Annotated in this window: 118 protein-coding genes, 1 tRNA gene and 1 pseudogene (1 of these 120 running past the window's edge); 69 read left to right on the top strand and 51 right to left on the bottom strand. The window is 38.6% G+C overall.

The window, feature by feature from the left end; all coding sequences use genetic code 11:
- The 4 genes in view from F565_RS0115430 to F565_RS23330 are tightly spaced (at most 34 nt apart) and all read left to right on the top strand, a layout consistent with a single transcriptional unit that may run on beyond the window.
- A protein-coding gene (locus F565_RS0115430) for an SDR family NAD(P)-dependent oxidoreductase (RefSeq protein ID WP_026300091.1) crosses the window boundary here: on the top strand, positions 1-427 show its 3' portion. Its footprint begins 350 nt before the window's first position; the window shows 427 of its 777 coding nt (coding positions 351-777); the start codon falls outside the window, past its left edge; it ends in the stop codon at positions 425-427.
- Entirely contained in the window at positions 424-1,311 is an 888-nt protein-coding gene (locus F565_RS0115425; protein WP_020214139.1) for a glycoside hydrolase family 130 protein, read from the top strand. Before F565_RS0115430 ends, F565_RS0115425 begins: the two co-directional genes overlap by 4 nt.
- Before the next feature lie 34 nt (positions 1,312-1,345).
- On the top strand, positions 1,346-2,089 hold the full coding sequence (locus F565_RS23335; RefSeq protein WP_051087097.1) for a DUF2254 family protein: 744 nt from the start codon (positions 1,346-1,348) through the stop codon (positions 2,087-2,089).
- Complete coding sequence (locus F565_RS23330; protein ID WP_051087096.1) at positions 2,086-2,580, top strand: DUF2254 family protein; 495 nt, start codon at positions 2,086-2,088, stop codon at positions 2,578-2,580. Before F565_RS23335 ends, F565_RS23330 begins: the two co-directional genes overlap by 4 nt.
- A 52-nt stretch (positions 2,581-2,632) precedes the next feature.
- Here the strand turns inward: F565_RS23330 and F565_RS0115415 are convergent, their stop codons facing one another.
- The 3 genes from F565_RS0115415 to F565_RS0115405 form a co-directional block, all read right to left on the bottom strand.
- Positions 2,633-3,871 (bottom strand): cation:proton antiporter, encoded by a 1,239-nt coding sequence (locus F565_RS0115415; protein ID WP_020214138.1) that lies wholly within the window; start codon positions 3,869-3,871, stop codon positions 2,633-2,635.
- A gap of 686 nt (positions 3,872-4,557) precedes the next feature.
- Positions 4,558-5,433 (bottom strand): AraC family transcriptional regulator, encoded by an 876-nt coding sequence (locus tag F565_RS0115410; RefSeq protein WP_020214137.1) that lies wholly within the window; start codon positions 5,431-5,433, stop codon positions 4,558-4,560.
- A gap of 184 nt (positions 5,434-5,617) precedes the next feature.
- Positions 5,618-6,808 carry a 4-hydroxybenzoate 3-monooxygenase gene (locus F565_RS0115405; protein WP_020214136.1) on the bottom strand — a complete coding sequence of 397 codons (1,191 nt, stop codon included), beginning with the start codon at positions 6,806-6,808 and terminating at the stop codon, positions 5,618-5,620.
- 688 nt (positions 6,809-7,496) lie between these two features.
- On the opposite strand from F565_RS0115405, the gene F565_RS0115400 reads away from it, so the two are divergent.
- The 13 genes from F565_RS0115400 to F565_RS0115340 all read left to right on the top strand — a co-directional run bounded on the left by F565_RS0115400 (position 7,497) and on the right by F565_RS0115340 (position 21,896).
- Positions 7,497-7,868, top strand: coding sequence for a DoxX family protein (locus F565_RS0115400; RefSeq protein ID WP_020214135.1), 372 nt, complete (start codon positions 7,497-7,499; stop codon positions 7,866-7,868).
- 1 nt (position 7,869) lies between these two features.
- Positions 7,870-8,760 (top strand): helix-turn-helix domain-containing protein, encoded by an 891-nt coding sequence (locus F565_RS0115395; RefSeq protein WP_020214134.1) that lies wholly within the window; start codon positions 7,870-7,872, stop codon positions 8,758-8,760.
- A 71-nt stretch (positions 8,761-8,831) separates the two neighbouring features.
- Positions 8,832-9,527, top strand: a complete 696-nt coding sequence (locus tag F565_RS22455; RefSeq protein WP_020214133.1) for a hypothetical protein — start codon at positions 8,832-8,834, stop codon at positions 9,525-9,527.
- Positions 9,528-9,551: 24 nt separating this feature from the next.
- Complete coding sequence (locus F565_RS21780) at positions 9,552-9,803, top strand: DUF2798 domain-containing protein (RefSeq protein ID WP_020214132.1); 252 nt, start codon at positions 9,552-9,554, stop codon at positions 9,801-9,803.
- Between the two features lie 584 nt (positions 9,804-10,387).
- On the top strand, positions 10,388-11,269 hold the full coding sequence (locus tag F565_RS22450; RefSeq protein ID WP_020214131.1) for a helix-turn-helix domain-containing protein: 882 nt from the start codon (positions 10,388-10,390) through the stop codon (positions 11,267-11,269).
- Positions 11,270-11,417: 148 nt separating this feature from the next.
- On the top strand, positions 11,418-12,089 hold the full coding sequence (locus F565_RS0115375) for a DsbA family protein (RefSeq protein ID WP_020214130.1): 672 nt from the start codon (positions 11,418-11,420) through the stop codon (positions 12,087-12,089).
- Positions 12,090-12,212: 123 nt separating this feature from the next.
- Positions 12,213-12,857: an NUDIX hydrolase gene (locus F565_RS0115370; RefSeq protein ID WP_020214129.1), complete on the top strand. Its 645-nt coding sequence runs from the start codon at positions 12,213-12,215 to the stop codon at positions 12,855-12,857.
- A 220-nt stretch (positions 12,858-13,077) separates the two neighbouring features.
- Positions 13,078-14,166, top strand: a complete 1,089-nt coding sequence (locus F565_RS0115365; RefSeq protein WP_081621350.1) for an NADH:flavin oxidoreductase — start codon at positions 13,078-13,080, stop codon at positions 14,164-14,166.
- A 213-nt stretch (positions 14,167-14,379) separates the two neighbouring features.
- The gene (locus F565_RS0115360; RefSeq protein WP_026300089.1) at positions 14,380-14,985 is read left to right on the top strand and encodes a TetR/AcrR family transcriptional regulator; all 606 of its coding nucleotides are present in this window, start codon (positions 14,380-14,382) and stop codon (positions 14,983-14,985) included.
- A gap of 74 nt (positions 14,986-15,059) precedes the next feature.
- A complete protein-coding gene (locus tag F565_RS0115355; RefSeq protein ID WP_020214126.1) occupies positions 15,060-16,259 on the top strand; it encodes an efflux RND transporter periplasmic adaptor subunit in 1,200 nt (399 codons plus the stop codon).
- A 7-nt stretch (positions 16,260-16,266) separates the two neighbouring features.
- Complete coding sequence (locus tag F565_RS0115350) at positions 16,267-19,443, top strand: efflux RND transporter permease subunit (protein ID WP_020214125.1); 3,177 nt, start codon at positions 16,267-16,269, stop codon at positions 19,441-19,443.
- Positions 19,444-19,451: 8 nt separating this feature from the next.
- Positions 19,452-20,858 carry a TolC family protein gene (locus F565_RS0115345; protein ID WP_020214124.1) on the top strand — a complete coding sequence of 469 codons (1,407 nt, stop codon included), beginning with the start codon at positions 19,452-19,454 and terminating at the stop codon, positions 20,856-20,858.
- 474 nt (positions 20,859-21,332) lie between these two features.
- Positions 21,333-21,896 carry an NAD(P)H-dependent oxidoreductase gene (locus F565_RS0115340; RefSeq protein WP_035642402.1) on the top strand — a complete coding sequence of 188 codons (564 nt, stop codon included), beginning with the start codon at positions 21,333-21,335 and terminating at the stop codon, positions 21,894-21,896.
- Positions 21,897-22,050: 154 nt separating this feature from the next.
- Here the strand turns inward: F565_RS0115340 and F565_RS0115335 are convergent, their stop codons facing one another.
- The 3 genes from F565_RS0115335 to F565_RS0115325 all read right to left on the bottom strand — a co-directional run bounded on the left by F565_RS0115335 (position 22,051) and on the right by F565_RS0115325 (position 23,986).
- A complete protein-coding gene (locus tag F565_RS0115335; protein ID WP_020214122.1) occupies positions 22,051-22,932 on the bottom strand; it encodes a helix-turn-helix domain-containing protein in 882 nt (293 codons plus the stop codon).
- 9 nt (positions 22,933-22,941) lie between these two features.
- Positions 22,942-23,406, bottom strand: coding sequence for a nucleoside deaminase (locus F565_RS0115330; RefSeq protein WP_020214121.1), 465 nt, complete (start codon positions 23,404-23,406; stop codon positions 22,942-22,944).
- A 214-nt stretch (positions 23,407-23,620) separates the two neighbouring features.
- Positions 23,621-23,986 carry a DsrE family protein gene (locus F565_RS0115325; RefSeq protein WP_020214120.1) on the bottom strand — a complete coding sequence of 122 codons (366 nt, stop codon included), beginning with the start codon at positions 23,984-23,986 and terminating at the stop codon, positions 23,621-23,623.
- Positions 23,987-24,277: 291 nt separating this feature from the next.
- Here F565_RS0115325 and F565_RS0115320 point away from each other — a divergent pair, with 291 nt between their 5' ends.
- A complete protein-coding gene (locus F565_RS0115320) occupies positions 24,278-25,366 on the top strand; it encodes an NADH:flavin oxidoreductase (RefSeq protein WP_081621349.1) in 1,089 nt (362 codons plus the stop codon).
- A 588-nt stretch (positions 25,367-25,954) separates the two neighbouring features.
- On the opposite strand, the gene F565_RS23435 is transcribed toward F565_RS0115320, so the two are convergent.
- The 4 genes from F565_RS23435 to F565_RS23235 form a co-directional block, all read right to left on the bottom strand.
- Positions 25,955-26,209 (bottom strand): DUF1016 N-terminal domain-containing protein, encoded by a 255-nt coding sequence (locus tag F565_RS23435; protein WP_425306960.1) that lies wholly within the window; start codon positions 26,207-26,209, stop codon positions 25,955-25,957.
- Positions 26,210-26,354: 145 nt separating this feature from the next.
- Positions 26,355-26,486 (bottom strand): hypothetical protein, encoded by a 132-nt coding sequence (locus tag F565_RS23325; protein WP_081621347.1) that lies wholly within the window; start codon positions 26,484-26,486, stop codon positions 26,355-26,357.
- A gap of 307 nt (positions 26,487-26,793) precedes the next feature.
- Positions 26,794-27,507: a site-specific integrase gene (locus F565_RS23240; RefSeq protein ID WP_231559619.1), complete on the bottom strand. Its 714-nt coding sequence runs from the start codon at positions 27,505-27,507 to the stop codon at positions 26,794-26,796.
- Positions 27,498-27,866, bottom strand: coding sequence for an Arm DNA-binding domain-containing protein (locus F565_RS23235; protein WP_231559620.1), 369 nt, complete (start codon positions 27,864-27,866; stop codon positions 27,498-27,500). The genes F565_RS23240 and F565_RS23235 overlap by 10 nt, the downstream gene beginning before the upstream one ends.
- A 1,162-nt stretch (positions 27,867-29,028) precedes the next feature.
- Here F565_RS23235 and F565_RS0115310 point away from each other — a divergent pair.
- Positions 29,029-29,682 carry a hydrolase gene (locus F565_RS0115310; protein WP_020214117.1) on the top strand — a complete coding sequence of 218 codons (654 nt, stop codon included), beginning with the start codon at positions 29,029-29,031 and terminating at the stop codon, positions 29,680-29,682.
- A gap of 203 nt (positions 29,683-29,885) precedes the next feature.
- The gene (locus tag F565_RS22445) at positions 29,886-32,123 is read left to right on the top strand and encodes a tetratricopeptide repeat-containing sensor histidine kinase (protein WP_020214116.1); all 2,238 of its coding nucleotides are present in this window, start codon (positions 29,886-29,888) and stop codon (positions 32,121-32,123) included.
- 83 nt (positions 32,124-32,206) lie between these two features.
- Here the strand turns inward: F565_RS22445 and F565_RS0115300 are convergent, their stop codons facing one another.
- The 4 genes from F565_RS0115300 to F565_RS0115285 form a co-directional block, all read right to left on the bottom strand.
- Entirely contained in the window at positions 32,207-32,602 is a 396-nt protein-coding gene (locus F565_RS0115300; protein WP_020214115.1) for a putative quinol monooxygenase, read from the bottom strand.
- Between the two features lie 72 nt (positions 32,603-32,674).
- The gene (locus F565_RS0115295) at positions 32,675-34,084 is read right to left on the bottom strand and encodes a YncE family protein (protein WP_020214114.1); all 1,410 of its coding nucleotides are present in this window, start codon (positions 34,082-34,084) and stop codon (positions 32,675-32,677) included.
- 1 nt (position 34,085) lies between these two features.
- Positions 34,086-34,700 carry a DUF305 domain-containing protein gene (locus F565_RS21760; RefSeq protein ID WP_020214113.1) on the bottom strand — a complete coding sequence of 205 codons (615 nt, stop codon included), beginning with the start codon at positions 34,698-34,700 and terminating at the stop codon, positions 34,086-34,088.
- Between the two features lie 8 nt (positions 34,701-34,708).
- On the bottom strand, positions 34,709-35,752 hold the full coding sequence (locus tag F565_RS0115285; protein WP_231559621.1) for an alpha/beta fold hydrolase: 1,044 nt from the start codon (positions 35,750-35,752) through the stop codon (positions 34,709-34,711).
- A 215-nt stretch (positions 35,753-35,967) separates the two neighbouring features.
- On the opposite strand from F565_RS0115285, the gene F565_RS0115280 reads away from it, so the two are divergent.
- The 3 genes from F565_RS0115280 to F565_RS0115270 all read left to right on the top strand — a co-directional run bounded on the left by F565_RS0115280 (position 35,968) and on the right by F565_RS0115270 (position 37,905).
- Positions 35,968-36,945, top strand: a complete 978-nt coding sequence (locus F565_RS0115280; protein WP_020214111.1) for a SphA family protein — start codon at positions 35,968-35,970, stop codon at positions 36,943-36,945.
- A 45-nt stretch (positions 36,946-36,990) separates the two neighbouring features.
- On the top strand, positions 36,991-37,350 hold the full coding sequence (locus F565_RS0115275; RefSeq protein WP_020214110.1) for a nuclear transport factor 2 family protein: 360 nt from the start codon (positions 36,991-36,993) through the stop codon (positions 37,348-37,350).
- A 63-nt stretch (positions 37,351-37,413) separates the two neighbouring features.
- Complete coding sequence (locus tag F565_RS0115270) at positions 37,414-37,905, top strand: nuclear transport factor 2 family protein (protein ID WP_020214109.1); 492 nt, start codon at positions 37,414-37,416, stop codon at positions 37,903-37,905.
- 94 nt (positions 37,906-37,999) lie between these two features.
- On the opposite strand, the gene F565_RS0115265 is transcribed toward F565_RS0115270, so the two are convergent.
- A complete protein-coding gene (locus F565_RS0115265; protein ID WP_020214108.1) occupies positions 38,000-38,632 on the bottom strand; it encodes a Crp/Fnr family transcriptional regulator in 633 nt (210 codons plus the stop codon).
- A 365-nt stretch (positions 38,633-38,997) separates the two neighbouring features.
- Here F565_RS0115265 and F565_RS0115255 point away from each other — a divergent pair, with 365 nt between their 5' ends.
- Both F565_RS0115255 and F565_RS0115250 read left to right on the top strand, forming a co-directional pair.
- A complete protein-coding gene (locus F565_RS0115255; protein WP_020214106.1) occupies positions 38,998-39,840 on the top strand; it encodes a sensor histidine kinase in 843 nt (280 codons plus the stop codon).
- 2 nt (positions 39,841-39,842) lie between these two features.
- Positions 39,843-41,786, top strand: a complete 1,944-nt coding sequence (locus F565_RS0115250) for a sigma 54-interacting transcriptional regulator (protein ID WP_026300085.1) — start codon at positions 39,843-39,845, stop codon at positions 41,784-41,786.
- A 109-nt stretch (positions 41,787-41,895) separates the two neighbouring features.
- On the opposite strand, the gene F565_RS0115245 is transcribed toward F565_RS0115250, so the two are convergent.
- Positions 41,896-42,288: a nuclear transport factor 2 family protein gene (locus F565_RS0115245; protein WP_020214104.1), complete on the bottom strand. Its 393-nt coding sequence runs from the start codon at positions 42,286-42,288 to the stop codon at positions 41,896-41,898.
- Positions 42,289-42,662: 374 nt separating this feature from the next.
- Here F565_RS0115245 and F565_RS0115240 point away from each other — a divergent pair, with 374 nt between their 5' ends.
- From F565_RS0115240 to F565_RS0115220, 5 genes are all read left to right on the top strand, one after another.
- Positions 42,663-43,241 (top strand): Crp/Fnr family transcriptional regulator, encoded by a 579-nt coding sequence (locus tag F565_RS0115240; protein WP_020214103.1) that lies wholly within the window; start codon positions 42,663-42,665, stop codon positions 43,239-43,241.
- A 115-nt stretch (positions 43,242-43,356) separates the two neighbouring features.
- Positions 43,357-43,737 (top strand): VOC family protein, encoded by a 381-nt coding sequence (locus F565_RS0115235; protein WP_020214102.1) that lies wholly within the window; start codon positions 43,357-43,359, stop codon positions 43,735-43,737.
- 45 nt (positions 43,738-43,782) lie between these two features.
- Positions 43,783-44,490 carry a pirin family protein gene (locus tag F565_RS0115230; protein ID WP_020214101.1) on the top strand — a complete coding sequence of 236 codons (708 nt, stop codon included), beginning with the start codon at positions 43,783-43,785 and terminating at the stop codon, positions 44,488-44,490.
- Between the two features lie 186 nt (positions 44,491-44,676).
- Complete coding sequence (locus F565_RS0115225; RefSeq protein ID WP_020214100.1) at positions 44,677-45,534, top strand: SDR family oxidoreductase; 858 nt, start codon at positions 44,677-44,679, stop codon at positions 45,532-45,534.
- Between the two features lie 38 nt (positions 45,535-45,572).
- The gene (locus F565_RS0115220) at positions 45,573-46,586 is read left to right on the top strand and encodes a VOC family protein (protein ID WP_020214099.1); all 1,014 of its coding nucleotides are present in this window, start codon (positions 45,573-45,575) and stop codon (positions 46,584-46,586) included.
- A gap of 164 nt (positions 46,587-46,750) precedes the next feature.
- On the opposite strand, the gene F565_RS0115215 is transcribed toward F565_RS0115220, so the two are convergent.
- The 5 genes from F565_RS0115215 to F565_RS0115195 form a co-directional block, all read right to left on the bottom strand.
- Positions 46,751-47,833 carry a PDDEXK nuclease domain-containing protein gene (locus F565_RS0115215; protein WP_020214098.1) on the bottom strand — a complete coding sequence of 361 codons (1,083 nt, stop codon included), beginning with the start codon at positions 47,831-47,833 and terminating at the stop codon, positions 46,751-46,753.
- Positions 47,834-47,836: 3 nt separating this feature from the next.
- Positions 47,837-49,171, bottom strand: a complete 1,335-nt coding sequence (locus tag F565_RS0115210) for a site-specific integrase (RefSeq protein ID WP_020214097.1) — start codon at positions 49,169-49,171, stop codon at positions 47,837-47,839.
- Positions 49,172-49,439: 268 nt separating this feature from the next.
- Positions 49,440-49,517: transfer RNA gene (locus tag F565_RS0115205), tRNA-Val, on the bottom strand.
- An 88-nt stretch (positions 49,518-49,605) separates the two neighbouring features.
- Entirely contained in the window at positions 49,606-49,983 is a 378-nt protein-coding gene (locus tag F565_RS0115200) for a DUF4258 domain-containing protein (RefSeq protein WP_020214096.1), read from the bottom strand.
- An 81-nt stretch (positions 49,984-50,064) separates the two neighbouring features.
- Positions 50,065-50,889, bottom strand: coding sequence for a sulfite exporter TauE/SafE family protein (locus tag F565_RS0115195; RefSeq protein WP_020214095.1), 825 nt, complete (start codon positions 50,887-50,889; stop codon positions 50,065-50,067).
- A 259-nt stretch (positions 50,890-51,148) separates the two neighbouring features.
- On the opposite strand from F565_RS0115195, the gene F565_RS0115190 reads away from it, so the two are divergent.
- The 7 genes from F565_RS0115190 (at position 51,149) to F565_RS21755 (ending at position 57,177) form a co-directional block, all read left to right on the top strand.
- Positions 51,149-51,889 (top strand): SDR family oxidoreductase, encoded by a 741-nt coding sequence (locus F565_RS0115190; RefSeq protein WP_020214094.1) that lies wholly within the window; start codon positions 51,149-51,151, stop codon positions 51,887-51,889.
- A gap of 479 nt (positions 51,890-52,368) precedes the next feature.
- Positions 52,369-52,839, top strand: a complete 471-nt coding sequence (locus F565_RS0115185) for a DUF6130 family protein (protein ID WP_020214093.1) — start codon at positions 52,369-52,371, stop codon at positions 52,837-52,839.
- 24 nt (positions 52,840-52,863) lie between these two features.
- The gene (locus tag F565_RS0115180) at positions 52,864-53,856 is read left to right on the top strand and encodes an alpha/beta fold hydrolase (protein WP_035642889.1); all 993 of its coding nucleotides are present in this window, start codon (positions 52,864-52,866) and stop codon (positions 53,854-53,856) included.
- A gap of 22 nt (positions 53,857-53,878) precedes the next feature.
- Complete coding sequence (locus tag F565_RS0115175; protein WP_020214091.1) at positions 53,879-54,337, top strand: organic hydroperoxide resistance protein; 459 nt, start codon at positions 53,879-53,881, stop codon at positions 54,335-54,337.
- Between the two features lie 164 nt (positions 54,338-54,501).
- A complete protein-coding gene (locus tag F565_RS0115170; RefSeq protein WP_020214090.1) occupies positions 54,502-55,518 on the top strand; it encodes a sensor histidine kinase in 1,017 nt (338 codons plus the stop codon).
- On the top strand, positions 55,499-56,260 hold the full coding sequence (locus tag F565_RS0115165) for a LytR/AlgR family response regulator transcription factor (RefSeq protein WP_020214089.1): 762 nt from the start codon (positions 55,499-55,501) through the stop codon (positions 56,258-56,260). The genes F565_RS0115170 and F565_RS0115165 overlap by 20 nt, the downstream gene beginning before the upstream one ends.
- Positions 56,261-56,382: 122 nt before the next feature.
- Positions 56,383-57,177: a DUF1223 domain-containing protein gene (locus tag F565_RS21755; RefSeq protein ID WP_020214088.1), complete on the top strand. Its 795-nt coding sequence runs from the start codon at positions 56,383-56,385 to the stop codon at positions 57,175-57,177.
- An 80-nt stretch (positions 57,178-57,257) separates the two neighbouring features.
- Here the strand turns inward: F565_RS21755 and F565_RS0115155 are convergent, their stop codons facing one another.
- Positions 57,258-57,599 carry a winged helix-turn-helix transcriptional regulator gene (locus F565_RS0115155; RefSeq protein WP_020214087.1) on the bottom strand — a complete coding sequence of 114 codons (342 nt, stop codon included), beginning with the start codon at positions 57,597-57,599 and terminating at the stop codon, positions 57,258-57,260.
- A gap of 221 nt (positions 57,600-57,820) precedes the next feature.
- Between F565_RS0115155 and F565_RS0115150 the strand changes: the two genes are divergently transcribed.
- The 3 genes from F565_RS0115150 to F565_RS0115140 all read left to right on the top strand — a co-directional run bounded on the left by F565_RS0115150 (position 57,821) and on the right by F565_RS0115140 (position 60,747).
- Entirely contained in the window at positions 57,821-58,522 is a 702-nt protein-coding gene (locus tag F565_RS0115150) for a type 1 glutamine amidotransferase (RefSeq protein ID WP_020214086.1), read from the top strand.
- A 126-nt stretch (positions 58,523-58,648) separates the two neighbouring features.
- On the top strand, positions 58,649-60,235 hold the full coding sequence (locus F565_RS0115145) for an ABC-F family ATP-binding cassette domain-containing protein (protein WP_020214085.1): 1,587 nt from the start codon (positions 58,649-58,651) through the stop codon (positions 60,233-60,235).
- A gap of 125 nt (positions 60,236-60,360) precedes the next feature.
- Positions 60,361-60,747, top strand: a complete 387-nt coding sequence (locus F565_RS0115140) for a DoxX family protein (protein WP_035642886.1) — start codon at positions 60,361-60,363, stop codon at positions 60,745-60,747.
- Between the two features lie 211 nt (positions 60,748-60,958).
- On the opposite strand, the gene pepT is transcribed toward F565_RS0115140, so the two are convergent.
- From pepT to F565_RS0115110, 6 genes are all read right to left on the bottom strand, one after another.
- A complete protein-coding gene (gene pepT, locus F565_RS0115135; protein ID WP_020214083.1) occupies positions 60,959-62,200 on the bottom strand; it encodes a peptidase T in 1,242 nt (413 codons plus the stop codon).
- 56 nt (positions 62,201-62,256) lie between these two features.
- The gene (locus tag F565_RS22440) at positions 62,257-63,825 is read right to left on the bottom strand and encodes a sensor histidine kinase (RefSeq protein WP_020214082.1); all 1,569 of its coding nucleotides are present in this window, start codon (positions 63,823-63,825) and stop codon (positions 62,257-62,259) included.
- 141 nt (positions 63,826-63,966) lie between these two features.
- Positions 63,967-64,389 (bottom strand): SRPBCC domain-containing protein, encoded by a 423-nt coding sequence (locus tag F565_RS0115125; protein WP_020214081.1) that lies wholly within the window; start codon positions 64,387-64,389, stop codon positions 63,967-63,969.
- Between the two features lie 10 nt (positions 64,390-64,399).
- On the bottom strand, positions 64,400-64,741 hold the full coding sequence (locus F565_RS0115120) for a hypothetical protein (protein ID WP_020214080.1): 342 nt from the start codon (positions 64,739-64,741) through the stop codon (positions 64,400-64,402).
- Positions 64,742-66,055 carry an SPFH domain-containing protein gene (locus tag F565_RS21745; protein WP_020214079.1) on the bottom strand — a complete coding sequence of 438 codons (1,314 nt, stop codon included), beginning with the start codon at positions 66,053-66,055 and terminating at the stop codon, positions 64,742-64,744.
- Positions 66,056-66,059: 4 nt separating this feature from the next.
- On the bottom strand, positions 66,060-67,184 hold the full coding sequence (locus F565_RS0115110; protein ID WP_020214078.1) for a zinc ribbon domain-containing protein: 1,125 nt from the start codon (positions 67,182-67,184) through the stop codon (positions 66,060-66,062).
- Between the two features lie 354 nt (positions 67,185-67,538).
- On the opposite strand from F565_RS0115110, the gene F565_RS0115105 reads away from it, so the two are divergent.
- Both F565_RS0115105 and F565_RS0115100 read left to right on the top strand, forming a co-directional pair.
- Entirely contained in the window at positions 67,539-68,567 is a 1,029-nt protein-coding gene (locus F565_RS0115105) for a quinone-dependent dihydroorotate dehydrogenase (RefSeq protein WP_020214077.1), read from the top strand.
- 27 nt (positions 68,568-68,594) lie between these two features.
- Positions 68,595-69,455 (top strand): hydroxymethylglutaryl-CoA lyase, encoded by an 861-nt coding sequence (locus tag F565_RS0115100; protein ID WP_020214076.1) that lies wholly within the window; start codon positions 68,595-68,597, stop codon positions 69,453-69,455.
- Positions 69,456-69,463: 8 nt separating this feature from the next.
- Here the strand turns inward: F565_RS0115100 and F565_RS0115095 are convergent, their stop codons facing one another.
- Positions 69,464-70,339, bottom strand: coding sequence for a hypothetical protein (locus tag F565_RS0115095; protein WP_020214075.1), 876 nt, complete (start codon positions 70,337-70,339; stop codon positions 69,464-69,466).
- Positions 70,340-70,455: 116 nt separating this feature from the next.
- Here F565_RS0115095 and guaB point away from each other — a divergent pair, with 116 nt between their 5' ends.
- The gene (guaB, locus tag F565_RS0115090; RefSeq protein WP_020214074.1) at positions 70,456-71,928 is read left to right on the top strand and encodes an IMP dehydrogenase; all 1,473 of its coding nucleotides are present in this window, start codon (positions 70,456-70,458) and stop codon (positions 71,926-71,928) included.
- A gap of 306 nt (positions 71,929-72,234) precedes the next feature.
- On the opposite strand, the gene F565_RS0115085 is transcribed toward guaB, so the two are convergent.
- A complete protein-coding gene (locus tag F565_RS0115085) occupies positions 72,235-73,428 on the bottom strand; it encodes a pyridoxal phosphate-dependent aminotransferase (RefSeq protein ID WP_020214073.1) in 1,194 nt (397 codons plus the stop codon).
- A 388-nt stretch (positions 73,429-73,816) separates the two neighbouring features.
- A complete protein-coding gene (locus F565_RS0115080; RefSeq protein ID WP_020214072.1) occupies positions 73,817-74,248 on the bottom strand; it encodes a DUF1573 domain-containing protein in 432 nt (143 codons plus the stop codon).
- 159 nt (positions 74,249-74,407) lie between these two features.
- Here F565_RS0115080 and F565_RS0115075 point away from each other — a divergent pair, with 159 nt between their 5' ends.
- Positions 74,408-77,038, top strand: coding sequence for a valine--tRNA ligase (locus F565_RS0115075; RefSeq protein WP_020214071.1), 2,631 nt, complete (start codon positions 74,408-74,410; stop codon positions 77,036-77,038).
- Positions 77,039-77,365: 327 nt separating this feature from the next.
- Here the strand turns inward: F565_RS0115075 and F565_RS0115070 are convergent, their stop codons facing one another.
- Entirely contained in the window at positions 77,366-78,304 is a 939-nt protein-coding gene (locus F565_RS0115070; protein ID WP_020214070.1) for a ring-cleaving dioxygenase, read from the bottom strand.
- A 77-nt stretch (positions 78,305-78,381) separates the two neighbouring features.
- Positions 78,382-78,699 carry a hypothetical protein gene (locus tag F565_RS0115065; protein WP_020214069.1) on the bottom strand — a complete coding sequence of 106 codons (318 nt, stop codon included), beginning with the start codon at positions 78,697-78,699 and terminating at the stop codon, positions 78,382-78,384.
- A gap of 135 nt (positions 78,700-78,834) precedes the next feature.
- Between F565_RS0115065 and F565_RS0115060 the strand changes: the two genes are divergently transcribed.
- The 3 genes from F565_RS0115060 to F565_RS22900 all read left to right on the top strand — a co-directional run bounded on the left by F565_RS0115060 (position 78,835) and on the right by F565_RS22900 (position 81,405).
- Positions 78,835-79,404, top strand: coding sequence for a Crp/Fnr family transcriptional regulator (locus F565_RS0115060; RefSeq protein ID WP_020214068.1), 570 nt, complete (start codon positions 78,835-78,837; stop codon positions 79,402-79,404).
- Positions 79,405-80,147: 743 nt separating this feature from the next.
- A complete protein-coding gene (locus F565_RS0115055; protein WP_020214067.1) occupies positions 80,148-80,888 on the top strand; it encodes a 3-oxoacyl-ACP reductase family protein in 741 nt (246 codons plus the stop codon).
- Between the two features lie 271 nt (positions 80,889-81,159).
- Positions 81,160-81,405 carry a hypothetical protein gene (locus tag F565_RS22900; RefSeq protein ID WP_154652624.1) on the top strand — a complete coding sequence of 82 codons (246 nt, stop codon included), beginning with the start codon at positions 81,160-81,162 and terminating at the stop codon, positions 81,403-81,405.
- A gap of 128 nt (positions 81,406-81,533) precedes the next feature.
- Here the strand turns inward: F565_RS22900 and F565_RS0115045 are convergent, their stop codons facing one another.
- Positions 81,534-82,382 carry an NAD(P)-dependent oxidoreductase gene (locus tag F565_RS0115045; RefSeq protein ID WP_020214065.1) on the bottom strand — a complete coding sequence of 283 codons (849 nt, stop codon included), beginning with the start codon at positions 82,380-82,382 and terminating at the stop codon, positions 81,534-81,536.
- 176 nt (positions 82,383-82,558) lie between these two features.
- Between F565_RS0115045 and F565_RS0115040 the strand changes: the two genes are divergently transcribed.
- Together F565_RS0115040 and F565_RS0115035 are read left to right on the top strand one after the other, a co-directional pair.
- Complete coding sequence (locus F565_RS0115040) at positions 82,559-82,765, top strand: hypothetical protein (protein WP_020214064.1); 207 nt, start codon at positions 82,559-82,561, stop codon at positions 82,763-82,765.
- A 163-nt stretch (positions 82,766-82,928) separates the two neighbouring features.
- The gene (locus tag F565_RS0115035) at positions 82,929-83,180 is read left to right on the top strand and encodes a hypothetical protein (RefSeq protein WP_020214063.1); all 252 of its coding nucleotides are present in this window, start codon (positions 82,929-82,931) and stop codon (positions 83,178-83,180) included.
- Between the two features lie 65 nt (positions 83,181-83,245).
- Here the strand turns inward: F565_RS0115035 and F565_RS0115030 are convergent, their stop codons facing one another.
- The 5 genes from F565_RS0115030 to F565_RS0115010 all read right to left on the bottom strand — a co-directional run bounded on the left by F565_RS0115030 (position 83,246) and on the right by F565_RS0115010 (position 88,648).
- Positions 83,246-83,908 (bottom strand): thiamine diphosphokinase, encoded by a 663-nt coding sequence (locus F565_RS0115030; RefSeq protein ID WP_020214062.1) that lies wholly within the window; start codon positions 83,906-83,908, stop codon positions 83,246-83,248.
- 62 nt (positions 83,909-83,970) lie between these two features.
- A complete protein-coding gene (locus tag F565_RS0115025; protein ID WP_020214061.1) occupies positions 83,971-84,789 on the bottom strand; it encodes a DUF4249 domain-containing protein in 819 nt (272 codons plus the stop codon).
- 39 nt (positions 84,790-84,828) lie between these two features.
- Complete coding sequence (locus F565_RS0115020; RefSeq protein ID WP_020214060.1) at positions 84,829-87,207, bottom strand: TonB-dependent receptor; 2,379 nt, start codon at positions 87,205-87,207, stop codon at positions 84,829-84,831.
- A 132-nt stretch (positions 87,208-87,339) separates the two neighbouring features.
- Positions 87,340-87,723 (bottom strand): hypothetical protein, encoded by a 384-nt coding sequence (locus F565_RS0115015; protein WP_020214059.1) that lies wholly within the window; start codon positions 87,721-87,723, stop codon positions 87,340-87,342.
- The gene (locus F565_RS0115010) at positions 87,713-88,648 is read right to left on the bottom strand and encodes a WG repeat-containing protein (RefSeq protein ID WP_020214058.1); all 936 of its coding nucleotides are present in this window, start codon (positions 88,646-88,648) and stop codon (positions 87,713-87,715) included. The genes F565_RS0115015 and F565_RS0115010 overlap by 11 nt, the downstream gene beginning before the upstream one ends.
- A 138-nt stretch (positions 88,649-88,786) precedes the next feature.
- Here F565_RS0115010 and F565_RS23230 point away from each other — a divergent pair, with 138 nt between their 5' ends.
- Together F565_RS23230 and F565_RS23225 are read left to right on the top strand one after the other, a co-directional pair.
- Positions 88,787-89,047, top strand: a complete 261-nt coding sequence (locus F565_RS23230; protein ID WP_231559645.1) for an endonuclease V — start codon at positions 88,787-88,789, stop codon at positions 89,045-89,047.
- Between the two features lie 47 nt (positions 89,048-89,094).
- Positions 89,095-89,289 (top strand): hypothetical protein, encoded by a 195-nt coding sequence (locus F565_RS23225; protein ID WP_231559644.1) that lies wholly within the window; start codon positions 89,095-89,097, stop codon positions 89,287-89,289.
- 8 nt (positions 89,290-89,297) lie between these two features.
- On the opposite strand, the gene F565_RS22895 is transcribed toward F565_RS23225, so the two are convergent.
- A complete protein-coding gene (locus tag F565_RS22895; protein WP_154652623.1) occupies positions 89,298-89,813 on the bottom strand; it encodes a hypothetical protein in 516 nt (171 codons plus the stop codon).
- 501 nt (positions 89,814-90,314) lie between these two features.
- Positions 90,315-92,540 carry an NADP-dependent isocitrate dehydrogenase gene (locus tag F565_RS0114995; protein ID WP_026300082.1) on the bottom strand — a complete coding sequence of 742 codons (2,226 nt, stop codon included), beginning with the start codon at positions 92,538-92,540 and terminating at the stop codon, positions 90,315-90,317.
- A gap of 351 nt (positions 92,541-92,891) precedes the next feature.
- Here F565_RS0114995 and F565_RS0114990 point away from each other — a divergent pair, with 351 nt between their 5' ends.
- From F565_RS0114990 to F565_RS0114965, 7 genes and pseudogenes are all read left to right on the top strand, one after another.
- Positions 92,892-93,230, top strand: coding sequence for a hypothetical protein (locus F565_RS0114990; protein WP_020214055.1), 339 nt, complete (start codon positions 92,892-92,894; stop codon positions 93,228-93,230).
- A gap of 138 nt (positions 93,231-93,368) precedes the next feature.
- Positions 93,369-93,776: pseudogene (locus tag F565_RS0114985) on the top strand (TerB family tellurite resistance protein); the annotation flags it as partial.
- 38 nt (positions 93,777-93,814) lie between these two features.
- A complete protein-coding gene (locus F565_RS0114980) occupies positions 93,815-94,663 on the top strand; it encodes a helix-turn-helix domain-containing protein (protein WP_020214053.1) in 849 nt (282 codons plus the stop codon).
- A gap of 10 nt (positions 94,664-94,673) precedes the next feature.
- Positions 94,674-95,552, top strand: coding sequence for a helix-turn-helix domain-containing protein (locus F565_RS0114975; protein ID WP_026300081.1), 879 nt, complete (start codon positions 94,674-94,676; stop codon positions 95,550-95,552).
- A gap of 77 nt (positions 95,553-95,629) precedes the next feature.
- A complete protein-coding gene (locus F565_RS21735; RefSeq protein WP_197062253.1) occupies positions 95,630-96,442 on the top strand; it encodes an FAD-dependent monooxygenase in 813 nt (270 codons plus the stop codon).
- A gap of 1 nt (position 96,443) precedes the next feature.
- On the top strand, positions 96,444-96,728 hold the full coding sequence (locus F565_RS23115; RefSeq protein WP_035642883.1) for an FAD-dependent oxidoreductase: 285 nt from the start codon (positions 96,444-96,446) through the stop codon (positions 96,726-96,728).
- A gap of 81 nt (positions 96,729-96,809) precedes the next feature.
- On the top strand, positions 96,810-97,928 hold the full coding sequence (locus tag F565_RS0114965; RefSeq protein ID WP_020214051.1) for an FAD-dependent oxidoreductase: 1,119 nt from the start codon (positions 96,810-96,812) through the stop codon (positions 97,926-97,928).
- 22 nt (positions 97,929-97,950) lie between these two features.
- On the opposite strand, the gene F565_RS0114960 is transcribed toward F565_RS0114965, so the two are convergent.
- Positions 97,951-98,613, bottom strand: coding sequence for a spermidine synthase (locus F565_RS0114960; protein WP_020214050.1), 663 nt, complete (start codon positions 98,611-98,613; stop codon positions 97,951-97,953).
- A 149-nt stretch (positions 98,614-98,762) separates the two neighbouring features.
- On the opposite strand from F565_RS0114960, the gene F565_RS0114955 reads away from it, so the two are divergent.
- On the top strand, positions 98,763-98,993 hold the full coding sequence (locus F565_RS0114955; protein ID WP_020214049.1) for a hypothetical protein: 231 nt from the start codon (positions 98,763-98,765) through the stop codon (positions 98,991-98,993).
- A gap of 81 nt (positions 98,994-99,074) precedes the next feature.
- Here the strand turns inward: F565_RS0114955 and ypfJ are convergent, their stop codons facing one another.
- The 4 genes from ypfJ to panB all read right to left on the bottom strand — a co-directional run bounded on the left by ypfJ (position 99,075) and on the right by panB (position 103,227).
- The gene (gene ypfJ / locus F565_RS0114950) at positions 99,075-99,929 is read right to left on the bottom strand and encodes a KPN_02809 family neutral zinc metallopeptidase (protein ID WP_020214048.1); all 855 of its coding nucleotides are present in this window, start codon (positions 99,927-99,929) and stop codon (positions 99,075-99,077) included.
- 137 nt (positions 99,930-100,066) lie between these two features.
- A complete protein-coding gene (locus F565_RS0114945; RefSeq protein ID WP_020214047.1) occupies positions 100,067-101,413 on the bottom strand; it encodes a hypothetical protein in 1,347 nt (448 codons plus the stop codon).
- Positions 101,414-101,588: 175 nt separating this feature from the next.
- A complete protein-coding gene (locus F565_RS0114940; protein ID WP_020214046.1) occupies positions 101,589-102,278 on the bottom strand; it encodes an RluA family pseudouridine synthase in 690 nt (229 codons plus the stop codon).
- A gap of 130 nt (positions 102,279-102,408) precedes the next feature.
- The gene (gene panB / locus F565_RS0114935) at positions 102,409-103,227 is read right to left on the bottom strand and encodes a 3-methyl-2-oxobutanoate hydroxymethyltransferase (protein ID WP_020214045.1); all 819 of its coding nucleotides are present in this window, start codon (positions 103,225-103,227) and stop codon (positions 102,409-102,411) included.
- Positions 103,228-103,354: 127 nt separating this feature from the next.
- Between panB and F565_RS0114930 the strand changes: the two genes are divergently transcribed.
- A complete protein-coding gene (locus F565_RS0114930; protein WP_026300079.1) occupies positions 103,355-103,795 on the top strand; it encodes a nuclear transport factor 2 family protein in 441 nt (146 codons plus the stop codon).
- A gap of 88 nt (positions 103,796-103,883) precedes the next feature.
- On the opposite strand, the gene F565_RS21725 is transcribed toward F565_RS0114930, so the two are convergent.
- The 4 genes from F565_RS21725 to pyrE form a co-directional block, all read right to left on the bottom strand.
- Positions 103,884-104,597: a DUF4241 domain-containing protein gene (locus F565_RS21725; RefSeq protein WP_020214043.1), complete on the bottom strand. Its 714-nt coding sequence runs from the start codon at positions 104,595-104,597 to the stop codon at positions 103,884-103,886.
- A gap of 141 nt (positions 104,598-104,738) precedes the next feature.
- Complete coding sequence (locus F565_RS0114920) at positions 104,739-105,131, bottom strand: orotate phosphoribosyltransferase (protein WP_020214042.1); 393 nt, start codon at positions 105,129-105,131, stop codon at positions 104,739-104,741.
- A 27-nt stretch (positions 105,132-105,158) separates the two neighbouring features.
- A complete protein-coding gene (locus F565_RS0114915) occupies positions 105,159-105,635 on the bottom strand; it encodes a hypothetical protein (protein ID WP_020214041.1) in 477 nt (158 codons plus the stop codon).
- Positions 105,636-105,761: 126 nt separating this feature from the next.
- Positions 105,762-106,409 carry an orotate phosphoribosyltransferase gene (pyrE, locus tag F565_RS0114910; RefSeq protein ID WP_020214040.1) on the bottom strand — a complete coding sequence of 216 codons (648 nt, stop codon included), beginning with the start codon at positions 106,407-106,409 and terminating at the stop codon, positions 105,762-105,764.
- A gap of 7 nt (positions 106,410-106,416) precedes the next feature.
- Here pyrE and F565_RS0114905 point away from each other — a divergent pair, with 7 nt between their 5' ends.
- Positions 106,417-107,025, top strand: a complete 609-nt coding sequence (locus F565_RS0114905; RefSeq protein ID WP_020214039.1) for an NUDIX hydrolase — start codon at positions 106,417-106,419, stop codon at positions 107,023-107,025.
- A gap of 217 nt (positions 107,026-107,242) precedes the next feature.
- On the opposite strand, the gene F565_RS0114900 is transcribed toward F565_RS0114905, so the two are convergent.
- Complete coding sequence (locus tag F565_RS0114900) at positions 107,243-107,719, bottom strand: helix-turn-helix domain-containing protein (RefSeq protein ID WP_026300078.1); 477 nt, start codon at positions 107,717-107,719, stop codon at positions 107,243-107,245.
- Between the two features lie 268 nt (positions 107,720-107,987).
- Between F565_RS0114900 and F565_RS0114895 the strand changes: the two genes are divergently transcribed.
- The 8 genes from F565_RS0114895 to F565_RS23110 all read left to right on the top strand — a co-directional run.
- Positions 107,988-109,160: a M14 family metallopeptidase gene (locus F565_RS0114895; protein ID WP_020214037.1), complete on the top strand. Its 1,173-nt coding sequence runs from the start codon at positions 107,988-107,990 to the stop codon at positions 109,158-109,160.
- Positions 109,161-109,222: 62 nt separating this feature from the next.
- Positions 109,223-109,702 carry an Lrp/AsnC family transcriptional regulator gene (locus tag F565_RS0114890; protein WP_026300077.1) on the top strand — a complete coding sequence of 160 codons (480 nt, stop codon included), beginning with the start codon at positions 109,223-109,225 and terminating at the stop codon, positions 109,700-109,702.
- Between the two features lie 78 nt (positions 109,703-109,780).
- Positions 109,781-112,357 (top strand): phosphoenolpyruvate carboxylase, encoded by a 2,577-nt coding sequence (locus F565_RS0114885; protein WP_020214035.1) that lies wholly within the window; start codon positions 109,781-109,783, stop codon positions 112,355-112,357.
- A gap of 3 nt (positions 112,358-112,360) precedes the next feature.
- Positions 112,361-112,879, top strand: coding sequence for a DinB family protein (locus tag F565_RS0114880; protein WP_020214034.1), 519 nt, complete (start codon positions 112,361-112,363; stop codon positions 112,877-112,879).
- A 17-nt stretch (positions 112,880-112,896) separates the two neighbouring features.
- On the top strand, positions 112,897-113,355 hold the full coding sequence (locus tag F565_RS0114875) for a DUF1801 domain-containing protein (RefSeq protein ID WP_020214033.1): 459 nt from the start codon (positions 112,897-112,899) through the stop codon (positions 113,353-113,355).
- A 92-nt stretch (positions 113,356-113,447) separates the two neighbouring features.
- Entirely contained in the window at positions 113,448-114,581 is a 1,134-nt protein-coding gene (bshA, locus tag F565_RS0114870; RefSeq protein ID WP_020214032.1) for an N-acetyl-alpha-D-glucosaminyl L-malate synthase BshA, read from the top strand.
- Positions 114,578-115,030 (top strand): protease complex subunit PrcB family protein, encoded by a 453-nt coding sequence (locus F565_RS0114865; RefSeq protein WP_020214031.1) that lies wholly within the window; start codon positions 114,578-114,580, stop codon positions 115,028-115,030. The genes bshA and F565_RS0114865 overlap by 4 nt, the downstream gene beginning before the upstream one ends.
- A gap of 123 nt (positions 115,031-115,153) precedes the next feature.
- On the top strand, positions 115,154-115,343 hold a 190-nt coding region (locus tag F565_RS23110; RefSeq protein WP_020213684.1), incomplete at its 3' end, for a transposase.

Here is a 115,343-nt window from a genome sequence, read left to right as displayed (position 1 = left end):
CTACGGCACGTTTTACAGTTGTAAGGAGTTCATTAAGATGCGTAAAGAAAATGGCAATGGAGGTAAAATAGTAAACATTACCTCGATACATGAAGAGGTGGCCCGCGCCGGCGGCAGTGATTATTGTGCAAGCAAGGGTGCCGTACGCAACTTAACCCGTTGCCTGGCACTTGAACTAGGTCCCTTTCAGATCAATGTAAATAATGTGGCGCCGGGGATGATCCTGACCCCGATGAACCAGGAAGCATTGGATAATCCTGATTATTTAAAAAAGGCCGAAAGCAATATTCCTTACCAACGCGCCGCAAAACCTTGGGAAGTGGCTAAGCTGGTGGCATACCTGGTATCGGATGATGCCTCGTACGCCGCAGGGCAAACCTTTACCCTTGATGGCGGTTTAAGCCTTAATTTAGGACAGGGCGCATGAGTAAATACATTGTAAAACAAATAGAAGAAATGCACCTGGAGTGTACAGAACCCCTCTCCGGGATGTATAAGTTAAGCCCTTTCGTATGGAAGGAAAAAAACACTTACAAAATGCTCATCCGCGCCGTAAATCCTTCGCCCGACGCACTGCAACAGGCGGCACGTGCTTACTACGGTACCTCTAAAGATGGGATACATTTCAAGATGAGCGATGGGCCGGTACTGGCCCCAAGTACAAATAGTTATGATAAGGATGGGTGTGAAGACCCAACCGTAATACAACTAAAAGACAAATACCTGGTATACTATACCGGCTGGAATGTAACGAAACGCGAGGGACAATTAATGCTTGCCAGCGGTAAAGATGCAGAGAAATTAGAAGTCCAGAAAATAGCACTTAAAAGCAGGGAGCCTTATCTTAACCCTAAGGAAGCTACAGTGAAGCAATTGATGAATGGGAAGTGGACGTTGTTTTTTGAATATGCTCATGAGAACAGGTCAAAACTCGGCCGGGCATTCAGTAACAAACCGGAAGGTCCCTGGAGGATAGAGGGGGAATTTCTTAAAGCCAGGGAAGATTCCTGGGATTCGTACCATTTAAGCGTGGGGCCGGCAATAGAAAATCAGCACCAAAAGACCGTAATGTTTTACAATGGCGCAAATGCACAGGCGCATTGGCGCATTGGTTGGGTGGAAATGGATGAGCACGGCACAATTACAGGCCGAAGTGAGGAGCCAATCATTACCCCGCCCGCCAGTAAACCGGGAGAAGTCGATATTGCTTTTGCAGCTTCCGCGATATTAGCAGGAGATGAAATATGGCTGTATTATTCTACCGAAGATGACAAGCCATTCCGGGCGATCCTTACTATACAGGAAGATTGATCGTAATTACCGCTTTAAATTACAGCAAAATCAGATGACGAATGTGACCAAACAATTGCGCATTGTTTATACAAGGATAATTACCAGTATTGCTTTTTTGCCTGCCATAATTGCTATAGGCTTTTTGTTCCTTTCATGGGCCATGCTGGAACTGGATTTTTCCGAATCTGGCAAACATATAAAATCAAATGCGGGATGGCTAAGGCTTAAGGACGCCAGTACCGCAAGGTCTATTATTTCCACCGTAGCGGGTGCCGTACTGTCGCTCACAGTATTTAGCTTCTCTATGGTGATGATCGTGCTGAACCAGGCGGCTTCCCAAATGAGCAACCGGGTACTCACCAGCATGATACAAAACCGGTTCCAGCAGGTGATATTGGGGTTTTATATCAGAACCATAGTATACGCGCTCTTTTTATTGAGCACAATTCGCGATATAAGCAGTGGTATATATGTACCCTCTCTAAGCGTTTACCTGCTTATAATTTTTACGGTAATCGACATTTTCCTTTTTATTTATTTTCTGGATTACGTAACAAAAACCGTGAAATATGAAACCGTTATAAAGCGTATACAAGATAAAACGCACCATAGTATAACAAGTACTTTTAAAGAAGAAAATGCCCTTTTAGTCGATACCAATAACCTACCTTTCTGTGTCCTAAAAATTCCCCATTCTAATTATTTCCAGGGATTTAATGAAAAAATATTGTTGCAAATAGCAGTAAAGAATGATATGTATTTTCATTTCATGTATAAAAGAGCACACACATTGTGAGCGGGAATATTTTTCTTAGGGTATATTGCAAGGAAACAATTGATGATGCTAAAGTAAAAGAAATAATGGGTGCGGTCGATTTTTACAACGGCCAGCCCATTACAAGAAATGCAGACTATGGTTTTATGCAACTCGCCGAGGTGGCCTTAAAAGCGTTAAGCCCCGGCATCAACGACCCTGCCACCGCGGTTATCAGCCTTAATGCATTGACCGATATATTAGCAAAACGCCTGTACAGTACACTGCCACAAACAATTTATGACGATAAGGGCAAAGTCCGTGTTTACTGCCCTGCAACAACATTTGAAGATATTTTTAAAAAATGCATACTGCCCATCTGGCATTATAGCAAGGAAGATCCTTATATTCAGAGTGAAATGCCGCTGGTTCTAAACCAATTAAAAGAAGCCGACCAGCGCAAAAAATATACAAAACTATTTGATGAACTGATGGTAAAAGTTAAAACGTCTAACGGACAAAGTGATGTATAATGTACTTTGGTAAATGTTTCATTTTTCTTTACCAGTGCATGACTTGTTATTGTTAAGGGCGGCTAAAGTACTTTGCTACCTTACCTACTGTTAGCCCCTGTATCAGGATACTAAAGACAACACAACAATAGGTTGCAATCACTAAAATATCTTTTCCCCTGCTTTCCGGCAGCGATAATACCAATGCAATGGAAAGCCCACCGCGCAGGCCGCCCCAGATGATGATTGCCGATTCCTTATAATTAAAATTTACCATTTTAGGCAGCAGCACTTTTGGGATAAGGATAACGATAAGGCGGGATAGCAGCACAATAAGAACGGATAGCAGGCCTATTACAAAATAAGACATCTCAAAATCAATCACCACCAGTACAAATGCAATACTTATAAACAGCACGGCATTGAGCAGTACATCGGCCAGTTCCCAAAATTTGTGTACATATTCCTGCGTCTTATCGCTCATTGATTTGTCCTTTTTATAGTTGCCCACTAAAAGTCCCATGACCACCATAGCAAGCGCACCCGATAAATGCATTATATTGCTAACTGCATATCCGGCCATTACAAAAGCCAGGGTAAGCAATACCTCGGTTTCATAATTGTCTATAGATTTTAAAAGGGCATGGAGGCTAAAGCCTAAGGCAAGCCCAAAGGCCAATCCTCCCAGGGCTTCCTGTAAAAATAAAACGCCAAAGTGTGAAAAGTCTATTTCAGGGTTACCCAACTTCAAGGTTTCCAATAAAGCTATAAAGATAACCACGCCCACACCATCATTAAAAAGGGATTCACCCACAATGGTAGATTCCACTTTTTTTGACACGTTAGCCTTGGTAAGTATCCCCAAAACCGCAATCGGGTCTGTCGGGGAAATCAAGGCACCAAAAATCAGGCAGTGCAGCAAACCGACACCCAAGCCTAAAAGGCCGGACACCCAATAAAAGGCACCGCCGATTATAATGGTAGAAAGGGCAACCCCAAGGACGGCGAACAGTGTAATTGGTTTCAGCTGGCTCTTAATATTATCCCAGTTGGTGTGTAATGAACCTGCAAATAAAAGAAGTCCCAGCATGATATCTAGTATTACTTCACTGAGCTCAATCCTGCCCAGGAAATCGCGGATCTGAACATAATGGATCACATCCCACCAACGGCTGCTTATAACGATAAGAGAAAGCACTGTTGCCAGGAAAAAGAGCCCTATTACAAACGGTAGTTTTATAAAACGGTGGTTTACATAGGCAAAGGCAGCGGATAAACTAATAAGGCAAACAAGTATAAGGTAGGCATTCATTTATTGGTAAATTGGAGCAGCAATGTAGTGTTTTTTATCAAGATTTGGGAACTAGTCTGCCAGACAACTTATATGTAAAGACTTGGGTGTACTTTCTGTTATCTACTTATTTTTATCCAAGTTTTCTATGAATATTTTCATTAAGCACCATTATACTTATGAGGGATGTATCGAACACCCTAATCTTCTAAATAAATAGTAAATATGTATTTAGAAGAATAAAAAAATTATATTAACCAAAAAAAATTATTGATTTCTCAATAATTTTTAAATTGTGGGCTGTCAGGGATCACAGTTGAACACCTTGTGCCTGTTTTGACTTTGATTAATGAATTTTAAAACATAAATTATTGATTATTAGATATTTGTTTATTTTTCTTATTTTATCACTATATATGTTTTCCAATATCATATTGATTACCTTTTTGTATGAGATATTTTAATACTATTAAAATATCTCATACAAAGGGTGCATTGAATGTGTGAGGGTTCTATCGAACATAAGTTGGTTTTGTATTATGTAAATATAATCTTAGCCGAAGATAGATAGTATCTGTTTTAACCTTAAAAGTGCGGATCAGAAATCATATAGGTTAGCAATAGCTACTTTTATAATTTGTTTATTTTTAATAGGACAACTAAGCCATTCTGTAGTATTGTAATACTTAATTTACTTATTAATGCTTTTATAAATGAACAGATGTCTCACCCTGCTTTCTAAATGCTCCCGGAGAAATCCCTATAGCTTTGCTGAACAACCGGTTAAAATATTTGTCATCTTCAAAACCTAAATCATCTGCTATTTCTTTTACTGAAAGATGAGAATAAAACAATAAACGCTGCGCCTCCCGCATAAGTTCCTGCTGAACAAAATAGGTAACCGAAAATCCTGTGACAGATTTCACTGTATCATTAAGGTGGCTAACCGTCATGTTCATTTTAGCGGCATATTCTGAAGGCTTTTTAATGGATTTGAAGTTATTACGAAGTATTTGTTTAAAGCTTTTTGTAATTTCTATACTACGGGCAGGGTGCCTGATCAGGTTAAATTGCTCTAACGAATGGTATACTGATGCTAATTGATAAATTAGCCCTGTTACCATAGCCTGTATAATAGTTTTTCGAAACATTTGTGCCCCATCATTATACACTACGAATAAATGATTAATGTAAGAGCAAAAACCGGCAGATTGTTCCGGAGATAAAGGCACAAGTATTATTTGCGACAGGCATTGGTCTAAAATATTTTTAAGTTGCTCGTCAAGGATTGCGGGGTCAAAAGCTAAAAACCAGCCCCGCTCCATTTTGGCAGAAATAATTCGATGGATCTGTCCCGGATAAGAAAGAAAAAGAGTTTGATCGGTTATTTCAACTTTTTCAAAATCAACTTCGAGTTCCATCCTGCCTTTGTCTGAAAGCACACAATAATAAAAATCGTGCCGGTGAGGCTGAGAAATTTCATAGTCCGGCACGGAAGATTTTTCATAGCCAAATGGTTTTATGTAAACTCCCGAAAACCAATCATCCATACGATGAACCTGTATTTTTTCTTTTTTAGTCATCAACTATTTTAAAGTACATAATTAGTAACTGACTTATACCTGCAACTAAAATCTTGCGATTACGGTTAAGTGTAACTCTACTTAATAATTAAGATAACATATAGCAACTTATCCGGGTACCTGTCTTTCTATGGCTCCCAGAAAGTTACTAATTATTTGTTATATAAATCCTTGCTTTATTGTGTTAATTTGTGCCGCGTTGATATTGGCTGTGCATGCTTGCCGCTGTAGGCGAATTAAACAAATTATCAAGTCGGGCACGGGCGGTCATTTGCTTAAATGTACCGTGTTGGGTCGGGTCCCCGGCATCATGCATGGTATCTGTCATCCACACGCTAAAATCCTGGTAGTTCCAAAGATGCGGCAAAACCGTATCTGAATAATTTTCAAGCGCCGATGTATCATTATCGCGTATAGCGCAAAGAAGTGCCTGCGAAAGGACATCAATATCATAAAGTGCCAGATTCATACCCTTGGCACTGGCAGGGGGCACAAGGTGTGCAGCATCGCCCGATAAGAAAAGATTTCGATACTGCATGGGTGCATGGATCACAGATCGTAAAGGGACAAATAGCTTATCGTGTACCTTTACATTCTCAATAGCCAAATCGCCCAGGCGCAACCTTATTTCATCCCAAAGCCGTTCATCAGGCCAGTCCTGCGGGCGGTCACCAAGAGAGCACTGGAGGTAAAAGCGGCTTCTTTGCGGGCCACGGGGCAGCTGCGCAACAAAACCATGATCGCTAACCGCCATGATGGCATGCCCTGTAAGTGGAGTTTCAACAAGTGCAGCCAGCCATGCATACCCAAATTCGTGACTGTATTTAGTTAGCACGCCGTGTGGGATTGACGCGCGGCTAACGCCAAGGTCGCCATCACAACCAATAATATAATTACAATGAAGCACATGTGAACCATCTACGTCAGTGTAGTTCACCTGTGGACAAATGCCGTCTTCGTTGAGAATAGTTACATCAGTCGCACCAAAGCGGATATCTCCTTTCATGACATCAATAAACTCCCTCATCAAATTAGTTACCAGCATTTGTTGTGTACAAAAGCGACCTGGGCTGCCATCTTCTCCCGTAACTTCAAAAACGCGGCTACATCCGTTTAAGCGGTAATCGATAGTTTGTGCAACCGGGCCAAATAATAGCTTATCTGCAAGGCCCCATTGCTCGAACATACGTACGGCGCGCGCATCAACAACGCCAGCACGCTGCCGCATTTCAATATAAGCGCGATCTCGCCTTTCTACCAAAATGCAGGGCATACCCGACTTTTGTAAAAAAGTTGCTAATGTAAGTCCGGAAACACCTGCCCCTATAATGACAACTGTGGTATTTTCAACCATTTTATTTTCACCTTCTCTCATAATATTAATTTTAAATACATGGCAAAGGTCTTTAAATTACATGTCCTAAATGAGTACATCTCACGGTTATACTTGGACGATTCACGGATTCTTAGTGTTTAAATGAAATCAGTAATTTATGTTGGGTGGAAATTAATTTACATTTACTAAGATTTATTACAGGTTGTCAGGGATGTATCGAACATGTAAAATAGTAAAATGTCTTTAAACTTAGTTTAAAAATGAATAAAAATTATTTTTAAACTAAAAAATCATTGATTTCTCAATTATTTTTTAGTGGTGGGCTGTCAGGGATCACAGTCGAACACCTAGTCCCTATTTTAACCCTCTTAAATTCACTTTGAAATATACAATTAATTGATTTTAGTTTATATAACACAATGATCTATTTACCCAATTTGTACATTGCGAAAGTTTAATAGAGGTATATATTTTAAGTAGATCCTATTTTACCAGATTATCATAAAATGTATTAGATGCGTCAGGGTATGTCGAAAGATAGATTTATTACCACACCTTGTGTTTAATTTTTAAAATACACACGTACTCACTTTCTTTAATACATATTAGCAAGCACATTCTACAGGATTTCAAAAATGATTGAACTGTCCGTATTATTGAATTATCGGTCCTTTTTTGTAGTCTTTGGGTCAGGTACATTTGTAAAATTGTAACCAACAAATGTAAAATGAAAAGAGATAGAATAATTTACTGGGTCATAACAAGCTTTGTTGCTTTAATGGGACTGGCGGCAGGTATCGTATACTTTACTGTTCCTGTAATCGCACAAGAATTTAAGCATTTAGGATTTCCTGATTACTTTAGGGTTGAACTCGCAATTGCAAAGCTAACAGGTGCTTTAGCCCTTATTATACCATTAGTACCAAAACGAATTAAAGAGTGGGCTTATGCAGGTTTTACAATCGTTTTTAGCTCCGCCATTATCGCACATAGTGTAGTAGAGGGGATAACGGCAGCAATTAGCCCTTTAATATCATTAATCTTGTTAGTTATATCGTATGTTTACTTTACAAAAGTAAATAAGCGTAAAACGGTATAGCGTGAGCCTGAAGAATTTAAAAAACATACCAACTTTAAGGAACGATGGATTTAAGACCATCATGTCTTACTATGACCTTAAGGAATACGACAAGAAAAACATCAATGATTTTTATATTCATGGGCTTTCAGATGATACTTATGAATTAAAAATGCCGTTGCCACCACACAGGCAGTCTAATCATTCGATTATCATTGTAACTGAGGGTTCTGTAATATCGAGTTCCGGGATAGAAAATTATACAATTACAGAAAACATGATGATAGGTGTACCGGCTGGCCAGATAACCAGCCTTTCTTTCATGTCCGAAGATATCGAAGGATATTATTTTCACTTCTCTGATGATTATTTGTCTCATATCAAGTTTGATCTTTCTGACTGGCTTATCCGGCCTGTCATCCAATTTGAAAATTCAGAATCATTTCATGTAATAATGTTGCTCAAACGCATGCAGAAACTTAATGAAAGCGATAAAAATGCAAACATTATAAAATTATACCTGACAACTTTCCTTGCCGAAATGCAACGGGCTATAGATAGCAATTTCAAGATTAGGTTTCCGGCGCATGAGCGCATTACTTTGGAATTTAAAAAGTTGATAAACTATAGCATAACAAAACATCACGCTCTAACTTGGTATGCAAACAAACTTGGCGTTACACCAAATCATTTAAACAAATCTGTAAAGGCAACTTTAAATAAGTCCGCATCATCTCTAATAGATGACATGTTAGTCTTAGAAGCCAAGATTTTAATGCAAAAAAACAATATCGCAATAAGTGACATTGCTTTTGAAATAGGATTTGAAGATGTTTCCTATTTTGGCCGGTTCTTTAAAAAACATACTGGCCTTACTCCGACAGATTATCGAAAAATGATTGATTTGTACTAATAACTGCTTGGCTTGTTCTTTCTGTTAAGATCTGAAGAAAATACCTTTACTTCAAATTATAACAGAAAGAAATGAAACTCAAATTATCACTGATCATCCTATTATATTTCATAGAAGGAGTTGTAAGCGCACAAACACAGGATAGCTTAATAGTTGAAAATAGCCATACTGAAAGTGTACCAATTCCAATTGAAGCATTTGCAGGTAATAAAGCATTTACATTTCAGCTACTTGTAACTAAGCAGTTCTCTCCAGAATCAAGGTTCGGATTCTTTAATGTGACAACTTTTGGTGGCGACTATGAAGAGAAAAATCAATCTTCGGAATTCTACTCACAGTCAATGGTTACCGTACAGGTCTGGCAAAGTTTTTCTATTGCTGCGGGGCTGTCTACTTTTGGATCTTCTAATGGCACTGCTTTAACAGTTCGGCCTACAGCAGGGCTGCAATACCTATTTGCAAACAATGATTTTGTAATAGTCATCGTGCCACGAATTGACCTTACCCAGACTTATAATTTTGAGACCTTCGCCGTTTTAGAATATCACCCAAGGCTTTCTAAAAAGTGGGGTATCTATACCAGGTTGCAGGGTTTATATAACTACAACACAAAATGGGGATTTCATGAAATCAGTAGTATTTATTTAAGAGCCGGAGTCTCATATCATAATATTCAATTCGGATTAGGGTCGAATCACGATTTCTATGGACCTGATTTGAATACGGTAAATAACTACGGTTTATTTATCAGGACTGAATTATTTTAAACATAACCATAAAAATTATTAAAAATGAAATTATCTAAACTACAGGGGATTATCGTCTTTACTTTACTGGTATCCCTTTGCATGTCAGCAATTATGAGTTTCGGCTTATTAGTATATAATCGGGGATGGGTTCCTGATTTTTTTCACACTTGGCTTCATGATTATTTTCTTGTCGATCTATGGCTTTCGGTACCAACGGGTTTTACAGTAGTTCCGCTAATGAAAAAATTGGTAGACCTTGTAACGGTAGTAGATGTGGCTCAAACGCCACAATAAAAGTAAATCAGGCCAGGCACCTTAAATGTAGGCGCGACATGAAGTTTAAGGCTTGTATTTATGATAGCCTGGATAAACTAATTATGTTGACCCCTCTCCACCAATTTTAATAACGCTACTAAATTATTTGTAGATCAATAGAAATGGTGGTCAATTTTCATTCGGCGAAAGGGGTCAATTGTCTTTGATTTATGCAATATGGCTTCACTGCAGGAAAATTGACGAGAAACGGCTGCTAAAAAATAGCGGTCGTTTTTTTTGCAAAAATTAGTATTGAAGTTTTTAAGAAAAATGATGTTTTAAAATATGTAAGATTTTTAAAAAGCTCATTTTGAAGAAGCAGAATTTTTGTACAATTTAGTATTGATCTTTAAGGAAAAGGGTAATGAAGGAAAAACAATAGAGCCATTCATAATATTAAATCTTTTGAAACGGTATTGTAATAATTATCCATCATAAAGTAAAAATTGTTCATTCCTATTAATATTTAGTAGTTTACATTTACATGTTTTTACAGGCTGCATTAGTGAATTTATGCTATAATCATAAAATAATAATACTGTCTGAATTTTAAATGATTTACTATGAGTGATCTGAATTGCAATGTTATTTTAAAAGAGACCCCTGATGTTTTATCATGGAATAATGATATTTATATGTTCCATTACAAACAGCGTCAAGAAGTAAAAAGAGCAAATATGTGCGTACAGATGAACCTGATCAGCATAGTTTTGCATGGGACAAAAGAGATCCTGGACCACGGCAGTAAAATGATTGTTCCTGCGGGTTCTGGTTTTTTTATGAAGAAGGGATCTTATTTGGTAACCGATAAAGTTGATGATCCAAATCAAGGCTACGAATCTATCATTATCTTTTTTTCTGATGAATGGCTGCACTCCCAAGTTGACAGCATATTGGCTAATAGTAATGAAGTAATTACTGAAAAATGCCCCCAGAGCATACGTGACATGGCGCTGCTTCCAGAGGATGAGCTTATGACCGCATTAATATTACAGCTTAAAACCTGTCTGACACTCACAGCGGATCCGAAACGTTTAGAGGTGTTGTTGCCATTGAAAATCACGGAGTTATTTCATATTTTAATTTCGGCTCCGGAGGGACGCAATTTTGAAATGCAGCTTCGCAGCCTGGACACGCATTTAAATCCAGACCTGGTGCTATTGATGCAAAGTCATTATAAAGAAAATATTTCCCTTGAGCAGTATGCATTCTTAGCCAACTGCAGCTTGTCGACCTTCAAGCGCAAATTCACCCAGACTTTTAAAATGAACCCCGGCAAGTGGATTATTCAACGCAGGCTCGAAGAAGCTTATAGCTTGCTAAGATCAGAAATGAATATTACAGAAATCGCTTATGAAGTAGGTTTTGAAACTCCCGCCCACTTTATATCTTCCTTTAAGGAGAAATATAGAAGTACCCCTAAGCAGCTGCAACAAAAGCTTTAACCCTTAGTATCTAAACTTTACAGGATATTTTTTGAACTTTTCATGAAAGAGCCTCGCATATAATGAGGTTAATTTTGTATTGCTAAATAACAAGAATTTGAGTAAGTCTTCTTAAAATTCTTCAATACAAATATTAAAATTGCGAATTATGAAAATGTTCTATTTCACAGATGCGATGTGTTCATGGTGCTACGGCTTTAGTCCTGTAGTGAAAAAATTAAAAGAAGACCATCCGGAAATTGACCTGCAAATTATATCGGGAGGGTTTTCCCCAGGAAGCAAGCAAGTGGTTACAGAGGAATATAAAGATTTTCTTGAATATCATTGGACAAATGTAAACTCACGAAGCGGCCAGTATTTCGATCATTCAATGAAATTTGTTTCGAATACGTTCCGCTACGACACGGAGTCGTCAAGCCGTGCACTCACTGTCGTTCAGAAAATATTTCCGCATAAGGACTTTGAGTTTTTGAATATTCTGCAGAAATCATTTTACGTTGAGGGAAAAGATATCACAAATGGTGAGATACTTGCCGCACTTGCTGAAGAAATTGGAATTGAAAGAACTGTTTTTTTGGAAAATTTTAATTCTGATGATATGAAAAGGAAAACACTCGAAGGATTTGAATTCAGCAGACAATTAGGCGTTAAGGGATTTCCAACTCTTCTTACACTGGAAAATGGAACTGTAAAAGTAATCAGTCATGGATTCCAGCCTTATGAGAATCTAAAACCTGCAGTGGAGGATTGGTTAAAAAACACAATGGTTTCCCAGATGAATGCCGGCGAATCTTGTACGGACGGGGCTTGCGAATGCTAATATAATGAAGAAGCTAAATCTATGGGGATCTTAGCTTCTTCAAATTTTTAATCTGGTACAAAATATTTTTACAGGTTAATAGGTTTGCTTCATCTTACTCCATAAACTTATAATATTACTCAAATGAAATCTTTTTCCTCCTTTATAGAAAAACTCAGCAAGAACATTAGAGGACCGCTTCCGGATGAAGAGACTCACTTGCCATTAGAAGCTTTTTCGGCGAAATATCTCGATTTAAAACCTAATAAACAAACAAGAAAAAGTGCTGTATTGATTCTTCTGTATCCATCTGCCAACGAAATTTATTTTCCATTGATAGTGCGATCTTTATACGATGGCTTTCATTCCGGGGAAATTGGTTTTCCGGGAGGTAGATACAAACTGACCGATGAAGATCTGATTCAGACGGCATTGCGTGAAGCAAATGAAGAAATTGGATTGAAGACTGGTGATGTGAAAATTTTAGGTACCCTCACCGAAATTTTTATCGGTCCCAGCAATTTCTTTGTACTTCCTGTAGTTGGATATTTACCCTATAGGCCGGAATTCCTGCCGGATGATAGGGAAGTTGAAGATGTCCTGGAAGTAAGACTAGATTATTTTTTGCAGCCGAACAGCATCTCTTCCAGTGTAATAAATATTCCTGGGGATATTGTTAGAACGCCGCATTATACACTGCAAGACCATAAAATCTGGGGTGCGACGGCCAAAATGATCAACGAGCTACTGGCCGTTTTAAGCCGTGATTCTAATGTTTCAAAAATCTGATTTAATTAGGTATTTATTTAATACAAAGTAGTTCCTTTAATAGCTGTTTATACTTCCTTATACCCAATATGTCGGGGTAAACAATCTCACTAAGGCATAAATTTAAGTAAACTTTATACGATAGTTTTTGAGCTTTTCATGAAACAGAGCCTTTTAATACCAGGCTAATTTTGTCCTGATTAATTCAACAAAATAAAGTTTCATTTAAAATTTAATTAACATGTCTGTTACTGATTTATTTAAGCCGCTGACTCTTTTGCATGGCCCGGAAATGAGAAATCGTTTTATGCTGGCACCCCTTACCAACCAACAAAGCGAATTTGACGGTACCGCATCCGAGTACGATCAAACCTGGATCAGGCAGCTCGCGCAAAGCGGGTATGGACTGATCCAAACTTGTGCTACCACAGTAGAAGCCGGCGGTATTGCTTTCGCCCGCCAGCTCGGTATTCACAAAGATGATCATTTGCCAGGTCTAAAGATGATGGCCTCAGCCATCAGACAGGGCGGCGGGCTTTCTGCGGTACAGCTCCACCATGCGGGACACCGTGCCAATCCGCATCTGGGCGGTATACCAGCTCCTGCTTCCAACGGAGTGGTAGATGGCGTCACAGCTATTACAACCGAAGAGGTGGAGACAATACGAGACAGCTTTATTAAGGCTGCCAAAAGGGCTCAGCTGGCAGGATTTGATGGCGTCGCAGTCCATGGTGCCTTCGGATGGATTCTTTCGGAATTCATGTCGCCGTATTTAAACAACCGAAAGGATAAGTATGGAGGAAGTCTGGAAAACCGCGCACGTTTTACTATTGAGGTCATTGAGGGTATTCGCAAAGCCTGCGGGCCTGATTTTCAGATTGGCTGGCGCTTGTCAATTGAGCGATATGGACTTCGTCTGGAGGAACTGCGTGAGGTCACCTCCGAGATTTTTGATCGCGAGATGATTGACTATTTAGACCTTGCATTATGGGATTCAGCCCAATTGGTCCAAGAAGGTTCGTTTCGTGGAAAGTCCATGCTAAGCGTCTTTACAGAGCTTCCCCGAAAAGGCGTTCGACTAGGAACAGCAGGCAAAATCATGAGTGCCCAGCGTGCCGGAGAGCTTTTGGATGAAGGCTGTGATTTTGTGCTGATCGCGCGTGCCGGCATCTTGCAGCGGGACTTTCCACTTCAGGTAAAGGCCAATCCAAACTATGACAGTCCTAAACTTCCAGTAACGGCTGGGTACCTCCGTCAAGGTGGATTGAGCGAACGCTTTATCAATCACTTACGCGGCTGGCAGACATTCGTAGCTCCAGGCTCGTTGTGATAAGTCTTGATTCTAAAATTCTTAAGCTAATCAATTACACATATTTAACTGGAATCGAAACGAACTTTATGCGATAGTTTTTGAGCTTTCCACGAAATAGACTCCTTTATATCGCAAGTAAATTTGCCCTGTTTAAACAATATAATAAGAAAGAATTGAAAAGGTTGTATAGGAAACAAAAAAGAGCAATTACCAGAATAACAACTAATGGACATGGGAAGTAAAGAAAGAATATTGCGACTGAAAGATGAAACCAGGGCCAAGATTCTGGACGCAGCTTTGAATATTGCAAAAATGGAAGGATGGCAGGCCTTGAGCATGCGCAAAATCGCCGAACAGATTGAATATACTGCCCCGATTATCTACGAATATTTTGCAAACAAGGAAGGAATTTTATTGGAGCTGACCAGGAAGGGTTATCGAATACTCACAAAACATATAATTGATGCGCGTGAGAGATATGAAAAGAACGAAGATAAAATGGAAGCCATGTGGATCGCCTATTGGAATTTTGCTTTTACACATAAGGAATTTTACCGCTTAATGTACGGCGTGGATATGGTCCGTTGTTCAAATAGCAGCTGTATTCCCGAGACGGATAATCTTTATGAAATACTGGCTGAGGTAATCGCAGCTCTATTCACAAAGAAACCGATAAGTGAGGATATCATCTGCTTGAAATACAATACGTACTGGTCTGTCATTCATGGTCTGGTGTCCATCAATCTAATTCATCTCAATTGGAGGACTACCGATGCGCTAAACCAGCAGATTTTAAAAGACGCCATTAAGGTCATTACACTTTCTATTAACAGCTGAATTTTTTTACCCAAATATTTAACGCTGTTAGATTATTAATACCCAAAAAATCATTTTTAATATAATTTAATCTTATGAACACTATCTACAATTTTTTTAACTCGCTTAAAACTGTTAAGCGGTTTAATCAGACAAAGTTTCTGATTGTTTTTTTAGTTACCGGAGCCTCCTTTGTGGGCTGTAAGCCTTCGCCAGAATCAGCAGCTGCAGCACCTCCGGTATTACCTGTGAGCGTAGTCAATGAAAGTGAACAGACCACCTTTACTGAATATCCTGCATCCATTCAAGGGTCTGTAGATATAGATGTCCGTCCACAGGTCAGCGGCTATATTCAAAAAGTTTTAGTAAATGAAGGAGCTTATGTTGCGGCAGGACAAACATTGTTTGAAATTAATTCACAGCCTTACAAAGAAGCTTTAAATAATGCAAAGGCAAGTATGCACACTGCAGAGGCCGCTGTTTTGAACGCACAGCTGGAAGTTGACAAATTAACCCCGCTGGTGCAAAACAAGGTGGTTTCAGATTATCAGTTGAAAACAGCTAAAACCAGTTATAAGATTGCTCAGGCAAATGTAGAACAGGCCAGGGCAAGTGTAGCGTCAGCGCAAATTAACCTGGGCTACACCAATGTGAAAGCAACAGTAAACGGCTATATAGGCCTTATACCTAAAAAGCAGGGAAGCCTGGTATCGCCGGCAGACCAAACCGCATTGACACAGCTGTCCGATATTAAAGAAGTACATGTTTATTTCGCTTTGGCAGAGGAAGATTTCAATATTTTCAATACTAACTATTCAGGAAAAACGCCAGCGGATAGAATTAAATATCTGCCGCCAGTGGAACTGGTTCTGGCCGGTAATTCAGTCTATCCCATTAAAGGCAGGATTGACATGATTAATGGTCAGTTTGATAAAAATACCGGTGCTATCACATTAAGGGCCACTTTCCACAATACGAATGGCAATTTACGTTCAGGCAATACAGGCAAGATACGTTTAGGCTTAAAGCATGACAATGTACTTTTAGTCCCACAATCAGCCACATTAGAAATGCAGGATAAGGTTTTCGTTTTCGCTCTGCATAAAGACAATAAAGTAAATAAAATTCCTATCACAGTAATTGGCAAAAGCGGAACCAATTATCTTATTAAAGATGGTTTGAAATCCGGCGATCAGATTGTTTTGAGCGGTCTGGACCGACTACAGGAAGGACAGGTAATTGAGCCTCAAAAAAGTGTGGCTAAAGTAGCTACTCAATTAAGTAACAAAAATTAAGTTTATAATGTTTAAGATATTTATACAAAGACCCGTACTGGCAACCGTTATCTCCATCATATTGGTGATATTAGGTGTCATCAGTTTAATAAAACTGCCAGTACAACAGTTTCCTGATATTGCCCCGCCATCTGTAATGGTAAGTGCTTTATATCCAGGAGCCAATGCTGAAACGGTGCTGCGTTCTGTTGCACCATCACTGGAAGAATCGATTAACGGAGTCGAGGATATGACCTATATGAGTTCTACCGCCAGCAACGACGGTACTTTATCCATTGCTGTGTATTTCAAACTTGGGACTGACCCAAATCAAGCGGCTATTAATGTACAGAATAGGGTTTCTCAAGCATTAAGCCGCCTGCCTTCTGAAGTTGTTCAACAAGGAATTACTACGTCTAAACAACATGTTACTTTTATGATGGGTATTGGATTATATACAGAAGATGAATCCAAGTATGATCAGACTTTCGTAGGGAACTATGCTGAAATCAACATTATTCCTGAGCTTAAACGAATCCCGGGTGTTGGGTTGGCAAGTTTATATGGTGGCAATAAAGATTATTCAATGCGTGTATGGTTAAATCCTGCGAAAATGAGTAATTATCAGATTACAACTAGTGAGGTTACGAAAGCTATACAGGATAAAAATCTGGAAGCTGCACCAGGGAAATTTGGTCAGAATAGTAAAGAGGTTTTCGAATATGTAATCAAGTACAAAGGGAAACTGACTAAACCTGAAGAATATGAAAAGATTGTCATAAAAGCTAATGCAGATGGATCTGTCCTTCGATTGAAAGATGTTGCAAGGGTAGAGCTGGGATCATTTTCTTATAGCAGCTTAACACGTTTAAGTGGTAAAAAAGGGGTAGTTATAGGAGTTCTTCAATTGTCAGGAGCAAATTCAAACGAAACACAAATCGCAGTAAAGAAAGTTTTGGACAAAGTTTCAAAAAACTTTCCGAAAGGTATAAAACACGAGATATTTTTTAGTACCAAAAGAGCATTGGACGAGTCCATAGGACAGGTGAAAAGTACTTTAATAGAAGCTTTTATTTTAGTATTTATTATTGTATTTGTGTTCTTGCAGGATTTCAGGTCTACACTTATTCCTGCTATTGCTGTGCCTGTTGCATTATTAGGAACCTTCTTTTTTATGCAGATGTTTGGTTTCTCAATCAATTTACTAACCTTGTTTGCATTGATTCTGGCCATTGGTATTGTTGTCGATGATGCAATTGTGGTAGTAGAAGCGGTTCATGCAAAGATGGAACATAAGCGTTTGGGAGCTAAAGAGGCCACACATGAGGCGATGCATGAAATTTCAGGAGCTATTATTTCTATTACTTTAGTGATGGCGGCCGTATTCATACCCGTCGGATCCATGGAAGGATCTGCAGGTCTATTCTACAGGCAATTTGCCTTTACAATGGCTATAGCAATTGTAATATCAGCAGTAAACGCTCTAACATTAAGCCCGGCGCTGACTGCCTTATTTCTAAAAGATATACATGTAAATAACCATGATAATCAGGAAACTATTGTAAAACACAGTTTCAAAGAAAAATTCTTCATAGGATTTAATGGCAGTTTTAATGCTTTAACTAATCGTTATACGGGAGGATTAAAAGTGCTGATTCGCCATAAATGGTTAACTATGGGTGGTTTATCGCTAATTACTTTAGCTACAGTATTTTTGATAAAATCAACCCCATCAGCATTTATACCAACAGAAGATCAGGGCTTTATTGCTATTGCGGTAAGCACTCCATCGGGAACTACATTAGATGGAACTCAGAAAGTAATGAAAGTCGCCGAAGACAAAATGAAAGGCCTTGATGCAGTCCGCTTTGTAACTGCTATTTCTGGTTTTGATGTAATGACTAATTCAATGAGTCCGTCAAAAGGAATTATATACGCACAATTAAAACCAAATAAAGAACGCGGTGAGGTTAAAAACCTTGATGAGCTCATGGATAATATACGTGGTATATTAGGTAATTTAAACGGCGGTAGTTTTTTCGTTTTCAATTTCCCAACTGTTCCTGGATTTAGTAATGTTGAAGCACTCGATATAGTCCTTCAGGATAAATCAGGAGGCAAACTGGATAAATTTAGTGGAATTTCTCAAAATATTATCAAAGAACTCACTAAACGTCCGGAAATAGCCGCCGCATTTACCAGTTTTAATGCGGATTATCCGCAGTTAGAGTTGGATATTGATAATGATAAAGCAGATCAATTGGGAGTAAATGTTAAAGATATTTTAGAAACCATGCAGGTCTATTTTGGAAGTGCTCAGGTGTCAGATTTTAATCGTTTCGGGAAATATTACAGGGTGATGGTTCAGGCTGATATTGCCGGCAGAGCAAATCCATCTTCCATTGACCGTGTATTTGTGAAAAATAAAAATGGTGAAATGGTACCGATTAATACTTTAGTGAAATTAAGACGTATTTACGGATCGGAGACAGTCTCAAGGTATAATCTTTTCAATTCAATTTCGCTAAATGCAATTCCAAAAACAGGTTACAGTTCAGGAGCAGCTATTAAAGCAGTTGAGGAAGTAGCTGAAAAATTCCTACCCGCAGGTTATACCTATGAATTTTCAGGGCAAACACGCGAAGAAATAGCTTCAGGTGACCAGGCAATAGTTATTTTTATTTTGTGTATGGTGTTTGTTTACTTTTTATTGGCCGCACAATATGAAAGTTATATTTTACCCCTGGCAGTGATGTTATCGATTCCAGTTGGAATATTTGGTGTTTTTGTTGCCATTGGTTTAACGGGTATTGCAAACAGTATTTATGTTCAGGTTGCATTAGTTATGCTTATTGGCCTACTTGCAAAAAATGCGATTCTGATAGTTGAATTTGCAGTTCAGCGAAGAGATGCAGGATTGTCATTGATTGATGCCGCAATTGAAGCTGCAAAACTAAGGCTTCGACCAATTATTATGACATCGCTTGCTTTTGTTGTTGGTTTGATTCCAATGATGAGTGCCACAGGTCCCTCAGCCCAAGGGAACCACTCCATCAGTATTGGAGCTGCAGGAGGCATGATCTCGGGTGTAATTTTAGGTTTACTTATAATTCCGGTACTTTTTGTTGTCTTTAGGTCTTTACAGGAAAAAGTATCAAAAAAATCAAATGAGGTTGTTCTTTATAATGAAGAACCAGTTAAATAATATAATTTATGAAACATTTTAATATAATCGCCGTCACTTTCATTGCATTTGCAGCGATAGGATGTTCGGTTTCGAAAGATACATCTTTGCCAAATGTTGCGCCGGAAACATTTCGGAACCATACAGCGAAAGATTCTTCGAGTATTGGCACTATTACGTTAAAAAACTTTATCAGTGATGTAACTGTGCAAAGTTTGATCGATACGGCATTGGTAAATAATTATGATATGCAGATCGCACTAAAAAACATAGAGGCGGCTGAGATACTATATAAAAAATCGAAATTAGGAAATTTACCTGAACTTAATCTTCAGAGTGGTGCAAGCTCCAGCCGTCCGTCTGACAATAGTCTTAATGGATTGACCCTAAATCAGTTTTTAGGTAAAACGCATATTGAGGATTACAATGCGAATCTTGGCGTATTCTGGGAAGCAGATATCTGGGGCAAAATACGCAGTCAAAAAGCTGGCGCTCTTGCCAGCTATTTACAGAGTGAAGAAGCTCGTAAAGCTGTTCAGACACGTTTGGTTACTAATGTTGCACAAGGTTACTACAATCTTTTAATGCTCGATGCGCAATTGGAGATTGCCCAAAAGAACCTGGAATTGAATGACAGTACATTGAGGATCATCAATTTACAGTTCGAAGCCGGGCAGGTTACTTCGCTGGCGGTTCAACAGGCAGCAGCACAGCAATTGAACGCGGCAAAGCTGATACCAAAACTGGAACAGCATATTGCCTTACAGGAAAACGCATTGAGTGTCCTGATTGGCACCATGCCAAAAGGCATCAACCGCAGCAGTCGTTTAGATAAGATCGTTATACCAAATGAGTTGAACGCAGGTTTTCCTTCGGCGATGCTAAAGCAGAGACCTGATATTAAAAATGCAGAATTAGCTTTGCAGGCTTCAAACGCAACAGTTGGTATTGCTACGGCAAATTTATATCCGTCACTTTCAATTACAGCAGCCGGAGGTATAAATTCTTTTAAGACAAGTAACTGGTTCACTGTGCCTGCGTCGTTGTTTGGTTTGGTTTCTACTGGTATTACCCAGCCTATATTTCAAAGGGGACGTTTAAAAACAAATTTGAAACTGGCTAAGATCGATCGTGAAAAAACAGTAATTCAGTTTCGCCAGTCTGTTTTGAATGCCGTTGGTGAAGTTTCTGATGAATTAACTAAAATTGAAAAGCTAAAGAAACAGTATGGTATTGCAGAAAAGAGAGTTCAAACTATACAGGAAGCATCAAAAAATGCAAATCTATTGTTTGAAAGCGGTATGGCTAACTATCTCGAAGTAATTACCGCACAAGGAAATTTATTACAAGGCGAGCTTGAATTGGCTGAGATCAAGAAGGAACAGCTGAATGCCGTTGTTGGCTTGTATCGCGCTTTAGGCGGTGGCTGGCAGTAATCAGGATGTAAATGTAGTACCGTAAAAAGAAAGATTTAAAACCTAAAAGCCTTTATATGGATCCTATAAGATTATTTGAATATGATTGCTATGTCGATGCACATGGATATTATTCAGATAGTCTTATCTGGTTTTCCTGATGGCCATTAGACATAAATGCTTTGACATGAGTTCTTATACTAAACAATTTGCTTTCAAAGCAATGACTCAGAAATTTATGCCTTTTTTATGATCACGCCCATGGACCCACACTGAACATTAACGGATAGTTTTTGAGCTTATCAAGAATTAGAAGATCCTAATACTAAATTAATTTTGTCTTGTTGAAAACAGTTAGTTATCCAGGTCAGACAGAGGTATGATCTTAAATTGACTATCACGTAATTAAAGGGACAGCACCTACTTTCAATATTGAATTTCTTTAGAGAAATTCTTGAAATGCATAAAATATTAACTAAAATAATTAGAATTGAAATGAAAAAAACATTGATTATCATTACACATCCTGATATTAATAACTCAGTGATAAACAAAAAATGGCTTAAAGAATTAGAGAAATTTCCTGAGAAGTTTCATATACACCAATTACACAAAATTTACCCTAATCAAGAGTTTGATATAGCAGCAGAGCAAAAACTCGTTGAAGAACATGATCATATCATTTTTCAGTTCCCATATTATTGGTACTATGGTCCTGCATTATTAAAAAAATGGTTTGATGAAGTTCTTACACACGGTTGGGCTTATGGCAGTTCAAGCGGTTTTAAATTTAGAGGAAAAAAAGTGGCATTGGCTATTTCGTTAGGATTAAAAGAAGAACATTTACAACGCGGAACGCCCTTAAAATTTAATATTAAGGATTTAACCACTCCCTATGAAGCGCTATTTGATTGGATAAAAGCCGATTACCAACCACTTTTTGCTTACTACGGAATGACGTTTGAGCCATCAGAAGAATGGATAGAAAAAAGCGTACCATTATATCTTGATTTTCTGGATCGCTTTAATTCTAATAATGAAGATAAAAATGTCAGTTGAATGATGTGGGCTCTATACAGTTAAATCCAAATTGCTTGGGATTTAATTTTAACCTGTCGGTGTACTTGCGTATAGATTCCTAAAAATTTTATGATTTAAAATTGTAAGTTGTTCTAAAAACTAAATCTTTTATATTCCCTTAAGTTAGAGATAATCAGGAAGCTCCTCTGTTAAATCCTATATTTTCTCTGTAGAATTGAGGGGATATATCTGTTTTGCCCTTAAATACCCTGCTGAAATAATACTCGTCCTCATAGCCAAGCTCGTAGGCAATCTCTTTAACAGTTTTGTCGGTAAGGTATAATTCTCTTTTTGCTTCAACAATGATTCTTTCAGTGATAAGATCTGAAAGTGTTATGTTGAAATGATTTTTTGTAACCCGGGATAGCGCAATAGGTGTAACATGCAGTATTTTTGCATAATCGCTGGCTGAATGCTTTATCCTGAAATTTTCCTCAATCGCGTTTCTTAGATTTTGGACAATTGTCAGCTGCTTGGTACCAATTGTCCTGGTCTGGTCGACAGACTGCTGTTCGAGTTTAATCCTGGTGGCGAGCACTAAGAATATTTTAAGATAAGAAACAAGAACTTCGTCCTTTCTCAGCGCTTCCATTTTAAGCTCGTTGACTATCTCCCTGACAATGTTCATCAGCGTAATTTTATTATTTTGGTCAAGACGAATAAAGGGCTGTTCATAGATATTATTGAACAAAATGCCGTTTGCAGCTATCTCTTTGTGGTGCCTGTAAATACAAAAGAAATCGTGATGAAACTGAATGCAGACACCAACCAGTGATCCTTCAGAAGAAAGCATAAACGGCTGATAGGGATAAAATGCAAACATTGTATTCTCTTCAAATACATACTCATTAAGATCAACTTTAGCTAGCCCCTGACCCGAGTTAATAATAATTATAGTAAAATAATTATTGCGCTGTATATGATCAAAATAACTGCTGTTATCGAACTCGAAAACTTTGAATGACAAGTTTCCGTTCTGCTGGTTGATAAGCGTGTAGACGGATTGTGATAACATAGGTACTTATTATTTACTTAATGATTTTAAAAATTGAGCAGTAAGGGCATTACACTCATCAAGACAAATGCTGCTTATAATCTCTGGTTTCTTTCCCCATTTTGGCACGTCTTCAGTTTCAAGTACCTTAAATTGTGAGCTTAATCCGCCCACCAGCGGTACAGCAGAGCCATAGACGATTTCGGAGATCCTGTGATGTCGTATCATATAGGAACACATTATGCAAGGTTCGTGAGTGGTGTACATGGAGGCATTATGCAAATTCTCCGAATATCCGTTTTTCAGGGCATCTCTTATGGCCATTATCTCAGCATGATTTGTGATGTCCCCGGTTGATTTACCCGATTCGATGCCTTCACCTATTATTTTTCCATTCAAAATAATTAATGCTCCTACGGGCGGGTTGCCGTTTTCAAGAGCCGTTTTGGCAAGAGTCAGGCATTGTTTCATGTAATATTGATAATCGTCTTTCATAACATTAGATCCATTTACTTTTAAAGATAATATTCTTTTAAAAGCTGTTTTAATATATTTAAAAAATGTAATAGTTTTTAAACAGCAGAATATAACTAAATAGGTTGAATTTAAATGATTAATATATAATTTATTGATTTAAAGGAAATGTTTCCATGTTGGGAACAAAAAAACTGCCCTTCACTTAAAGAAAAGGGCAGTTAAAGAAACTGTTTTAGAAAATCAAAATACTGTAACCTTCGTCTCTAAGGTTAATAAAACTTGGCAGACCAGGAGTTCCCGGTACTTCATTGTCGTTTAAAAGATCATAACCAGATACTTCGGTACCAAATACGGCAACGCAGCCTTTTGAAAGACCATGAACATGATCCTTTACTTCCTTGTAAAGTCCATTAACCGGATGATCGGGCTTTTCTAGATATTCAGGCCATCTTATGCCTGTACCCTGAAAAATGATTTTTACATCTTCACCTGCATGCTTGAATTCGTATGCCGACGCTAAGGCATTGAATACACGTCCTAGAGCTTCTTCTGATCCAGCTTTGGGATCAGAAAGAATAATAATTGCTGTTTTTTGCATTTTAATTGATTTAATTAATAATGCAAAGATCAGGTGGTAATTCTCTGCAATTAATGGATGATTTTGACTTTGTAATGGAGAATTTTTTGCTTTGCCCAGTTTTATAAATAATGATGGAGACGGCTAATTAAAGAAGTTTGTTCCGAGGATTTTTTTTTAAATGCCGTACAAGATAATTTGATTCAAAACGTCCATCACAAAGTTTAAATTATCCATTCTTAACCAACAGCGTTCTAGAGACCTTTGTTGCTGATTATAGCAACTAAAGTAAAACTCTAAAAAAATAAAAAAATGTCTGTATCTGATTTATTCAAACCGCTAACATTGCTGCACGGTCCGGCAATGAGAAATCGTTTCATGCTGGCACCGCTTACCAGCCAGCAGAGCCATCATGACGGCAGGGCATCTGTATACGACCAGTCCTGGATGGAGCAGCTTGCCCACGCCAATTACGGATTGATCCAAACGAGCGCTTCGACGGTAGAAGCTGGCGGAATAGCCTTTGAACGCCAGCTGGGCGTACACAGCGACGACCATTTGCCGGGCCTGACCAAAATGGCGGAAGCTATCCGCGAAGGAGGAGCATTGTCTGCAGTACAGCTGCACCATGCTGGACATCGTGCCAAGCCTGAAGTAGGCGGGATACCAGCACCGGCTTCCAGCAATACATTGAAAGGTATTAGGGCAATTACGACAGAAGAGGTGGAGCGCATACGCGACAGCTTTATCGCGGCTGCTAAAAGGGCGCAGCTGGCTGGGTTCGACGGTATTTCGGTACACGGTGCTTTTGGATGGATTCTTTCGGAATTCTTGTCCCCAAATTTAAACGACCGTAAAGATAAATATGGAGGAAGCTTGGAAAACCGTGCACGTTTCACGATCGAAGTAATCGAAGGAATTCGTCTTGACTGCGGTCCTGATTTTCAGATCGGGTGGAGATTATCTATAGAGCGCTATGGGTTGCTTTTAGAAGAACTGCGTGAGATTACGGCTCACATTTTTGACCGCGAGCTGATAGATTATTTGGATCTGGCTTTATGGGATTCGGCTCAGGTAGTTCGTGAAGGAAGTTTTCAGGGTAAAACCATGCTCAGCGTCTTTACAGAACTTCCCCGCAAAGGGGTGCGCTTAGGCGCCGCTGGAAAGATTATGAGTGCCCAGCGTGCCGGAGAGCTGCTGGATGAAGGATGTGATTTTGTGCTTGTTGCACGCGCGGCTATTCTGCAGCGTGACTTTCCTCTTCAGGTAAAAGCAAATCCTATGTATGATAGCCCGCAGCTGCCCGTGCTGGCAGATTACCTTCGAAAGGGAGGACTGAGCGAACGCTTTATTGATACCATGCGTGGATGGCAGACGTTCGTAAAAGCCGGATCTTTATGAAGGTTTTTGCATTTGTATATTTTAAGTAGGAGTAACAGAGAGTAGGATTAGTTTCTGTAAAATCATAGTTCATTTTTGAGTTAACGTTTGCAATTTTTTTCTAAAAACATAAAATATATATTGTAAATAAGACAATGCCTGTGAAGTTGGGAGAACAAAAAAAAGGTTTTGGGCGGATGTAAGCTTCGGATGCATCCGCTTTTTTTAAGATATGTGGTATATTGTGAAGTATGATATGCTCAATTAATTCCCGCAATAGTTTGAAGGTGGCAGTGTTTATAAAGAGCCGATGTTAATTTTCATATAACTTGAAAAGAGCCTAAAAGTCAGTCATTTAAATTCAGTTGACCCAGTTTTGCAAAAGACAGTATTCATCTACTTTCTTAAAATTAATTCTGTCTTATGGTTTTAACGGGATCAGGTGGGTAGAGGAGCATATCCAAGCTAAATGATTGTAAATTTGCAACCAGTTTAATATTATAGTTTTAAATTATAAGTAAATGATAATTAATTCATATATAATTATATGCACAGGAAATTTAGAGAGAATAGAAATTTTCAGATTTAGGTAGCATAATGGATAATTAATTACGTTGACCCCTCTCCACAAATTTTAATGACACTACTAATTATTTGTAGACCAATAGAAATGGTGGTCAATTTTGAATCGGCGAATGGGGCCAATTGTCTTCGGTTTATGCACTGATCAAACAACCTGGAAGAAATCTGACGATCAAGTTCACGGATACTATAGCTTTCACGGATGCATAATCTAATGTAAAACTCCCTTCCTTCTATTAATTTACATCTCAAGAAAATAGTCATGTGATGTGTATAGCTTATTTTCGCAAGTATACTACCCTTTTATGTCAATTGTTTTGAATTGTGTCATCAGTGATGACACAATTACAGATAATTTATTTTCAGTACTTAACAAGTTTTCTAAAGGCAGTATTAACTTATGATTTTCGGGGTACAATTCATAAAATTATATCATTCTGTAAAGCCCTCTATTATTAAAGCCTTTAAGTTCCAGATTATTGCGTAGGATATAAGCTGACAAGTCAGTAACCGTTTTATCTCCCCAATCGGTATGCTTTAATTTTTTACTTATATACATTCCAACATTCCAGTACAGTTTTATCAATTAGCGTTTGCAGCTTTAACCGCATTTGCGCGCGATTGCTTTATAATTTGAAAGATTTCTACAAAATTATTTTCCATGACTTAAGCTTTTTTTAGATTATGATTCCCATGAGACAGAGCAAGCAGTTCTTTTAGTTCCTGTATTTCCTGCTGCATTTTAGATATGATATCCAATGAAGGTGGCTCAGCGGTAGTTTCCTTATCGTTCAGCCTCAGCTGTAATTGCTTCATTTCGCGTCCCACCGATTGTTGCTCGGTAATAGCATACTCTTCAGTCTGCTTTACGAATTGGTGTCCCAGCGCCCGGCCTTATGGGTATTTAGGGTACTTTGGATGCCACACAGGTCAGCTATTTCCTTCAGGTAAGCATTCATCTTCTGGTTAGAGGTTACCGGAAGTACAGAATTTCGCTGTAGGCAAACAGGGTGGTTTTCGTAGTGCTCCATCACAGCTTTTGCTTTTGGCAATAACGGGATATTAATACTACCTCCTGTTTTCTGCCTTTCACTGATAATCCACATTTCACCATCAATGCCAATCTTGATATCCGTTTTCTTGAGGTTAAATACAGCAATATAGGCAAGGCCTGTATAGCATTGGAATACGAAAATATCACGTACCGTAGCAAGGCGCGGGGTAGAAAAGTTATGATGTTCCAGCAATGCCAATTCCTGGCTGCTCAGTGGTTTTTTATGAATCTTGATTTTCTTAGCCTTAAAACGTTTAAATGGGTCGGCAGCTATAATATCCTTGTCAATGGCAAGCAATACAATTTTCTTGAAGTTGGTAATGTATTTAACTGCGGTGTTATGACTGATGTTCTTAACTGTCTTGAGATAGAACTCGTAATCTTTGACAAACTCATAGTTAAGTTCCCTGAATTCCATGTCATCTACATTGTACTTGTAGCGCAGGTATTCCGTAAGGTGCTTTTTAGCAATCTCAAATCGTACGTGTGTGCCGATTGCGTACTCGCCCTTTTCAACTAAAGCCAATAATTCATCATTGTGCTTTTGGAACTCCTAACAATCGTTGCCTTTGAAACATTCTTACCCATTACAAAATCCATCAGCTTTTGGGTCGTGAGTAGTTGGCCTGCAAGCATTAGTTCGCTTTTGTGCTGTTGGATCTTCATGTGCATTGCATCGAGGAAGAAATTTAAAATTTTTGCATCCTCTTTCCCGCCCGTAGTCCGCTCTGTTTTTTGATCCCAGCGGTCGGTAACCCATTTGCGTTTGGTAGATGTCTCTTTGGGTATCCCATCTACTGTGATTCTAAGGTAAACATACCTAACATTTGTCTTACTTGTGGAACTCTTCAAAAAGAAGGTTATTCCGAAACTGTTCCCTAACATAAATTCAACGTTTTAAAAAATTAATAAAGGTCGAATTATAGTGCTTTCAAATCAAGTCGTTAAGCAAATTTACATGTTGATAATCAAAAACTTAAAGCATATTTTGTGGCAATTTTTTTTGCAATTTGAAATTGCCACAGATTTGCTACAAAAACTTTGTATATTTTTAAAATTTTGATGATGCAAGGGGTAAAATAAAAAAACCTGCAACTTCATAAAGTGCAGGTTTTATGTGATTTAACTTACTTCATAGTGATATAAAGCTTACTTTTAGTGGGCTGTCAGGGATCACAGTCGAACACCTTGTTCCTATTTTAAATCTGTTTGATGATGTTAAAGTACATGCAAATACTTTAATATAAATCATAACGCTTTTTATTTATATTTTTAGAACATTGAATTTATTATTAAATTGTAAGATTGGTCAATAGTTAGTACTAAAATTAGCAATAAAACGTCTATTTTTAATGTATGAGGGTTTATCGAACACAAAGAGTTTAGTGGTGTTTGAGTTTCAATAGCTTCAAATATTACACAAGGGATTATTTCGTCCGAAATCGATGATTTTAGCGAAAATGTCATTTTTGGTTATTGGTGGATAAATTAATTACATTGACCCCTTTCCAACAGTTTTAATCGGTGAAGGGGGCAATGAAGTTCGGTTTATTTACAGGAAAGGTCAACCGAAAATTATAAAGGTTAGCCGCAGTAAAATCATGGCACTTTCCCATATCAAAACCTTACCAACATTCCATAAATATTTTAAGGAACTTCAGGTAATGGGGTATATAAAATATACGCCATGTTACCATCCGGGTTATAGAAGTGAAGTAGAATTAATGTTTTTGCAGTAAATTTGTAAATTGTGTCAAAAGTGACAGAATCCTAGCTCTTACTAATAGCACAATTAAGCATTATACGAAAGATGTAATGAATGTACTTCTGTTTTATCTAAAAGACAACAGTTTTACAAAACATTATAACGGCTTTACGTTGGCTGTGTAATAAATCACGATATATCATAGGAACTCAAACCACGGTGCCAATTATAACTTTCTTATATTCAGTTTTTTAATATTTTGGACTGGTGATTGTATACAAATGTTTAAGCTAATTACATTGAATATTAGTTGTCTAACAAATAATAATAATATTAAATCACATGCAAAAAATTATTAAAACAGGCCTTGAAGGCCTACTACGCCCAGAAGACAGTATCGTTGTGTTAATTGACCACCAACCGTATCAGTTTACAAACATTAACAGCCACGAACCTACAATTATAATTAACAATGTAGTTGGCCTGGCTAAGACGGCAAAAGTGTATAATGTACCCACAATTCTTACAACAGTCATAGAAGAACGTGGCGGCAACATTATCAAGGGGCTTCAGGATGTATTTCCGGATCAAAAACCAATAAACCGTACCTTAATTAACACATGGCAAGATCCGAACGTTACCAACAAAGTAAAAGCTAGTGGGCGTAAGCAACTTATTCTAGCTGGTCTTTTTACCGAAATATGCGTAGTAATGCCAGCAATTCAAGCAATTGGCGAAGGCTATGATGTATTTGTAGTTACTGATGCGTGCGGTGCTGTAACAACAGAAGCACACGATATGGCCATACGTCGTATGATTCAGGCCGGTGTTGTGCCTATTAACTGGATGGCAGTAGCAGGCGAATGGCAGCGCGACTGGGCGCGGTTAGATACAGCTAACGCCTTAGGAGGAGTTATTTTAGAGCATGGTGGTGCAAGCGGTGTGGCATTAGCCTGGGAATTACAGCTTCTCGCCACACAACCAGCAACACATTAATAAAACTTATTTAAGCAATATTTTGAGTAGCATCAAAATGTTGCTTTTTTTTAATGTAATAAAAATATAATATGAAAGTTACTATATGACAGTCAATAATGTTGCAAGCAAGACAATTTAACAAGATAATTTGTAAGATATTTTTAAGCTTTAATTCCTTTTTAACCTATTTTTAGCACAGTGTTTAACCAATAAACAACTGAATGAAAAATATAACCTGCCTGCTTTTTTTATTGCTTTTTACAACCTTATCCTGCTTTGCTCAAAGGGTGTCTTACAGTGAAATAAAAGCGGAATCTAAAATGGATTTACCCGATACTTCCCGGGTAAAAAACCTCACTTCACTCGCTTCCTATTTTATAGATAATAAAGGTGAAAGTGCTAAAGACAGCATTTTCTATCTTCTAAATTCGGCCTATGCATTAAGTAATGAAATTAATTATACAAGAGGTAAGGTATTTTATTTTGCGGGTATGGCTAAAGCCTACGTCACCACAAATGAAATACAGAAAGCCAGGACATTTGCGACCAAAGCAATTAATTTAGCTAAAAAAAGCAGGCTTACACAAATGGAAGCTTTATGCTATATGCAGTTAAGTAATGCATATACCGGCGAGGACAAAGCACTTGAATATGCAGAGCAATCTATTAAAGCAGCCCGTAAATTTTCGGGTAAAGAAGAGCTTGCTGAATTACTTGGGAATATTAGTGGTGAATATTACAATTTCAACAAATTTTCTGAGGGAATAGCCTGTGGTGAAGAGGCTGTAAGATTATATAGCACTTTACATATCCATACACCAGACAAGATTTATGGTAATCTCGCAGACGGCTATAATGTTTTAGGTATGTATGATATGGCCATTAAATATGGTTTAAAAGCTATAAAAGAGGGTGAGAAGAATGGTTCGACGAACAACAATTTGTTCTATTATTACAACACTGTGGGTGATACTTACAATTATCTTAAAAATTATAAAACATCAGAAAACTATTCCCGAAAAGCACTTGACTATGCTATAAAAGATACAGATATTATAGCTATATATACCGCTGCCTACAGTGTTTTTACAGATATGTATAGCCAACCAGGAAGAACCAAAGAAACAAAGATCTTTATTAATAAAATATTTAAAACCTATCAATGTGATGAGGTGCCATGTAAAGTAATGAAATGGTCGAGCATTATCCAAATTTCTGATAAATTGGGGGAGACAGCTGTGTCGGAAAAATATTGTATGGAGATGTTACGATTTGCTGATAAAAATAGGGAATCTATTGCTGAATATCATAGGAATGCTATTTATAACTCTGCCATGATTCATTACTACAAGATAAAAAATTATACCAAAGCCCGTTTCTATTTAAATATAGCAAAACCATTAGCGAAAGAAATGGGCCTTGCCCAGTCTATAAGGGACAATTACCGAAATGAATTTTTGTTAGATTCTGTTCAGGGTAATCTCACATCTGCGATTAAAAATTATCAGGCTTATATACGAATTAAAGACAGCCTCTTTAACGAGATTAAATCAAACCAAATATCCCATTATCAAACCGAATATGAAAGTGTTAAAAAAGACAACAACATACAATTACTGACTAAAGAAGGCCTGCTACAAAAAGCTGTTGTAGAAAATGAACGACGCACCATCGTTGTAGTAATACTTCTTTTAGGGTTAGTGGTAGTCATAGCCGGAGCGTTGTACTGGCGGAACAGGAACAGGAAAAAACACAACGATCAATTGCAGGTTAAACAACTTGAAATTGAAGCCAAAAATAAATCTTTAGGCAAGTTGGTTACAGAGAAGGAATGGCTGCTTAAAGAGATACACCACAGGGTAAAAAACAACCTTCAAATAGTAATGAGCCTGCTAAACAGCCAGTCGCATTACTTAAAGGATAAGGCTGCACTTACGGCCATCCGCGATAGCCAGCACAGGGTAAATTCGATTTCGCTGATTCATCAAAAGCTTTACCAGTCAGAGAATTTAGCTTCAATTGGTATGGTTGCTTACATACATGACCTTGTATCGAATTTAAAAGATAGCTTTGATACAGGTAATATAATTTTTGAAGTTAAGGTAGACAACATCGACCTTGATGTGAGCCAGGCAGTACCTGTTGGGCTAATCTTAAACGAAGCTATTACAAATGCCATGAAATATGCCTTTAAAGACAGGACAAATGGCAAAATAAAAATCAGCCTTGCCCATAAACATGATGAGGTATATGAATTAATTATTCGAGATAACGGAATAGGCATGCCTGACAATTATGATATTTCAGAATCTACTTCGCTTGGCATGACCCTTATACGGGGATTAAGCGAAGACTTAGACGGCGAGTTTACCATACATAATAATAACGGCACAGTTATAAAAACTTCATTTATTAAGGATTGCTTTTTGGATAACAGGGACGCATGTGAAACAGCATAAAACAAATTCCTCCTTAATTAGTGATGTATGTATCTGCTACTTAAAGAGGAATATATTTAATATGTAGAATTTAATTTTCCGAATTACTCGACTTTACCACGAGGGTCGTCGATATGCTGCTTCGCAACATCATAACGAATACCCTGACGGTCCAGTATCTTGACATTTTTAACTACAATGCTTAGGGCAGTTAAAAAGGTATCAGCATTTTCGTGGTATTCATAAGCCTCTTTATCAGCCCATCCTTCCAGAAGGTGAAATGTATTTGGGTCTCTAACATCTTGTGCAAAGGCGTAATATATACATCCAGGCATAGTAACTGCTGCGGTCATATCCGGTATTACAGCATCTATAAATGTTTGCCGGTCATCTGGGTGTACACGGTAATAGGCGCTTACCAAAATTTGGGTTGGTATTGTTTTATCATGGCTTACTGCATACAATGGTGTGTCTGTAGTTTTTATTGAATCAGATTTCATAATTTTAGATTTATTGTATTAAATTTTATTTGAGCATTTTGGTATCAAATCTCCTATATTGAATCCGTTACATCAATTCTGAAGACTACCAATCAATACGGCTTCCGCAGTTTGTTTCTCGATAAGCACCACATTCATGTAATCTATAGTACTGTCAGCCTCTAACGATTTTACCAGCCCTGTAGATTGCCCGGCATAAGCACCCTTATCATCTGAAATGAATGAATTTACTTCGTAGTCAGCTGTGTAAGGCTGTGATGCTGATTTAGAAAGCGCAAGTATATAGGCAGTTTTAGGCTTTAGCCCTCCAAAAGACTGTTCTACAAGATCTGCCAAACCAATGCTCCTCACCGCTATCCTTCCTTTTAGCGTGCTACCTTCAGTAGTATTTTTAAACGCTATAACCTGTGTAGCAGTTCGATCATTTAAGGGGCTTAACGCTGTTGTATTATTTACATCTGTAACAGCATTGTCTGCATATACCAATGCCTGCGGGCTTTGCCCAATAGCAATTGTGGCTATAACCTTCATGGTGCTTAAGTCTATAGCCTGTACCTGGTCGCCATATTCAATGCCTACATATAATCGCTTTCCATCGGGCGATGGCCAGATACCGTGTGGTAGCGCACCTACATCTGTTGTGTTTTGTAACTTAAAATCTTTTGCAACATTGTATGCCTTTACCTTATTTTCTCCCCCTACAGTTACCAGCATTATCAACTCTTTATTAATTATGATAAAAGTAACGTGGTTAGTAATTGGCCCTGTGGTTATAACTTTTGCTATTGTATTATCTTTAGTATCTATTACAGTTACCTTGCCGGTATCTTTATGTGTTAAGGCAACCCATTTACCATCGGGGCTTGTAAATATATTAGGAGAGAAAGGGCTTGTAACCGGTATTCTTTTTACTATCTGATAATCAGAAGTTCTAACTATAGCAAGTTCTGGGGTAAAACTCGAGCACACATAGGCAGTGGAACCGTCTGGAGAAAAAGATATCATGCCTGGGCCGTCGGCAACGGAAACACGTTTTACCTCTTCCATTTTCTCGACATCAATAACACTTACGTAGGCCTCACCCCGTACCGATACCCATATTTGTTTGCTATCGGGCGTAAAGGTTGGTTCGTGCGGAGCCCGCCCAATGTAAATGGTTTTAAGCACTTTATTTGTCTCGGTAGAAATAAGCGTTACTGCATTAGAGCCTATAGAAACTACGGCCAGCATTTTCTTTTCTTTAGAATACCGAAGCCCGTGTACCAGCGCCTCCCCTTTGTAGAGTGGACTCAACACATTTGGATACGGTTTTCCAAGCCTTATCTCTCCGAGAAAAGTGTTTGTAGCAGGGTTAATTACCGAAACGGTGTTAGAAACCTGGTTGGCAGTATATACCCTGTCATGGCTGTCATGGCTTTGTGCGGTTACTGCACCGGTAATAAACGCAGCCACAGCTATTAAAGAATTTTTTAGTGTCTTCATATTATTTAATGTATAATTGCATTTGTTCTATTTCTATTTGTTCTGATGATATTAAGTGTTTGGCAAAAGAAGTGGCTATGCTGTTTTTAGAATATTTAAGCAGCACTTTGGCCATATCTATCGCTGCCTGATGATGCGGAAGCATAACCATTGCAAAAGCTCTGTCAGGATTGTTAAGCATAGCATTATCAGGCATATTTTGCATCATGATATCCATTGTATGCTGCATCTCGCCGGGGTATGTTTTTGTGACCGGCACAGAGGGGGCAAAGGGCTGTTTTATCCAGATACGCATTTGTTGAAGTTCAATCGTCTGTTCCTGCAAAATGCTTTTGGCAAGCTGTATCATAGCAAAGTCTTTACCGTTTTTAATCTCATACTTAGCCATCGCGACTGCGCCTTCATGATGCGGAATCATTTGATTTACAAAATCAGCCTCAATTGTTGCAGCACCCAATGCTTTGTCCATGTTTACCATCATAGTATCCATTATGGATAAGTAGACATTTTTGTCCATTGCAGGCATGTCATGATGATGTTGTGCTCCTGCGGTATGTACCGCAAATAAAAACACAAGCACTGCATATATTTTTGTACTATAAATTTGCTGTACCATGGTTATGATTATTGATTTAAAAACCCTTTAATATAGTCAATTACTATTTGTGGTTTTTCCTCTGCTACAAAATGCCCACTCCCTTCGGCTTTTACAACTTTAAGGTTGGTTGTTTTGGCAGGCATTACATATTGCAGCCAGTTATAGCCGGGGCCGCCTATTGCCAAAACAGGCATTTGTAATTTGGCATAATCCTTATAATCGAGTATATCCTGTGGGAATGCTTTATACCATCCGTTTCCAGCCCTTATACCATCGCGGCTATCGTAAGCTGCGGCATATACTGCCCTGTCAAATGAGCTCAGTGCACTTTCATCGAATAATAAATAGTTGAAAACATATTTTTGAAAAGCTGCTATCCTTCCTAAGAGTATCTCTTCGGGCATACCATTTACCTGGTTGAAGGCAAACCACCATAAATACGGCTTTGCAGGGTCTAACTTATCGGTTGGTGTATCCACCGCCGGAAGCATTAATGTCGATGCAAACGAATCGTCAGGGTGTGGTACATCCATAATAATTAATTTTTCGGTAATATCCGGATGGTTTGCGGCAACGCTAAAGGCAACCTGTGCACCAATGTCGTGCCCGGCGATAAATGCTTTTTCAAACCCAAGGCTGTGTACCAGTTCAGCCACATCTTTAGCCATAGTTTTTTTATCGTAGCCTGTTTGCGGCCTGTCAGACGAACCCATTCCCCTTATATCAACAGCAATTACATAATAGTTTTTTGCTAATTCTGGCATAATTTTATGGTATGACCACCAGGTTTGGGGCCATCCCGGCAAGAGCACTAAAGGCTTACCATGCCCACCGGCTACATAATGTATTTTTATACCATTTACGGTTGCAGTACCGTTTTTAAATCCCGGAAGCATTTTTACAAGGGCTTCATCCGAAAGTTCTTTTTTAGAATATTTAGTATTCTGGGCAACGGCATTCTGCATGGTAAAAGTTAAAAGCACTACTATAAAGAGTTGCTTTACAAATGATTTTAATGATCCCGCGTACATATTGTGTAGGGAATTGAAGGATTGTTTTTTAGTTTCCATTTTTAAAAGTTTTAGGGGTGATGGTTTCGACTTATATTTTTCAAAATATTGATATTTTGATAGGTCAAAGTTCAGTAAAGCCGCTTCGGCAGCCATTGATATATGATAAGTAAGTCATTGATATAGGTCAATTGATTTCTTATCATACGTCAACCCCGGCCAGGTGTCTAAATAATAGTTTTGTAGTGTTGCTAATCTATTATTTAACCACCGGTATGAAAACAACTTTTACATTATATAATACTGATAAACAAAACGGGCAGAGATTACTAAGTGCTGGCCTGCTATTTATACTCTTTATTACTACAGCAAAATTTGCCTATGCACAAGATCCTGTATTGCCACCTACTAACCTTGGCCTGGCTAATATGTACGACGGTATTGCTGGCAAGCCGGGCTTTGTATATGTAAACTATATGCAGGCTTATGAAACCCACCAGTTTAATAATTCTGCGGGAAAAGATTCAGGTTCCGACCTTAAAATAAATTCTTTACTGTCTATGCATCAGTTTATTTACCTCACACCAGTAAAACTCTTGGGAGGCAATTTAGGATTCACGGTACTAATACCTGTAGTAAAAATTACTGCTACTTCTCAAAGTGGAGAAGCACCCACGTTCAATCCTTCCATGTTGGGTGATATAGTACAGGGCACCGCCATACAATGGAGCGATAAAAAACTTTTTGGCAAACCATTTTCGCATAGGGCAGAGCTGGATGTATCGATTCCTATAGGCTCATATAGTAAAGAGTATGCAATAAATCCTTCTGCACACCTTGTCAGCGTGGGCGCATACCATGCTTTTACATTAATTATTAACCAAAAAGTAAGTATTAGTGCAAGAAACCAGTTTAACTACAACACCCACGTAATAGGGAAACAGGATAAGCCCGGAGCTTTTTATAATGGTAATTACTCTATTGAAGTTGCGCTTATTAAAAACCTGCACATAGAAGCCGCTGCCTACTATTTAGCGCAGTTAAACCAGGACAGCTATGATGGCGACCATAACTATTATACGAACCAGTATGGTATGCAAAGCACTAAACAACAGGTGTTAGGTTACGGGCCCGGGCTTATTTACACAGGCCGTGCAGGGTTATTAATAGAGGGTAAAGTATTTTTTGAAACCTTAGCCAAGAATACTACCCAAGGTGTAAGGCCAACATTGCGTGTCGCAATACCCCTTTAAATATAATAAGAACATTTTATAAAATATACAACTAAAACAACCATCATGGAAAAAAAGGACATTGCTGTCATAGAGCAGCACTTTGCTACCTGGAGCGAAAGAAACGAAAAAATAAGAACTGCAAACATCGCAAAAGTGTATGCAGATGATGTAAACATTATCGATCCGCATTTTGTGGCTAATGGCCATGGCGAACTTAACACATTGATTGCAAACTTACAGGCTAAATTTCCAGATTATAAGTTCACGCTAAGAAAGCCTATTGAGCAACACCATAATGTTGCCCGTTTATACTGGCAATTAGGATCTGAAACCAAACCGGATGCAGAAACCGGCATGGATGTAATTACTGTAGAAAATGGAGTTATAAAAACCCTTATTGTTTTTATAGATCCGCAGGAATAATTAATTATCAATAAGTTTTCAAAATCAATAACGTTGGATAATTCCAGCACAAAACCAAAAATCATGAACGTAAAATTAGTTAAAACAGAAGACATTAGCTTAAACGCCGAAAGCGAGCGTATTATCAGGGAATTGTATGCAGCTGCGGAAGTACAGGATGTAGAAAAATTTATATCGCTGTTTACAGAAGATGGAACATTTAACGACGAATCGGCAGGAAAAATATACACAGGCAAAAAAGAATTGGGCTTACCGGTAGAAATTTATGCTACCGCTTTTCCAGACATGCACCGCGAACTGTATGATATGTATGTAAGCGGCGATGTGGTAGTTGTAGAGCTGTCATTAAATGGAACGCATAAAGGGCCGCTTGCATTACCTGCAGGTACAATTCCTGCAACGGGAAATGAAATTCATGCACCATGCTGCGATGTGTTTCGTATTATAAACGGTAAAGTACAGTCTTTTAACTGTTATACTGCTGCAACTGTAATGTTGGGCCAGCTTGGGGTATTAGGTAACCTTGGTGCTGCAATAGCAGGTGCTGGTAAATAAAATACCTGTAATTTAAAAGCTGCGGACGATAGCCACTGGAAAGTGGTTGTTATCCGCAGCTTTTTCATGGCCGATACTGAGATAAAAATCCTATTCATAGCACTTGTTGTGGCGTGTGAGAGAATTGAAGGGCGGGTATCATCGGTACAGCTTTAACTACAGATTTAGTACGCATTCTACTCAATGTTTCTTTTGCAATACCGAGGTAAGACGCTATCATGTTTTGGGGCACCCTGTTTACAAGCTGTGGGTAGCAGGCCGCAAAATAGGCATATTGTTGTTCGGCAGTATAGCTTAATGAAGCCATTATCCTGTTTTGAGACGCTACAAGGCTCCTGTTTAAATTACTTTTAGCCAGCTCATAAAAAGCAGGGATCTCTTTGCAAATCCTTTCAAAATTTTGTTTTGTACACAGTACCACTTCACTTGGTTCTATACAATCGATATTATAATGTGATGGCTTAGCAGTAATGAGGCTCTCGTAATCGCCTGCCCAGGAGTTTTCTATATGTAACCCTATAACATGCTCTGTACCTTTACACCCGGTGGAATAGGTTCGAAGGCAACCATTAGATACAAAAGCGTAGTGTTTCCATACATCGCCTTCCTGTAACAGGTATTGGTTTTTGCGCAGTATTTTGGTTGTGCAAAGAGAGGTTATCCAGTCTAACTGTTCGTTTGTTAATGCTATACTGTGCAGTAGGTAGTTTTGAAATTCTGTGGTCATGGTAAGGTTTTTAAAAGAGTTTTATATGGTTAAGCATATTCTGCTTTGGCTTACTCCATCTATAACTAACCCGATGCCAGTAACTTAAAACTTTGATTTTTAATTAGTTAACTTGTTTGTAAATATTAATCACTACTGTATGTGGTTACAGTGCGTAATTGCATTACGATATTTCGTTGTGATGGTCTGTAGGGGGAAACTTATCATTGTTACGAAATGACGTTGCATTATTAGATCAATAAGGGGTACAGCGATATATCGTAATAATAATTTCGAGGTAATTGCTGTAAATGGTTGTTTTTTAAGTGTTTAAATAAATTGAGCAGTTTGGTGCATTTTATGTAAGTACCTATAAAAATATCAGGATGAAATTTATCCGCTTACCGTTATTACTTATTTTTTGCCTCTTTGTTATCTCACTTTGTACCTGGAAAGGCACTGAAAGTATTTTTTTAATAGTGGCCGCCGCCGTAACCCTATGCGTAGCGTTTGTAGCGGGCAGGAAAATAAAGGAGAACACTACATTGAAAATAAAGAGTACTAAAAAAGATGCATACTTAACCGAACTTTTAGCTGAAAGGAACTGGCTGCTGCGCGAAATACAGCACCGGGTAAAAAATAATTTGCAAATTGTATTAAGCCTGCTAAACAGCCAGTCAAATTATCTTGAAGACGAAACTGCTCTACAGGCCCTTCACGATAGCCGAAACCGGATTTACAGCTTGTCGTTAATTTACAAAAAGTTATATCAGCAGGACAGTTCAGAAAATGTCGACATGAATGTGTATGTTCGCGAGCTGGTAACCTACCTCCAGGATAGCTATAGTAGCACGACAATTTTATTCAGCATCAATACAGACGAAATTTTTCTTGATGTGGAGCGGGCGGCACCTATTGGCCTTATTATAAATGAAACGGTTACTAATGCGATAAAACATGCCTTTACTGATAAGCATATCGGCACTGTAAACGTAACCTTTAAAAGAAGCGGACAGGGAAAACTTATACTAACTGTTGCAGATAATGGTAGGGGGCTGCCTGACGGTTTTGATGTAAATGGCTTTACGTCGTTGGGGATGAACCTTATAAAGGGACTTGCGGAAGAAATATCGGGCGACCTGAGTATTTATAACAATAATGGCACTGTTATAAAATTAGTTTTTTTAGAAGAAGATTTTAACGAAATTGCAACTATTGAAATAAAATGAAAATGGATAAAAATGTACTTATTGTAGAAGACCAGTTTATTGAGGCTAACGACCTTAAAATCATGCTTGAAAAGTCAGGCTACAAAGTTTGCGGCATCGCCCGGTCTGTAGATAAGGCATTATCCCTTGTCGAGTCTGAAAAACCGTCGCTGGTTTTGGTGGATATTTTTTTAAAAGGAAACCTTACAGGCATCGATTTGGCACAAAAGCTAAAACAGGCGGGCATAGCTTTCATTTTTATTTCTGCTAATTCTAATACAGAAATTTTAGAAGCCGCAAAAGCCACCCAACCCTATGGTTTTTTAGTAAAACCCTTCAGAGAAAGAGATTTGCTCGTGATGCTGGACATAGCACAATACCGCCATGAAAACAGTATCGAAGCAAGCTTGAGAAAAGAGGCAAAATTACAAAACGTACTTAAGCAGACAGCCGATTCGCAAATTGATCTACGGGATAAGATGGTTGCGGTCTGCAAATCATTACAGGAACACATTCCATTTGATTATATAGTCGCGGGAGAATGGGAAGAAGAGCCCGCACCCGATACAGTAAGCCTTTTAAGGGTAGGTTTTGATGAGTACCAGTTTATCGGTGCCGAAGAACTAAAAACGATTACAAAACAAGATATAAGACAACTTGCAAAGCTGCATAAAATAAAGGAAACGTTGCTGGATCCTGCCATTTATAATAATGTAGATCTTGCAAAATACAGGGCGGCTAATAATGCTGTTAAATTATATAGCGATACCTTTCGCCTGGAGTCATTATTAGATATGCCTGTAAGGCTTACTAATGGTAGCGTGCTGCTGTTTTCTTTCTATAGCCGCCGCCCCGGGACTTACGATGCAGAATTACTTTTGCCTGCAAAAAGGATCTCCCAATCCTTAGCCTCAGTATTGGATAGCATTTATAACATCAGCCAAAACGAATCATTGCTACAAGGTACTAAACCAACAAATGCTATAACTCCTGCCGCAAGTAAAGAATTTGAAGGCATTGTGGGCAACAGCCACCACCTCCTTACCGTTTTTGATCATATTGCCCAGGTAGCACCGGTAGATACATCGGTTCTTATTTTAGGGGAGAGCGGTACGGGTAAAGAACGTATTGTAGATGTTATACATCAGCTATCGCCACGAAAAAACAAACCCCTGATAAAAATAAACTGTGCGGCACTGCCTTCATCTTTAATTGAATCAGAATTGTTTGGGCACGAAAAAGGAGCCTTTACGGGTGCACAATCGCAGCGTATCGGCAAATTTGAAATGGCACATAAAGGCACAATTTTTCTTGATGAAATAGGCGAATTGCCATTAGAATTACAAGCCAAGCTTTTACGTGTTTTGCAGGAAAAGGAAATAGAACGCGTGGGTGGCAACCAACCTGTAAAGACAGATGTACGCATAATTGCGGCGACAAACCGTAACCTGGAAACAGAAGTTGGTGAAGGCCGTTTCAGGTTAGACCTGTATTACCGGCTTAATGTATTTCCTTTAGAAATACCCGCACTGCGCCAAAGGAAAGAGGACATCCCTGCGCTGGTTCAGCATTTTATAGGTATATACAGTAAAAAGGCTAACAAAAAGATTGATGGTGTTACAGATGAGGTGCTCCAGCAAATGATGGCCTACACGTGGCCGGGAAATATTAGGGAACTTGAAAACATAATTGAACGTGGCGTACTATTGGCTAAGGACAACCTTATTAAAGAAGTTTCACTGCCAAGGATAAACCATTCCGAAATTGCTCCTGAAATAAATAGTTACAGCTCTCCGGCATCTATTAAAAATATTCAGGATAATGAGCGCGACCACATTATAGCCGTACTTAAATTTTGTAATGGCAGGATTTGGGGAGAAACAGGAGCGGCTGCATTACTTAATTTACCTCCCACTACATTAAATTCCAGGATGAAAAAGCTTGGAATTAAAAGGGAGTTTCTTTAAAATAGTATTGCTATAAGCATAAAAAAACCTGTTCTGTAAGTTGCTACAGCACAGGTTTTTAGTAAAAATAGTCTATAATTCTAAAATAGTTTCGACAAGTTTTTTATAGTTACACGGTCATAGCTTTTGAAACTTCCACTAAATTTAAGGCTTCCCTTAGTAATTTAATTTTACCGTTTTCTGCCACGAGCCTGCCCATGTAAGTCTGATGGTAGACTTTTCCTGTTTTTTTAAATACAGCTTCGACTTGGTATTCAGCAAAAACCTGTTCGGGCGTATCAATTAATATCTGTATATTTTTAAAGGCAAAATCCTCATAACCCTTAGGGAAACTTTTTATAAAGTTATACAGTACATCGCTTCCTTCCCAGCGCCATTGTTTGTCCAGGCTTGCAAGGTAAGGTAGTTCAATAGCGGCATCGGGAGCAAATAATTCAATAGTGGTATCTACGTCATTAATATTTTCAAGGTAGCCCAGTAATAGTTCTTTAGCAGTTTTCATGGTATATTGTTTTAGATATAATTACACAGCAAAATTGCGAATTGAAGTAAAAACACACATTGATATATAATAATAAAGAAATTGATTTTTATCAATTTGAATATTTTGGTAGGTTAGATCAAATCCGCCTAAGCAACGATATTTCGCTGAATTTTATAGTACTACTAAATTAGGTGGACTGGTAAAGAGGATAGTTTTAAGTAATTGCAAGATAATTAGTATCTTACGCAAATGGCAGGTGATTTGTAATCGAACAGAAATGAGTTTACAGTCCAACACCAATGTATTATAGTAAAAGGTAGTTTTGGGCAAATTGCAATTATGTAATTAAATTATAATCTTTTTCTTATTTTTGAATCTTAAATATCCCGCACATGTACGAAGTTTTTCAAAATTATCTCAATAATAAGATCAGCCTGACTGATGAAGAGGCAGACCTTATAAAATCAGTAACGATAATTAAAAAACTGCGTAAAAAACAATATTTACTGCAGCAGGGAGATGTTTGGGGTTATAATGCATTTATTACCCAGGGCTGCTTAAGGACCTATTCGGTAGATGAAAAAGGTATGGAACACGTGCTCAGTTTTGCTGTAGAAAATTGGTGGATTGGCGACCGCGAAAGCCTGCTTAGTGGTGAACCCTCACGATTTAACATCGATGCTATTGAGGATAGTGAAGTTGCGATAATACGTAAAGTAGATTTTGACAGGCTGTGCAGGGAAATACCCGCATTTAATGATATGGTGAACCTTATTTTGCAAAAAAGTTTTGTAGCCTCACAAAACCGGATACATTCTGCCATAAGTTTTACAGCCGAAGAAAAGTACCTGAATTTTATCCAGAAATATGCAGGCTTCGCCCTGCGCATTCCGCAGAACATGATCGCTTCTTATTTGGGCATTACTCCGGAAACATTGAGTCGAATTAGAAACCAGTCGGCGAAGAAATAGGTACAACTGCCTAACAATTGATTTATATCAATTTATAATTTAATAAATATCAATGTGTACTAATCTGTAGATGCGCAACTTTGCCTTGTTGAACTATACCTTCAATTCCAAAGTTATGACCAGATTAACAACATCAAAAAAAATAGCAATAAAAGCAGATGGTGATGATTTTTTCGCGCTAAAAAAGCTTGCTGTTTCTTTATGGGGCGCTACCGAAATTTTCGATGAATGTGGTATGTCTGCCTTACTTACAAATGATGGTACACTCTTGGAGCTTTACACATCATATTCCTGCTTTCCCGAATACTTCTTCAAGGATAATAATTGTGTTATTACCTATAAAGTACCTGATATCCAACTTGCATTAAAAGAAGCACAATCAATAGGCTTAGAAGCCCTGACGGCAATTATTCCTGTGGGCGGTGTTATGCAGTATTGTCACTTAAAGCTACCGGGGGGCATGGTTATAGGCCTATACCAGGAAACCGATATTTAATGCATCCATTTTTTAAATCAACTTATTAAGTTAAATTATATACATATGTCTACCACAATATTTCATTCGGCAACAACACGTTTCCAGACCGACAGGGGCTGGGTAAAAGGAAAACACTCTTTTAATTTTGGGCCTTATTTCGAATCATCGCGCCAGGCTTTCGGTTCACTTATTATTTTTAATGAAGACACGGTTATACCGGGTGCAGGGTTTGCAACGCACCCCCATGCCAACATGGAAATTATTTCGATACCCTTATCCGGATCCATACAGCATAAAGATGATACCGGTAAAGAAGCAACTATAAAAACCGGAGAGATCCAGATAATGAGTGCCGGTACTGGTATACGCCATAGCGAATCGAACCCAAGCCATACGAATGAGCTGCGGTTTCTGCAAATCTGGATAACACCAAATAAGGCCGGTGTGCCACCGCGATATCAGCAGATAGCCCTTAACGACCAGCCTAACCGTTTTAATCAGGTAGTATCTCCCAATCCCAAAGACGAAGGGCTATGGATACAACAGGATGCCTGGCTGCATACGGGGCAATTTGATAAGGATGTTGCAGCTACTTATCACCTAAAAAAAGAAGGGAATGGAATTTACATTTTTGTTATAAGTGGCGAAATTTCTGTTAAGGATCAATTATTACAATATGGCGATGCTTTAAGCATTACCGAAACGCACGAGATAAGAATTACCGCCCAAAAAACATCGCAAGTGCTGATTATTGAAGTACCGCTTAAATAATTATTTATTACCCTTTCTAAGAAACAGAGCCTGCATTGGGCTCTGTTTTTGTTTTGACCGCTTTATAAATACAGTGCTCTTGATATATATCAATTTATTTTTTATTTAATGTCAATCCCCAGGATATGGCATAGTCGCAACTTTGTAATGTTCAAAAGAAACAATAACATTTAAAAAATAAAGAACATGTCTAAAACAATTTTTATTACAGGAACAAGTACAGGCTTTGGAAAATTAACAGCTATTACTTTAGCAAATGCAGGTCACTCGGTAATTGCAGGGATGCGCAACACCACAGGCAAAAATGCTGCAGCGGCAGAGGAACTTTCGGCTATTACAAACATTGAAGTTGTAGATATTGATATTACAGATGATACAAGCGTAACAACAGCATTTGAAAAAGTACTGGGCAAATATGGCAAAATAGATGTACTTATAAACAATGCAGCTGTGAGTGGCTTTGGCCTTACAGAAGGATATTCGCTTGACCAGATACGCCAGATGTTTGAAGTTAACATTTACGGCGTATTAAGAACCTACCAGGCAGTGCTGCCTTCTATGAGAAGAGAGAAAAATGGGCTCGTTATTAACATTACCACCGGTGCCAGCGGTCATACACTACCGTTTATGGTTCCTTACATGGCATCGAAATTTGTAGTGGAAAGTATTACCGAAGGTATTCAGGACGAGTTGAGTGATTACGGAATTGAAAATGTAAGTATCCAGCCGGGTGTATATCCTACAGAGATGACAAACGGGTCTAAAGCAGGTATTAATGCCGATAAAACAGAAATTATTGCTGAATATGGCGATGCAGCAACCGAAAAATTTAATGTCCTTGGCGGTGCTCTATTTGGTAAAATGGCCCAGTTTGAAATGAACCCGCAGACTATTGCCGATGGTATATTACAATTGGTAGAAATGAAAAAAGGCGAACGCCCTTTACGCTTTCCGCTTGATGCCATTGCACAAGGAACTGATAAAGAGTTTATACAGGCCCGTGCCGATATTAAAAACAAATGGCTTGCCGCTTACAGCAATTAATTTAACGGCTATCATATATCAATTTAAATTTTAGAAAAATGAAAACAATAAAAATAAAACCGATCCAAAATATAAAGGCTTCTGCAGTAGCGTTTTTAAGCCTGATAGTATTCCTTGCCCCATCTCAAAAAATATCTGCCCAAAGTGGGGCTGGCATACAAGGAGTAGACCACGTGGGCATTAACGTGCCCGACCTGCAAAAGGGAGTCGCCTTTTTTAGCGATGTGCTGGGCTTTACACCCGTAACCCAAATAGGCCCAATACCTTTAGATGCAGCGTGGAAGCAAGCTAACCACATGAATCCAGGTACCGGTGCGGTAACTATTAAAATGGTTAATGCAGGCACAGGTGCCAGTATAGAAGTTTTTGCTTATGCCGATAATAAAGGCAGCACTACACAGCCAAATACCGATGATATAGGTGCAACGCATATTGCATTTTACACATCAGATATTTATGCTGCCGTAAAATACCTAAAATCTAAAGGGGTAAAAGTATTGGGTGAACCCTTTGTAACACCATCTGGCGATACTTTAGGTGAGACCTGGGTATATTTTGAAACACCGTGGGGTTCTAAACTGGAACTTGTATCGTATCCTGACGGAAAGAGCTATGAAAAATCTAACCCAAAAGTAGTACTGTGGTCCCCTAAAAATGCATCATCTTCTTTAGTCAGTTCAAAAAATGAAGTGGAAGACTTGGCGAAAAACAAAGCCTTGGTACAGGGACACCTTGAGATTTGGAATGAAAAAGACCAAGCCAGGCGTATTGCTGCAATGAGTACTGTTTATGCCAATGATATTGAAATGGTAGACCGCCACTTTATTGCAACTGGCTATAATGAAATCAGCAAATTTGTAGTGGAACTCCAAAAAAATAACCCTGACTTTAAATTTACAACCAAGTCTGTAGAGACACATCATAACATTGTCCGCCTTTATTGGCAGTTTGGATCAAAATCAAAACCCGCAACGGTGACTGGTATGGATATGTTCGTGATAGAAAATGGTAAAGTACAAAAACTATATGTGTTTGTAGATGGCGCTAAATAATATTTCTAACTTACTATTTTTTCAGCTAGTCCTGATAGTAAAATTTTCTTCAAAGCAGGATGCTTTAACCAGCAGAATAACTGTTAATGAATAATTGCTAATGATATCGTTTAGCTTTGTTACAAATGAGGAGCGTAACCAAATTGGTTACGCTCCTCATTTTATCAATTCTTTATATTTGGATCCACATCTTCAAAAAGATCATTCAGCTTTTGTTGCAGTAACTCCTTCTCAGGAAGTTGTGCTCGATACTCGGCAACCATTGTGGGCGAAAGGTTTCGGCCGAGCGAATATTCAACCACCTGATCGTTTTTGTCTTTACATAGCAAAATACCAATACTGGGGTTTTCATGTCCTTTCTTCACATCCCTGTCAAGTGCTTCGAGGTAAAAATTAAGCTGCCCAATGTGCTCCGGTTTAAATTTACCAGCTTTTAATTCAAACGCAACCAAGCACTGTAAGCCACGATGATAAAATAATAAGTCAATATAAAACTCACTGTTGCCGACTTCGAGCTTGTATTCATCTCCCATAAAAACAAAATCACGACCAAGTTCCAGGATAAAATCTTTCATACGATTTATAAGCCCTTTCTGTAAATCACTTTCACTGTGAGATTCAGGAAGATTCAGGAAATCAAAGATGTAGCTGTCTTTAAATAACTGTTTAAATCCATGTGATTGTTCTGTTTTTGGCAATTTAATATTTAGTTGTCCAAGCATACTTCTCTCAAATAAACTGGCTGAAATCTGTCGTTCAAGCTCACGTACACTATAACCTTCTTTAATTGACTGGTATATGTAGAACTTGCGTTCTTCTTCAACCTTACTTCTTGAGAAAATAACTATATGATGTGTCCAACTAATTTTAGTCAAAAGGCTATCTTTAATATCGACAGACTCAAATTGTGCCATCACTGATGGCACAATTACAAACTCCTTATTATCTGAGCTTTTTGGATTGTTTATATACGTTATGAATTCATGATTAATTGGGTATGTTTCATAAAACTGAATCATTTTATACAAGCCCCTTTTGCCAAATCCTTTTAATTCAGGATTATTCTTTTGGAGGTATAATGCTAAGTCAGTTACTGTTTTATCCCCCCAATCCGAATACTGTATTTTGGACTTAATGTACATACCCACATTCCAATATAAGTTTATTAATTCAGCATTTACGGCTTTAATCGCATTTGTGCGTGACTGTTTTATGATCTGAACGATTTCTACAAAATTATTTTCCATAATTTAAACTTTTTTAAGATGAGTATTTTCGTGAGATATAGCTAGCAGTTCTTTTAATTCCTGTATTTCCTGCTGCATTTTGGATATGATATCCGGTGACGGTGGCTCAGGTGTAGTTTTCCTACTGCTTAGCCTCATTTGCAACTGCTTCATTTCCCTTCCGACAGATTGCTGCTCGGTAATGGCATATTCCTCCGTCTGTTTTACTGACTGGTGTCCCAGCAGTTCTTTCACTACATGGATGGGCACGTCATTATTAAGCGTTATAGTGCTTCCGAAAGTACGCCTGGCTTTGTGGGTGTTCAATATGCTTTCGATGCCGCACAGGTCAGCTATCTCCTTCAGGTAGGCATTCATCTTCTGGTTGGAGGTAACCGGTAACACGGAATTGCGCTCCAGGCAAAGCGGATGGTCTTTATAGCGTTCCATAATGGCCTTTGCTTTTGGCAACAGAGGCACATTGATATTGCTTCCGGTTTTTTGCCTTTCGCTAATAATCCACATTTCTCCATCGATACCAATTTTAATATCCTGTATTTTCAGGTTGAAAGCGTCAATGTAGGCTAGCCTGGTATAGCATTGGAACACGAAAATATCACGCACCGTCGCAAGGCGTGGGGTAGAAAAGGTATGATTCTCCAAAAGTGATAGTTCATGCGCGCTTAATGGCTTTTTATGGATTTTTATTTTCTTTGCCTTGAAACGCTTAAAAGGGTCGGCGGTTATAATTTCCTTGTCAATGGCGAGGAGCACTATCTTCTTGAAGTTAGTAATGTACTTCACCGCTGTGTTATGGCTGATATTCTTAACCGTCTTTAGGTAAAACTCATAATCCTTTACAAACTCAAAGTTGAGTTCACGGAAATCCATGTCATCTACGTTGTACTTAAAGCGTACGAATTCTTTCACGTGCTTTTTAGCGATTTCAAAACGCACATGTGTACCGATGGCATATTCACCCCTTTTAACTAATGCCAATAATTCATCATTGTGTTTTTGGAATTCTTCAACGATCTTCGCTTTGGAAACGGTTTTACCAAGCACATAATCTATCAGCTTCTGGCTTGTGATAGTTTGTCCATTCAATAACAATTCGCCTTTGTACTGTTGGATTTTCGACTGTAGCGTGTCTAGAAAGAAATTTACACTCCGTGCATCTTCCTTATTTCCGGTAGCACGTTCGGTTCTTTGATTCCAACGGGTAACGTCCCATTGCTGTCTGGTGGACGTTTCCTTTGGCACTCCGTCTACGGTAATCCTTAGATAGATTACCCTTACATTTGTTTCTTTTCGCGGGGTCTTCAAGAAGAAGGTTAACCCAAAACTTGCTGTTAGCATAATTCAATTGTTTTAAATTAATAAAATTAGAATTATAGCGTCTTTAAATCAAGTCGTTAAGCAGGTTTACATGTTGATAATCAATATTTTAACCCCTTTTTTGTGGCACACTTTTAAAAAAATGTTTTGTGCCACGAATTACCACCTAAACTTTGGGCGTTTTTGCAAATTTTGATGGGTGCAGGGGTAAAATAAAAAAACCTGCAACTTTGTAAAGTGCAGGTTTTCTGTGATTTAACTTACTTTATAGTGATATAAAGCTTACTTTTGGTGGGCGATGAGGGGTTCGAACCCCCGACCCCCTCGGTGTAAACGAGGTGCTCTGAACCAGCTGAGCTAATCGCCCCAATTTTGCAATCGTTGTTGATACTTCCGTATTGCGAGTGCAAAGATAAACGAATTGTTTATATCTGCAAGGTTTTTTAGGAAAAAAATTATCGTTTTTTTACGTTTATCAGTATTGCTTTATCTTCAAAATTAGCTACCTCTACATCAATTGGCTGGTTATTAATAGTTTTTCCCTCAATTATATAAAGTTTACCCCCAGTTTTAAGTGGCTTTTTGCTTCGCGAAAAATCAACATCGCCATATAAAATAGTATTATCTACATCGGTTTGTGTTACCCATCCTGCTTTTAGTGTTTGCTGTGCTTCTTTAGAGATAGTAAGTCCTTTCTCGCGAATATTCTTTTTAACCCTGCAATTGGGCAAGTAGCAAAATTCGGCTCCTTTGCCATTAAAAATGTAGTACATGAGGAAACCTCCAATCATGAATCCAAAAAGATAATATGCTAAACGAAATTTAAACTGCATTGCTATAAAATTTTTGCAAAAGTACGCAAAAGCTCATGCTTTTTATACATTGGCAAATGTTTAATTTAGATACTGCAAGTATTATAAACTTGTAACGAGTATACGTATACCCACAATTGCAAGACATGTAGCTAATACTTGTAGTATAACGTTGCTTTTTATTTTATGTGATAAGAACGCACCCAGCTGCGCACCGGGAATAACTCCAAGTGCTATAAAAAGTATCATGTGCAGTACATGCGGGTCGTTATAAGTACCCTTACAGGCATGGGTAATAACGCTGGCAGTTGCCATAACGGCCAGTATAAAGTGAGATGTTGCTGTTGCTATGTGTACAGGAAATTTAAGCCAGTTCACCATGGCAGGTACATGTATTATACCTCCGCCTATACCTAATAGCGGAGAAATGTAACCCACCAGCAGACTTACAATATTACCATTAACAGGGTTATAACTGTAGTGGTATGTAGTACCGGTACTATCGGTTAAGATATGTTCCTGAAAGCCTTTTTTTAGTACTATCTGGTTCAGGCATGCTTTATGGGTTGCATTTTTATACACGAGGTAAGAAGCCAGGAGTACCAACAGCACACCTATAATTGTATTAAAGGAGTGTTGGGGTATATATTGCACTGTTAGTACACCTAATATTGATCCCGGTATGGTATACAGCGCAAAAACAATACCGGCCCTGTAATCTATCCTGCCGCTGCGTGCATAAGCAACCGACCCCGACAGTGCATTTACGGCCACCACGGCAATACTTACGGCTGTAGTAACCTCTGGCCCTAATGCCGGATAAAATATTAATAGCAGGGGTACAAGTATAAAGCCACCACCCGCACCTATAAGAGTGCCAAAGGTGCCTATTAAAAAACCGGCCAGTAATAGTGCTATGCTTTCCAAAGTTTGTAAACTATTTATAGTACAAATTTGATAAAATTAAACTACAAAAAATACTTTTATTTACAGAATATATTTTGTAACTAACTGAAAATTAATAGTATGCTAAGAATATAGATTTAGTAGGGTTTTGTTTTTACAGTTATTTAAAATGTTTGCAGTTTATATATTTCAGTAGTATCTTTGGTATCATTAGTGATACTGGTTACAAAGTTATACCAAATTCATTTTATCTTTGATGAAATTTTAAAATTAAAATAAAATGTCAATATTAAATGATAAAATAGCTCTTGTAACAGGAGGCAACAGTGGTATAGGATATGCCGCTGCTAAAGAATTAAAAGCCCAGGGGGCACAAGTAATAATAACCGGCAGAAGAGAAGATGCCGTGGCAAGTGCAGCGAATCAGCTTGGCGCTACCGGTATTGTTGCAGATCAGGGCCAGGTATCAGCAATTGAAGCACTGGCTACTGAAGTGCAAAATAAATTCGGAAAAATAGATATCTTATTTATTAATGCAGGAGTCTTAGCAGGTGCGGGTATAGATGGGGCAACCGAAACAGACTTTGATTATGTTATAGATGTCAATTTTAAAGGAGCATACTTTACCCTAAGCAGGTTTATACCCTTGTTAAACGATGGCGCATCGGTTGTATTCCTTTCATCTAACGTAGCCAGTATGAATGGTGCCAACACATCTATTTATTCATCAAGTAAAGCTGCTCTAAATGCCGTAATGAAAATTGCTGCATTAGAGCTTGCCCCCAGAAAAATACGTGTTAATGCTATTAGCCCCGGCCCAACACAAACCGAAATATTGAATAAGCTTAACCTTGACGAAACCTCGCGCAAAGGACTGGATGACTGGATGACAGAACGTATTCCGCTAAAGAAAATAGGTACTGCAGATGACGTTGCAAAATTAGTAAGTTATTTTTCTGGCGATGCAGCAAGCTTTATAACCGGTGCAGAAATAGTTATTGATGGTGGCATGAGTTTGTAACGATTGTGTGTTATTTTAATTTCTAAAATGATAACCTAAACCTTGTTTAGCTAACTTAAATTAATTTCGATTGCCACCTATTATTCTGCCCAAGTGTAGATAATAGTTAAATTGCCTCTATGTCTAAGGACTTAGGGGCAATTTTTTATTTAATAACGCTGATAAAAAACAATTGTATGACCGATGAAAAATACTTGGGTTTATAATGAACCTGTCTCGACTTTATTGATTGAAGCGAAAAGTGGAGATTTTCGTTTCAAATTTTGGCATTTTTGTACTGCATAGCAACGCTACGAAATAATACAACAGGTAAAATATGCAGCAAAAGATCATTTTGCAGCCATTAGAAAAAGTCAGGATGAGTTCAATGTCTTACTCAGGTAGTAATATGTCCACTTCAGCTTTTTTTCAATTCTCTAAAAGATAGTGTAGCCATACCTTTGGGTAACAATAATAAACAAGTCTAAAATTTAGAAAATATGAAAGCAACAAAAAACACAGTGATCATGTTGGCAACCCTACTTTTATCTATAACAGGTTTTGCCCAGGTAAAAACAAATTTATCTGCAAGAGATGTAGTTGGCGCACCGTCTATTATACCTTTAAAGTTGGAACCTGAAGCCAAACTAATTGTAGATGCACCACTTGCAGCCGAGTTAGCTGCGGGAAAGGTAATAATACAATACCGTACAGAAAACCTTAAGATAGTACCGGTTTATGGCGAGGCGGGTTTAAAAGTTTCACCAAGGATAGGCCACCTGCATATTACGGTAGATAACCTGCCCTGGCACTGGGCAGATGCCAGTAACCAACCCATAATAATTGTGGGCATGGCTCCCGGCAGGCATACTATATTATTTGAATTGGCAGATACCACCCACCACGTTTTAGAGAAGCAACTAATCACATTTGAAATTCCTGAAGCAGCAGCAAACCATCCACATCATTAATTATTATTTTAAATCCTTAAACACATGAAAACTACACTAAAACATAAGTTCATTCTACTTTTATTTATAATGATTTCAATTAGTGCCTTTTCGCAAAAAAGAGAAGACAATTTGCTGGGCACTATAAAACAAATTAATGCCGGAGTTTTAAACGTTGGCTATGCCGAAGCGGGTCCGCAAAATGGCCCTGTAATACTATTGCTGCATGGATGGCCTTATGATATACATAGCTTTGAAAAGGTTGTGCCGCTGCTCGTTGCAAAAGGGCACAGGGTTATAACTCCTTACTTACGCGGTTATGGCTCTACAACATTTTTATCTCAGGATACACAAAGAAACGGACAGCAGGCTGCCATTGCTACAGATATTGTGGCCCTTATGGATGCCCTTAAAATAAAAAAAGCTACAATTGCCGGGTTTGACTGGGGTGCACGTACCGCAGATATTATTGCCGCACTATGGCCGGATAGGGTTACTGCACTTGTATCTGTAAGCGGATATTTAATAGGCAGCCAGCAGGGCAACAAAGCGCCGCTAAAGCCTAAAGATGAGCTTTTATGGTGGTACCAGTTTTATTTTGCCACAGAACGCGGAGCCCAAGGATATGCTGCAAATACTAAAGAGTTTGCAAAGCTTATTTGGAAATCAGCATCGCCGGGTTGGAATTTTGATGATGCTACATTTAATACGGCAGCCACTGCATTTGAAAATCCTGACCATGTAGCCATTGTAATAGATAACTACAGGTGGAGACTGGGCTTATCTAAAGGAGAAAAGCAATATGATGAAATAGAAATAAAGCTTGCAGCATCTCCTGTTATTACGGTTCCTACGGTTACCATAGAGGGCGATGCAAATGGGGCTCCGCATGCTGACCCGGTAAAATATGCCTCAAGATTTAAAGGCAAATATATACACCTTACGTTTACAGGAGGTATTGGCCATAACCCACCGGCTGAAGCACCGCAACAATTTGCAGCGGCTGTATTGCAGGCCTATCAACTTTCAAAAAAATAATTATAACTTAAAAATAAAAACCATGAAAAACTTAGTAATTATCGATTCTCAAAACCAGCAGGGTAGTGCCTTGGGCAAAGTACTTTATACAGCAAAAGTTAATGTGCTCAATGGGCGCGAAGGCTCGGCCGCAAGTGATGATAAACGTTTAGATATAAACCTTTCGGCACCCGGCAGCAAAGAAACCGGCACAAACCCCGAACAACTTTTTGCAGCCGGATGGTCAGCTTGTTTTATAGGTGCCATGAGGCATAACGCAGCACACCTTCAAATACCTTTGCCCGAAAAAGTATCGGTTAATGCCGAAGTAGACCTGGCTGCCGGAGAACACGGTTTTTCTTTACAGGCACGCCTTTTCGTTAATCTGCCTGGCTTATCGCAGGAACAGGCAACATTTGTAATTGAGGCCGCGCACCATACCTGTCCTTACTCTAAGGCTACGCGTGGCAATATCAATGTTTTAATTACGGCGGTTATATAACTTAGTCTTTATTAAGATAAAATATATTATAAGGATACTCCGGTATCCTTTTTTTGGCTATTGACATATTGATATACTTTAGTATACCAAAATACAACAACAACTTAAATAAATTTTAACTTTGTTAATGCCGCTTCGGGTTTGTTTAACCTAAAACAATATATGTGGAAAAAAAGAATTTAAAAATTTCGACAGCTACCATCTGGATAAGTTCTGTTTTTTTAGGGCTGCTCTCATCTGTACCGCAACTTGCATCGCATCAGTTTAACTGGGCAGAGGCTGTGGTTAATGCCGCAATAACTGCAGTTTTTGCCGTGCTTATGTGGTATTTTAATCTTTACATGCTATCTAAACAAGCTACAATAAAAATGCAAAGCATTTCTTATTCTAAGTTGTTAAGTACCCTCCTGGTAGGTTTGGTAGTAATGTTTGGGCTGGCATGGGTACAGCAGCTTATTTTATCTCAAATAAACTTTGGGCCTACCATGCTTATGGTTGAGGTGCGTGGTATCCTGATAAACCTTGTGTTTTACATGTTTCTTAACCTGCTACAGCAAAACTATGAAAACCAGGCCGTAAACATGGAACTGGAACGTATTAGGCATGATAATCTAAGTGCACAATATGAACTTCTTAAACAACAGGTAAACCCTCACTTTTTATTTAACAGCCTTAATACCCTTAAAGCAATGGTAGAAAGCGACGAAGCCGAATCGGTAGATTTTATAATAAAACTATCTGATTTTTACAGGTATACGTTAGAAAGCCGTAAGCTGGACTTAATTAACCTGTCGGAAGAATTGCATATACTTGACGCCTATATTTTTTTGCAAAAGGCCCGCTTTGATACCGGTTTTACTTTTGAAAACACACTCTCTGCAGATGTTTTTAAAACACTGGTGCCTCCATTTACACTGCAGTTACTTGTAGAAAATTGCATTAAGCACAACATAGTTTCTGCAGGAAAGCCTTTGCATATTAAGCTATATACAGAAAATAATAAAATAGTGTTACAAAACCAGGTACAGCTAAAAACCGGCGGCAATAATTCGCTTGGTGTGGGGCTTACTAATATTAACTTAAGATACAGGCACCTGCTTGAACAGGATATAGAAGTTGATGACAACGGAACAATTTTTAAAGTAAAATTACCAATTATATATGAATATCATAATTATTGAAGACGAACCAAGAACGGCACAATCGCTTGAAAATATTGTGCTTGACCTTAAACCGGAAGCAGAAATTACCGGCCGTTACGATAGTGTAGAAAATTCTGTTAAGGCATTGCTTTCCGGAAAACACCCTGATCTTATATTTATGGATATACAGCTGGCAGATGGTTTGTCATTTGATATTTTTAAATCAGTAGTAATAAAATGCCCGGTTATATTTTGTACTGCATTTGATGAGTATTCGCTCGAAGCGTTTAAAAGTAATGGTATAGACTATATACTCAAGCCTTTTTCGAGGGAGAGCATTTGGGAAGCATTGAAAAAAGTTGATGAACTGCGTAATTTTTTCCAGCAAAAATCAGCCCCTGATGTAAATAATCTGCTCCAAAAATTACAAAAACCGGCAGGGAAAAGCAGTTTTTTAGTGTTTAAGAACCAAAAATATACCACAATTCAAACCCAAGATATTGCTTTTTTCTACATCCGTAATGAAACTACTTTTGCTGTATGTTTTGACCGGCAGGAATATCCTTTAACACAGCCGCTTGCACAAATAGCAGGCATGGTTGCTGCAAGCCAGTTCTTTAGAGTTAACAGGCAGTACCTTGTAAACTTTAGTGCCGTTAAAGAAATTGAACATTATTTTCTTAGAAAACTATACATAAAACTTGTTATAGAAACCCCTGAAAAACTCTTTATTAATAAAGAAAAATCGCACAGCTTTTTTTCGTGGCTCGAAAACCGATAATGTAATAACTAAGCGGGTTTTAATTTATACCGGTTTAGCCCCTTATATGTCTGCTTAACTCACATTTCGATTCCTCAGCCTTTTATCTGATCGTAACTTTGGTTAAAATAAATTTAAAAGTTATGAATCCGATAAAATTATTTACAGCTATACTGTTAGCTGTTGTTTCTACCTGTTGTGTTGCATTTGTAGGCTCAAACTACGTTTTACAACAGCCCGTACACGTAACTGATCCCAACGGTTTTGCCGTAATTGAACTATTTACTTCCGAAGGCTGTTCCAGTTGCCCCCCGGCCGATGAGTTAGCCGGAAAGATACAACAGGAATATAAAAATGAGCCTGTTTATATACTTGTTTACCATGTTGATTACTGGGACAGGATGGGATGGAAAGACACTTACAGCAACGCTGCTTACACCCAGTGCCAAAGTGAATACAGCCAGTCGTTGGGCGCACAAATTTATACACCACAGGCAGTAGTAAACGGGCAGGCAGAATTTGTAGGTTCTGATGAGTCAAAATTACGTAAAACGCTTACCGAAGCAATAACAGGAAAACCGGCTGCCGGGGTTAAGATTAATGCGGAAGAAGTTAATGGAAACCTTTTAATAAACTATAGTGTGACCGGAAAATATAAACCGGCCGTAATTAGAGTGGCATTGATTCAAAAAACGGCAACAAGGCAAATTAAACGAGGCGAAAACCAGGGGCACACATTAACCCATTGGCAAATAGTTAGAGGCTTAAAAACCGTTGCTATTGGTAATACAGGAACTGGAAAAATTCAAATGCCGGTACCTCCGGATTTTAGTAAAAAAGACTGGGAAATAATAGCAATGTTACAAAACTCTGGTACAGGAAAAATGTATGCTGCCACAAAAACAGCATTTACAGTTATTGCAACAGAGCCCCGATAAAATATGCTAATTTCTTTTTTAAGTGCAGTAACTCTGGTTGCTGCACTTTTTTGATTTAAATAAAAGCCTAAATACGGTATCTATTTGTTTTCTTTTCTTACTACAATATCCCTATGGATGCGTCCCCAGTTTATCATTTCGCTAATGATGCCGCCAAACGAGCGGCAATGCTCGGTAGGTTCATATTCTACAAGCACAGGTGTATCCGGGTAAACGTTGCGTTTTAGCAATTTATTAGCTTCCATATCTTTAAGTTCTCGTGAGAGCATGCGTGTAGTAATACCCGGTATACTGCGCTCTATTTCCCTAAATCTCCTGTTTCCGTTACAAATAGAATTCATAATAGGTATTCTCCATTTTCCGCCAATAAAGTATAGCGTGTCCTGCAGGGAGCGTAATTCTTCAACCTGATCTCTATCCATATTTTTAAATTATTTTGGTATACTTCAGTACAGTGGTTACAAATGTATATCGAAAATCCCGAAATTTGTATTATAAATTTAAAAAATAAATGAGGCACTATCATCCATATAATATTTCAATACAACTGTAGTTTTTCTGCGGTTAAAAATAAAACGATCAGTACTAATACTGTACTTTAGCCTTACATCATAGTATTGCTATAGGCTAATTTTTTTATAACATGAATATACATATAATTCAGCACGTTGCTTTTGAAGGGCCGGGACTCTTAGAGAATTGGTTTAAAAAAAATGGCCATATTGTAACTGTATCTAAAATGTTTAACGCTGGTATTGTGTTACCCCATGTAGATAATGTTGATGGTTTAATAATATTAGGCGGGCCAATGAATGTATATGATGATGACATTTATGGGTGGCTTTATGACGAAAAGATATTCATAAAAAACTGTATAAATGCTAATAAAAAAATACTTGGCATTTGCCTTGGAGCGCAGCTGTTAGCAATGTGTCTTGGTGCAAAAGTACAAAAGGCAGTACATAAAGAAATTGGCTGGTTTACTGTTAACACTACAGATGCATGTGCCAAAGAGCCATTCTTCTTTAATCTTTTTAATAACCATCCCCAAGTATTTCACTGGCATGGAGATTCCTTTTCAATACCCCATGGTGCCGTTAATTTAATAACATCTCAGGCTAATAATAATCAGGGCTTTGTTTACGGGAACCATTTTGTTGGATTACAATTTCATATCGAAATTACCAGGCAGGGAATTGAGGAACTGCTTATAAACGGGGCTGAAGATTTAACGGAAGCTCCATTTGTACAAAGTGCTGATTTGATTAAAAAGAAAAGTACAAATGAGCGTTTAGCAATAACCGGCTCTTTGATGGATAAATTATTACTACAATTGTTTGCCTGAATTTTGTAACTTTGTAAAAAAATATAAGTTTTATATTTATGTGATTAGATATTGATTTCCTGAACAATTAAGTAACTGCGAACACTATGTTGCGCAGCATTAATTAATTCCTGAAAAAATATAATCATGCTTATTTTACAAAAAATCACCTATATACATCCTGATAAGGAAATACTATTCAGCGGAATAGACTTTGTAGTTAACAAAGGAGAAAAAGTAGCTGTTGTGGGCAATAATGGCTCAGGCAAATCTACATTGCTAAAACTTATAGTAAATAAAGTTAAACCGGTATCTGGCACAATTGCTACAAACGCGGTTATTTATTATGTTCCTCAAATTTTAGATCAATTTAATAATAGCACAGTGGCACAAGCCATGCAGGTTGCAAAAAAGCTGTATGCACTAAAGCAAATACTTAACGGGAAGGTTAATGAAATAAATCTTGAAGTATTAGGCGATAGCTGGGATTTAGAAGAGCGTTGCCGTGAAGCACTTGATTTTTGGGGACTTAGAAATGTAAATCCGAATATGCCTATGGCATTATTAAGTGGCGGGCAGCAAACTAAAGTTTTGCTCGCAGGGATTATAGTGCACCAACCTGATATGGTATTACTGGACGAACCAACAAACCATTTAGACCGCCATGCACGCCTTAAACTGTATGAGTGGTTAAAGGCTACATCTATAACTGTTATTGCTGTTTCTCACGATCGTGAATTGCTAAATATGGTAAACCGGATATCTGAAATATCCGGAACCGGTATTGCCAACTATGGAGGCAATTACCAGTTTTATATAGTACAAAAGCAACAAGAGAGTGATGCCCTGCAAAATGAAATACATAGTAAGGCACTGGCACTAAAACGGGCAAAGGCCAAAGAACGTGAAACGAATGAACGCCAGCAAAAACTGGATGCCCGCGGCAAGGGGAAAAAAGAAAAATCGGGCGTGGCGCGCATTATGCTGAACACATTTAAGAACAATGCCGAAAACAGCAGTGCTAAGACGAAAGAAGCCCATGCAGAAAAAATACAGGGTATTGCGGAAGAATTAAGAGATTTGCGAAAAGACAGCCCTGGTATAGATAAAATGGACTTTGACTTTAAAGATTCTGCCCTGCATAAGGGAAAAATACTTTTTGAAGCGAAGGAATTAAATTTTAGATATGTAGATATTGATGTATGGCCATCTGCCTTAAACTTTCAAATTATAAGTAGCGATAGGGTAGCACTACAGGGTAATAACGGCTCCGGAAAATCTACTCTTATTAAATTGCTTACCGGTAGTTTACTACACTCTTCAGGCAGTTTGTATTCGGCATCAAAAAATATAGTTTATGTAGACCAGGATTATTCATACCTTAATAATGCTTTAACTGTTTTTGAACAGGCACAAAGAGCAAACACTTCAGGGTTGCCTGACCACGAAATACGCATGAGGCTTAACCGTTTCTTATTTTCTAAGCATAGCATAGATAAATTATGTGGGGTATTAAGTGGTGGCGAAAGAATGAGGCTGGTGCTTTGCTGTATTACGATGTCTCAAACGCCTTTAGATGTACTTGTGCTTGATGAGCCTACTAATAATCTTGATATACAAAACATCGAAATCCTGACCGAAGCTGTTAACCAGTTTAAAGGTACTTTATTAGTAGTTTCTCATGATAGTATGTTTTTAGAAAGCATAAAAACTGAACGCATAATTTCATTGTAAAATAGTTGGGTTCGCGCATTGTCTATATAGGGATGTAAATTGTCCTGATGAGGTATTTTGCACTGTGCTAATGCATGGTTTATATAGACGTTTGTCTTGTTAAACCATATAAAATTATAGAAATCATGAATGCAAAAATCACAAAAATTATTTATTGGACAAGTACAGTACTAATCTCTGCATGGTTTGGAGCCAGCGGAATTTTCGAATTAACACACAATCCGTTAGTGTGGGGAATTACAGAACAATTAGGATATCCGCCACATTTTATATACATTTTAGGTGTATTTAAAATAGCAGGAGTTTTGGTATTGCTAACCCCTAACAGGTTGTTAAGGTTAAAAGAATGGGTATATGCAGGTATATTTTTTGATATATTGTTTGCCTTCTTTTCAAAAATTATGGTGTTAGGCTTTGAAGCTGCTATTGATGCCATAATAGCCTTTATAATTGCCGGTACATCTTATGCAATGTTTAGACAGCTCTACAATTTCTTTTATGAAAAGAAATAAACTAACTGAAAGTTATTTAATATTAATTCCGGGTTTATAGCCCGGTTTTTTATTAGAGGCTATTTTTAAATAGCAAATACCGGTTAAAATTACCCCTGATATTTATCATACAATCCAGTATTTTTAAATATCAGGGGTTTATTTTTTTCTAAACGGATCAGTATTGTTTTTTTCCTGCTTAGCTAATGTATATTAGCCAAATCCTGCCCGATTATTTTTTCTGGGCAGTAAGTTCAGCGATTTTTACTATAACGTCTGCTGCTTTTTGCATACTTTCTACCGGTACATATTCATATTTGCCATGAAAGTTGTGCCCGCCTGCAAATATGTTAGGGCAGGGCAGCCCCATGTAAGATAGCTGGCAGCCATCCGTACCGCCACGAATAGCTTTTATAAGTGGTTTAATACCAAGGTCTTTCATTGCCTGCTCTGCAATATCTATAATATGAAAAACAGGTTCTACCTTTTCTTTCATGTTATAATATTGGTCTTTAATTTCATATTCAACTATATCCCCGCCAAATTGCTTGCTATAATTACGGTTTAATTTGTCGGCAATTTTTTTAACCAGTTTTTTGCGCTTAGCAAATTTTTTACTGTCATGGTCGCGAATGATAAGTTGTACCGTACTTTCTTCTATACTTCCTGTAATGCCTGTAACATGAAAGAAACCTTCATAGCCAGATGTCATTTCCGGCACCTCTTCCTTAGGTAGTTTAGAGATAAATTTGTTGGCAATAAGCATAGAGTTTATCATTTTGCCTTTTGCATAGCCCGGATGCACACTTTTACCTTTAAAGGTAAGTTTAGCTCCCGCAGCATTAAAATTTTCATATTCAAGCTCGCCTATCTGGCTGCCATCCATAGTGTAAGCCCAGTTAGCACCAAAAGCTGCCACGTCAAACTTATGGGCACCACGGCCTATCTCTTCATCGGGAGTAAAGCCTATCCTTATTTTACCATGCTTAATTTCGGGATGTTGCATAAGGTATTCTGCCGCCGTAACAATTTCTGTAATACCGGCTTTATCATCTGCACCAAGCAGGGTAGTACCATCTGTGGTAATAAGGGTTTGTCCTTTATATTGCAGCAGGTCTTTAAAATAGTCAGGAGAAAGTACAATATTCTGTTCTGCGTTTAGTATAATGTCGCCGCCATCGTAGTTGCTTACAATTTGGGGTTTTACGTTAGCACCGCTAAAATCAGGCGATGTATCAAAATGCGATATAAAGCCTATTACAGGTACATCATGGTCTACGTTAGAGGGTACTGTTGCCATAATGTAAGCGTTGTCATCAATAGTAACTTCTGTAAGTCCTATAGCTTTAAGTTCAGCAACAAGTTTATGGGCAAGGTCCCACTGTTTGGCAGTGCTGGGAGTAGTATCAGAGTTAGCATCAGATTCTGTATCAACAGTAACGTAGCTTATAAAGCGGTCTATAATGTGCTGCATTTTTGTGTGTTTAATGAAGCGCAAATTTACGATTTATTTATATTTAAAAGAAGCTTTTAAACAGGAAGCTGAATGGTAAATAACGCTCCTGTGCCTTGATTTGAAGCCGCTTCTATTGTACCGTGGTGCTGCTCTGCAATTTTTTTACAAATACTAAGGCCAATACCCGTCCCACTATATTCTGATTTGCTGTGCAGGCGTTTAAACAATTCAAATATCTGGTTACTGTACTGAGGGTCAAAACCAATACCATTATCGCCCAATGTAATTTGCACCATTGGCGGATTGGTATCTAACTTTTTACTGCTTATTGTTATAACAGGCTGCCCATCATTGTATTTTAGGGAATTACTTATAAGGTTACTAAAAAGCTGGTGCATTTGTAGCGGGATAGCATTAATAACCGGCAAAACCCCTCTGTTTACAACGGCATTTTTTTCAGATATAAGCAGCTCATAATCAAAAAGTACTTTGTCTATTATTGTGTTAAGGTCTATCTGTGTAAATTGGTCATCTACATTAATGCGGCTGTAAGTAAGCACGTCCTGTATAAGGTTAGACATCCTGCCTGCTGTAGATGAAATTTTATCCATATACGACTGTACCACAACCTTGTCGTTACTGCGTTGTGTTATAAGGCTAAGAAAAGTTTGTATTTTACGTAACGGCTCCTGTAAATCGTGGCTGGCTACATAGTTAAAAGATTCCAGTTCTTTATTGGATTTTTTAAGTTCCTCATTTTTTTGCTCCAGCAATTCGTTTAGTAAATTTAGTTTTGCAGTACGCTCTTTAACCTCTTCCTCAAGGCGGCTATTAAAGGCGTTAAGTTCAAGTTCTGCTTTTTTGCGAACAGATACATCATTAAAAATTACAGCTACCTTATTGTCTTTTTCTTTAGTTAAGGGAAATGCAGATACCTCATACCAGCCATTTATAAGTATAGCCTCCTGCTCAAAAGTTAATGGCTGTCTATTTTTTGCAATACCACCATACAGGTCAAACCAGTGTTGCTCATGGTAAGGGTTTATGCCTTTTACAGTTTTGCCCCGCGCATCTACAAGGCCGGTTTGTTTCTCAAAAGCCGGATTGTAATCTATAAATTTGTAATCGTAAGGAAAGTCTTTTTCGTCAAATAGTACCTCTATGATGCAAAAGCCCTGGTCTATAGAGTTAAACAGGGACAAATATTTCTCTTCGGCTTTTTTAGCAATGGTTGCATTAATATCTTTTTCTGCCGTGCGGCGTGCAGTAATATTTTCCCATACTCTTACAATGCCATCGCCCACTTTAGTGTCAGATACACTATACCATTGGTAAATGCCCGCAACGTCATTATTTAGGCGTTCCCAGTTATTGGCTACCCCAGTTTCCACCACCTCTATCATTTCTTTCAACTGCTCATGCTGGTCTGGCCTTAAAGCTGTAAAATATTTTCCCGTAACATCTTCGCCATTAAAAAAAACAAGGCTTGCTGGGCTTAGAAGGCTAAATTTAAAATCAACAATTACATTTTTCTCATTTCTTACCGCGGTAAATACTATACAGCGATTGTTGGGCGCATTAAATGCATCCTGTAAAAAACGATTAGTGTCAGTTTCAGCGTGGTTATGTGGAGGGATATCCATGTAAATAGGGGCAAATTTAATTCAATAACCTCAAAAATAATAAATCTAAATATAAGATTTTGTTAATTAAGGTAGTCCAACTATTTTATAAGGGCAACTTATTTAAAAAAAGTATTGCATACAAATAAATGACATGTAATATTAATTTAATTTTAACCCGGCTGCAATTTTAGTAAGGACTTTTTCCCAGTGAAGCCTCATTTCTTCTCGTTGTCCTTCATCTGCAAGTTTTTCCTGTTGTATACTTATTGTAGTCCCAGTTTTTGAGGCCATGATGCGCATTTGTAAAGTAGATGTGTTTTCCCAGTCTTTTCTTTTGTATGTTAGCCGTGCATGCGATAGTTCATTATAAACACGTATGCATAGATAGGTTCCTGTTCTTGTGGTATATTCTTTTCCTTTTCGCCATATAGGAACACCCTTATAACCCAGCCATAATTTTATACCATCTGTAGAGAATAAAAAATTCCAGGCATCATGCAATGATATTGCATAAGTTTTGCTAACCAAAATTTGGTAGTCCGCATCTTTGGATTGGCCTGTGGTAGTGGTTACGCCGTTCATAAGGAATGCTTTATATTGATCTCGTTAATTTATACAATACCAGTACATACAACAGCAGTAAAATGCCGTGTGTAACTATGTATACAGATGCAGAAAACTGTGTAAAAGAAAAAATGAAATGCGAAATAAAGGCTACAGTAAAAAACAATAATGACGTAGACCGCACATTTACATTAGTACTATAATAACTATAACTGCCTCCAATGGTAAAAACTAAACAAATGCTTAATATTAAAAAACTGCCCAAGCTTAAAAGTACCTTGAGTGCATTATCATTAAAACTATAAAAGCCATACGCTATAAGTGCACCTAATGCAATTGCTATAGCGGTTGTTACAGGGTTAAACTTCATTTATTTTTCAAGGTTAATTTTTGATTTTGAAGCTGGAGCGGCTGGTGGGGGTGGCGGAACGTTACCAAAAATATCTGATAATCCTGCTGTTATATCAGCAGGCTCCCATGCAGCCATACCGGTTTTCCATACATAATGCTCTCTTGTAAACTGTCCTTGCAGTGCATACTCTTTAAGCTGGGCTAAAGTGTATGGGCCAGATTGTTGCCCATTAATTGCAATATGCCATTGTACTCCCTGTGGCGGCGGGGGAGGTGTGTTAGTTAGGTTACCCATCATGCCACCCATTTGAGTGCCCATAGCACCACCTACAGCCATACCGGTCATAATGCCAACAGGGCTAAAACCGCTACCGTTGCCAAGGTTTACATTGCTCATATCGCCCAGGTGCCGGGCAGCTGTTTTTAAAATATCTGCCTGAAGATCCATTTGGTGTACTGCAAAATTTTTGCCCTCTACACCCATCTCCATATCTTTACGCTGTATGCGTGCCATTTCGCCAAGATTTGTAACTTCAATATCAGTTTTAGCATTTATAAAGCGCGATTGCTGATCTGTAGTAGCACCCTTAAGCTGCATGTATGCAGAACTTGTTTTATCAAGTTCAATTGTATTAATGTCAAGCCTTTTTAAGTTAATTCCAAAATCTGTTTCAAGTTCCGGTTTAAGCTTTCCTGTTACATATTCGTTTATATCATCAAGCTTTCTTTCCAGTTGCATTACCGGCAAACCGGTATCTGCCGGAATATTAAGTACTATGGCTTTTATTTTTCGGGTATAAAAATCTTTTATTTTTTCTTTAAGTTCATCTAACTCAAAATTAAGGAGGCGATAGAGTTTTATAAAGTTAGTATAATCAACAACATTAAAAGTAATAGAACCGCGCACAGCACATGGAACACCAAGATCTGGGAAACGGTTATCGAATACATCAAAATAAGGTATACCTAATTTTATCTGGATGTTTTGTCCCAGGTTTAAAAAATACACTTCTGCCATAAATGGCGATTCTCCACCATAAAAAGCCCCCACAATATTTGATAGTACCGGAAAATTAGCAGTTTTAATAGTTTGATCTACAGGGCCCTCTATAACATCCATCATAGTGCCGTCCTGTTGCGGGTATAAAAATATTGCAGCCTCTCCCGGCATTACCCGCAGCCTGCTGCCATATCGTATGGCATTTTCTCTTGTAGTGCTATTAGCTAATGCCCCCCCGGGTGTCCATTTATGTACAAGATATTCCTGTTCTTCACAGCGAATAACATCCATAAAACCGCCATCGTTATTTTTAAATATATTTAGTAAGCTCATACACTTATTTTATTTTTCTTTTTCGCTTAATTTTTTTTTCAGAAGCTGTTGCCTTTTTAGGTTTTGTATCTTCATGTAAAAATTCGGCTACTTTAACCGATGTTAATAGGTACTCTTTTTTAGTATAACTTGCTAATTCTGCTTGGTTTTTAGCCTTTTCAAATTCTTTTTTCTCAATAAGGTCATTAACCTGCTTCTCTATAATTTCATCAATCTTGCTTTCCATCTCATTGTCATGCAGATAATTGTTTTTAATCAATCTTGCAAGAGATAGCGCCATACTATAATTGCCTGCTGTTGTAAGGCTGTCAATTTCCATTATTCTGATTTCGGCCTGAAGTTCGTCTTTTTTAGTACCAGGCTCTATAGAATCTGACACAATTTTTGCCCTGTTTATATGTTTTTCTTTTATCAGTCTTTCTGTCTTATCCTCGGCAGATTCTACTTTTACAGAAGGCTTGATAGAACTTAATAATGTTAATGCGTAAATTACAATACCAATAATAACAAATATAAAAACGGCAGAAACGGCATCGGCATTAAGCCTTTTTTTAATTATGGCTTTTCTTTCTGCATCCAGCTGTATTAGGTATTTATTTATTTTTTCATCTTCGCCATATTTTTGTTTTAACGATAATAACTGCCTATCTATAAGTGGTTCTGCCTTATTGTTAATGCCAGAATACCTGTCAAACAGATTTTCTTTTTTTATTAGCTTAACATATATAATGTAAAGCCCTGCACTACAAACTGTAAATACAGCCGAACTTATAACTCTCGATGCTCCCGGATTAGGTACCGCTTTTAATGCATATATACTTTCCTCAAGCCTTTTTAAACTCTCGGTTAGCGTTTCATCATCCTTTAATGGTGCAGAGTTCAGGACGTAATCACACGAAGGGCAAACTTTACTTATTCCGCTTATGGTTTCGCCACAGTTAGGGCATTTATTTATTGCAGGCCTTGTGCTTTTTTTAGCTTCGTTTAGCCTGCCTTCCAATATCAATTCAAGCTCGTCAACATCAAAACCCTGGGCTTCCGCCTTTTTAAATAGTACCTGTTTTTCCTTATCACTAATGTAACCATCAGAAAGTGCATAGTCAACAAGTTTTTCTAAGTCCTGATTCATTTATTAAGTACTAATTTAATTATCTATAAGTGCCAAATTTACACATTGCTGTTAAATATCCAAATATTTTTCATAAATGCAATTGTAACTTATTATAGATTATGAATTAATACTGTTAAACAGCAATAAAAACTATATTTTGATTAAGGGTACTGTGCTGTATTATAGTTTATTAAAGTTACAATTTGATGCCATAGTATCAAATAATATTATCATAATATTAGCTATACAGTTGTTGTCAGGATATATTTATAACGTATTGTTTTGTCATTTTTGCGAATAATAAGATTTATAGTGCAAACATTTATTTATACAGCATAATAATTATATTTTTGCATAACAACACAACTAACTATGTATAAATCGCTCATTCGTCCACTGCTCTTTCGTTTCGATCCTGAAAAGGTACACCATTTTACCTTTTCATCCATCAGTTTTTTAAATGCCATACCGGGTTTACCGTCGGTTTTCAGGTCATTATATGATGTAGAAGATGCCCGTTTAGAGCGTGAAGTATTTGGGCTAAAGTTTAAAAATCCTGTTGGTCTTGCTGCCGGGCTCGATAAAGATGCTAAACTGTATAAACAACTTGGCAACCTTGGGTTTGGGTTTGTAGAGATAGGCACATTAACACCAAAACCGCAGGACGGCAACCCAAAAAAAAGGCTTTTCAGGCTGCGTAAAGACAGTGCCATAATAAACCGTATGGGCTTTAATAATGGAGGTGTTTTGGCTGCTGCCGAGAGGCTTAAGCAAAACCCAAAAGGTAAAGGCCATGTGCTTATAGGCGGTAACATTGGTAAAAATAAGCTAACGCCAAATGAAGATGCTGTAAGTGACTACGAAATTTGCTTTGATGCCTTATATGATTATGTAGATTATTTTGTGGTAAATGTTAGTTCGCCCAATACTCCTAACCTGCGCGAATTACAGGATAAGGAACCGCTTACTAAACTGCTGCAAACGCTTCAGGATAAAAACGCAGCCAGGCCAAAACAAAAACCAATACTGCTTAAAATTGCACCAGACCTTACCGACAGCCAGTTGCTCGATATTATTGATATTGTAAAAACTACAGGTATTGCCGGTGTTATAGCTACAAACACTACTATATCGAGAGAGGGATTACTATCTGAAGATAAGGACGAAGTAGGTGGCCTTAGCGGTAAACCACTTGCTAAACGATCTACAGAGGTTATAAGGTTCCTGTCCGAAAAAAGTAACAAAGCATTCCCAATTATAGGGGTGGGAGGGATACACAGTGCCGATGATGCTATAGAAAAGCTGGAGGCCGGCGCAAGCCTTATACAGTTATATACCGGCTTTATTTATGAAGGCCCGGCACTTATTAAGGAAATTAATAAAAGGATCTTAGGTTCTTAGTGACTAAGATTCTAAGTACCTAAGCAAATGAAAGTAAAAATAATAGAATGCCCACGCGATGCCATGCAGGGCATTAAAGTTTTTATACCTACAGAACGTAAAATTACTTACATACAGAGTTTGCTGCGTGTAGGGTATGATACTATTGATGTAGGCAGTTTTGTATCGGCAAAGGCTATACCGCAAATGCAGGACAGTGCTGCTGTTCTTGCAGGGTTAGATTTGTCTGCTACCAAGAGCAAACTGCTGACTATTATTGCAAATACACAAGGTGCGGAAGCTGCTGTTCAGCATGAGCAAATCCAGTATTTAGGCTATCCGTTTTCTATATCAGAAAATTTTCAGATGCGCAATACCCACAAAACCATTGCACAATCGGTAATTACGTTACAGGAAATTTTAAACATTGCCCACAATGCCGGTAAAGAGGTTTTAGCATACCTTTCTATGGGGTTTGGCAACCCGTATGGTGACCCATGGAATGTTACCATTGTAGGGGAGTGGACCAACAGGCTTGCAGAAATGGGCGTTAAGATTGTTTCATTGTCTGATACTGTGGGGAGTTCTACCCCCGATGTTATATCATACCTGTTCTCTAACCTTATTCCGCAATACCCCGAAATTGAGTTTGGTGCACACCTGCATACCACGCCTGCTAAGTGGTTTGAAAAAATAGATGCAGCTTACAAAGCAGGCTGTACCCGTTTTGATGGGGCCATTCAGGGGTTTGGCGGATGCCCGATGGCTACCGATGAACTTACCGGTAATATGCCAACCGAAAAAATGCTATCATATTTTACTACTGCAAAAGCAGATAGCGGATTAAATTCCCTTAGTTTTGAGAGCGCCTACAATGAGGCTACGAAGTTGTTTAGGGAGTTTCATTGATTTTGAAACTATGTTTTTTGAGGGGTTTTAGGTAGGGATTTAAAAGTAACTAAAAGCCAAAATCCTATTTGTGCCAGCAAAGCTGCTATAAAATAAAATGTTTGTTTCAGGTTTTCTTTACCTATGGTTTCATTGTGTGGTATAAGAACAATTATGGGTTTATTACTCCTATTAGAACTATCATTAATAGCTTCGAGGGTAGTGCCATTTATCCACCTTTCAGGTATTTTCTCAAAATATTTAATGTTTTCAGTCTTTGTATACCTAATATAATCAACTCTGCATTGCTGCTTGTAAACCTCAAGAAAATCTGGAGCTACATTTCTGCTGTCTGTATTTTTATTATATTGTTCATAGCACCAATACGTGTACTTGCTTCCATTAGCATTTTTCTGCTTTATTAGAGCTGCAAACCCTACATTCATGGCATAATATTCTTTGCCGTGACGTCTGCTTTCTGCAGTAAACGTATATGTCTCTCCAATTTTTGTGGTGTCAATATAAAAATCAAGAATTTTATAAAAATGTACATTGGTATCTTCAATGCTATAAACATTTTTAACGCTGACAATAGGCATCGATATTTTTCTAATTATAGGTAAGACTGTAATTACAGGAAATATAGAGAATGAATATATAAGAAAGAAAAAACTTAAAAGCCCTCTTTTTGGTGCCCGAAAATTTTTAGCAAACCATACCAATAAGACAATCTGAAACGGGATTAAATATAATGCAGGTAATCCTAAATTAGCAAAACCACGGTCTATATCCGGTTCTTGAGCAACAACATATCTATAATAAATGATACTAAAAGAAATTAATGAAATCGCGGTAATTATAATAAAGGGTAAAAATATTTTGCTTAGCCGTTCCTTCGATGTCATTATTGTTTAATAGTATAAAGTAAAATTATTGCAATGATAATAAATATCTATCGATCACTTATAAATTTCGGTTAGAATGATGTATATTTGCATGCAATTTAACTACAAATTGCAACATGAAAGCACACACAGCTAAAATCATCGGTGAAGGCCTTACTTACGATGATGTTCTACTTGTTCCTAACTACTCAGAAGTTTTACCGCGCGAAGTAAGTATAAAGTCAAAATTTTCCCGAAACATTACTCTTAACGTCCCTGTAGTATCTGCAGCAATGGATACCGTAACCGAAAGCGCTATGGCAATTGCTATGGCCCGCGAAGGTGGTATTGGCGTTCTGCACAAAAATATGAGCATAGAAAGGCAGGCTGCCGAAGTACGCAAAGTTAAAAGGGCAGAGAGCGGAATGATAATAGATCCTGTTACACTACCTCTTACTGCTACTGTTGCCGATGCTAAAAATGCCATGCGCGAGTTTGGCATAGGTGGTATTCCTGTAGTAGATGAGAACGGTACCCTTAAAGGTATTGTTACCAACCGCGACCTTAGGTTTGAGAAAAACGCTTCCCGTTCTATACTGGAAGTAATGACTACCGAAAATCTTGTTACAGCCGGCGAAGGTACTACTCTTGCTGTAGCTGAAGGGATACTTCAAAAAAATAAAATTGAAAAACTACCTGTAGTTAATGCCGACTATAAACTGGTAGGCCTTATTACTTTTAGGGATATTACTAAAGTTACACAAAAGCCACAGGCTAATAAAGATAAATTTGGCAGGCTGCGCGTTGCTGCTGCCCTTGGTGTTACTGCCGATGCTGTAGACCGTGCCGAAGCTCTTGTTAATGCCGGTGTAGATGCCGTTATTATAGATACTGCACATGGCCATACTGCCGGTGTGGTAAAAGTATTAAAGGAGGTTAAAGCAAAATTCCCTGAGCTTGATGTTGTAGTAGGTAACATTGCAACCCCCGAAGCTGCACTTTACCTTGCCGAAAATGGTGCCGATGCTGTAAAAGTGGGTATTGGCCCGGGCTCTATATGTACTACTCGTGTTGTAGCAGGTGTTGGTTTCCCACAATTTAGTGCAGTACTTGAAGTTGCTGCTGCCCTTGAGGGTACAGGCGTTCCTGTTATTGCCGATGGTGGTATTCGTTACACTGGCGATATTCCTAAAGCGCTTGCTGCAGGTGCCGGTTGCGTTATGCTTGGCTCATTGCTTGCAGGTACAATGGAATCTCCGGGTGAGACTATAATTTTTGAAGGCAGGAAGTTTAAATCATACCGTGGTATGGGCTCTGTAGAGGCTATGCAGGAAGGCAGTAAAGACCGTTACTTCCAGGATGTGGAAGACGACGTTAAAAAACTGGTTCCCGAAGGTATTGTAGGCCGCGTTCCTTACAAAGGCGAGTTGTTCGAAAGCATGCTTCAGTTTGTAGGCGGACTACGTGCAGGAATGGGATATTGCGGTGCTAAAGATATTGAGACGTTACAAAAAACATCACGATTTATACGTTTAACATCAAGCGGTATTGCCGAAAGCCACCCGCACGACGTTACTATAACTAAAGAGGCACCTAACTATTCAAGGTAATCTTTAAAAGATGTTAAAATACTAAAACCCAGTCAGATTTATATTTGACCGGGTTTTTATATTTAGTATCAGATGATAGGATTTATTGACATTTAGAAAATAAGGTCACGCAAAAGAGCAGAGACGTAAAGAGCAGGTATGGATTTGCTTATGCACCCAAGCAAGTTTAAGTGCATCAACTTTCTGTCTCGCGTCTATGCATAACAAAAAAAATTGGATTATAAAAGAAGCCACGAATTACCTTAATCTCACCAGTCTGAATAGTAAGGATTTGTGTAATTCGTGGCTAAAAATATTTTATAAATATTATTTGCTGTTGTAAACCGCTAAAGCATCTTTTAAGATAGCTACAGAGCGTACAAGGTCTTCTTTTTTAAGAACGTATGCAATCCTTATTTCATCAAGGCCCACACCCGGTGTAGAATAAAATCCTGCGGCAGGTGCAACCATAACGGTTTCGCCATTGTTGTCATAGCTTTCAAGGAGCCATTGTGCAAAAGCATCAGCATTGTCTATAGGCAGGCGCACTATACAGTAAAACGCACCTTTTGGCGTAGCTACTTTTACACCTTCAATTTTTTGAAGCTCGCTTACAAGGGTATCCCTGCGCTCGCGATATTCGTTTATAACTTCGTCAAAATAACTTTGCGGGGTATCAAGGGCAGCTTCACTGGCAATTTGCTCAAACGTAGGGGGGCTAAGGCGTGCCTGTGCAAACTTCATGGCCGTAGCCATTACTTCTTTATTTTTAGACACGATACAGCCTATCCTTGCGCCACACATACTGTAACGTTTAGAAACCGAATCGATCATAATAGCATTTTGCTCTATGCCCGGTACATTCATAACGCTGTAGTGCTTGTCGCCATCATAAGTAAACTCGCGGTATACTTCATCGGCAATAAGGAACAGGTCGTGTTTTTTAACCAGGTCGGCAAGCTGCTGAATTTCGTCCTGAGTGTAAAGGTAACCTGTAGGGTTACCGGGGTTGCATATCAAGATCGCTTTGGTGCGTGGGGTAATGTGCTTTTCAAAATCAGCAATAGGGGGAAGGGCAAAACCTTCATCTATTGTAGAGATTACAGGTACTACCGTAACACCAGATGCTACCGAGAAGCCATTGTAATTAGCATAAAATGGCTCCGGGATAATAATTTCATCGCCTGCATCAAGGGTGCTGCCTAAAGCAAAAAGCAACGCTTCAGACCCGCCTGTGGTAATAATAATATTTTCGGTATATACATCTACACCTGCTTTTTGGTAAGAAGCAGCAAGTTTTACCCTATAGCTCTCAAAACCAGCCGAGTGACTGTATTCAAGTATTTTAATATCGTTGTTCTTAATGGCTTCCAGCGCCACTTCGGGAGTTTTTATATCGGGCTGGCCTATGTTAAGGTGGTATACCTTGTGGCCTTTCTTTTTAGCTATCTCTGCATAAGGAACAAGTTTCCTAATGGGCGATTCCGGCATTTGCTGGCCTTTTTTTGATACTTGCGGCATTGTAGTTTATATATTTGTTAGGAAGCGCAAATTTGCGATATTTTTTGAAATATCTATGCCTCAAATGGCACGAATTAACACTAATGGTTTAAGAAGTTAGCCACGAATTTCACAAATTTCACAAATTAAAAATGGTATGTAATATTATTATTAAATGGATATTGGAGAATTTGTGCAATTAGTCCTCACCCCCAACCCCTCTCCGAAGGAGAGGGGAGCCTGAAACGGGAACAGTTTGGTTCTTTAAACGTGTTTTTTAAGATGCCTAATGTTAGAGTCATCTATATTGTCGAGTGTAGCTTCCCCCTCTCCTTCGGAGAGGGTTGGGGAGAGGACCCACAAAAAAAGCCCCGCAAAATTGCAGGGCTTCATTGTTAAATTATATTTTTTACTGGGCAGGGCCTGTTTTCTTTTTCTGTAAAATGTTTACGTCTTCTTTTTTTACCACTTCGCCTTTAAGCTTTAGGGCAACAGTACCGCCGGGTACATTTACTGCATTGCTTTGCACGGTAATAGTTTTACGTATAGGGCCGGGGTTCATGTTATATTTTACATCTATCTTTCCGGTTTGTCCCGGGGCAATAGGGTCTTTAGGTTTTGTAGGTACGGTACAGCCACAGGTAGATTTTACATCGGTTACAATAAGTGGCGCATCTCCGGTATTGGTAAACTCAAAAGTTCTTACACCGTTATCATTTTCTTTAGTAGTAGTTCCATAATCAACGGTATCGCTTTTAAACTCTATCTTAGGGCCTTTTTGCGCATAAGATGCCGTTACACTTGTAGCAATAAAAGCAATTAAAAATAAAATTCTTTTCATTGTAAAATCATTTTGATGTTAGTAAATGTAAACAGTTTAAATTAAAGTACAAATATTGGTACGTGTTTTTTTTAAATTGTACTTATATGGTTACTTTTGCATACATTTTACAAAAATCGAACCAATTATTTTGGTAAAAATTTAGAACACTATAACGTTATGACGATCCCTTCGCAATTTGATGCCAAAGCCGTAGAGAGCAAGTGGTATGAGTACTGGATGAAAAACAATTATTTCCACTCAGAGCCAGACCACCGCACACCATATACTATTGTAATACCCCCGCCTAATGTAACCGGGGTGCTGCACATGGGGCACATGCTTAACAATACCATACAGGATGTTTTAATTCGCCGTGCGCGCCTTAAAGGCTTTAATGCCTGCTGGGTGCCGGGAACAGATCATGCCTCTATTGCTACCGAAGCAAAGGTGGTTGCCAAGCTTAAGGCTGAAGGTATTAACAAAGCCGACCTTAGCCGTGAGGAGTTTTTAAAACACGCATGGGAGTGGACAGATAAATATGGTGGTGTAATTTTAGACCAGCTTAAAAAACTGGGCGCCTCGTGCGACTGGGAACGTACCAAGTTTACTATGGACCCGGATATGAGCGCATCTGTAATACGTTCGTTTGTAGATTTGTATAACAAAGGGCTTATATACCGTGGGTTCAGGATGGTTAACTGGGATCCGGAAGCAAAGACTACATTATCTGATGAAGAGGTTATTTATGAAGAAAGGCAAGGTAAACTGTACCACCTTAAATATAGAATAGAAGGCACCGAAGATTTTATCGTGGTAGCTACCACACGCCCCGAAACTATACTGGGTGATACCGCTATATGTATTAACCCTAACGATGAGCGCTATACCCACCTGCGTGGCAAAAATGCCATTGTGCCTATTGCCAACCGTGTTATACCAATCATTTTTGATGAATATGTAGACATGGAATTTGGTACGGGTGCACTTAAGGTTACACCTGCTCACGATGTTAACGATAAGGCACTTGGCGAAAAGCACAACCTTGAGATCATCGATATTTTTAACGAAGATGCTACGCTTAATAGTTTTGGTTTACAGTATGAAGGCAAAGACCGTTTTGCGGTTCGCGACGAAATTGCTGTAGAACTTGAGGCTATTGGCAACCTTGATAAAATTGAAACACACATTAATAAAGTAGGTACCTCTGAAAGGACTAAGGCTGTTATAGAGCCACGCCTTTCTGATCAGTGGTTCCTTAAAATGGAAGGCCTTGCAAAGCCTGCCATTAAAGCTGTTTTAGAGACAGAAGAAGTTAAACTATACCCTAAGCGTTTTGATAATACCTACCGCCACTGGATGGAAAACATCCGCGACTGGAACATTTCACGCCAGCTATGGTGGGGGCAGCAGATACCGGCTTACTATTTTGGTGATGGTAAAGAAGATTTTGTAGTTGCCGAAACTCCCGATGCTGCTTTAGCCCTTGCCAAAGAACGCACAGGGAATGAAAACCTTACGGTAGCCGACCTTAAACAGGACCCCGATGCGCTTGATACATGGTTCTCGTCATGGTTATGGCCTATGGCTGTTTTTGGCGGAATTACAAATCCTGATAACGAAGATTTTAAGTATTATTACCCTACTAACGACCTTGTTACCGGTCCGGATATCCTTTTCTTCTGGGTGGCAAGAATGATTGTTGCAGGTTATGAATATGCAGGTAAAAAACCGTTTACCAATGTGTACTTAACAGGCCTTGTTCGCGATAAGCAACGCAGGAAAATGAGCAAGTCATTAGGTAACTCGCCCGACCCGTTAGACCTTATCGAAAAATTTGGTGCCGATGGCGTGCGTGTAGGCTTATTGTTAAGTGCTTCGGCAGGTAACGATATCATGTTTGACGAAGAGCTATGCAACCAGGGCAAGGCGTTTACAAATAAGATATGGAATGCTTGTCGCCTTATAAAAGGGTGGGAGGTAAGCGATATTGCACAGCCCGATTATGCTGTAAAAGCTATAGAGTGGTATGAGGCTAAAGTGAACAAAACACTTGCCGAGATTGAAGACCATTTTGAAAAATATAGGATTAGCGATGCCCTTATGGCTATTTATAAACTGGTGTGGGATGATTTCTGCTCTTGGTTCCTTGAGATGATTAAACCGGCTTACCAACAGCCAATTGACAGCGCTACGTTTGCAAAAGCTATACAAATGTTGGAAAGCAACCTGAAACTACTTCACCCGTTTATGCCATTCCTTACAGAAGAGATCTGGCAACTGATTGCTGAAAGGACTACTGAAGAAGCATTAATTATCTCGACTTGGCCGGAAGCAAAACCGGTTAATGAGCAAGTCCTTGCCGATTTCGAACTGGCATCTGAGGTTATATCAGGTATCCGTACCATCCGTAAAGACAAGAATATTCCGTTTAAAGATGCCATAGAGCTTAAGGCTATTAATAACGATAATGCGTCTGATTATTTTGACAGCATTATTCTTAAACTGGGTAATCTTTCTGGGTTAGAGTATGTAACAGATAAAGTAAGCGGCGCGTTAACCTTTAGGGCACGTTCTAACGAATATTTCGTTCCGGTAACCGGTGCAGTAAATATTGAGGAAGAAGTTGCCAAGCTTGAAGCAGAATTAGTATACAACCAGGGCTTCCTGAAATCGGTACAGGCAAAACTGAGCAATGAAAAATTTGTGAACAATGCCCCCGAAAAAGTACTGACTATAGAAAGGCAAAAAGAAGCTGATGCCCTTGCTAAGATTGCAACATTAGAGCAAAGCCTTGCGGGATTAAAGTAAGATTTGTTTTGTAATTATATGAGAGCGGCTGCAATTTGCAGCCGTTTTTTTTAACCTTAACGCTCAGATAGCTAAAAGAAATAATTTTAACACATAGATACACAGGCTTGTATTGAGCTGAAGGGTATATAGAAATAAATTTTTCACATAGAAGGTATGTTGAAGCGGAGCTTCAACTATATGTACTTTAAAAAAGCCTAAAAATCTATGTGTCTATGTTGTAAAATTTGTAATGGTTATCTTGAGACGGGTTGGGGGGTAACTTAAAACCATAAAAAAACCGCCGGAAAATTATTTCTCCGGCGGCTCTTTTTCATAACAATCTAATTAATCAAGCTGCACCAAGTGTGCGGTAATATCTTCGCGGCGGCTTTCGTATTTAGCCGGTAATTGCAGTGTGGTACCCAGTGTTTCAAGCGGCTCATCTATCAGGAAGCCGGGGTTATCTGTCGCAATTTCAAACAATACCCCTCCCGGTTCCCTAAAGTACAGGCTATGGAAGTAGTTACGGTCTATTTGCGGGGTAATGCTAAGTCCTGCATCTACAACTTTTTGGCGGAAGTGCATCAATATCTCATCGTTTTTAACCCTGAAGGCAACGTGGTGCACAGTACCATTGGCCACATGGCCCAGTTTTTCATGTTCAAGCTCTACCAGGTCTACAAGTGCTGCATTGGCTACAGTATCAATAGCAAAACGATAGCGGTTACTTTCTTTAGATACCAGTTTGTACCCAAAAATATCGGTAAGTACAGATGCAGTTCCCGCAATGTTGTTTAGCGTAATAGTTACATTATGAAAGCCTCTTGTAGCAACATTGGCTTTAACCTCATTGGTTTCCCATGCTGTGCGGGTATCTTCTGTGGCAGATTCTATTAGCTCCAGTTTAAGCCCGTCAGGGTCGACAAATGTAAGGTAGCGCTCGCCAAATTTTACTGCCGGCTTGTTGTATATAACATTGTATTTTTCAAAGCGCTCTACCCAAAATTCAAGGCTGCCTTTTGGTACAGAATAACCTATCTCTGTAGCCATGCCAGATCCTCTGTGGCCCTGCGGTATACCGCTTCCCCACGGAAAAAATGTAAGTATGGTTCCGGCGCTGCCCACCTCGTCGCCAAAGTAAAAGTGGTAGGTTCCGGGATCGTCAAAATTTACCGTTTTTTTTATGAATCGAAGTCCAAGTATTTTAGAATAAAAATTAAAGTTGCGTTTGGCATCGCCTGCAATTGCAGTTATGTGGTGTATGCCTAAAATTGTATTTTCCATGATGGTTGATGTTTAATTATTTTGATAGTGTAAAGGTATAGCGTAGTAATTTTTAAAACATTGAACTAAGACAAGAACTACAAATTGTTCAGGTTTCCTAAAGCTATAAGTATTTCGCTTTTTAATAATCCGCTGCCACCACCGTAATGTTGCACAATTTTTATGGCAGGGTTTTGTTTTGTGAAAAATGCCCTTAACTGCAGGTCTTCGTCTTTGGTAATACCGTTGCCCAAAAGCACAATATCAAACGGGTGTTGCATGAAAAGTTTCTGAGCTTCATTATCCAGTGTAGTGCCCATGCCAAACCAGTCTTCGTTATTGTTAAGAAGGCGTACTACAACAGTGGTTATCTCGGCATTGCGGCCTATGTAAAGTATGTTGGTTTTTTGTGACATTAGTAATTAGTTTAGTGGTTTATAAATTATTACAATGCAAAGTTGATACATTACCACGACCTAAACATTGAACTATAACAAGAAAAACTGTATCGGGCATTTTTTTTGGCACAACCATTATGCTATCTTTACCTTATGTTTGATGTCTTTATAAACTACCTTAAAAGCAAATTTATCCTTACCGATGAGCAGGTAACCCTTATACAATCGGTTTGCCATTTAAAGAAATTGCGCAAACGCCAGTATTTGCTTCAGGAAGGCGATGTGTGGCGGTTTAATGCCTTTGTACAAAAAGGCCTGGTGCGCACTTATAGGGTAGATGATAAGGGCCTTGAGCATATTATACAATTCTCGTCGGAGAATTGGTGGGCGGGCGACCGTTACAGTTACCTTAGCGAAACCCCTGCACGATGCAATATAGATGCTATAGAAGAGAGCGAAATTGTTTTGATTACCAAAGCAGATTATGATATGCTGCTCGAAACCATACCTGCGCTGAATACTTTTGCCCGTATGCTTTTGGAGCGCACTTTTGTGGCTGCACAAAACCGCATACATGCCGATATTAGTTTTACTGCTGAAGAAAAATACCATGAGTTTTTAAAAACTCACCCCACACTGATAAACCGTGTGCCCCAACACATGATAGCCTCGTATCTGGGCCTTAAGCCCGAAACGCTAAGCAGGGTGCGTACTAAAAAGTGATTCTATCTTGTTTTGCTATTTAAGCATTTTACTGTTTTTTCAAATATTTAAATTTTTTTAACTTATGAGTTGTGACTCTGAGTGAAGCTAAAGGTCTTAAACTTCGTTGCGTCAAGCAAATTATAAGTTAAGACGTTAACAATCATTTGCTGTTGAGCGCAGCGGGTTCAAATGTTTAGCCGAAGCTTATAGTTTGTAGCATAAGAAGTTATACCAATTATTAATATAATCCAGTCTAAATAATTTGTCACGCAAAGTCGCCAAGACGCAAAGCTGGGTTACGCAGACCTACCTGCCAAGCGACTGGTAAGTCGCAAAGCTTTGCGACTTACCAGTCGCTGTATCGAAACCTAATTTAGTATACAGCTTTGCGTCTTGGCGACTTTGAGTGAAATAAAATGGCAGAAAAAATCAGGCTAATATATATTTATAAATGTTATTAGAGCCTTTAATTTTTGCTTCTTTTGTTTCAAGACAAAAGAAGAGAATTATAAATCAAAGATACGGACAAACGATAGATTTTATATTGGAGTATGCATAACTTATATTACTATCAACTAATTGATTAATTGAGGTTATATTAATTTTCCTTGACAAATGTCAATGTTTTTTTCTGCGTTTTATCAATGGATCGAAAAGGCTTCCTATTGCAACTTTGTATCAGAAATAATGACCAACGCTACACTATCGAAAAGCAACGGGCAATTTCAAAATATAATTTATAAGACTTTAAAAATAAGATCATGAAAACATTAGAGAACAAGACAGCATTAGTAACAGGAGGAAGCCGCGGCATAGGTGCCGCAATTGTAAAACGTTTAGTAAGCGAAGGAGCCGTTGTAGCCTTTACCTACGTATCGGGTAAAACAGATGCCGATGCACTCGTACAGGAAATTGCCGCTACCGGAGGCAAAGCAATAGCCATTCAGGCCGATAGTGCCGATGCTGCTGCTATAACAGCCGCTATTACTGCAACTGCAGCTGCTTTAGGCAGTATAGATATACTGGTTAACAACGCCGGCATAGGCACTTTTAAACCTTTTGCAGATATTACTATTGAAGAGTATGATAAACTAATGAACATTAATGTGCGTGGACTTTTTGTAGCCACTCAGGCATCATTAAAATACATGGGTCATGGCGGACGCATTATCAATATTGGCAGCACAAACTCTGACAGGATGCCGTTTGCAGGCGGCTCGATATATGCAGCGAGCAAGGCAGCCGTACAAGGGTTTACCACAGCATTATCAAGAGATCTTGGCCCGCTTGGCATAACCGTTAATAACCTTCAGCCCGGCCCGGTACATACAGATCTTAACCCCAAAGATGGCCCTTTTGCAGAAGTGCTTATACCGCAAATATCTTTAGGGCGTTATGGTACTACCGATGAAGTAGCATCATTCGTAGCTTACCTTGCCGGCCCCGAAGCAGCTTACATTACCGGTGCAAGCCTTAATATAGATGGTGGATTTAAAGGGTAATTTTTTTAGGAGGTACTGAGGTACTTAGATGCTTAGTCGCTTAGATTATAAGTAGAGCGACGGAATACATATAGTCTATTTAGGTAAGATTTTGAGCATTGTACAAGCAATATATATACTGTTTGTACAATGCTCAATCTTTTTTACCGGACGGTTCTTAACACTTTAGAGTCTTAGTATCTAAGTACCTCAGCAACTCCTAAAAGAATTATACTTTCTTTAATACCCCTGTTTGTTTTAGTGGCGTACCTTTAAGGTAAACACAGATGTTATGAAAACTATATACACCAAAACGAAATTTATGGGTCTCCTCCTGGGAGTAGGGCTAATCTTTGCTTCCTGCGCCATGAGCCAGACCGGGGAGGGCGCGCCCGAGGATAATATTGTTGTGGGTAACCCTACAAACAACCGCACATCGAGCGATATGAATATTTCTCCGGCTAATGTAAATACCAGCGACCCTGCTATAAAAATGCAGGATACTTTAACATCGCCCAAAGCGCCAAGTGAGCCTTAAATAAAATCATTTAGGTTGTGTTCCATTTCGACGAAGTAGAAATCTCAGCTATTGATTGAGATTTCTACTTCGTCGAAATGGAATAACCTGTGTCGTGATCAGGACAGTTGTCAGGATGTCATTTACTTTTACAGCAGTTTATAGATGGCTATAATATCGTCGTCGCCATAGTCTACTGAAGCTTCTTTAAAACTGTTTAATGACGCTGTGCCCAGTGGGCTTGCCATTCCTTCATCTTTGGCAAGGCTTAAATCTTTAACAATGTTTTTAAGTGCAAAGGCAGGTTTATAGTTATCATTTATTATCGCATCACCTTTTATCTTTATAAAGGTGCTGGCAAGGGCGCTATTGTTTATAAGAGTAAGTAATTGCTGTGGGTCTAAACCGTTTTGTGCAGCGAAGCTAACGGCTTCGGCGAGTCCCTGCGCCTGTATGGCAAGCAAAGTGTTTATAGCCAGCTTTGCGGTATTGCCAGTGCCGGCAGCCCCTGTATGCGTTACCATTTTACCAATATTGTCTAACAATGGTTTTGCAGTAGTAAATGCGGTAACATCACCACCCACCATAATAACAAGCTGGGCTTCTTCGGCCTGTTTCTGGCTGCCAGATACCGGCGCATCAAGATAGCTGTTGCCACTATTGCTGCACAGTTGTGCATAGTTCTTGCTTATTCCCGGCGATACGGTACTCATATTTATAATAAGCCTGCCCGATGCATTTGCCGAAAGTAAGCCATCTTCACCATCAAAGAGCTGATTTATGGCATTGTCATCGGTTACCATAATAAACACAACATCGGTTTGATGTATTAAAGCAGCAGGGGTAGGGGCAGCAGTGGCACCCATTGCTGTAAGGGCGGCTTCCTTGACTTTACTGCGGTTATATACGGTTACATTGTAACCAGCGTTTATTAACTGGCTGCACATGGGCTTACCCATAATGCCTAAGCCTATCCATCCTATTTTTGTTGTTTGCATTTTTTAATTCGTGTTAAGCAGATACTATTATGAAACAAATTTCAGAAAAAAATACTTTATATCAGCTTAACGATGTTAACATAGCATTATTAGTTACGTTTTTAACAAAACGATAAGAAAAGTTTAATGATACATACTTACCTTTACCTCATAACACTAATATAAAGCAATTAATCATGAAGAAAGTATTTTTAACAGCATTGATGGTAGCAGGTTTAGCTCTTACATCATGCGGAAGCAACAAAACTGAGGGAGATACAACTACAGCTACAGACTCTATCTCTACAGAATCTACAACTACAACAACTACTACTGATACAGTAGCTCCTGCAACTACAGATACTATAGCTACAACTACAGATACTGTAACGCCTAAGCCATAATCAGGGGTAATACAATGAAAAGGACAGTCTCGCAAAAGGCTGTCCTTTTTTTATAATAACATTGTGATATTTTATGTTTTTTTTATAAAAAGCCCTGATTATTGTATAGTAATAACCCGTAACTTTGAGATATAAACCAATTACCTCTTAAAAGTAAATATATATGAAAACTAATTTTGTAAAGAATACCATGCTTGCAACAGCTCTTATTGCCGGGCTTGCTTTTACATCGTGTAAAAATAAAACCGATGAAGGCGACGACAGGGCAACAGACGATGTAGAGGCTGTAGACAGTACTGCAGGGATGTCATCTGAACCAATAGGTGACACCATTGCAAGAAAAAACGATACGATAGTAAAAACAGGAACTGAGAACGATACCAAGGAAAATCCGATTGGCACCCAGGTTCCATAACAATATTAATTTGGTTAGATTGAAAAGGGCACTTTGTAATTTACAAATTGCTCTTTTTGTTTGTATTAATCATAGCACTCCATCATAAGGAGGTCGCCACCTTTATATTCTATTATTACAGGCCCATCGGCTTCGGCTTCATTGCTGCTTCCGGTTCGGTATCCTATCGTGAGTTCTTCATTAGTAAGGGGGTATTTTAAATTTTGGGTAGTAATACCTGTAACTGCGCCCACTGGTATAAGCGAAATAGGGGTAGCTTTAGGATACCATTTTTCGTATTTATAAGGCAGCAGGAATATTTTAGAATTATCATCGAGCATTACAATTTTCAGCTTATCCCGAAAACGTACCATACCGGTAATATTTGTAATGGTATGGTCGGCACGGCGGCCGGTAGCCCATATAACATTTACCGCAGGAAAATTGCGCGATACAAGGTAATCAAACGCTTTTTCAAGGTCGGTTTTGTTTTGGTCGGGCGTGTGTACAATTTCCAGCGGATATTGCAGCTCACGGTAATATTCAGGATCAAACCCCCTGTCAAAATCTCCCAACAGTACATCTACCTTAATTCCCAGTTCTATAACGCGTGTAATAGCACTGTCTAACACAATTACAAGCGGCGACCACTCCAGCAATTGCCCCATAAGCTCTGTACTGCATGCAGCACCATTAGCAATTATTAAGGCAGGTTCTTGGTCGTCGCGAACTATGTGGTGTGATGACATGTTGTATTTTTGGTTTCTGCAAAAATAGATTAAAATCTTTTCATTATATAATGCATATCAATCTACTGCACCGTATAATCTAAAGCCCCAACCTGGCATACCCTGAAATAGCCTAAGGCATAGTTAGCATTATTGTTTGCATTAATAACGTTACCACGTGCAGCTACCGGCACCGCAGAGAATGGCCCGCCACCGCCGCCTGCCGCTTCCAGCAGTACATTCATATAATCGTGGTATTGCTGCGATATGCCATAAAGTTTTATGTTTATAACATCGCCCTGTTTAAGGTCTTCGTCAAAAAATACCTCAAACATTTCGTTACCCTGAAAAAATTCGTCATCGCTGGTATCATAATCAGGAAAAGGTATTACTGCAGCATCTATGCGGGTTAGGTAGTAATTATCTTCATCAGGAAAATCATCCCAGTAAAAACGCATTTCTATATCTTCGCCAAGAAAACCACCTTCATTAGTTTGGGCAGTACGGGTTATAAGCGGTGCAGCATACATTTTCTCGGTAGCCGTATAAGTTTGCCCTTCGCTAATTATGGTAAGCACGTATGTTTCGCCTATTGCCGGCTGAAAGTAATTACATATATAATTGCCTGTACCCGGTTCTTCATCAAAGTTGTAATTGTTACCTGCACTATTTGTTATGAATACAGTTGCACCTTCTACAACAGGTACCTGGGTATCATAATAACCTCTTGTCTTAGACAATTTTATAGTCTGCAACCTGCCCGATGTACCTCTTTCCCAGTCTATAGAAGCTTCAACCACGAGGCGTGGGGTGGCTGTATCAAGATCTACATCTACCACTTCCTCACAAGAGGCAAGTACTAAAAGTAAAAACAGGGATAGTATATATTTTATATTTTTCATGATGTATATGTTTTGATTTTAAGTTAGATGTATGTCTGCTTAAAATTTAAAGTTATAGGTTACACTTGGTATTACACCAAAGATAGAAAGGCGCACGGCTTCGTTATTACCGGTATCTTCGTTTTGCCTAAAGCTTATAGATGCTGCATTTTGCCTGTTGTACAGGTTGTAAATACTAAACACCCATTCGCCCTGCCAGCCCTTTTTCTTTTCAGGCTTAGGAGCGTATGTTGCAGATATATCTAAGTGATGGTATACAGGCAGCCTGTTTTCATTGCGCGTACCATAGCTTGGTATATTAATACCTCCGTAAGAATATTGCCCATTAGGGTACGTTACCGGTTGCCCGCTTTGTAATGCAAATATTGCCGAGAACGACCATTTTTGTGTATAAGCATACGACGCTGTTACCGATAGATTATGCAGTTTATCATACCCTGTATGGTACCATTTGCCATTGTTTATACCGCTCTCATTTGGTGTCCTGCCGGGAGTTTGCTGCTCTGCACGGGATAGGGTATAGGCAACCCAGCCGGTAAGCTTGCCGGTATTTTTGCGCACCAGTACTTCAAGGCCATACGCCCTTGCTTTGCCGGGCAGTACTACCTGCTCTATAGCCTCGTTAGCAATAAGGTCGGCACCGTCAATATAGTCAACACGGTTTTTAAGGGTCTTGTAAAACACTTCTGTTTCAAGCGCGTAGGCATCATTTTTAAAATTCCTGAAATACCCTAATGCTACCTGATCGAGTATTTGTGGCTTGATAAAATTATCGCTTGGTGCCCAAACATCGAGCGGTGTTGCCGAAGCTGTATTAGATATTAAATGCAGGTATTGCGCCATGCGGTTATAACTGGCCTTAACCGATGCATCTTCGCTTAACAGGTAAGACACTGCCGCACGGGGTTCCAGGTTACCAAAGTTGGCTATGCTTTTATTACGCCCAAAATATTCTGTACCTACAGGCACGGCTTTTTCATAAATATGAAGCGCATCGTTGTATACTACAGCCCGGTTGTTTTCGTATACATTAACCGTTTGAGCCCCCAGGCGGTTAAACATGCTGTAACGAAGGCCATAGGTTACACTGAGCTTGCTGGTAATATCGTTAGTAGCATCAAGGTACAATGCCGACTCAAATGCATATTTCCTGTCCAGTTGCCTTGCGTTAATACCGGAGTCGGCGCGGCTTGGCGTTATAGTACCGGGGTTAAAGTTGTAGTAAATACCGCTTGCGCCATAGGTAAGTTTAAACTTGTCGTTCAGTTTGTGTTTAAAGTCATATTTAAACGTAAAGCTCTCTATACCGCTGTCCCAGTTAAAGCCTATAAAATCGAGTTTCATGCCGTATAAATAATCACTGTATATGGCAGCCATGTTAGACGATACATTATCGCTGAATTTATGGTTCCAGCCAAAGTTTAAAACGGTATTACCGTATACGTTGCTAAAGTTGTCGTTTATTTTAAGAACGTCGCGACCCAGGTAACCCGACAAATAAATTTTATTGGTTGGGTTTAGGTCGTACTTAAGTTTCATGTTTACATCATAAAAATAAGCTGTGTTATCGTTATCTGCCAGTTTAAGGAAGAGGTGCGCGTATGACGTTCTGCCGCCTACTAAAAACGAACCCTTACCTTTATTGATAGGCCCTTCGGCAACAAGGCGGCTCGATATAAGCCCAATACCACCCTGCGCATGGTAGCCATCTGTATTACCCTCGCGCTGGTTGATATCCAGTACCGATGATACCCTACCGCCAAAACGTGCCGGTATACCACCCTTATACAGGTTAAGGTCTTTTATAGCATCTGAATTAAACACCGAGAAGAAACCAAAAAGGTGGGAAGAGTTAAAGAGCATGGCATCGTCCAGCAGGATAAGGTTCTGGTCGGCAGCACCGCCTCGCACATTAAAGCCTGATGCCCCTTCGCCACCATTAGTAACGCCGGGCAATGTCATTAAAGATCGTATAACGTCTACCTCGCCCATAACCACCGGCATTTTTTTAATGTCCTGAACGGTAAGCTTGTTAACGCTCATTTCGGGAGTTTTAATGTTAGCGCGTTTGGCATTTTGAGAAATTACAACTTCCTGTAGTTCCTCGGTACTGTTACTAAGGTTAAAGTTCTTTTTGGTATTTTTAGTAAGCGTTACGGTTTGCTCGATAGTGCCAAAACTTACGTAGCTTACCTGTAGGGTGTAGGTACCCGCGGGTAGTGAGATACTGTAAAAACCGGAGGCGTTTGTAGATACTGCCGTTTGCAATTCTTTAATGTAAACGCTTGCGCCAATAAGGGTTTCTTTGTTGCTGCCATCGGCGATGGTGCCGCTTAAGGTAAATTTTTCCTGTGCGATTACTACAGAAAAAAAGCATAGAAAGAATGCCGTAAGGCATACTTTGAGGGATAATATCATGATGTGTTTTATTGATTGGTAAAAAGGTAACGCTCTTTAGACGGTTAAAATTGCCATGCGTTACAAAGGTTACCGTAATTTAACACATAAAAAGTTACTTTTTGCTCTACCTAAACTATAATTGATTGTAAATTATTGTACAGGTGCTAAGGCTATTGGGTTTCCATATCTTTTGCCAACCAATCCTCGGGATACGAACTTTAATGTGTCTACACTTTTTACACCTTTATCCTGTCGCATTACTAATACAACTTGTTTGCTTACTTTATATTTATAGGTTTGGGTATGCGTTTCTTCTTTTGGCATATCAGAGCGTTTAAAGTAAAATACCATTGCTACGGAATCTTTACCAAATTCATATTGAGTGTACGAGTATTTCATGTAACCACCGGTAGTAGTCTTGGCGCAACTTTGAGTTACAGCAGTTTTAAATTTTTTGCCTTTTAAAATAGTGTTTTGGCTAAAAGCCAATGTACCTGTAAGCAGTAACAGTATTATTAGTATTTTACTTTTCATAATACAAATAAGCGCTTTTATCATTGTTTAAAATATATACATTACCGTTGTTTATAGCTATTAAGCCATTATCAGATATCCAATCATAAGCTGTAGGCAATGTACTGCCGTCTTTAAATAAAATATTGTATTTGTTACCTTCTTTATAAATTCCCAGTGCATCCTTAAGGGCTAAACCTTCCAGGATATAGCATTTATGCGTGCTTTTTAGTATGGAGCCTTGTTTAAGGTTTGTAAGGTCGAAATATTCCCAGGTATTATTTTTATGCAGCCCAATAATTTTAGTTGCCATAGGATAATTACCGCCGCGCCTTGTAATATTGTCATATTCTAAAGGTACGATAATTTCATTATTCAGGTTAACGATGCCTATGTTCTTTGTCCTGACTAACACTGCACCCGATTGATAGATACCATAAATACTGTCGTACTGTGGTTTTATCAAAATTTTGTTTTCTACGAGATTTTTTACGCCGTACGGCCCTTTTCCATCCTTAAAAAAATAGTGTTGGGGACCAGCGGCTTTTTCACAATAAATGTATCCATCATTGGCTTTTTTACTCCGTAAATTATAAGTAAATTCTCCCTCACTATTATTTACTGCCGACCTGAATATGGCTATATAGTCTTCGTATGACGGTAATACAAAAGCGCAAACAAAAGGTTTTACAAGCCATTTCCCGGTTCGGTCTATAATGCCATGCTTTCCGTCAACTACTACTACGGCAGCATTTTTTACAAAGGGATAAGCACTATCGTAGATTCCCTTAAAAGCAGCCTTGCCCGTTTTTGTGTTTATGTAAATAAACTTACCGGCTTTGCCTTTTGGCATTATGTCATCGGCATAAATGGCCTGCCTTTCTAAAATTGTTAGGTCGAATGGCAAAGTACTTCTCAAATCCTGGCTATGGCCCAAGAAAGACATTACGATAAATAATATACAGTAGAGGCTTTTACTAAACATAAATTATCTTTTACATAAGGATGCTAAAAACAGATAAAAGGTTGGGAGCTAAGGTAAATATTTTTGTAAATACTATTCAATAATACTTATTTTAGCAATATGAGTGTATTAGCTATAGATGTTTATTACCGTCCCAATGATGCCAAAGCCGTGGGTGTTATTTTTAATTGGGAAGATGCAAAGCCTACTGAAACTGTTGTTGAATATATAAAAGGTGTGGGAGACTATGTGCCCGGCGAATTTTATAAACGCGAACTTCCCTGCATTCAGCATATTTTTGAAGTTGTAAATTTAAATACTATCGATGCCATTATTATAGATGGCCACATGTATGTAGATAATGCGGTAGTTTTGGGTTAGGGGGTTATGCATGGCAACTGTTAGTAAACAAAATCCCGGTTATAGGGGTGGCAAAATCTTCTTTCTTTGCCAATAAAAAAACAGTTGTTGAGGTTTTGCGTGGCGAAAGTAAAAACCCGCTGTATGTTTCTGCAATAGGGGTAGAGTTAGATATTGCCGCCTCTTTAATTAAAAATATGCATGGCAATTACCGTATGCCCGATATTTTAAAGGAACTGGACAGAATTACAAAAGAGCAATGAGATAGGTTTTATCTTTCCTTATGCTCAGTAAACAAATAGTAATTATATTTTAAAATGGTATCTATTTTGGCGACAGAACTATTGTCTAGCTTTTTATAACGTTGATTATAATACTTATCTTTTTGTACAATCAGTTCCAGTCGATTTTTCAATTTAATGTCTTTGGTTTGTTTGTAATCAAAAGTTACATTCAATAATGACTCGCCTGTGTTTATTTGCTTCGTACTTACAATCATTGGTGCAGGATATTCACCGAAAATTTGCATTACTTTTAAAAAAGAACTATTAAAAATAGGCTGGGTATATTCTATTTTTTTTCCAAAATATTCATAATTTTTTTTCAGTAGAGGATCAACAGCCCATACAATAAGTAGTAGTGAAAAACTTACAAGTATAATAATTGTTTTTATTATATTGTTTATAGACATAGCGTGCATATACCAGGCCACAGTAATACCTAATATGGGTATAAGTATTGCATATAACAAATGCGGATTAATATATTTAGCCTCGATTGTATTCATAAAAGCTAAATATATAATCAATAATATCAATGATAGAGTTAAACTAAAAATTCTTAAGACTGATGCAATTGCCCGCTTCTGGTTATCATCGTGCCTGTAAAAACGCCTTCCCCGTATTAACAATAAAACTGCAAATCCAAAAAAAAGAAAACAATATGGATTCAAAAATAATAGCAGAGGTAAACTAATTAACAACGTAATAGAGAACGTCCAATAGTACATTGCAGAAAAAAAAACTACACTTGACTTAAAGGATAGAGAAATTGCAATAAAAATAAACAGTAACAAAAAAATGATAACAAATAGCATAACTATATATTAGTTTAAAAATTGTTAGTTATAATCTGGTAGCGCAGTGCTTAAAATTATTAGCGGATCTCATTTACGAATCAACGACAAATTTAAACAAAAAGCTACCCTTTTCAGGATAGCTTTTGTTTTCATTTTGTCCGGAGTGAGAAGCCTGAAAAGGCTTATCGGGCTTCGTAAAATGAATATAAATTAAACCAGTTTAGCAAGGATTGCATTAAAGGTATCGCTTGGCCTCATGGCTTTATCTGTAAGTGCATAGTCAGGGTGGTAGTAACCGCCTATTTCCTGTGGCTTGCCTTGTGCGCCTACAAGCTCTGCATCAATTTTAGCTTCGTTCTCTGTAAGGTCTTTAGCGATCTCTGTAAACTTAGCTTTCAGCTCTGCATCTTTATCCTGTGCTGCAAGGGCCTGTGCCCAGTATAGCGCAAGGTAAAAGTGTGAACCACGGTTATCTATCTGGCCTACTTTACGGGCAGGAGATTTATCGTTTTCAAGAAATTTCTCGTTAGCAGCATCAAGCGTTTCGCTTAGTACTAATGCTTTAGCGTTATTCAGCGTCTGGCCAAGGTGCTCTAACGATACGCCAAGGGCAAGGAACTCTCCAAGCGAATCCCAACGAAGGTAACCTTCCTCTACAAACTGCTGTACGTGTTTAGGTGCCGATCCTCCTGCACCAGTTTCAAACAAGCCACCACCATTCATTAACGGAACGATAGAAAGCATTTTTGCCGATGTGCCAAGCTCAAGTATTGGGAACAGGTCTGTTAAATAATCACGTAGTACGTTACCTGTTACAGATATAGTGTCTTCACCTTTAATGATGCGCTCTAACGTAAACTGTGTAGCGGCAACCGGGTTCAGGATCTGAATATCAAGGCCTGTAGTATCGTGGTCTTTAAGGTATGTTTTTACTTTTTCTATAATCTGCACGTCGTGCGCCCTGTTCTCGTCTAACCAGAAAACAGCAGGAGTATCGCTAAGGCGTGCACGGTTTACGGCAAGCTTTACCCAGTCCTGTATAGGGGCATCTTTAGTCTGACACATCCTGAAGATATCGCCAGCCTCAACAGCCTGTTGTAAGTATACAGTACCGTTGTTTTTGTCGGTTACTTTAATAGTACCTTTTGCAGTAGCCTGGAATGTTTTATCATGGCTTCCGTACTCTTCCGCTTTTTGTGCCATAAGGCCCACATTTGGTACGCTGCCCATAGTTGCAGGGTTAAACGCGCCATGTTTTTTACAAAAATCTATAGTGGCAGTATAAATGCCGCTGTAGCTCCTGTCCGGTATAATAGCTTTAGTGTCCTGTTGTTTACCGTCTACATTCCACATCTGGCCGCTTGTACGTATCATTGCAGGCATAGAAGCATCTACAATAACATCACTTGGCACATGCAGGTTAGTAATACCATTTTCAGAGTTTACGTAGGCAAGGGCAGTGGCAGTAGTGTAAACGGCATCAATAGCAGCTTTAACTTCAGCTTCTTCCGGCTTGCCGGCTATCTTAGCATAAACATCGCCAAGGCCGTTACGGGTATCTACACCAAGGGTTTTAAATAACTCAGCATATTTTTCGAACACCTCTTTATAGAACACCTCTACAAAAGCACCAAAGATAATAGGGTCAGAAACCTTCATCATGGTAGCTTTAAGGTGTACAGAGAATAGTATACCTTTAGCTTTAGCATCAGCTACCTGCTCTGCAACAAATGCCTTAAGTTTAGAAAGGCTAAGGGCACTGCTGTCTATTATTTCTCCTGCTTTAAGCGGAGTGCTTGCTTTAAGGGTTGTTGTGATACCATCTTCAGCAACAAAATCTATTGTAACATCTGTAGCTTCTTTTACGGTAACAGATGTTTCGCTGCCATAAAAATCGCCTTCGCTCATGCTGGCAACTTCAGTTTTGCTGTCGGCAGTCCATGCTCCCATAGAGTGCGGGTGTGCCTTAGCATAGTTTTTAACGGCGCGTGGTGCACGTCTGTCAGAGTTTCCTTCGCGAAGTACCGGGTTAACGGCAGATCCTAATACTTTACCGTATTTGGCTTTAACTTCTTTTTCTTCGTCAGTTTTGGCATCTTCCGGAAAATCAGGAATGTTGTAACCCTGGCTCTGTAGCTCTTTAATAGCAGCTTTAAGCTGTGGTACAGAGGCAGATATGTTAGGGAGTTTAATAATGTTGGCTTCCGGCGTGTTTGCCAGTTGGCCAAGTTCGGTAAGGGCATCGCCTATTTTTTGGTCGTCGGTAAGGTTTTCAGGAAAATTAGCAAGAATCCTTCCTGCAAGCGATATATCCCTGGTTTCTACCTCTATGCCCGCAGGGGCTGCAAAGGCCTGTACAATTGGGAGAAGTGAATGGGTGGCCAGCATTGGGGCCTCATCAGTTATCGTGTAAATGATCTTTGATGTATCGGACATTTTTTTTGTTGTTTAAACAGCCTTTTAAAACTTTAAAAAGCTTATTGTTAATACATTATTATGTGTTTGTTTGTAATGCTTAATAGTTTAGGCAAAGTATAAACCACACTCGTCCTAATTTATAAAGCAAGGCACGCAAATATAACAAAAACAAAAAGAAATGAGGCGGCATTATTTCGTAAAAAATGGCACAGGTTTTTTTATTATGTCTATTTTTTAAATGAAGTTATTGCAACTTTAATCTTTTGTTATTTAATGAACTTGTAAAATTTATAAAAATAATTTGCGTTTTACTGTTACAAAGATGTGCGGTTATCGTCTAAAATAAGTTTACCATTAAATACAAATGTTATGAGCTACCAGTGCGAAATAGTATACTACCTGGACAACAACGATATGGCAATAATAGAGGTAGAACAAGCCGGATATAGTGGCCTACGCAATATATTGTGGCTGGTATACCATAAGGCTACCCAAAGTGTTAACAGGTTTAATTTTAGGCCGGTAGTCTTCAAAACAAAGGCACGCGGACAAAAAATTAAGAAAGGCTTTCTTAAGCTGGCTAATAAACCGGGTAATTATGCTATAGAAATAGATGCCCTTGTATTTAATTTTACAGAACAGGACCCCGATAATATGCCGGCAGGCACTATGGCAAACATCGAAAAATACTTAAGCACAGTAGTTTAAATAAATCATCGTAAATCAAAAGGCATCTCCCGGGCACATTTATATTTGTGTACTCCGGGATTTGTTATTATGTTAAATTAACAGTTTCATAAAGTATTTGTTTTTTTAATGCAAATGCAATAGTTTAGCGCAAAATGTAATGCCATGAATAGCTACGAGGAAAAGCTAAGCTTATTAACAGAAATGATTGCCTTTGCAAAGATAGACGGGCAGGTGCATGAGCGCGAATACCGCTTTCTTTCTATAGTGGCATCGCAGCTCAGGGTAGAAAACGATGCTTTTAAAACCTTGTTTACCAAACCCGCCCCAAAGGTTGTTATTAAAACCGAGCATGAGCGCATTTTACAGTTTTACCGCCTTGCACTACTTATGCAGGCCGATGGTGTTTTGCACAGCAATGAGCAGGTTGCCATTCGCGAAATGGGTATTAACATGGGGTTAAGCCCTTTTGCCATGAAGAGCGTACTGGTAGAAATGCAGCAGTCTCCCACAGGTTTAATAGACCCGGAAGTGTTACTGGCGCTTTTCCGTGCGCAGCAAAATTAATTTTCTATTGCATATTTATACTCATAAATAATTTAAATATGCAGTCGGTATACCATCAGGAATTTGAACCACCTTTACAATTGCAGGACATTATAAAATGCTTTTGGTATGACCGTGTAGACTTTAATGAATTTCCTCATGGCCTTGAAGTTGTACCCGATGGATATGCCGAAATCATATTCCACTTTGGCAGCGGTTGCAGTATTTTACGCAATGGCAACTTACAGCCACTTCCTTCGCCTTTTATGATCGGGCTTCTTAATCATCCTGTCCGGTTTTACTCGCAAAATAAGTTAGAAATTATTGCCGTAAGGTGTTACCCGTGGACAGTGTTCGGCTTACTCGGGCTGGCTTCCTGTAAAGAGGGTATACAAAAGTTCGAACACCCCATTGTCCAGCTTCAGCCTGTTTTAAATAATTACATCAATGCAGGCAGGATAGAGGATGCAATAGCCCAAATACAAAACTATTTCCTGAATGGACATTTGCAAATACCTGTTAACGGCATGCTTTTTAAGGCAGGAGCGGCCATGAGCAAAACAAATGGTATCCTGCCTGTAAGCCAGGTTGCCGATGCTGCCCATGTAACTGTTCGCACGCTCGAAAGGAACTTTAAGCAATCTTCCGGCTATAGTGTTAAAGACGTGTCCGGACTTATGCGCTTCGAGCAGGTGCGAAACCGGTTATTGCTTAAACCTGAATCTAACCTTGCCGCCCTTGCACACGAATTAGGGTATACCGACCAATCGCATCTCAGCAGGGAGTTTAAACGCTACAGTGGTACCACGCCTGCAGCATTCGCCCGAAAGGCTAAGGGTAGTAAGCAAATGAGCGATGATTTTATTACATTTACGCATACTGATGCCAAAATAAAACCGGAATCCTGAACTTAAAGTAATGCCTAAAAAACAAAAATCCATTCCGGTAAATAGTATGGCTCACGATAGTAGTGAAGGTATTGTTATCGAAAAGCTATCCTTTAATGATTTGCCAGCCCACGATAAAGCGATTTTGGAAAGCGACGAGGCTAAAGAATCGCACCGCCACGACCGCCATTCCTTTTTTTTACTGGAAAGCGGAACTGTAGATATTGAAATTGATTTCCAGAAATATACCATTGTATCCCCATCGGTAATTTACCTGCATCCGGACCAGGTACATCGCACCACTGCTTTTAACGATGTAATTGTAAGCAGCTGGGCTATTGACAACGAAAACCTGAACCCTGAATACCTAAATTTACTGGAGGATATTACACCGGCTGCACCTTTAAAACTAAGCCCTGAAACCTTTTCTTTAATTACTGACGCAACATCGCTTACCGTAAAATTATTCGGACTAAAAAACAACAAGCTGCATCACTCATTATTAAAAGACAGCTGCAATACTTTGATTGCATTAGTTATTGCGCAATATTTAGAACAATCTAAACCTGCCGATGCACTCTCGCGGTTTGAAAGTGTGGCTAAAACTTTCCGGCAACTGCTGGAGCGTAACTACACCACCATTAAACGTCCTGCCGATTATGCCGGGAAAATAAATATAACTACTGCCTACCTTAACGAATGTGTTAAAAACACCACCGGACATCCTGTCTCCTATCATATACATCAACGTATAATTTTAGAAGCTAAACGCCTGCTATATCATTCTGATACATCAGTAAAAGAAATCGCTGTAGTTTTAGGCTATGATGACTATCCTTATTTTTCGCGATTATTTACTAAAGTAACAGGAATGACCGCTGTAACTTTTAGAAATAAAAACCACGATTAGTACAATACTTACTGCGTATCGCCATTTTTTTTCTTTTTTATACTGTGTTCATTTGCAGTAACATAAAATCGTACAAAATGGAATTATTTAAAGATAAAAAAGTACTTATTTCTGGAGCAAGTATGGCGGGGCTGTCAACAGCTTACTGGATGAACAAACTGGGCTATAAAGTTACCGTTGTTGAAATTGCAAACGCACCCCGAACTAACGGTACAGCTGTTGATATTAAAGGTACAACAGTAGAAATCGCAAAGCGTATGGGCATTTTTGAGCAACTGTGTTCAGAAAGGCTGAATGTTGAAACGATAGAATTTAAAAATGCCGATGATGTTACAGAAAATGTAATGGTAGTGAGTGGCGAAGGTGTAGAACTTGCTGATGATGAAATAGAAATTGAAAGGGATAAGTTTGTCCGTATTTTATTTGATACTCTTAAAAATGAAGTGGAATTTATTTTCAATGACAGTATAACTGCATTACACGAAACCGAAGATAGTATAACAGTCACTTTTAAGAACGGCGTGCAACAGGACTATGATTTGGTATTTGGCTGCGACGGTATGCATTCGGGTGTGCGGAAAATATGGTTTGGACATGAAGCAGAATACACACATTTTCTGGAAGCTTATTTTTCTGTTACTATAGTAAACAAGCTGCTTATAAAACAAAAAACAATGCAAATGTTTAACGTGCCGGGCAAAGCAATTACACTTAATGCTTACAAAAATAAGACCGACATTGTTTTTTGCTTCCTTTCAGAAAAAGAAATCCCCTATAATTATCGTAATGAGGAGCAACAGCGAAAAATTATTTTAGACCAGTTTGCCGGAGAGGGTTGGAGGACAAAAGAGTTGCTAAGTGAGATACAGCAGGCTAATAATTTTTATTAAAATGCCATCGTGGACAAAAGGCAGGGTTGCTTTGGTAGGCGATGCCGGTTATTGCGCTTCGCCTGCTGCGGGAATGGGTGCATCATTATCTATGGAGGGGGCTGCAGCATTAGCCGATGCTTTACAAACACACAATGGCGATTTTGAATTGGCATTCCGGGATTATAACAAAAATTTACGGCCGTTCATTGACGAAGTTCAGGCTATGGCCGAATTGAATGTTCGTGAAAATTTCATTCTACGAACTGAAGAAGCAATAAGGATTAGAAATTCGAAAGGTTTTTAGCATTAATGATTTTGTCGTATTTGTACAATCCTAAGATAAGAGTGTTCCCGAATTTTGTGTTGTAATTAATAATACAACATCATGATACTTAAAGATAAAAAAGTAGCCATAATAGGGGCGGGTCCAGTTGGGCTTACAATGGCAAGGTTACTACAGCAGCAGGGAATAGATATTACCGTGTATGAAAGGGATAAACACTCAGGAGCAAGGATTTGGGGCGGTACGCTCGACCTGCATGAAGATTCCGGACAGGTGGCATTAAAGAAAGCTGGATTGCTCAACGATTATTTTGCAATGGCAAAACCCATGGGAAGAACCATAACCGATAAGGGCAACATATTGTTCTCTGTACCGCCCCAACACGAAACCCCCGAAATAAACAGGAACGATTTAAGGCAGTTGTTGCTAAACAGCTTATTGGGTAATACAGTTGTTTGGGACAGCAAATTTACATCGCTTACTAAAGTTAATGATAAATGGCTTTTACATTTTGATAATCAGCCCGATGCAGTTGCAGATGTTGTTATTTGTGCCAATGGAGGAATGTCAGCGGCAAGAAAGTATGTTACCGATGGTGTTGCCGAATATACAGGGACTTTTATTATACAGGGGGAAGTACCCACGCCGCAAATAAATTGTCCTGAACTTTATAAGCTTTGTAACAATAACATACTCATGACCACGGGCAACGGTGTTAACTTTGTTGCCAACCCGGATAATAACGGCGCACTGACCTACAATGTAACTTTTAGAAAACCAGAAGAATGGCTTAGTAGTAACAGGTTAGATTTTCAGGATAAAGAAAGTATTGCTGCGTTTCTTTCAGATATGTTTTTGCACTGGCACGAATGTTACAGGCAGTTATTTAGCGTGACAGCTTTTTTTGTGGGATTGCCTGCAAGACAACTTCCGTTGGAATACCTATGGCAAGATGACCGCCCCATGCCCATAACGCTTATTGGCGATGCTGCCCACGTGATGCCACCTTTTGCAGGCAGGGGAGTGAATACGGGGCTTATGGATGCGTTGATTTTATCGGACAATCTTACCAATGGAAAATTTGAAACTATTGAAGCTGCAATTGCTGATTACGAACAAAAAATGTTTGTGTATGCAAGAGAGGCGCAACTCGAAACAAGCACTAACGAAATAGCCATGCACCAACCTGATTTTTCTTTTCGAAAGAGGTTTGAAGGCTAAAACAATATTATAAGTTTAAAAATCACTTCAGCTTCTTAATAGTATAAAGCTCATTATGGTCTTCAACTTTTGGGTACATCCGTACCGAATAATCGTCGTTAAAATGCGCCCTGTACAATATATTCCTGTCTTTATGTTCCTGTGTTAAGGTCATTGTATTAAAAAGTATAAAGCCATTAACATTGAGCATTGCATTTACATGGTTTATAAAAAAATCTTCAAATAAAAAATTAGGCATTACAGCATCTTTAAAGATATCTATAATAATGAGGTCGTATTTATTTTTAGATTTTAATACAAACTCGAAGGCATCGCAAATTACTATTTCGAGGTTTTTAATTTCGCTAAGTTTAAAGTAAGTATTGGCAATATCTATTACTTTAGGGTCTATTTCTACTCCGGTAATATTGCCTTTATAGCCTATTTCGTCTACCAGCGTTTTTATAACACTGCCACCTGCCACACCCAAAACTAATATGCTGTTAAAGCCTTTTATACGCTCAAAACCAATATATTTTAACCCCTTGCGCAGTATGCGCTGCAGGCTGCCGTAAGAATAGTTTGTGTTTTTAGAGTCGAGTACCAGTTGGCCGTTATTATAAGTAACCTCAAGATTATGGCTGATATCCGATTGTTTTTTTACAATGTTTACCGGTATAAAATAACTCAGGAATTTTTTAAGCATGGTTAGGTCTACGTTTTTTCCGGGGTAAATATAACGCAATTATTCAGGTTAGTATAGTATGCAGAGCCGATTTGGATGATTTAGATTTACTTTATTTTTTGTACCTTTATTACACTAATGCTTTATAAAAAGAATTAAAAATACAAGCCATGTTTAAACAAGAATTAGAGCAACTGTTTACTGCTATGCCACAAATAGTTAAAGACAAATTACAGCCCGTAATGGATAACCTGCTGGAAAGGGCAGCAGACCTTGATGCAGAGGAGGATAAAAATTCCGACTTTTATGCCGAGGAACACGAACTGATAATGAAAGAGGTACACAAGGTAAAATACCTTAATGACCAGTGGCAGATTATGAATGCCAAAAAGAATAATTAGCAAATTTTTGCTATAAAATTAAAGGGGCTATGCAGATCGTAACATCTCTCATAGCCCCTTTTATATTTATGTTATTGGTCGCTACCTTACCTCGGCAAAAGTATCGCCCTGTTTTATATCGCCGCTCTCAAAGCCTTTTTTAAACCAGTACATACGCTGTGCCGATGTACCGTGGGTAAAGGAGTCGGGTACAACGCTGCCCTGCATGCGTTTTTGTATAGCATCATCGCCTACGGCATTGGCGGCACTAAGCGCTTCTTCAATATCGCCCTCTTCAAGAATGCTGTTCATCTTTTCATCATAATGCGCCCATACACCGGCATAAAAATCAGCCTGTAACTCTAAACCTACAGACAGCCTGTTGGCTTCGGTTTCGTTGCCCTGTTCCTGAAGCTGCCTCACTTTAGCCGATGTTCCTAATAAGGTTTGCACATGGTGTCCAATCTCATGGGCTATAACATAGGCAATGGCAAAATCGCCACCTTTAGCACCAAAGCGTGTTTGCAGTTCGTCAAAAAAGGCAAGATCCATATACACTTTTCTGTCCTCAGGGCAGTAAAATGGCCCTGACGATGACGATGCATTACCGCAGCCGGTTTGCACACCATCGCGAAACAATACAAGCTTGGGGTCTTCGTAAGTTTTTCCATTTTCAGAGAATATTTTTGCCCAAACATCTTCCGTGTCAACGAGTATGGCGTTTACCATTTCGCCCATTTCTTTATCGCGCGCTGTAAGTTCTACAGGTTCGCCACCTTGATTGCCTTGTTGCAGCTGGTTATTAATGTCGTTTAGCACGGTAGAGTCGCCACCCATAAACATATTAATGACCAGTATTATAACACCTATAATACCACCACCTGCTGCTACCTGCCCTCCGGAAACGCCACGGCGGTCTTCCAGGTTATCACTTTGTCTTCTGCCTCCCCATTTCATAATTGTTTGTTTTTTGGTAGTATGAATTTATGGATTATTAAGTTGCTGCCATGCTATTTTACCATCAATTTAGCACTTTAGCCAATAAAAAAGCAGCCACAATTTAATGTGGCTGCCATTATATGCATATTTTTTTATTAAAACCCGAACCTGAACCCCATATAAGCGTCGGCCTGGTCGGTATCGCTTACGGCGGCAGATAATATGGAACCCGACCCGATAAAGAAACCACCAAACCTAAAGCCTATACCGGCTGTAAATCCTGCAATTTCGCTTACGGACAGAGGTACATAAGCCTCGAAAGAATTAAGTGAATAGCGTGGCGTTATGGTGCCTAAATTCTGAATAGCTATCTGGTTGTTGGTTTCGTCGTCTTTAAGTTTTTGCTGTATGTAGCCCGTTACGTACCAGTTACCATATACATTATAATCGGCATAGGCGGCAAACATAGCGGGCAGTTTTACTTTAAAATCTTTTGCAGATGATGTTTGTGAGAGGTACCCGCTTTGTATAAGCACATCCTCAATTTCCTGTATGTTGCTCACACCATTAAACTGGTTAAGGTTAAGCCCGGATCCGGCAGGTATGTTAAGGTTGTAATTGTTAGATACGTTATTGTCATCCTTAAAGGTCATGCTGCCCAGGTTTTTAAGCGAAACGCCCGCGTTTAGCTTATAGGAATCATCTTTTTGGGTGTCGAGCCATTGATAATTAAAACCAATATCAGTTGCAAAACCGCTAAGCCCGCCGGCAAAAAAGTCGGTAAAGTTACCACTGTCAGTAAAATCATTGGCAAGGGAGCCGGAGTATGCAAAATTAATATTGGCCTGCGCATCGCTAAGTGTCGCATTGCCGGTCACTTCGGTAATACGGCCTCTAAGCCTGTCTACGCTCATATTCGCATAAGATCCCGGGAAAAGAAAATTAAAGGTTACACCAGCAGAAAATTTGTTGGTGTCATCGCTGTAAATTTCGCGTGCAGCAGAAAGGCCTATTTCGCCCCATGTTGTGGCAGCAACCCTTTGGTTGTAGTTTGTACTGATTGTGCCGGTGCCTAATATAGCATTACCTACAGATGAGGTAACAGAGCTGCCCAGGTTTACATCTACATCTGTAAGATTTGCCTTAACTTTTGCAGCAGATGTTATGGCAAAGGCCCACTTTTCTATTTTAAAGCCAAAGGCAGGCCCTAAAATATCAATATCGGCACGCAGGTTTACAGGTTCATTACCGCGAAAGAGCAGTTCTTCAAAATCTTCTTCGCCACCCACAAGGTCGCCAAAGGTTACTTTGTTGTTAGAAACGTTAGCGCTAAAATTAAACACGTTAACTTCATACGTATTTTTAAGGTTAACGAGTTCGGCAGGGTTAAGGTTTGCATTTAGCAGGCCGGTGCGACGGGAAGTATTAATGCCGGAAAAATGCTCCTGTGCAAATACTCCCGTACTAAATAAAACCAGCAGGTATAGTAAAGGTTTTTTCATAATGGGTGTTTGGTTATTGTTGGTATACTAATTTACTATTATTTTAATTACCAAAGCTTTGTAATATTGATAATTTGTCAATTATCTACTTAAATAATTTAAAACAATGCTAAGTACCACAATAAAAAACACTCTTAAAATACCTATTAGTGGGTATTTTTAACCCTGCTGCCTTTTACACACTCTTCCATACCGACTCATCGGGAACCGGCGCGGTAAGGCTAAGCGGTATTTTTGTAACGGGATGTGTAAAATCAAGTTTACGCGCATGCAGGTTAATACCACCATCGGGGTTACTGCGGTCGGCACCATATTTAAGGTCACCTTTAATGGGCGATCCTATGGCTGCCAACTGGGCACGTATCTGGTGGTGGCGGCCCGTATGCAGGTCTACTTCCAGTACTGTGTAATTATCAAGCTGCTTAATTATTTTGTAATCAAGGCTTGCCTGTTTGCTTTCGGGCACTTCTTTGCTATGCGCTTTAGAGGTATTGCGCTTTTCGTCGCGCTTTAAGTAATGAACCAGCGTACCCGTTTCCTGTTCAGGACGTTTTTTTACCACAGCCCAATAGGTTTTTTTAGTTTCGCGGTTTTTAAAAAGTTCATTTAAACGGGTAAGCGCCTTGCTTGTACGGGCAAAAACAACAATACCGGTAGTGGGCCTGTCCAGCCTGTGTATCACTCCCAAAAAGACCTCTCCGGGCTTATCATACTTATCTTTAATATACTCCTTAACTACATCGCTAAGGGGTTTATCGCCGGTTTTGTCGCCCTGTACAATATCGCCTACACGCTTATTAACCACTATAATGTGGTTGTCCTGGTATATTACCTGTAAATTATTTTTGTCGGATACTATTTTCAAAGGGGATTGTTTTGCTGGGTAACTAATACCTGTTTTTATTAACGGAGGGCGATGCCCCACGCTATTTTGTTATACCCTTTCAGGGTTTTTAAGCAAGAGTGAAGCTTAATCTAAAATCTAAAATCTAAATTTAATATTGCTCCTTCTCGTTAGGGAAATCTTTAGACTTTACATCTTCTACATATTTGCCTATAGCAGTTGTCATACCTTCATAAAGGTTCATATAACGGCGCAGGAAACGAGGGCTAAACTCGTTATTCATGCCAAGCATATCGTGTATTACAAGTACCTGGCCATCAACTCCGCCACCGGCACCTATGCCTATTACGGGTATAGAAATGCTTTCGGCTACTTTTTGTGCCAGTTTAGCCGGTATTTTTTCTAATACTACGCCAAAACAACCTACACGTTCCAGCATTTTAGCATCTTCAATAAGTTTATCAGCTTCTTCTTCTTCTTTGGCACGAACGGTATATGAGCCAAATTTATAAATGCTTTGTGGTGTTAACCCCAGGTGTCCCATTACAGGTATACCGGCGTTAAGTATTTTTTTTATAGAATCTTTAATTTCGCTGCCGCCTTCCAGTTTTAAGGCGTGGGCACCACTTTCTTTCATTATCCTTATAGAAGAACGCAGCGCCTCTTTAGGATCTGACTGGTAGCTCCCAAAGGGAAGGTCTACCACAACAAGGGCACGATTAGTAGCACGCACTACAGATGATGCATGGTATATCATCTGGTCGAGCGTTATAGGCAACGTGGTTTCATGCCCCGCCATTACATTAGAGGCAGAATCGCCTACCAGTATTACATCTACACCGGCAGTATCTACAATTTTTGCCATTGTAAAATCGTAAGCTGTTAGCATAGAGATTTTTTCGCCGTGGGCTTTCATCTCAATTAACGATTTTGTAGTTACTCTTTTATAATCTTTTTTAGCGACTGACATATTCTTTGAAATTTTAGGCGGTAAATGTAGTAAATTGCATTAAGATTAGGTTGCAGGTTTTGGTTTAATTACCATGTTTATAATACCCGGCATTAACCAAACCTGTGGCACATTAAATAAAAAAGACATGAAAAAGCTATTTATTATTTCGATAATGCTTTGTGCACAAGGCATTTTTGCCCAGGAGGGCGAAATTAAAAAAACGATACAAACGTTTTTTGACGGTTTACAAACACGCGATACCGTAAAAATGCAATCGGTGAGTTATAAAAACCTGATATTGGAATCTGTTACAGAACACATGGGGGAGGGCAAACTCGATTTTGAAACAGCCGGCGAATATTACAAACAGGTAGCGCGCATACCGCAAAACCTGAAAATAGAGGAGAAGATACTGAGTTACAAAGTACAGGTAGATGGTACCCTGGCACATGTATGGGCGCCGTATGAATTTTATGCCAACGGAAAACTAAGCCATAAAGGTGTTAACTCTTTCCAGTTATTTAACGATCGTGGCAACTGGAAAATTATTTATATAATAGATACCCGCAGGGCGGCCGGTAAATAAAGCAAAAACCGCATTAACCAGTAGCCGGATGCATAGAGTATGCTTGCTGTTGTTAATGCGGTTTTTTTATACTTTTCAAAAAAATATTTTATTCTTCAGTATCCTCATCTTCGTCGTCACCTTCCGTATCTTCAAATTCGTCAAGAAGGAAATCTATTACCAGCTCTACGGCATCGCCATCATCGTTAAGGCCCCAGTAAGCAGGGTAGTAGCCGTCTCCCCAACCAGCGGCAAACATAAGTACATTATTATCTGAATCTTCGTTAACCTTATGGTCGTTCCAGTCGCCCAGTTCGCGCGAAAAATTATTTTTTCCTGAGTATTCTAAAAATTCTGCGGCAAGCACATCATCATAAAAATTACCATCAGGATTTGCCTCCTGCAGTTTTTCAATCTTCTTTGCAAATTGCTCATTGGTTTCAGCATCAAGAAATGATGCAAGACCAGACTCTACAGGGAAACCGTAAAATTCATCTTCGCCCAGGTCATCAAGTTCTTCCTGGGTCATATCATCAGTAAGTGCCAGTACCCATTTTGTGGGAGCCTCCGGCCTGAATTTTATTTTAGCATAAGCAATCCTGTTGTGCAGCTTGTCTATCTCTGCCATATAAATGTGAACAGGATATTTATCAGGCTCTACTGTACGTGCAAAGGGTCTTTGTTCTGCTGCAAAAAACGGGTCGGATGCAATGATCTGCCCTGTAGGCAGGTTTACATCTCCTATATGTATTTCTACCAGCTCCTGTTCCGCCATTTGGTCGGCAAGGTCATACGGTAGTTCAAAATCATTAAGATCGCTCATGATTGTTTATTTTTAAGGTTTGTTAAATTTACAGAAAAGCTTTTAGCCACAATATTGTTTTATAAAATCTTTAACCGCAATTTGTAAAAATAAAAAAGCCTTTCAGTAAAAACTGAAAGGCCCTGTTATCTTTGTATTATCTTAAAGCTTGTGCATGTTGTTAGCAAGCGTTTCTATAAACTTTGTTATTGGCCCTTTAATCATCATGGCCATCATGGCGTTAAACTCACCATCAAAATGCAGTTGTACCTCACTTAAGTCGGCACTAACCTCATTAATGTTACCGGTAAGGGTAAAAGGGAGCTTATCGCTGGCAGCACCAAGTATAAGTTTGTTGGGTGCCTGCTTTTCTTTCATTTTAAGCTTTATCTCAGGCATACCCTTTAAAGCAAAAATAAACGACTCTTCTCCGGTTACTTCAAACTTGGCAATATTATCCGGCATCAACTTTTCAAAGTTCTTAACATCGCTAAGCGCATCAAATATATATTGTGCAGGTTTTTTAACGGTAACCTTAGGGCTGTCTAAATTCATTTTTAAAGATTTATATGGCTAATTTAATTATTTCTTTTTGCCAAAAAGTTTTTCAATTTGCTTTTTGTTGAATTCTTTTGTAAAGCTCATAGGTGCGCCACTTGCTTTAGACGAAGTAGATTTAAAACTTACCGATCCTATTCCCATTGTTTTACTGTATGATATAAATATATACTGATCTTTGGTTTCTATCATTATAGATTCTTTAGGCTTAGTCTCAAAAGCGTCGATGGCCGTTTTGTAAAAATCTTCGAATGCATTATCTATATCTTCAAATGAAAAAGAAGCTCTCTGGTCTATGGTTTTGTACTGATAGTCCTTATAAGTAAAGGTGTAAGTATTTCCATTTTTAACACACTCCATTTCCACTCCCTGGGCAAATGGTTCTATTTTACCAATCACTTCACCTGATGATGCAGCCAATTCAGCTTTATCTACTTTTTTAATTTGTGCAAATGATGCTGTACTTAATGCTAATGCAAGGAATAAAATAATTTTTTTCATTGGTGTAATATTTAATTGTTGATATCGTGCGGCAATAATACTGTTAAATTTTAATATTACGAATTATTCTCAAATAATTTTATCAACAATTTTTATTCGAAAAATAAATAAATTATCGTTTACGGTTTACTCTTCCTGTAACCACGTAGATGGGCTTTTGCTCCATTCTTTTAGTGTTTCCTGTTCAGCTTCGGTAATATATTGTTTTGCAACAGCAAGTTCCAGCAAAGTATTGTAGTTGCCCAGTGTATGCAGGTTTACATTAGCTTTTTTAAAATTTTCTACAGATACGTCAAACCCATACGTAAATATGGCAACCATGCCTTTTACATTAGCGCCGGCCTCGCGTAATGCTTCAACAGCCATAAGGCTGCTGTTACCGGTACTTATAAGGTCTTCAACAACAACCACATTTTGCCCTTTTTGTAAAAAGCCCTCAATCTGGTTTTGGCGGCCATGCTTTTTAGGCTCAGGACGTACGTATACAAAGGGTAGTCCCATATATTCGGCTACCAGTATACCTATGCCTATGGCACCTGTGGCCACACCGGCAATAACATCTGGTTTACCAAATTCTTTTTCTATATATTTAGAAAATTCTTCCCTTATATAATTTCTTATAGGTGGAAATGAGAGAGTTATCCTGTTATCGCAATAAATAGGCGATTTCCATCCGGAAGCCCACGTAAAAGGATTTTTAGGATTTAATTTAATTGCGTTTATTTGTAAAAGCAATTCGGCTGTTTTTTTAGCGGTGTCTGTATTAAAAATCATATTGCAAATGTATAAAGTTTTTATAAACGATAAGCCTCTTTTTTTGACAAATACTGTTGAAAAAGAAACCGATTTCCAAATGTTTTTGTTGGAGACGGTTGATTTTGAGCAACTTATTATTAAGATGTTTAATAATAAGATTGATAAAGCTTTTTTATACCATCCTGATGAAAAACTTGCCCTTAAGATGTTAAAGGAAAAAATTCCTGTGGCAAAGGCCGGTGGCGGGCTTGTGTATAATAAGGACGGTAATGTGCTTTTTATATTCAGGAATGGTAAGTGGGACCTGCCTAAAGGGGGTGTTGAAAAGGGCGAGGAGATGGAAGATACTGCCATGCGCGAGGTAGAGGAAGAAACCGGCGTGAGCGGACTTAGAATTATAGATAAGCTGCAAAAAACCTACCATGTGTTTAAAAGACACGGGCAGTTTAAGCTTAAAGTTACGCATTGGTATGAAATGAAGACCAATTTTAGTGGTGTGCTTGAAGGCCAGGAAAACGAGGGCATTACTAAAGTAGCGTGGCTAAACCCGGAACAGATTAAGGAGGCACTTAAAAATTCTTACGAGAATATTAAGTTGCTCTTTGAAGAGCACAAAATCATGCAGGAAAAATAATAGTAGAGCAAACTATAAAATTCAACATTAAGAACAGTTTAACGTTACGTTCTTAATAATTAACAATTAAGGGTTGTAATTTTATATAAGCAAAGATATCTAACCGGTAAAACAATATCACTATAACGATATACTTTTAGAAGGGTTTTAAAGATAATTTGTGTTTGTTTTATTGGTTAATGGCCCCGGCTGCTTTTTATAAAGCAATCGGGGTTTTTTAATTTTCGGGGTTATAGTTTTTAAAAATGCCGTTTTTATAAAACACAACAATACGCTCTATATCTCCTGGTGCAATTATAATTTTCTCAATCATTTCATTCTGCTTTTTATTTTCAGTGGCTTGCTGCGGCACTTCGGTAGCTACCGAAAAAAGATCCTGTATAACCTCTACAGGCTCTGCTATAGGTTGGGCAGGAGCAGGGTCAGGCTGTACAACAGGTTGCGATATTATTTGCGCGGCACCTTCTTTTTTAGGAAAATCTCCTGTGCCGTTCAGCAACCAGTAGAGGTCTACATCCGGAAAACTCTCTGTAATTTTCATTACAAAATCAAGGCTCGGTTTATTACGGCCAGACATTAAGTGTGAAAGGCCGGAGCGTTGCACGCCAAGTTTATCGGCAAATACAGAGGCGGAAATAGAATAATAATCTAACAGAATTTCGAGCCGTTTTATAAAGTCATCTATGTTTAGCATTGTAAACTTATTTGTTATTACAAATGTAAACAATAAATTTGATGTAAACAAACATGTATTCTAAGACCGTAAAAGTATTAAATTAATAATACACATAGGTTTATTTAATATTCTGATTGTGTATATATTACATACAAATTAATAACGCTATTTAAATATTTTAATTGGTAAGCTAAACAATAGTTTACATTTGTAATATAATCGATGTTTATTTCTGTTTACAAATGTAAAAAGCACAATGTTTACTTTTGTAATTCAATAAACACACATGAATTTAGAGATAATTTACAATACACACAAAGCTGCGCAACTGGGCGGCCGTTATATTACTAATGCTCATATAGAGCCATTGCTCACTAAATTAAAATTAAATTTTAAAGTTGGTACACTTGGTACTTCTGCTCAGAATCGTTCAATATATGCTATAGAAGCAGGTACAGGAAACGTGCGGATATTTATATGGTCGCAAATGCACGGTAACGAATCTACAACTACAAAAGCAGTATTTGATTTTTTAAACTACCTGCAAAGTGAAGATGCTTTTGCAAAGGAGCTTTTAAGCTATTTTACTTTTTACATTTTACCAATAGTTAACCCTGATGGCGCTGTACTTTATACGCGCGCTAATGCAAACACTGTAGACCTTAACAGGGACTCGGTAAGCCTTACTCAGCCCGAAAGCAGGATATTAAGAAAAGCCTTTGAAGATTTTAAACCGGACTATTGTTATAACATGCACGACCAGCGCACCATATTTGGTGTAGGGGATACACCTAAGCCGGCTACGGTATCTTTTCTGGCGCCATCATATAATGAGGCGCGCGAAATAAATAATGTACGCCAAAAGGCCATAGATATTATTGTAGCAATGAATAACACACTGCAGGCTTATATACCGGGGCAGGTGGGCAGGTTTGACGATTCTTTTAATATAAATTGCATTGGCGATATGTTTCAGTCGCTTAACGTTCCTACCATACTTTTTGAGGCCGGACACTACGAAAAGGATTACGAAAGGGAGAAAACGAGAAAATTTATATTTTTTGCATTATTTTCAGGATTTAAATCAATTTACGAAAACGTTGTAGGTAATGCAAAAAACGATGATTATTTTAATATTCCTCAAAATAAGATTATATTTTATGATATCATATACAAAAAAGTTAAAATTAATTATGAAAATAAAGAAAAATTCACGAATTTTGCATCACAATATAAGGAAGAGTTAATTGATAATTCTGTAATATTTCAAGCTATTATTAGCGAAATAGGTAATCTGGAAGGTAAGTTTGGGCACGCAGAAATCGACTGTAACGGCGCAGAATTTACTGGATTAGATGGCTCTAAATTCCCTAAATTAGATGAAAAAGCAGATTTTCTTCTCGATAATAGCAGAAAATTTGTTAACGGACAGGAGGTTGAAGCAGCGTATTTCTTATAAATGTAAAATTTAACATTGTACAAGACATCGACCAGATACATAAACCTTAAAAACACACATTTATGAGCAAATTTCGTTTAGATGAAGTTGATCACCAAATATTAGACATGCTGATTGACAACACAAGGGTGCCGTTTACTGATATTGCAAAAAAACTTTTGATCTCTGCGGGTACTGTCCATGTTAGGGTTAAAAAAATGGAAGATGCAGGTATCATAATGGGTTCTTCGCTTACTCTTGATTATGAAAAACTTGGATATTCTTTTATAGCTTACGTGGGCGTTTTTCTTCATAATACATCTCAAACCAAGTTTGTATTAGAAAGGATAAACGAAATACCTTTTGTAACCGTTGCACACGTAACTACAGGTAAGTTTAACATCTTTTGTAAAATAAGGGCAAAAGATACAAAGCATGCTAAAGAAGTTATTTTTATGATTGATGATATTGAAGGTGTTTACAGGACAGAAACGATGATATCTCTTGAAGAAAGCATTAACGATAAGAAAAGGCTGATGCATACTATCTTTAAAGACTTGTAAGATTTTTTATCAAAATATTAAGACCCTCATGTTTTACACATGGGGGTTTTTTATTAAATTCAACAAAAAATATAATACATGTATCCTGCTACCAGAATAGAACGTTTTAATGAAGATGTTCAGCTTAAATACCAGCTTTTCAACAGTATATTTATAACACTGCCCTTTAGGGCTATAGATAATACGGGGGTGTTATTGCCGCTGTTTTCTGAAATTTGCGACGAGGGTTTTAAAAACGGCAAAAGCCCGGAAGGGATTTTTAATGAATTTGCCGATAAATACCTTACCGATGCTACCGAGAAGGAAAAGATTGACCTCATGTTTCGCTTTATACAGTATGTAGAGCGCCAGATAGTGCTGTTTGATGCTATAGAAGATGCTGCATTTAGCAACCTGAATAACCTGGAGGGTAGTGGCTCGCTGCGTGAAAGCCGCGAAAAGGCCGAAAGCCACGGGCAAATGCAGGAGCTTCGCGATTTTCTTGAAGATTTTAGTATTCGGCCCGTGCTTACCGCTCACCCCACTCAGTTCTATCCGGGTTCTGTACTGGGAATAATTACCGATTTAACACAGGCTATAAAAGACAACAGCCTGGGCGATGTAAAAACTTTACTTGCGCAGCTTGGCAAAACGCCTTTTATTAAAAAGGAAAAGCCAACGCCTTATGATGAGGCTATAAGCCTGTTATGGTATTTAGAAAATGTGTTTTATAAAGCAGCAGGCGATATAACATCGTACCTGCAGGATACTGTTTACAATGGAGAATTGCCTGCAAGCCCGGTAATTTCTTTTGGTTTCTGGCCGGGAGGCGACCGCGACGGTAACCCGTTTGTTACTACAGAGATTACCCTTAGCGTTGCCGACAAGCTGCGTACTACGATATTAAAATGTTACTACCAGGATGTTAAAGCGCTAAAGCGTAAACTTACATTTGACGGTGTGCATGATAAAATTGCCGACCTCGAAAATAAGCTGTACCGATCTGTATTTTATTCTAAAGGAGAGTTATTTATTACCCTTGATGAGTTAAAACAGACCCTTGCTGAAGTGAGGGAAATTATAATAGCCAAGCACCAGTCGTTGTATCTTGATGTTATAGATTGTACTATAAATAAAGTAAACCTTTTTGGGTTTTACTTTGCATCGCTGGATATAAGGCAGAACAGTAAGATACACAATACCGTTTTTGCCGATGTGCTTAAGCACATTGAGGCAGATAATAAAAGTGTTGCCGGCTATGCTGATTTAGAGGAGAAGGCAAAACTGGAAGTATTGGGCAATCTTAAAGCTTCTATTACTCCGGACCAGTTTGACGAGGAAGATACACGTAAAACATTAGAGTCTATACTTGCCATAAAAACCATACAGGACAATAATGGGGAGCGTGGCTGTAACCGTTATATAATAAGCAATAACGAGAGTGCCCGCAATGTGCTGGAGCTGCTTACCATGTTTAGCCTGCTTGGCTGGAAAAACCCTCCTGTAGATATTGTACCGCTTTTTGAAACTGTGGATGATCTTGAAGATGCAGGGCATGTTATGAAATTGCTGTATGAAAATGAGCGTTATGCAGCACACTTAAAGTCGCGCGGCAACCGCCAGACGATTATGCTTGGCTTTAGCGACGGCACTAAAGATGGTGGCTACCTTATGGCTAACTGGGGTATTTATAAGGCTAAGGAGAACCTTACTACAATGGCACGTGAGCACGATGTAAAAGTGGTGTTCTTTGATGGCCGTGGTGGACCTCCGGCAAGGGGGGGTGGTAAAACACATAAGTTTTATGCATCATTGGGGCCTAAAATAGAAAACAGGGAAATACAGGTTACAATACAAGGGCAAACCATAAGCTCTAATTTTGGCACACTCGATTCCTGCCGTTTTAACCTTGAAAACCTTTTAAGTGCCGGCGTTACTAATGGTGTGTTTAATAAAAACGACAAACCGTTTACTAATGGGCAGCATGCCTTACTGGAAGACCTGGGTAAAATAAGCTACGAAAAATATATGGCTTTTAAAGGGCACGATAAATTTTTACCCTACCTGGATAAAATGAGCACGCTTAACTATTATGCAAAAACTAATATAGGCAGCCGCCCATCTAAACGAAATACCGATAGTAAACTTGATTTTAATGATCTCCGTGCCATACCTTTTGTAGGATCATGGAGCCAGTTAAAACAAAATGTTCCCGGATTTTTTGGCCTTGGTACAGCACTTGCCGCTTATGAGAAAAAAGGGGAGTGGGATAAGGTGAGTGATCTGTATCATGATTCGTTATTCTTTAGGACACTATTGGAAAACAGTATGATGTCGCTTACTAAGTCATTCTTTCCTTTAACTGCTTATATGAAAGATGATCCTGAATTTGGCGAGTTCTGGGAGATTATTTACAACGAATTTTTAGAGACAGAACGCCTGCTTTTAAAAATATCAGGCTACAAAGAACTGATGGAAAATTATCCTGATGGCCGTGCCTCTATAAAAATACGTGAGCATATAGTTGTGCCATTACTTACCATTCAGCAATATGCGCTTAACAGTATAAGGCAGATTAAAAATGGAAAAAAAAACGATGCCCTGCTTGAAGTGTATGAAAAAATAGTAACCCGTTCGCTTTTTGGCAACATTAATGCTGCGCGGAATTCTGCTTAAAATATGAAAGTTACCGATTTACAGCCCAATGAATATGCGGCATATTACAGTACCTACCTGCAATTAGTAAGTGATGAATGTTCTCTTACAGAAGAGCTTGAGGTTAGCGTGCATAACTTTATCCGCTTTGTGCAGGATATCCCTATGGATAAATATGACTATCGTTATGCGGAGGGTAAATGGACCATAAAAGATATCATACAGCACCTTATAGATACCGAAAGGATATTTTCGTACAGGGCATTACGCTTTGCACGAAATGATAAAACAGAGTTACCGGGATTTGATGAAACACAATATGGGCTTGTAGCAAATGGCTCTGAAAGAAAGTTGCAGGAAATGCTTACCGAACTTGCTTTGGTACGCCAAAGTACGATTATGCTGTTTAAATCCTTCAGTAAAGATGATTTGCTTAAAACCGGGATAGCATCTGGCAATAGTGCTTCGGTAAGGGCTTTAGGGTTTATAATTATAGGCCATCAAAATCATCATATAAAAGTGTTTAAAGAACGCTATCTGTAATTTTATTAGCTTTAATTATGCAATCAGCCGCTACATCGCCACAGCAATATTTAGATGAATTGCCCGATGACAGAAAAACTGCAATGACAAAACTACGTGAAGTTATTGTGGAAAACCTGCCGCCGGGTTTTAGCGAGCGTATTACTTACGGTATGTTAGGGTGGGTGGTACCGCACGAAACGTATCCGGCAGGTTACCATTGCACGCCGGAATTGCCACTGCCATTTTTAAGTATAGCCAGCCAGAAGAATTTTATCGCATTGTACACCATGTCAATTTATGCAGATAAAAGCATTCATGACTGGTTTGTGGCTCAATACCCTAACTATGTAAAGACCAAGCTTGATATGGGCAAGGGCTGTGTACGTTTTAAAAATATAAATACAATTCCGTATGAGCTTATTGGGCAGTTAGTAAGCAAAATGACGTTACAGGAGTGGATAGATATATATGAGTCTAATTTAAAAACTAAGTAATTTTAGCAAGGCAAGTAGTACGTTAATTTCAACTTAAAAACGGTCCCGACCGTTTTTTTTAATTAATTTCGTTACCTTATTAAAGATTGATTATGAAAATCGCAATAGTATGTTACCCCACCTTTGGTGGTAGCGGCGTTGTTGCCACCGAATTAGGACTTGAACTGGCACGCCGCGGACATGAAATACATTTTATAACGTACAGGCAGCCTGTACGTTTGGCTACGCTAAACCCCAATATACATTACCACGAAGTACACGTACCGGAGTATCCGCTGTTTCATTACCAGCCTTACGAACTGGCACTAAGCAGCAAGCTGGTAGATATGGTAAAGCTGCATGGTATAGAGCTGCTGCACGTTCATTATGCCATACCCCACGCTTATGCGGGCTACATGGCCAAAAAAATGCTGAAAGAGCAGGGTATTAAAATACCAATGGTAACCACGCTTCACGGTACAGATATTACCCTTGTGGGCAACCATCCGTTCTATAAACCTGCAGTTAGTTTTAGTATTAACCACAGCGATGTGGTAACTTCTGTTTCTCAGGATCTTAAAGATGCAACGTACAGGTTGTTTGATATTAAACGTGAAATTTTTGTGATACCTAACTTTATTGAGGTAAGCCAGGATAAACTTGCCGGAAATCCATGCAAGCGTTCTATGATGGCACCCGATAACCAAAAGATAATTACACATATAAGTAACTTTAGGGAGGTAAAACGCATACCTGACGTAATTAAGATATTTAACGGGATACAGAAAAAAATACCTGCCCGTTTAATGATGGTAGGGGATGGCCCCGAAAAAGCCGCTGCCGAAAAACAGGTTGAAGATTTAGGCCTGTCAGATAAAGTGGTATTTTTTGGCAACAGCCATGAAATTAATGAGATACTTTGTTTTTCTGATTTGTTCCTTTTACCATCAGAAACCGAAAGTTTTGGCCTTGCAGCGTTGGAGGCTATGGCGGTAGGAGTACCGGTAATATCTACTAATGCCGGTGGGTTGCCCGAAGTAAACCGTGATGGATATTCGGGGTATATGGGTAATGTGGGAGACACAGATGATATGGCGGCAAAGGCTATATCAATATTATCAGACGAAGTAAAGCTTGCAGAATTTAAACAAAATGCACTTAAGGTGGCTCAGGAATTTGATATCCAAAAAGTAATTCCGTTATATGAGCAAATTTACCGCCGGGCATTAAAACAACAATTTGTATGAAAAAATTAATTACACTTAGTTTACTATTAGCATTTTTTGTGGCTTGTAAAACAGCCTCGCCAACTATAGGTGGCACAGGTACATTTGATATTTTAAAGCAGGAAACTAACGGTGGAAGGGAAAAAAAGGCAAATGTGTTTATAGACTCTCAGGATAAACTTAATGCGCTTTATGCCGAACTAAATATTAGCGATGTACCTACTATAGATTTTACAACGAGTAATGTGGTGGCTTTATTTATGGGCCAGAAAAATACAGGTGGCTACAGTATAAGTATTGGCAAAATTATATTAGATGGCGAAAGCGATACTGCAACTGTGCAAATTATTGAGAGTGAGCCCCAGGATATGGCTGCAATGATGCTAACAACACCCTACTGTATAGCCAAAATTTCAAAATCTAAAAAAGTAGCGTTTGAGCAAAGCCCTTACATAGCTTCAGAAAATTAAATGTATCAATTATTATAAATACAAAGAAGCCGTCTCAAAACTGAGGCGGTTTTTTTATGCATTTTTTTGGCAGAAAGTTTATTTTTTATTATATTCAAGTATTGATTATCAATATTTTAAGCGATGAAATTTAAGCCCTACAACCAGAACCAGTCGACTCTTTTCCCTCATTCGTTTGATGAATTAATACCTGCGCATCATCCGGTCCGGGTTATTAACTCCGTTGTAGAGAAAATAAATATCCAGCCGTTACTTGAAGCCTATAGTAAAGAAGGAAATCCTGGGTACCATCCCAAAATGCTTTTGAAGGTGA

This window comes from Flavobacterium rivuli WB 3.3-2 = DSM 21788, from assembly GCF_000378485.1.
Lineage (GTDB): Bacteria > Bacteroidota > Bacteroidia > Flavobacteriales > Flavobacteriaceae > Flavobacterium > Flavobacterium rivuli.
This window is presented reverse-complemented; position numbering and strand designations above follow the sequence as displayed.

Coding starts and splice junctions, on each gene's coding strand:
- F565_RS0115425 (WP_020214139.1), top strand. CDS start 424: ATGAGTAAATACATTGTAAAACAAATAGAAGAAATGCACCTGGAGTGT.
- F565_RS23335 (WP_051087097.1), top strand. CDS start 1,346: ATGACGAATGTGACCAAACAATTGCGCATTGTTTATACAAGGATAATT.
- F565_RS0115415 (WP_020214138.1), bottom strand. CDS start 3,871: ATGAATGCCTACCTTATACTTGTTTGCCTTATTAGTTTATCCGCTGCC.
- F565_RS0115410 (WP_020214137.1), bottom strand. CDS start 5,433: ATGACTAAAAAAGAAAAAATACAGGTTCATCGTATGGATGATTGGTTT.
- F565_RS0115405 (WP_020214136.1), bottom strand. CDS start 6,808: ATGAGAGAAGGTGAAAATAAAATGGTTGAAAATACCACAGTTGTCATT.
- F565_RS0115400 (WP_020214135.1), top strand. CDS start 7,497: ATGAAAAGAGATAGAATAATTTACTGGGTCATAACAAGCTTTGTTGCT.
- F565_RS22455 (WP_020214133.1), top strand. CDS start 8,832: ATGAAACTCAAATTATCACTGATCATCCTATTATATTTCATAGAAGGA.
- F565_RS21780 (WP_020214132.1), top strand. CDS start 9,552: ATGAAATTATCTAAACTACAGGGGATTATCGTCTTTACTTTACTGGTA.
- F565_RS22450 (WP_020214131.1), top strand. CDS start 10,388: ATGAGTGATCTGAATTGCAATGTTATTTTAAAAGAGACCCCTGATGTT.
- F565_RS0115375 (WP_020214130.1), top strand. CDS start 11,418: ATGAAAATGTTCTATTTCACAGATGCGATGTGTTCATGGTGCTACGGC.
- F565_RS0115370 (WP_020214129.1), top strand. CDS start 12,213: ATGAAATCTTTTTCCTCCTTTATAGAAAAACTCAGCAAGAACATTAGA.
- F565_RS0115365 (WP_081621350.1), top strand. CDS start 13,078: ATGTCTGTTACTGATTTATTTAAGCCGCTGACTCTTTTGCATGGCCCG.
- F565_RS0115360 (WP_026300089.1), top strand. CDS start 14,380: ATGGGAAGTAAAGAAAGAATATTGCGACTGAAAGATGAAACCAGGGCC.
- F565_RS0115355 (WP_020214126.1), top strand. CDS start 15,060: ATGAACACTATCTACAATTTTTTTAACTCGCTTAAAACTGTTAAGCGG.
- F565_RS0115350 (WP_020214125.1), top strand. CDS start 16,267: ATGTTTAAGATATTTATACAAAGACCCGTACTGGCAACCGTTATCTCC.
- F565_RS0115345 (WP_020214124.1), top strand. CDS start 19,452: ATGAAACATTTTAATATAATCGCCGTCACTTTCATTGCATTTGCAGCG.
- F565_RS0115340 (WP_035642402.1), top strand. CDS start 21,333: ATGAAAAAAACATTGATTATCATTACACATCCTGATATTAATAACTCA.
- F565_RS0115335 (WP_020214122.1), bottom strand. CDS start 22,932: ATGTTATCACAATCCGTCTACACGCTTATCAACCAGCAGAACGGAAAC.
- F565_RS0115330 (WP_020214121.1), bottom strand. CDS start 23,406: ATGAAAGACGATTATCAATATTACATGAAACAATGCCTGACTCTTGCC.
- F565_RS0115325 (WP_020214120.1), bottom strand. CDS start 23,986: ATGCAAAAAACAGCAATTATTATTCTTTCTGATCCCAAAGCTGGATCA.
- F565_RS0115320 (WP_081621349.1), top strand. CDS start 24,278: ATGTCTGTATCTGATTTATTCAAACCGCTAACATTGCTGCACGGTCCG.
- F565_RS23325 (WP_081621347.1), bottom strand. CDS start 26,486: ATGTATATAAGTAAAAAATTAAAGCATACCGATTGGGGAGATAAAACG.
- F565_RS23235 (WP_231559620.1), bottom strand. CDS start 27,866: ATGTTAGGGAACAGTTTCGGAATAACCTTCTTTTTGAAGAGTTCCACA.
- F565_RS0115310 (WP_020214117.1), top strand. CDS start 29,029: ATGCAAAAAATTATTAAAACAGGCCTTGAAGGCCTACTACGCCCAGAA.
- F565_RS22445 (WP_020214116.1), top strand. CDS start 29,886: ATGAAAAATATAACCTGCCTGCTTTTTTTATTGCTTTTTACAACCTTA.
- F565_RS0115300 (WP_020214115.1), bottom strand. CDS start 32,602: ATGAAATCTGATTCAATAAAAACTACAGACACACCATTGTATGCAGTA.
- F565_RS0115295 (WP_020214114.1), bottom strand. CDS start 34,084: ATGAAGACACTAAAAAATTCTTTAATAGCTGTGGCTGCGTTTATTACC.
- F565_RS21760 (WP_020214113.1), bottom strand. CDS start 34,700: ATGGTACAGCAAATTTATAGTACAAAAATATATGCAGTGCTTGTGTTT.
- F565_RS0115285 (WP_231559621.1), bottom strand. CDS start 35,752: ATGGAAACTAAAAAACAATCCTTCAATTCCCTACACAATATGTACGCG.
- F565_RS0115280 (WP_020214111.1), top strand. CDS start 35,968: ATGAAAACAACTTTTACATTATATAATACTGATAAACAAAACGGGCAG.
- F565_RS0115275 (WP_020214110.1), top strand. CDS start 36,991: ATGGAAAAAAAGGACATTGCTGTCATAGAGCAGCACTTTGCTACCTGG.
- F565_RS0115270 (WP_020214109.1), top strand. CDS start 37,414: ATGAACGTAAAATTAGTTAAAACAGAAGACATTAGCTTAAACGCCGAA.
- F565_RS0115265 (WP_020214108.1), bottom strand. CDS start 38,632: ATGACCACAGAATTTCAAAACTACCTACTGCACAGTATAGCATTAACA.
- F565_RS0115255 (WP_020214106.1), top strand. CDS start 38,998: ATGAAATTTATCCGCTTACCGTTATTACTTATTTTTTGCCTCTTTGTT.
- F565_RS0115250 (WP_026300085.1), top strand. CDS start 39,843: ATGGATAAAAATGTACTTATTGTAGAAGACCAGTTTATTGAGGCTAAC.
- F565_RS0115245 (WP_020214104.1), bottom strand. CDS start 42,288: ATGAAAACTGCTAAAGAACTATTACTGGGCTACCTTGAAAATATTAAT.
- F565_RS0115240 (WP_020214103.1), top strand. CDS start 42,663: ATGTACGAAGTTTTTCAAAATTATCTCAATAATAAGATCAGCCTGACT.
- F565_RS0115235 (WP_020214102.1), top strand. CDS start 43,357: ATGACCAGATTAACAACATCAAAAAAAATAGCAATAAAAGCAGATGGT.
- F565_RS0115230 (WP_020214101.1), top strand. CDS start 43,783: ATGTCTACCACAATATTTCATTCGGCAACAACACGTTTCCAGACCGAC.
- F565_RS0115225 (WP_020214100.1), top strand. CDS start 44,677: ATGTCTAAAACAATTTTTATTACAGGAACAAGTACAGGCTTTGGAAAA.
- F565_RS0115220 (WP_020214099.1), top strand. CDS start 45,573: ATGAAAACAATAAAAATAAAACCGATCCAAAATATAAAGGCTTCTGCA.
- F565_RS0115215 (WP_020214098.1), bottom strand. CDS start 47,833: ATGGAAAATAATTTTGTAGAAATCGTTCAGATCATAAAACAGTCACGC.
- F565_RS0115210 (WP_020214097.1), bottom strand. CDS start 49,171: ATGCTAACAGCAAGTTTTGGGTTAACCTTCTTCTTGAAGACCCCGCGA.
- F565_RS0115200 (WP_020214096.1), bottom strand. CDS start 49,983: ATGCAGTTTAAATTTCGTTTAGCATATTATCTTTTTGGATTCATGATT.
- F565_RS0115190 (WP_020214094.1), top strand. CDS start 51,149: ATGTCAATATTAAATGATAAAATAGCTCTTGTAACAGGAGGCAACAGT.
- F565_RS0115185 (WP_020214093.1), top strand. CDS start 52,369: ATGAAAGCAACAAAAAACACAGTGATCATGTTGGCAACCCTACTTTTA.
- F565_RS0115180 (WP_035642889.1), top strand. CDS start 52,864: ATGAAAACTACACTAAAACATAAGTTCATTCTACTTTTATTTATAATG.
- F565_RS0115175 (WP_020214091.1), top strand. CDS start 53,879: ATGAAAAACTTAGTAATTATCGATTCTCAAAACCAGCAGGGTAGTGCC.
- F565_RS0115165 (WP_020214089.1), top strand. CDS start 55,499: ATGAATATCATAATTATTGAAGACGAACCAAGAACGGCACAATCGCTT.
- F565_RS21755 (WP_020214088.1), top strand. CDS start 56,383: ATGAATCCGATAAAATTATTTACAGCTATACTGTTAGCTGTTGTTTCT.
- F565_RS0115155 (WP_020214087.1), bottom strand. CDS start 57,599: ATGGATAGAGATCAGGTTGAAGAATTACGCTCCCTGCAGGACACGCTA.
- F565_RS0115150 (WP_020214086.1), top strand. CDS start 57,821: ATGAATATACATATAATTCAGCACGTTGCTTTTGAAGGGCCGGGACTC.
- F565_RS0115145 (WP_020214085.1), top strand. CDS start 58,649: ATGCTTATTTTACAAAAAATCACCTATATACATCCTGATAAGGAAATA.
- F565_RS0115140 (WP_035642886.1), top strand. CDS start 60,361: ATGAATGCAAAAATCACAAAAATTATTTATTGGACAAGTACAGTACTA.
- pepT (WP_020214083.1), bottom strand. CDS start 62,200: ATGCAGCACATTATAGACCGCTTTATAAGCTACGTTACTGTTGATACA.
- F565_RS22440 (WP_020214082.1), bottom strand. CDS start 63,825: ATGGATATCCCTCCACATAACCACGCTGAAACTGACACTAATCGTTTT.
- F565_RS0115125 (WP_020214081.1), bottom strand. CDS start 64,389: ATGAACGGCGTAACCACTACCACAGGCCAATCCAAAGATGCGGACTAC.
- F565_RS0115120 (WP_020214080.1), bottom strand. CDS start 64,741: ATGAAGTTTAACCCTGTAACAACCGCTATAGCAATTGCATTAGGTGCA.
- F565_RS21745 (WP_020214079.1), bottom strand. CDS start 66,055: ATGAGCTTACTAAATATATTTAAAAATAACGATGGCGGTTTTATGGAT.
- F565_RS0115110 (WP_020214078.1), bottom strand. CDS start 67,184: ATGAATCAGGACTTAGAAAAACTTGTTGACTATGCACTTTCTGATGGT.
- F565_RS0115105 (WP_020214077.1), top strand. CDS start 67,539: ATGTATAAATCGCTCATTCGTCCACTGCTCTTTCGTTTCGATCCTGAA.
- F565_RS0115100 (WP_020214076.1), top strand. CDS start 68,595: ATGAAAGTAAAAATAATAGAATGCCCACGCGATGCCATGCAGGGCATT.
- F565_RS0115095 (WP_020214075.1), bottom strand. CDS start 70,339: ATGACATCGAAGGAACGGCTAAGCAAAATATTTTTACCCTTTATTATA.
- guaB (WP_020214074.1), top strand. CDS start 70,456: ATGAAAGCACACACAGCTAAAATCATCGGTGAAGGCCTTACTTACGAT.
- F565_RS0115085 (WP_020214073.1), bottom strand. CDS start 73,428: ATGCCGCAAGTATCAAAAAAAGGCCAGCAAATGCCGGAATCGCCCATT.
- F565_RS0115080 (WP_020214072.1), bottom strand. CDS start 74,248: ATGAAAAGAATTTTATTTTTAATTGCTTTTATTGCTACAAGTGTAACG.
- F565_RS0115075 (WP_020214071.1), top strand. CDS start 74,408: ATGACGATCCCTTCGCAATTTGATGCCAAAGCCGTAGAGAGCAAGTGG.
- F565_RS0115070 (WP_020214070.1), bottom strand. CDS start 78,304: ATGGAAAATACAATTTTAGGCATACACCACATAACTGCAATTGCAGGC.
- F565_RS0115065 (WP_020214069.1), bottom strand. CDS start 78,699: ATGTCACAAAAAACCAACATACTTTACATAGGCCGCAATGCCGAGATA.
- F565_RS0115060 (WP_020214068.1), top strand. CDS start 78,835: ATGTTTGATGTCTTTATAAACTACCTTAAAAGCAAATTTATCCTTACC.
- F565_RS0115055 (WP_020214067.1), top strand. CDS start 80,148: ATGAAAACATTAGAGAACAAGACAGCATTAGTAACAGGAGGAAGCCGC.
- F565_RS22900 (WP_154652624.1), top strand. CDS start 81,160: ATGAAAACTATATACACCAAAACGAAATTTATGGGTCTCCTCCTGGGA.
- F565_RS0115045 (WP_020214065.1), bottom strand. CDS start 82,382: ATGCAAACAACAAAAATAGGATGGATAGGCTTAGGCATTATGGGTAAG.
- F565_RS0115040 (WP_020214064.1), top strand. CDS start 82,559: ATGAAGAAAGTATTTTTAACAGCATTGATGGTAGCAGGTTTAGCTCTT.
- F565_RS0115035 (WP_020214063.1), top strand. CDS start 82,929: ATGAAAACTAATTTTGTAAAGAATACCATGCTTGCAACAGCTCTTATT.
- F565_RS0115030 (WP_020214062.1), bottom strand. CDS start 83,908: ATGTCATCACACCACATAGTTCGCGACGACCAAGAACCTGCCTTAATA.
- F565_RS0115025 (WP_020214061.1), bottom strand. CDS start 84,789: ATGAAAAATATAAAATATATACTATCCCTGTTTTTACTTTTAGTACTT.
- F565_RS0115020 (WP_020214060.1), bottom strand. CDS start 87,207: ATGATATTATCCCTCAAAGTATGCCTTACGGCATTCTTTCTATGCTTT.
- F565_RS0115015 (WP_020214059.1), bottom strand. CDS start 87,723: ATGAAAAGTAAAATACTAATAATACTGTTACTGCTTACAGGTACATTG.
- F565_RS0115010 (WP_020214058.1), bottom strand. CDS start 88,648: ATGTCTTTCTTGGGCCATAGCCAGGATTTGAGAAGTACTTTGCCATTC.
- F565_RS23230 (WP_231559645.1), top strand. CDS start 88,787: ATGAGTGTATTAGCTATAGATGTTTATTACCGTCCCAATGATGCCAAA.
- F565_RS22895 (WP_154652623.1), bottom strand. CDS start 89,813: ATGAATACAATCGAGGCTAAATATATTAATCCGCATTTGTTATATGCA.
- F565_RS0114995 (WP_026300082.1), bottom strand. CDS start 92,540: ATGTCCGATACATCAAAGATCATTTACACGATAACTGATGAGGCCCCA.
- F565_RS0114990 (WP_020214055.1), top strand. CDS start 92,892: ATGAGCTACCAGTGCGAAATAGTATACTACCTGGACAACAACGATATG.
- F565_RS0114980 (WP_020214053.1), top strand. CDS start 93,815: ATGCAGTCGGTATACCATCAGGAATTTGAACCACCTTTACAATTGCAG.
- F565_RS0114975 (WP_026300081.1), top strand. CDS start 94,674: ATGCCTAAAAAACAAAAATCCATTCCGGTAAATAGTATGGCTCACGAT.
- F565_RS21735 (WP_197062253.1), top strand. CDS start 95,630: ATGGAATTATTTAAAGATAAAAAAGTACTTATTTCTGGAGCAAGTATG.
- F565_RS23115 (WP_035642883.1), top strand. CDS start 96,444: ATGCCATCGTGGACAAAAGGCAGGGTTGCTTTGGTAGGCGATGCCGGT.
- F565_RS0114965 (WP_020214051.1), top strand. CDS start 96,810: ATGATACTTAAAGATAAAAAAGTAGCCATAATAGGGGCGGGTCCAGTT.
- F565_RS0114960 (WP_020214050.1), bottom strand. CDS start 98,613: ATGCTTAAAAAATTCCTGAGTTATTTTATACCGGTAAACATTGTAAAA.
- F565_RS0114955 (WP_020214049.1), top strand. CDS start 98,763: ATGTTTAAACAAGAATTAGAGCAACTGTTTACTGCTATGCCACAAATA.
- ypfJ (WP_020214048.1), bottom strand. CDS start 99,929: ATGAAATGGGGAGGCAGAAGACAAAGTGATAACCTGGAAGACCGCCGT.
- F565_RS0114945 (WP_020214047.1), bottom strand. CDS start 101,413: ATGAAAAAACCTTTACTATACCTGCTGGTTTTATTTAGTACGGGAGTA.
- panB (WP_020214045.1), bottom strand. CDS start 103,227: ATGTCAGTCGCTAAAAAAGATTATAAAAGAGTAACTACAAAATCGTTA.
- F565_RS0114930 (WP_026300079.1), top strand. CDS start 103,355: ATGAAAAAGCTATTTATTATTTCGATAATGCTTTGTGCACAAGGCATT.
- F565_RS21725 (WP_020214043.1), bottom strand. CDS start 104,597: ATGAGCGATCTTAATGATTTTGAACTACCGTATGACCTTGCCGACCAA.
- F565_RS0114920 (WP_020214042.1), bottom strand. CDS start 105,131: ATGAATTTAGACAGCCCTAAGGTTACCGTTAAAAAACCTGCACAATAT.
- F565_RS0114915 (WP_020214041.1), bottom strand. CDS start 105,635: ATGAAAAAAATTATTTTATTCCTTGCATTAGCATTAAGTACAGCATCA.
- pyrE (WP_020214040.1), bottom strand. CDS start 106,409: ATGATTTTTAATACAGACACCGCTAAAAAAACAGCCGAATTGCTTTTA.
- F565_RS0114905 (WP_020214039.1), top strand. CDS start 106,417: ATGTATAAAGTTTTTATAAACGATAAGCCTCTTTTTTTGACAAATACT.
- F565_RS0114900 (WP_026300078.1), bottom strand. CDS start 107,719: ATGCTAAACATAGATGACTTTATAAAACGGCTCGAAATTCTGTTAGAT.
- F565_RS0114895 (WP_020214037.1), top strand. CDS start 107,988: ATGAATTTAGAGATAATTTACAATACACACAAAGCTGCGCAACTGGGC.
- F565_RS0114890 (WP_026300077.1), top strand. CDS start 109,223: ATGAGCAAATTTCGTTTAGATGAAGTTGATCACCAAATATTAGACATG.
- F565_RS0114885 (WP_020214035.1), top strand. CDS start 109,781: ATGTATCCTGCTACCAGAATAGAACGTTTTAATGAAGATGTTCAGCTT.
- F565_RS0114880 (WP_020214034.1), top strand. CDS start 112,361: ATGAAAGTTACCGATTTACAGCCCAATGAATATGCGGCATATTACAGT.
- F565_RS0114875 (WP_020214033.1), top strand. CDS start 112,897: ATGCAATCAGCCGCTACATCGCCACAGCAATATTTAGATGAATTGCCC.
- bshA (WP_020214032.1), top strand. CDS start 113,448: ATGAAAATCGCAATAGTATGTTACCCCACCTTTGGTGGTAGCGGCGTT.
- F565_RS0114865 (WP_020214031.1), top strand. CDS start 114,578: ATGAAAAAATTAATTACACTTAGTTTACTATTAGCATTTTTTGTGGCT.